General features: G+C 58.3%; 109 protein-coding genes and 4 pseudogenes (1 of these 113 cut by a window edge). 53 read left to right on the forward strand and 60 right to left on the reverse strand.

Going from position 1 to position 113,989, the window contains the following annotated elements:
* From U4Y90_RS11030 to U4Y90_RS11055, 6 genes are all read right to left on the reverse strand, one after another.
* The coding region (locus U4Y90_RS11030; RefSeq protein ID WP_321794601.1) for a PRTRC system protein E at positions 1-392 on the reverse strand (392 nt) is incomplete at its 3' end.
* 72 nt (positions 393-464) lie between these two features.
* Positions 465-692 (reverse strand): hypothetical protein, encoded by a 228-nt coding sequence (locus U4Y90_RS11035; protein WP_321794602.1) that lies wholly within the window; start codon positions 690-692, stop codon positions 465-467.
* Between the two features lie 24 nt (positions 693-716).
* Positions 717-2,405, reverse strand: a complete 1,689-nt coding sequence (locus U4Y90_RS11040) for a PRTRC system ParB family protein (protein WP_321794603.1) — start codon at positions 2,403-2,405, stop codon at positions 717-719.
* A 679-nt stretch (positions 2,406-3,084) separates the two neighbouring features.
* Complete coding sequence (locus tag U4Y90_RS11045; protein ID WP_321794604.1) at positions 3,085-3,330, reverse strand: hypothetical protein; 246 nt, start codon at positions 3,328-3,330, stop codon at positions 3,085-3,087.
* The gene (locus tag U4Y90_RS11050; protein WP_321794605.1) at positions 3,327-6,449 is read right to left on the reverse strand and encodes an SNF2-related protein; all 3,123 of its coding nucleotides are present in this window, start codon (positions 6,447-6,449) and stop codon (positions 3,327-3,329) included. Before U4Y90_RS11050 ends, U4Y90_RS11045 begins: the two co-directional genes overlap by 4 nt.
* A gap of 62 nt (positions 6,450-6,511) precedes the next feature.
* Positions 6,512-7,306 carry a hypothetical protein gene (locus U4Y90_RS11055; RefSeq protein WP_321794606.1) on the reverse strand — a complete coding sequence of 265 codons (795 nt, stop codon included), beginning with the start codon at positions 7,304-7,306 and terminating at the stop codon, positions 6,512-6,514.
* 517 nt (positions 7,307-7,823) lie between these two features.
* Here U4Y90_RS11055 and U4Y90_RS11060 point away from each other — a divergent pair.
* From U4Y90_RS11060 to U4Y90_RS11085, 6 genes are all read left to right on the forward strand, one after another.
* The gene (locus U4Y90_RS11060) at positions 7,824-8,336 is read left to right on the forward strand and encodes a hypothetical protein (RefSeq protein WP_321794607.1); all 513 of its coding nucleotides are present in this window, start codon (positions 7,824-7,826) and stop codon (positions 8,334-8,336) included.
* Positions 8,337-8,349: 13 nt separating this feature from the next.
* Positions 8,350-8,679, forward strand: a complete 330-nt coding sequence (locus U4Y90_RS11065; protein WP_321794608.1) for a hypothetical protein — start codon at positions 8,350-8,352, stop codon at positions 8,677-8,679.
* Between the two features lie 448 nt (positions 8,680-9,127).
* A complete protein-coding gene (locus tag U4Y90_RS11070) occupies positions 9,128-9,523 on the forward strand; it encodes a hypothetical protein (RefSeq protein ID WP_321794609.1) in 396 nt (131 codons plus the stop codon).
* A gap of 51 nt (positions 9,524-9,574) precedes the next feature.
* On the forward strand, positions 9,575-9,763 hold the full coding sequence (locus tag U4Y90_RS11075) for a hypothetical protein (protein WP_321794610.1): 189 nt from the start codon (positions 9,575-9,577) through the stop codon (positions 9,761-9,763).
* A gap of 243 nt (positions 9,764-10,006) precedes the next feature.
* Positions 10,007-10,672: a Lar family restriction alleviation protein gene (locus U4Y90_RS11080; RefSeq protein WP_321794611.1), complete on the forward strand. Its 666-nt coding sequence runs from the start codon at positions 10,007-10,009 to the stop codon at positions 10,670-10,672.
* 77 nt (positions 10,673-10,749) lie between these two features.
* Positions 10,750-10,890 carry a hypothetical protein gene (locus U4Y90_RS11085; RefSeq protein ID WP_321794612.1) on the forward strand — a complete coding sequence of 47 codons (141 nt, stop codon included), beginning with the start codon at positions 10,750-10,752 and terminating at the stop codon, positions 10,888-10,890.
* 155 nt (positions 10,891-11,045) lie between these two features.
* Here U4Y90_RS11085 and U4Y90_RS11090 read toward each other — a convergent pair whose 3' ends face one another.
* Both U4Y90_RS11090 and U4Y90_RS11095 read right to left on the reverse strand, forming a co-directional pair.
* Positions 11,046-12,176, reverse strand: coding sequence for an integrase domain-containing protein (locus U4Y90_RS11090; protein WP_321794613.1), 1,131 nt, complete (start codon positions 12,174-12,176; stop codon positions 11,046-11,048).
* A 533-nt stretch (positions 12,177-12,709) separates the two neighbouring features.
* Positions 12,710-12,982 (reverse strand): hypothetical protein, encoded by a 273-nt coding sequence (locus U4Y90_RS11095; protein WP_321794614.1) that lies wholly within the window; start codon positions 12,980-12,982, stop codon positions 12,710-12,712.
* Positions 12,983-14,210: 1,228 nt separating this feature from the next.
* Here U4Y90_RS11095 and U4Y90_RS11100 point away from each other — a divergent pair.
* The 4 genes from U4Y90_RS11100 (at position 14,211) to U4Y90_RS11115 (ending at position 16,112) form a co-directional block, all read left to right on the forward strand.
* A complete protein-coding gene (locus tag U4Y90_RS11100) occupies positions 14,211-15,233 on the forward strand; it encodes a PRTRC system protein D (protein WP_321794615.1) in 1,023 nt (340 codons plus the stop codon).
* On the forward strand, positions 15,230-15,589 hold the full coding sequence (locus tag U4Y90_RS11105; protein ID WP_321794616.1) for a hypothetical protein: 360 nt from the start codon (positions 15,230-15,232) through the stop codon (positions 15,587-15,589). The genes U4Y90_RS11100 and U4Y90_RS11105 overlap by 4 nt, the downstream gene beginning before the upstream one ends.
* Before the next feature lie 144 nt (positions 15,590-15,733).
* The gene (locus U4Y90_RS11110) at positions 15,734-15,886 is read left to right on the forward strand and encodes a hypothetical protein (protein ID WP_321794617.1); all 153 of its coding nucleotides are present in this window, start codon (positions 15,734-15,736) and stop codon (positions 15,884-15,886) included.
* 4 nt (positions 15,887-15,890) lie between these two features.
* Positions 15,891-16,112 carry a hypothetical protein gene (locus U4Y90_RS11115; RefSeq protein WP_321794618.1) on the forward strand — a complete coding sequence of 74 codons (222 nt, stop codon included), beginning with the start codon at positions 15,891-15,893 and terminating at the stop codon, positions 16,110-16,112.
* Positions 16,113-16,171: 59 nt separating this feature from the next.
* Here U4Y90_RS11115 and U4Y90_RS11120 read toward each other — a convergent pair whose 3' ends face one another.
* From U4Y90_RS11120 to U4Y90_RS11170, 11 genes are all read right to left on the reverse strand, one after another.
* A complete protein-coding gene (locus U4Y90_RS11120) occupies positions 16,172-16,396 on the reverse strand; it encodes a hypothetical protein (protein WP_321794619.1) in 225 nt (74 codons plus the stop codon).
* 103 nt (positions 16,397-16,499) lie between these two features.
* Positions 16,500-17,582 (reverse strand): primase-helicase zinc-binding domain-containing protein, encoded by a 1,083-nt coding sequence (locus U4Y90_RS11125; protein WP_321794620.1) that lies wholly within the window; start codon positions 17,580-17,582, stop codon positions 16,500-16,502.
* Between the two features lie 534 nt (positions 17,583-18,116).
* Entirely contained in the window at positions 18,117-18,536 is a 420-nt protein-coding gene (locus tag U4Y90_RS11130; protein WP_321794621.1) for a hypothetical protein, read from the reverse strand.
* A complete protein-coding gene (locus U4Y90_RS11135; protein WP_321794622.1) occupies positions 18,536-20,536 on the reverse strand; it encodes an integrase in 2,001 nt (666 codons plus the stop codon). Before U4Y90_RS11135 ends, U4Y90_RS11130 begins: the two co-directional genes overlap by 1 nt.
* The gene (locus tag U4Y90_RS11140; RefSeq protein WP_321794623.1) at positions 20,508-21,479 is read right to left on the reverse strand and encodes a tyrosine-type recombinase/integrase; all 972 of its coding nucleotides are present in this window, start codon (positions 21,477-21,479) and stop codon (positions 20,508-20,510) included. Before U4Y90_RS11140 ends, U4Y90_RS11135 begins: the two co-directional genes overlap by 29 nt.
* The gene (locus U4Y90_RS11145; RefSeq protein ID WP_321794624.1) at positions 21,461-22,150 is read right to left on the reverse strand and encodes a hypothetical protein; all 690 of its coding nucleotides are present in this window, start codon (positions 22,148-22,150) and stop codon (positions 21,461-21,463) included. Before U4Y90_RS11145 ends, U4Y90_RS11140 begins: the two co-directional genes overlap by 19 nt.
* Entirely contained in the window at positions 22,147-23,340 is a 1,194-nt protein-coding gene (locus U4Y90_RS11150) for a site-specific integrase (RefSeq protein ID WP_321794625.1), read from the reverse strand. Before U4Y90_RS11150 ends, U4Y90_RS11145 begins: the two co-directional genes overlap by 4 nt.
* Before the next feature lie 254 nt (positions 23,341-23,594).
* Positions 23,595-24,110: a single-stranded DNA-binding protein gene (locus U4Y90_RS11155; protein ID WP_321794626.1), complete on the reverse strand. Its 516-nt coding sequence runs from the start codon at positions 24,108-24,110 to the stop codon at positions 23,595-23,597.
* Between the two features lie 10 nt (positions 24,111-24,120).
* A complete protein-coding gene (locus U4Y90_RS11160; RefSeq protein ID WP_321794627.1) occupies positions 24,121-24,909 on the reverse strand; it encodes a hypothetical protein in 789 nt (262 codons plus the stop codon).
* Between the two features lie 9 nt (positions 24,910-24,918).
* On the reverse strand, positions 24,919-25,353 hold the full coding sequence (locus U4Y90_RS11165) for a hypothetical protein (protein WP_321794628.1): 435 nt from the start codon (positions 25,351-25,353) through the stop codon (positions 24,919-24,921).
* A 109-nt stretch (positions 25,354-25,462) separates the two neighbouring features.
* Complete coding sequence (locus U4Y90_RS11170; RefSeq protein ID WP_321794629.1) at positions 25,463-25,762, reverse strand: hypothetical protein; 300 nt, start codon at positions 25,760-25,762, stop codon at positions 25,463-25,465.
* A 373-nt stretch (positions 25,763-26,135) separates the two neighbouring features.
* Here U4Y90_RS11170 and U4Y90_RS11175 point away from each other — a divergent pair, with 373 nt between their 5' ends.
* The 7 genes from U4Y90_RS11175 (at position 26,136) to U4Y90_RS11205 (ending at position 31,959) form a co-directional block, all read left to right on the forward strand.
* Positions 26,136-27,032: a nuclease-related domain-containing protein gene (locus U4Y90_RS11175; RefSeq protein ID WP_321794630.1), complete on the forward strand. Its 897-nt coding sequence runs from the start codon at positions 26,136-26,138 to the stop codon at positions 27,030-27,032.
* A gap of 28 nt (positions 27,033-27,060) precedes the next feature.
* Positions 27,061-27,447, forward strand: a complete 387-nt coding sequence (locus U4Y90_RS11180; protein WP_321794631.1) for a hypothetical protein — start codon at positions 27,061-27,063, stop codon at positions 27,445-27,447.
* A gap of 93 nt (positions 27,448-27,540) precedes the next feature.
* Positions 27,541-28,800, forward strand: a complete 1,260-nt coding sequence (locus tag U4Y90_RS11185; RefSeq protein ID WP_321794632.1) for a hypothetical protein — start codon at positions 27,541-27,543, stop codon at positions 28,798-28,800.
* An 81-nt stretch (positions 28,801-28,881) separates the two neighbouring features.
* A complete protein-coding gene (locus U4Y90_RS11190) occupies positions 28,882-30,054 on the forward strand; it encodes a FlhC family transcriptional regulator (RefSeq protein ID WP_321794633.1) in 1,173 nt (390 codons plus the stop codon).
* A gap of 39 nt (positions 30,055-30,093) precedes the next feature.
* Positions 30,094-30,264 (forward strand): hypothetical protein, encoded by a 171-nt coding sequence (locus U4Y90_RS11195; protein ID WP_321794634.1) that lies wholly within the window; start codon positions 30,094-30,096, stop codon positions 30,262-30,264.
* A 3-nt stretch (positions 30,265-30,267) separates the two neighbouring features.
* Entirely contained in the window at positions 30,268-30,639 is a 372-nt protein-coding gene (locus U4Y90_RS11200) for a hypothetical protein (RefSeq protein WP_321794635.1), read from the forward strand.
* 198 nt (positions 30,640-30,837) lie between these two features.
* Positions 30,838-31,959: a CAP domain-containing protein gene (locus U4Y90_RS11205; RefSeq protein WP_321794636.1), complete on the forward strand. Its 1,122-nt coding sequence runs from the start codon at positions 30,838-30,840 to the stop codon at positions 31,957-31,959.
* Between the two features lie 661 nt (positions 31,960-32,620).
* Here U4Y90_RS11205 and U4Y90_RS11210 read toward each other — a convergent pair.
* Genes U4Y90_RS11210 through U4Y90_RS11275 form a run of 14 tightly spaced genes read right to left on the reverse strand, consistent with a single transcriptional unit; the run spans position 32,621 to position 47,601 of the window.
* Positions 32,621-33,907, reverse strand: coding sequence for a hypothetical protein (locus U4Y90_RS11210; protein WP_321794637.1), 1,287 nt, complete (start codon positions 33,905-33,907; stop codon positions 32,621-32,623).
* Between the two features lie 33 nt (positions 33,908-33,940).
* The gene (locus U4Y90_RS11215) at positions 33,941-34,555 is read right to left on the reverse strand and encodes a hypothetical protein (protein WP_321794638.1); all 615 of its coding nucleotides are present in this window, start codon (positions 34,553-34,555) and stop codon (positions 33,941-33,943) included.
* 11 nt (positions 34,556-34,566) lie between these two features.
* Positions 34,567-35,685, reverse strand: coding sequence for a type II secretion system protein (locus tag U4Y90_RS11220; protein WP_321794639.1), 1,119 nt, complete (start codon positions 35,683-35,685; stop codon positions 34,567-34,569).
* Between the two features lie 10 nt (positions 35,686-35,695).
* Positions 35,696-38,107 (reverse strand): GspE/PulE family protein, encoded by a 2,412-nt coding sequence (locus tag U4Y90_RS11225; protein ID WP_321794640.1) that lies wholly within the window; start codon positions 38,105-38,107, stop codon positions 35,696-35,698.
* A gap of 2 nt (positions 38,108-38,109) precedes the next feature.
* Positions 38,110-38,727: a hypothetical protein gene (locus U4Y90_RS11230; RefSeq protein ID WP_321794641.1), complete on the reverse strand. Its 618-nt coding sequence runs from the start codon at positions 38,725-38,727 to the stop codon at positions 38,110-38,112.
* Positions 38,714-39,994: a hypothetical protein gene (locus tag U4Y90_RS11235; protein WP_321794642.1), complete on the reverse strand. Its 1,281-nt coding sequence runs from the start codon at positions 39,992-39,994 to the stop codon at positions 38,714-38,716. The genes U4Y90_RS11230 and U4Y90_RS11235 overlap by 14 nt, the downstream gene beginning before the upstream one ends.
* A 19-nt stretch (positions 39,995-40,013) precedes the next feature.
* A complete protein-coding gene (locus U4Y90_RS11240; RefSeq protein WP_321794643.1) occupies positions 40,014-41,642 on the reverse strand; it encodes a type II secretory pathway protein in 1,629 nt (542 codons plus the stop codon).
* Positions 41,643-41,647: 5 nt separating this feature from the next.
* Positions 41,648-42,286, reverse strand: coding sequence for a toxin co-regulated pilus biosynthesis Q family protein (locus U4Y90_RS11245; RefSeq protein ID WP_321794644.1), 639 nt, complete (start codon positions 42,284-42,286; stop codon positions 41,648-41,650).
* A 5-nt stretch (positions 42,287-42,291) separates the two neighbouring features.
* The gene (locus tag U4Y90_RS11250; RefSeq protein WP_321794645.1) at positions 42,292-42,714 is read right to left on the reverse strand and encodes a lytic transglycosylase domain-containing protein; all 423 of its coding nucleotides are present in this window, start codon (positions 42,712-42,714) and stop codon (positions 42,292-42,294) included.
* Positions 42,711-43,973, reverse strand: coding sequence for a hypothetical protein (locus U4Y90_RS11255; RefSeq protein WP_321794646.1), 1,263 nt, complete (start codon positions 43,971-43,973; stop codon positions 42,711-42,713). The genes U4Y90_RS11250 and U4Y90_RS11255 overlap by 4 nt, the downstream gene beginning before the upstream one ends.
* Positions 43,970-44,773 (reverse strand): transglycosylase SLT domain-containing protein, encoded by an 804-nt coding sequence (locus U4Y90_RS11260; RefSeq protein ID WP_321794647.1) that lies wholly within the window; start codon positions 44,771-44,773, stop codon positions 43,970-43,972. The genes U4Y90_RS11255 and U4Y90_RS11260 overlap by 4 nt, the downstream gene beginning before the upstream one ends.
* Positions 44,766-46,016 carry a TrbI/VirB10 family protein gene (locus U4Y90_RS11265; RefSeq protein WP_321794648.1) on the reverse strand — a complete coding sequence of 417 codons (1,251 nt, stop codon included), beginning with the start codon at positions 46,014-46,016 and terminating at the stop codon, positions 44,766-44,768. Before U4Y90_RS11265 ends, U4Y90_RS11260 begins: the two co-directional genes overlap by 8 nt.
* A gap of 2 nt (positions 46,017-46,018) precedes the next feature.
* A complete protein-coding gene (locus U4Y90_RS11270) occupies positions 46,019-46,894 on the reverse strand; it encodes a TrbG/VirB9 family P-type conjugative transfer protein (RefSeq protein WP_321794649.1) in 876 nt (291 codons plus the stop codon).
* 2 nt (positions 46,895-46,896) lie between these two features.
* A complete protein-coding gene (locus tag U4Y90_RS11275) occupies positions 46,897-47,601 on the reverse strand; it encodes a type IV secretion system protein (RefSeq protein WP_321794650.1) in 705 nt (234 codons plus the stop codon).
* Between the two features lie 1,447 nt (positions 47,602-49,048).
* Between U4Y90_RS11275 and U4Y90_RS11280 the strand changes: the two genes are divergently transcribed.
* The 4 genes from U4Y90_RS11280 (at position 49,049) to U4Y90_RS11295 (ending at position 54,496) form a co-directional block, all read left to right on the forward strand.
* On the forward strand, positions 49,049-50,563 hold the full coding sequence (locus tag U4Y90_RS11280) for a replication initiation protein (RefSeq protein ID WP_321794651.1): 1,515 nt from the start codon (positions 49,049-49,051) through the stop codon (positions 50,561-50,563).
* 1,093 nt (positions 50,564-51,656) lie between these two features.
* Entirely contained in the window at positions 51,657-52,349 is a 693-nt protein-coding gene (gene parA / locus U4Y90_RS11285) for a ParA family partition ATPase (RefSeq protein ID WP_321794652.1), read from the forward strand.
* On the forward strand, positions 52,342-53,352 hold the full coding sequence (locus U4Y90_RS11290; RefSeq protein WP_321794653.1) for a ParB/RepB/Spo0J family partition protein: 1,011 nt from the start codon (positions 52,342-52,344) through the stop codon (positions 53,350-53,352). Before parA ends, U4Y90_RS11290 begins: the two co-directional genes overlap by 8 nt.
* 259 nt (positions 53,353-53,611) lie before the next feature.
* Positions 53,612-54,496, forward strand: coding sequence for a hypothetical protein (locus U4Y90_RS11295; protein WP_321794654.1), 885 nt, complete (start codon positions 53,612-53,614; stop codon positions 54,494-54,496).
* A gap of 158 nt (positions 54,497-54,654) precedes the next feature.
* On the opposite strand, the gene U4Y90_RS11300 is transcribed toward U4Y90_RS11295, so the two are convergent.
* Positions 54,655-56,475 carry a phage integrase family protein gene (locus U4Y90_RS11300; RefSeq protein WP_321794655.1) on the reverse strand — a complete coding sequence of 607 codons (1,821 nt, stop codon included), beginning with the start codon at positions 56,473-56,475 and terminating at the stop codon, positions 54,655-54,657.
* A gap of 1,057 nt (positions 56,476-57,532) precedes the next feature.
* A pseudogene (locus U4Y90_RS11305) lies at positions 57,533-58,270 on the reverse strand (hypothetical protein); the annotation flags it as partial.
* 91 nt (positions 58,271-58,361) lie between these two features.
* Here U4Y90_RS11305 and U4Y90_RS11310 point away from each other — a divergent pair.
* A protein-coding gene (locus U4Y90_RS11310) for an IS5 family transposase (protein WP_321794657.1) occupies positions 58,362-59,173 on the forward strand; the annotation gives its coding sequence in 2 pieces (ribosomal slippage) (positions 58,362-58,710 and positions 58,710-59,173; 813 coding nt in all).
* On the opposite strand, the gene U4Y90_RS11315 is transcribed toward U4Y90_RS11310, so the two are convergent.
* From U4Y90_RS11315 to U4Y90_RS11325, 4 genes are all read right to left on the reverse strand, one after another.
* On the reverse strand, positions 59,162-59,539 hold the full coding sequence (locus tag U4Y90_RS11315) for a hypothetical protein (protein WP_321794658.1): 378 nt from the start codon (positions 59,537-59,539) through the stop codon (positions 59,162-59,164). The genes U4Y90_RS11310 and U4Y90_RS11315 overlap by 12 nt on opposite strands.
* A gap of 478 nt (positions 59,540-60,017) precedes the next feature.
* Positions 60,018-60,425, reverse strand: a complete 408-nt coding sequence (locus tag U4Y90_RS11320; protein ID WP_321794659.1) for a hypothetical protein — start codon at positions 60,423-60,425, stop codon at positions 60,018-60,020.
* A gap of 184 nt (positions 60,426-60,609) precedes the next feature.
* Positions 60,610-60,801 carry a hypothetical protein gene (locus U4Y90_RS36090; RefSeq protein WP_415749327.1) on the reverse strand — a complete coding sequence of 64 codons (192 nt, stop codon included), beginning with the start codon at positions 60,799-60,801 and terminating at the stop codon, positions 60,610-60,612.
* 717 nt (positions 60,802-61,518) lie between these two features.
* A complete protein-coding gene (locus tag U4Y90_RS11325) occupies positions 61,519-61,704 on the reverse strand; it encodes a hypothetical protein (protein ID WP_321794660.1) in 186 nt (61 codons plus the stop codon).
* Positions 61,705-62,215: 511 nt separating this feature from the next.
* Between U4Y90_RS11325 and hisD the strand changes: the two genes are divergently transcribed.
* From hisD to U4Y90_RS11340, 3 genes and pseudogenes are all read left to right on the forward strand, one after another.
* On the forward strand, positions 62,216-63,490 hold the full coding sequence (hisD, locus tag U4Y90_RS11330) for a histidinol dehydrogenase (protein ID WP_321794661.1): 1,275 nt from the start codon (positions 62,216-62,218) through the stop codon (positions 63,488-63,490).
* A gap of 80 nt (positions 63,491-63,570) precedes the next feature.
* A complete protein-coding gene (locus U4Y90_RS11335; RefSeq protein ID WP_321794662.1) occupies positions 63,571-63,837 on the forward strand; it encodes a hypothetical protein in 267 nt (88 codons plus the stop codon).
* Between the two features lie 25 nt (positions 63,838-63,862).
* Positions 63,863-64,774: pseudogene (locus U4Y90_RS11340) on the forward strand (LysR family transcriptional regulator).
* A 124-nt stretch (positions 64,775-64,898) separates the two neighbouring features.
* On the opposite strand, the gene U4Y90_RS11345 reads toward U4Y90_RS11340, so the two are convergent.
* Complete coding sequence (locus U4Y90_RS11345; RefSeq protein WP_321794663.1) at positions 64,899-65,585, reverse strand: cupin domain-containing protein; 687 nt, start codon at positions 65,583-65,585, stop codon at positions 64,899-64,901.
* A 404-nt stretch (positions 65,586-65,989) separates the two neighbouring features.
* Between U4Y90_RS11345 and U4Y90_RS11350 the strand changes: the two genes are divergently transcribed.
* Positions 65,990-67,243: an aspartate aminotransferase family protein gene (locus U4Y90_RS11350; RefSeq protein ID WP_321794664.1), complete on the forward strand. Its 1,254-nt coding sequence runs from the start codon at positions 65,990-65,992 to the stop codon at positions 67,241-67,243.
* 146 nt (positions 67,244-67,389) lie between these two features.
* Here U4Y90_RS11350 and U4Y90_RS11355 read toward each other — a convergent pair whose 3' ends face one another.
* Positions 67,390-67,944, reverse strand: coding sequence for a 2,4'-dihydroxyacetophenone dioxygenase family protein (locus U4Y90_RS11355; RefSeq protein WP_321794665.1), 555 nt, complete (start codon positions 67,942-67,944; stop codon positions 67,390-67,392).
* A gap of 111 nt (positions 67,945-68,055) precedes the next feature.
* Between U4Y90_RS11355 and U4Y90_RS11360 the strand changes: the two genes are divergently transcribed.
* From U4Y90_RS11360 to U4Y90_RS11380, 5 genes are all read left to right on the forward strand, one after another.
* Positions 68,056-68,970, forward strand: coding sequence for a LysR family transcriptional regulator (locus U4Y90_RS11360; protein ID WP_321794666.1), 915 nt, complete (start codon positions 68,056-68,058; stop codon positions 68,968-68,970).
* Positions 68,971-69,192: 222 nt separating this feature from the next.
* Entirely contained in the window at positions 69,193-70,242 is a 1,050-nt protein-coding gene (locus U4Y90_RS11365) for an ABC transporter substrate-binding protein (protein ID WP_321794667.1), read from the forward strand.
* A gap of 78 nt (positions 70,243-70,320) precedes the next feature.
* Positions 70,321-71,385, forward strand: a complete 1,065-nt coding sequence (locus U4Y90_RS11370; protein ID WP_321794668.1) for an ABC transporter ATP-binding protein — start codon at positions 70,321-70,323, stop codon at positions 71,383-71,385.
* Entirely contained in the window at positions 71,382-72,644 is a 1,263-nt protein-coding gene (locus U4Y90_RS11375; protein WP_321794669.1) for an ABC transporter permease, read from the forward strand. Before U4Y90_RS11370 ends, U4Y90_RS11375 begins: the two co-directional genes overlap by 4 nt.
* Position 72,645: 1 nt before the next feature.
* Positions 72,646-73,443, forward strand: coding sequence for an ABC transporter permease (locus U4Y90_RS11380; RefSeq protein WP_321794670.1), 798 nt, complete (start codon positions 72,646-72,648; stop codon positions 73,441-73,443).
* A gap of 239 nt (positions 73,444-73,682) precedes the next feature.
* Here the strand turns inward: U4Y90_RS11380 and U4Y90_RS11385 are convergent, their stop codons facing one another.
* Entirely contained in the window at positions 73,683-74,330 is a 648-nt protein-coding gene (locus U4Y90_RS11385; protein WP_321794671.1) for a cupin domain-containing protein, read from the reverse strand.
* Between the two features lie 337 nt (positions 74,331-74,667).
* Here U4Y90_RS11385 and U4Y90_RS11390 point away from each other — a divergent pair, with 337 nt between their 5' ends.
* The 3 genes from U4Y90_RS11390 (at position 74,668) to U4Y90_RS11400 (ending at position 78,714) form a co-directional block, all read left to right on the forward strand.
* Entirely contained in the window at positions 74,668-75,768 is a 1,101-nt protein-coding gene (locus U4Y90_RS11390; protein ID WP_321794672.1) for a porin, read from the forward strand.
* 102 nt (positions 75,769-75,870) lie between these two features.
* A complete protein-coding gene (locus U4Y90_RS11395; protein ID WP_321794673.1) occupies positions 75,871-77,175 on the forward strand; it encodes an MFS transporter in 1,305 nt (434 codons plus the stop codon).
* A gap of 42 nt (positions 77,176-77,217) precedes the next feature.
* Entirely contained in the window at positions 77,218-78,714 is a 1,497-nt protein-coding gene (locus U4Y90_RS11400) for a M81 family metallopeptidase (RefSeq protein WP_321794674.1), read from the forward strand.
* 228 nt (positions 78,715-78,942) lie between these two features.
* Here U4Y90_RS11400 and U4Y90_RS11405 read toward each other — a convergent pair.
* Positions 78,943-79,305: pseudogene (locus U4Y90_RS11405) on the reverse strand (hypothetical protein); the annotation flags it as partial.
* A 521-nt stretch (positions 79,306-79,826) separates the two neighbouring features.
* On the opposite strand from U4Y90_RS11405, the gene U4Y90_RS11410 reads away from it, so the two are divergent.
* Genes U4Y90_RS11410 through U4Y90_RS11420 form a run of 3 tightly spaced genes read left to right on the forward strand, consistent with a single transcriptional unit; the run spans position 79,827 to position 82,469 of the window.
* Positions 79,827-80,753, forward strand: coding sequence for an MBL fold metallo-hydrolase (locus U4Y90_RS11410; RefSeq protein WP_321794676.1), 927 nt, complete (start codon positions 79,827-79,829; stop codon positions 80,751-80,753).
* A 53-nt stretch (positions 80,754-80,806) separates the two neighbouring features.
* Entirely contained in the window at positions 80,807-81,991 is a 1,185-nt protein-coding gene (locus U4Y90_RS11415) for an MFS transporter (protein ID WP_321794677.1), read from the forward strand.
* Between the two features lie 55 nt (positions 81,992-82,046).
* Positions 82,047-82,469 carry a Rid family hydrolase gene (locus U4Y90_RS11420; RefSeq protein WP_321794678.1) on the forward strand — a complete coding sequence of 141 codons (423 nt, stop codon included), beginning with the start codon at positions 82,047-82,049 and terminating at the stop codon, positions 82,467-82,469.
* A 260-nt stretch (positions 82,470-82,729) separates the two neighbouring features.
* Here the strand turns inward: U4Y90_RS11420 and U4Y90_RS11425 are convergent, their stop codons facing one another.
* Positions 82,730-83,419, reverse strand: a complete 690-nt coding sequence (locus U4Y90_RS11425; protein WP_321794679.1) for an EthD family reductase — start codon at positions 83,417-83,419, stop codon at positions 82,730-82,732.
* Positions 83,420-83,706: 287 nt separating this feature from the next.
* On the opposite strand from U4Y90_RS11425, the gene U4Y90_RS11430 reads away from it, so the two are divergent.
* Complete coding sequence (locus U4Y90_RS11430; protein ID WP_321794680.1) at positions 83,707-84,561, forward strand: hypothetical protein; 855 nt, start codon at positions 83,707-83,709, stop codon at positions 84,559-84,561.
* Positions 84,562-84,654: 93 nt separating this feature from the next.
* Here the strand turns inward: U4Y90_RS11430 and U4Y90_RS11435 are convergent, their stop codons facing one another.
* The gene (locus U4Y90_RS11435; protein WP_321794681.1) at positions 84,655-84,993 is read right to left on the reverse strand and encodes a helix-turn-helix transcriptional regulator; all 339 of its coding nucleotides are present in this window, start codon (positions 84,991-84,993) and stop codon (positions 84,655-84,657) included.
* A gap of 413 nt (positions 84,994-85,406) precedes the next feature.
* Here U4Y90_RS11435 and U4Y90_RS11440 point away from each other — a divergent pair, with 413 nt between their 5' ends.
* The 8 genes from U4Y90_RS11440 to U4Y90_RS11475 all read left to right on the forward strand — a co-directional run bounded on the left by U4Y90_RS11440 (position 85,407) and on the right by U4Y90_RS11475 (position 93,283).
* Positions 85,407-86,219 carry an SDR family oxidoreductase gene (locus U4Y90_RS11440; RefSeq protein ID WP_321794682.1) on the forward strand — a complete coding sequence of 271 codons (813 nt, stop codon included), beginning with the start codon at positions 85,407-85,409 and terminating at the stop codon, positions 86,217-86,219.
* A 60-nt stretch (positions 86,220-86,279) separates the two neighbouring features.
* Entirely contained in the window at positions 86,280-87,215 is a 936-nt protein-coding gene (locus tag U4Y90_RS11445; RefSeq protein WP_321794683.1) for a cupin domain-containing protein, read from the forward strand.
* Between the two features lie 84 nt (positions 87,216-87,299).
* Positions 87,300-88,433, forward strand: a complete 1,134-nt coding sequence (locus tag U4Y90_RS11450; protein WP_321794684.1) for an alpha/beta hydrolase — start codon at positions 87,300-87,302, stop codon at positions 88,431-88,433.
* 50 nt (positions 88,434-88,483) lie between these two features.
* Entirely contained in the window at positions 88,484-89,794 is a 1,311-nt protein-coding gene (locus U4Y90_RS11455) for an MFS transporter (RefSeq protein WP_321794685.1), read from the forward strand.
* Between the two features lie 214 nt (positions 89,795-90,008).
* Complete coding sequence (locus U4Y90_RS11460; protein WP_321794686.1) at positions 90,009-90,317, forward strand: Dabb family protein; 309 nt, start codon at positions 90,009-90,011, stop codon at positions 90,315-90,317.
* Positions 90,318-90,325: 8 nt separating this feature from the next.
* Entirely contained in the window at positions 90,326-91,402 is a 1,077-nt protein-coding gene (locus tag U4Y90_RS11465) for a maleylacetate reductase (RefSeq protein WP_321794687.1), read from the forward strand.
* 32 nt (positions 91,403-91,434) lie between these two features.
* Positions 91,435-92,310 (forward strand): intradiol ring-cleavage dioxygenase, encoded by an 876-nt coding sequence (locus U4Y90_RS11470; protein ID WP_321794688.1) that lies wholly within the window; start codon positions 91,435-91,437, stop codon positions 92,308-92,310.
* A gap of 49 nt (positions 92,311-92,359) precedes the next feature.
* A complete protein-coding gene (locus U4Y90_RS11475) occupies positions 92,360-93,283 on the forward strand; it encodes an IclR family transcriptional regulator (protein WP_321794689.1) in 924 nt (307 codons plus the stop codon).
* A 262-nt stretch (positions 93,284-93,545) separates the two neighbouring features.
* Here the strand turns inward: U4Y90_RS11475 and U4Y90_RS11480 are convergent, their stop codons facing one another.
* The 5 genes from U4Y90_RS11480 to istA all read right to left on the reverse strand — a co-directional run bounded on the left by U4Y90_RS11480 (position 93,546) and on the right by istA (position 98,286).
* A complete protein-coding gene (locus U4Y90_RS11480) occupies positions 93,546-94,757 on the reverse strand; it encodes a porin (RefSeq protein ID WP_321794690.1) in 1,212 nt (403 codons plus the stop codon).
* Between the two features lie 542 nt (positions 94,758-95,299).
* On the reverse strand, positions 95,300-95,779 hold the full coding sequence (locus tag U4Y90_RS36095) for an amidase family protein (RefSeq protein WP_415749328.1): 480 nt from the start codon (positions 95,777-95,779) through the stop codon (positions 95,300-95,302).
* 38 nt (positions 95,780-95,817) lie between these two features.
* Positions 95,818-96,033 (reverse strand): hypothetical protein, encoded by a 216-nt coding sequence (locus U4Y90_RS11485; protein ID WP_187609829.1) that lies wholly within the window; start codon positions 96,031-96,033, stop codon positions 95,818-95,820.
* A complete protein-coding gene (gene istB, locus U4Y90_RS11490) occupies positions 96,030-96,800 on the reverse strand; it encodes an IS21-like element helper ATPase IstB (protein WP_321794691.1) in 771 nt (256 codons plus the stop codon). Before istB ends, U4Y90_RS11485 begins: the two co-directional genes overlap by 4 nt.
* Positions 96,787-98,286, reverse strand: coding sequence for an IS21 family transposase (gene istA / locus U4Y90_RS11495; protein ID WP_321794692.1), 1,500 nt, complete (start codon positions 98,284-98,286; stop codon positions 96,787-96,789). The genes istB and istA overlap by 14 nt, the downstream gene beginning before the upstream one ends.
* A 205-nt stretch (positions 98,287-98,491) precedes the next feature.
* On the opposite strand from istA, the gene U4Y90_RS11500 reads away from it, so the two are divergent.
* On the forward strand, positions 98,492-98,761 hold the full coding sequence (locus U4Y90_RS11500; protein WP_187609870.1) for a hypothetical protein: 270 nt from the start codon (positions 98,492-98,494) through the stop codon (positions 98,759-98,761).
* Between the two features lie 313 nt (positions 98,762-99,074).
* Here U4Y90_RS11500 and U4Y90_RS11505 read toward each other — a convergent pair whose 3' ends face one another.
* Positions 99,075-99,686, reverse strand: coding sequence for an amidase (locus U4Y90_RS11505; protein ID WP_321794693.1), 612 nt, complete (start codon positions 99,684-99,686; stop codon positions 99,075-99,077).
* On the opposite strand from U4Y90_RS11505, the pseudogene U4Y90_RS11510 reads away from it, so the two are divergent.
* The 6 genes and pseudogenes from U4Y90_RS11510 to U4Y90_RS11535 form a co-directional block, all read left to right on the forward strand.
* Positions 99,601-100,544 (forward strand): annotated as a pseudogene (locus tag U4Y90_RS11510) (IS66 family transposase); the annotation flags it as partial. The gene U4Y90_RS11505 and the pseudogene U4Y90_RS11510 sit on opposite strands and share 86 nt — an antisense overlap.
* 183 nt (positions 100,545-100,727) lie before the next feature.
* The gene (locus tag U4Y90_RS11515; protein ID WP_321794694.1) at positions 100,728-101,573 is read left to right on the forward strand and encodes a branched-chain amino acid ABC transporter permease; all 846 of its coding nucleotides are present in this window, start codon (positions 100,728-100,730) and stop codon (positions 101,571-101,573) included.
* Positions 101,551-102,666: a branched-chain amino acid ABC transporter permease gene (locus U4Y90_RS11520; protein WP_321794695.1), complete on the forward strand. Its 1,116-nt coding sequence runs from the start codon at positions 101,551-101,553 to the stop codon at positions 102,664-102,666. Before U4Y90_RS11515 ends, U4Y90_RS11520 begins: the two co-directional genes overlap by 23 nt.
* A gap of 50 nt (positions 102,667-102,716) precedes the next feature.
* Positions 102,717-103,322 (forward strand): ATP-binding cassette domain-containing protein, encoded by a 606-nt coding sequence (locus tag U4Y90_RS11525; protein ID WP_321794696.1) that lies wholly within the window; start codon positions 102,717-102,719, stop codon positions 103,320-103,322.
* Positions 103,319-104,026, forward strand: coding sequence for an ATP-binding cassette domain-containing protein (locus U4Y90_RS11530; protein WP_321794697.1), 708 nt, complete (start codon positions 103,319-103,321; stop codon positions 104,024-104,026). The genes U4Y90_RS11525 and U4Y90_RS11530 overlap by 4 nt, the downstream gene beginning before the upstream one ends.
* A 358-nt stretch (positions 104,027-104,384) precedes the next feature.
* A complete protein-coding gene (locus U4Y90_RS11535; RefSeq protein WP_321794808.1) occupies positions 104,385-105,371 on the forward strand; it encodes a porin in 987 nt (328 codons plus the stop codon).
* Positions 105,372-105,481: 110 nt separating this feature from the next.
* Here U4Y90_RS11535 and dmeF read toward each other — a convergent pair whose 3' ends face one another.
* The 9 genes from dmeF to U4Y90_RS11580 all read right to left on the reverse strand — a co-directional run.
* Positions 105,482-106,390 carry a CDF family Co(II)/Ni(II) efflux transporter DmeF gene (dmeF, locus tag U4Y90_RS11540; protein ID WP_321794698.1) on the reverse strand — a complete coding sequence of 303 codons (909 nt, stop codon included), beginning with the start codon at positions 106,388-106,390 and terminating at the stop codon, positions 105,482-105,484.
* Between the two features lie 20 nt (positions 106,391-106,410).
* The gene (locus tag U4Y90_RS11545) at positions 106,411-106,686 is read right to left on the reverse strand and encodes a metal/formaldehyde-sensitive transcriptional repressor (protein WP_321794699.1); all 276 of its coding nucleotides are present in this window, start codon (positions 106,684-106,686) and stop codon (positions 106,411-106,413) included.
* Positions 106,687-107,161: 475 nt separating this feature from the next.
* Positions 107,162-108,373 carry a porin gene (locus U4Y90_RS11550; protein ID WP_321794700.1) on the reverse strand — a complete coding sequence of 404 codons (1,212 nt, stop codon included), beginning with the start codon at positions 108,371-108,373 and terminating at the stop codon, positions 107,162-107,164.
* 151 nt (positions 108,374-108,524) lie between these two features.
* The gene (hmgA, locus tag U4Y90_RS11555) at positions 108,525-109,802 is read right to left on the reverse strand and encodes a homogentisate 1,2-dioxygenase (protein WP_321794809.1); all 1,278 of its coding nucleotides are present in this window, start codon (positions 109,800-109,802) and stop codon (positions 108,525-108,527) included.
* 32 nt (positions 109,803-109,834) lie between these two features.
* A complete protein-coding gene (locus tag U4Y90_RS11560) occupies positions 109,835-110,167 on the reverse strand; it encodes an NIPSNAP family protein (RefSeq protein WP_321794701.1) in 333 nt (110 codons plus the stop codon).
* A 17-nt stretch (positions 110,168-110,184) separates the two neighbouring features.
* Positions 110,185-111,498 (reverse strand): fumarylacetoacetase, encoded by a 1,314-nt coding sequence (gene fahA / locus U4Y90_RS11565; RefSeq protein WP_321794702.1) that lies wholly within the window; start codon positions 111,496-111,498, stop codon positions 110,185-110,187.
* Positions 111,495-112,334 carry an SDR family oxidoreductase gene (locus U4Y90_RS11570; protein ID WP_321794703.1) on the reverse strand — a complete coding sequence of 280 codons (840 nt, stop codon included), beginning with the start codon at positions 112,332-112,334 and terminating at the stop codon, positions 111,495-111,497. The genes fahA and U4Y90_RS11570 overlap by 4 nt, the downstream gene beginning before the upstream one ends.
* A gap of 122 nt (positions 112,335-112,456) precedes the next feature.
* Entirely contained in the window at positions 112,457-113,266 is an 810-nt protein-coding gene (locus U4Y90_RS11575) for an IclR family transcriptional regulator (RefSeq protein WP_321794704.1), read from the reverse strand.
* A 53-nt stretch (positions 113,267-113,319) separates the two neighbouring features.
* A protein-coding gene (locus U4Y90_RS11580) for a carboxymuconolactone decarboxylase family protein (protein ID WP_321794705.1) crosses the window boundary here: on the reverse strand, positions 113,320-113,989 show its 3' portion. 11 nt of this gene lie beyond the right edge of the window; 670 of the gene's 681 nt are visible here — the last part of the coding sequence; its start codon lies off the right edge, out of view; it ends in the stop codon at positions 113,320-113,322.

Genomic DNA, 113,989 nt, shown 5'->3' on the forward strand with positions numbered 1-113,989 from the left:
TTGCCGTTGTGCTCGTCATCGTCATCGTCATCTTCGCTGCTGGCAGAAGATCGGCTGGCAGCAACAGGCGCAGCAGGCTTGCTGCTGCCCTTGCCACCCAACGACTTGGTCGCTTTCGAGACCTGCGTCGTCTTGGCCGCTTCCAGAATCGCCGTGGTCGCGGCGACCTGTTCCGCAAGCGATGCATGCGCGCCGGTGTAGGCCGCGAGCGCATCGATAAAGCCGGCGTCGAGCTCAGCCGCCGAGGCGGTGAGCGCGAGCGGGTGCAGCATCGCCGCATCCTTTGACTTGCCTTGCGGCATGACGCACACCACCATCTGATCACCCTTCATTTGCAACGAAAGCGTGAGCTTTTCGCAATGCCGCAAGAGCGGCTCAATAGCGATGAACATGGGAAAACTCCTGAGAGAGGAAAAAGACCGCGCGGACGCGGTCTGAAGGTGGGATTGTTTGTGAAAAAACGGTCAATCAAACTGCCCGGCCTGCTCGATTGCGTCCGGCATTGCAAGGCCTTCGGGGTATGCGCGCATGAGGGCCGCTTCGTCCGCGAGGAACGCCGTCACCCTGTCTTCACGCAGTCCGCTGTCAGTCGAGAGTGCGATCGCCTCATCGAGGTAATCGTCACCCAACCCGCAGCGATACGAAGCCAGACTCACACGCGCGCGTAGCTGGAGGTCAAACGCAGAGGTCATCGTCCTATTCGTCCGATTCGTCCGTTATTTGAAATTGAGGACCTTCGGAATCTTGCCCGTGTAGTCGAAATCCTTGATGGCCAGCAGCGCGTCGATGACTTCAGACTTGGACTTGCCGAAGATCTTCTTGAAGTTCTCGCCGAGCGCGGCACGAAGGCCGAGCTCGTCTGCGACCACCATCATTTCCGACTTTGTGATCAGCTCCAGAAACTCCTTACAAAGCTTCCAGTGCTTCGCGAGATCGAGGCGATGGTGCTTGCACAGATGCGTCAGGTGCTGAACATCCAGCCCCTGAATCGCCGCGACGGTCACGCCAGTCACCGCATGGCCGAGCTGGGTATCGTCGGCAGTTGCGGTGGCAGTCGCGGCTTTAGTGACATCGCCCGAGGGGATCTGCTCTTGCGTGAGCTTCTCCCAGATGCCGGAGAGCGTTTTCTGATCGACACAGCGCATCTGATCGGACAACGCGATCGCAACGAGATATCGCTGGGCAAGCACGGGATCCGCACCGACCTCACGGCGCAGTGCTTTACGCCACAACGCCACGCGATACGCCTTGATCTTGTCCGACTCGGAAACGACCGTCACAGACGAGTTCGAGCCCGTGGCCTTGGCGTCCGATGCTGAAATCGGCGCCGCCTTGCCGCCAGACTTAACGTCGCTTCCGCCCGCTGCCGCGTTCGCAGCGGGTTTCGGCTGCGTGGCAGCCTCCACCGCCTGCAGATGGGCCGCGACTTTCTTCATGTTGCAGACCGTGTCGAAGCACTGGCCCTTGTAGACCTTGCCGATCGAGTCAGGCAGCCCGCTCACCGCCGCGCCGTAGTTCTGGCACGCGTGACACGCCTTGGCCTGCTCTTCGCCCACGCCCCTCGCACCGTCGACCGCGAGTTGCACGCGCGTATGGTTGTCGCCCGCACGCACGATCCGCACGACCGGACATTCGTCGCGCAGGCTAGCGGCCGTCGCGTCGAGCATCTTCTCGGTCTTCTCGTTGTAGCAGGTGCGATTGGTGCAGTTTCCCGTCCCGATGGACTCACCGAACATCTCGCCCTGAGTGGACGAGTTGTGCGGGCATCCGGCGCAATCGGCCTTGTCGAAGATCGCCGCGGACAACGAACAGGCGACCTGTTCGATGGTCTTTTTGACCTCCGCGACCGGCTTGCCTTCCTTGATGATCACCGGCAGCAGCTTGTCCTGCGTCTCCTTGGGGAGCGCGGCAAGCAACTCGGCATGACCCAGCAGGATCTGGCGCGTGCTCAGTGCGTCGAGCACGGCCGTGCTGCAGTTCATCAGCGCCAGGCGTTTGTCGAGCGTCGCGCGCGACCAGCCGAAGATGCGTGCGACTTCGTCGCGATCGCCCTTGCACAGCCCGACCTGCTCGGCTGCGGCAATCGCTTCTTCTGCCGGCGACATGTCGGCCCGCTGGATGTTCTCGATGATGGCGAGCTGCTTGGCTTCGACTTCATCGATCTCTCTGATCACAACGGGGATCTCATAATCCTCGCCGTGAGCAACGAGCGCGGCCTTGTATCTGCGGCCGCCGGCGACGAGGGCGTAACCACCGTCGGCGACGGTTCGCACGATGACGGGCTGAATGACGCCCTTTTCGCGCACGGATGCGGTGAGCTCTTCCATCTCCGCAGGATCGAAATACTTGCGGGGATTGATGCTGACCTGGATGTGCTTAAGAGCGAGAGAAGGTTGTTGTTGCATGGCGGGGCTCCGAGAAGGGAACCCGCCCCTTTGGGAGTGGTTCCCAAAGGGTTGAACAACGTGGGCTGACGGATGTCAGCGGAGTCGATGCGTCAGAGACGCGGGTGATGGAGCAAAGATAGCGGTTTAGGCAAGCCAACTAGCCGAGAAAGCTCACGAAAATATGTGGTCTTAAAGCCCTGAGTTTCCATCCGCGGAGCTAATCTGCTTCCCGTAATCCTCAGCGGCGGCGACGAAGACGGGCGGCTACGTTACATCTTTCCAGTGGGATACTGATCGAAAACCGTGATCCACTCATCCTAAGCATCGCTCGCGCATGTCCGGGACGACAAGAAGAGCTACCCAGATAGCTCTGACGGCAAAACGGACTGTTGTGTAGATCGATGATTTGCAACAGAAAAACCGCGTGCGCTCAATGTACCATTTAGCGTCCCCCCCAGAAAATGGTACATGAGGTCAAACGCTATGACTTGTCGATCTACCTTGGAGGAGATTGGCACAAAGCGCAGATCGACCTTCTCGCGGTCCTGAAAAGCTCGAAATCGACTCGGCCTCGACCACTGTTGTCGCTCGCATCGTCGTGCGCGCGAGGACCAAAAAAAACCCGGCTCGAAGTGGCCGGGTAGGATTCAAGGGTAGGTGGTAGGCCAAGCGGCATCTTCGGATGCCGCTTGGCCCATCACGCAGTCACGGCGATGTGCATATCGAGCGGCCGCGACAGCAGCGTAGTGACCGCACCCGCCAGCCTCCATTCTCCAAACTGCTGTTCGTGGCTCTCATGCACAAGTCGATCCAGGCACAGCACCTCGATGCCTTCGACAGCTACCTTACCAAGGATCTTCGCCAGCACCGCACGATTGGAGCCTTCACGTTTGATCGTGACGACGCCCTCGCCGACTAACACAGACACATTCGAGTCTTTCAAGCTGCCTCCTTCAGTTGTTTGCGCATGTCGCCCGGCGTGCGATCGGTGAGCAATGCGAGGTCATCAACGAAGCGATCCAGCAAACAATCCATATGCAGGAACGTCTCATCGTCAAGCTCGGGTGTCGCCCAGTCCAGGCCCGCCTGCGTTGCATCACGCTTATGCGCAACCATCTGGTCCTGATACTCATCAATACTTCCGGGTAGATGGTAATAGAGCACCTTCAACACGCCCTTCCGATTCCAGCGCAGCGCGCGCCGCATCGCCTGATACTCGATGCGCCACGTCCACGACCGATCGTAGAAGAGGATGTAGTCGGCGTTCGGCAGGTTGTAGCCGGCCCGTCCTGACGCTTTCGTAGCCATCAGCCCGGTTGCCGACCCCGTCAGGAATCGCTTGTCCTTGTCGGCCACGCGACGCTTGATCGGGATTTCGCCGTGAAACGGCACCGTCTGCACCCCATGCGAATCGAGTTCCCGCGCGAGCAGATCGAGCACGCCCGGATTTTCAGCGAACACGATGGCTTGCTTGCCTTCCGCCGCGATGGCGCGCATGCGCTCGACCACCGCGCGCTGTTTGCTGGTCAGCCCGCCCATGTGCTCGACACCCTCCATCCCGAACTGCGGATAGTTGGCGGCGAAATGCACGGCGCGAATCCGAGCCAGGATCGTGACGAGATTGCACGCCTTCTTGTCGTCGCGCGACTGGCGATACCAATCAGCGAACTCATCCGCGGCGCGCAGATACGCGGCCAGATGCCCGCGATCCCATTCGACCGTCTCCACTTCGAATTCAGGTGGCTCGATCTGGATGTAGCGCGACACCTCGGGCTCAGCAACCAGCCTGCGCTTGATGTGTGGCGCGAGCATCGCGCGGTACCGATGCAGGTTGCCGATCTTCGGCACCTCGCGCTTCGCCCCTTCCTGCAGGCTCTCCGCGAACTGCCACGTCACCCACTCCAGCACGACGAAGTCATCCCTGAATCGATCGACGCCGCGCATCGCGTACTCCACCGAGTTGATCCAGTTTTGCTCCAGGTAGCCAACGCGATATCCGTAGGGCTGCGCAGCCGTTCCATCACCACCCGAGAACGCAATCAAACCGAAGGCGTCACGTGGGTAGTTCGGTATCGGTGACCCCGTCAAAACAAAACGCCGCCGCGCCGAGAGTTGCCACAGCGCACGGCTCTGATCACTCGTCGGATTCGCGAGACGCTCGCCTTCATCGGCCACCAGCAAGCCAATTCGACGACGCAGCCGGTGTGCATAGGTCACGCGCGCCGACGCCGCCTTATCGACGGGCATGCGCAACCGCTCGTAGGAAATCAGATTGAACTGACGCACATCGATCCGATCCGCCTCGGACTCGATTACCTTCACGCGATCCGCGCCGATGGGCAACTGTGCGATCTCGTTGAGCATCTCCTCGATGAGACGAGATTCAACAACGATGAGGCCGTGTTTGACGCCCGACACAAGAATGAGCGCCAATGCGAGACGGGACTTGCCGCACCCCTGCTCCCACGCGACCACGCAACCCGCGGGCTTCAACAGCGTCTCCACCAGATCGTCGACCTGAAATTCCCAGTCGAGCCACTGGTCGACGCCGAGCGCCTTTACCCGCGAGCGCAGCGCCGTCGCTTGCTCGGGATACCATGCGCGCAACCCTTCGTGCACCACTTCCCACCCTTCGCTGACGTTCTCGACCGCGAACCGCGCGTTGAGCTCGTCGACCGAGAGGTGATACGGCACGCCATGCAGCGCGTACCGATATCGTCCGTCCTCGACCCGCGCAAACTGGACCTGATCGCCCGCCTTGATCAGCGGGCTCGCCCAACGCGTCGCATCGACCTTGTGGGTCGTTTTCGCGACGCCCGTGACGTGATCTCGCGACCCTGCTCCGGTTGTCCACGCCACATGGCGCAGCGGTACGGCCTGCCGAACACTGCGCCGCATCCGTCTGCGCACGTGCTCCATGAAGCCGGGCGCCAGTTGCGGCTTGCCTCCGACGCTGCGGATGCGATCGAGCAACTGATCGAGCGCGCAAACCGGATCGTCCTGCATCAGATACGTCTCCAGATCCAGCAAGCCTTGTCCCGAGTAGCGAAAGCCGCGCGGCAGGCGATCCCCGTCGCGCGAGTAGATCCGCTTGACGAACACTGCGTTCAGGACCATCGCCTCGTTGAAACCACATGCGAAGCCGAGGCGAATGCGTCTGCCATCGTGCGAGATCGCGACCGACTTGTCGCCCGTCACGGCACGAGTGATGACAGGTTCGCTATCGTCCAGCTTCTGAAGGCGCAACCGCGACTCGCCGAATGCCCGGTCCTCGAAGTGCAGCCCGAGATCCGGGCCTGGCTTCGAGAGATCGTCGACGACAGCGCGCACAAAATCCGCCATCGGATGCATGCGGTACCGGTCGAACACCACGACCGCCGTACGTACGTTCGCGCCCTCGAGCTTGAACGCATCGTGCGGCAGCTCGAAGAGTCCGGCCGCGCGGCGCCTGAGCGTATCTCCCTGCTCGCCCGCGACCATCGCTTCGGCCGTGGCGATGGGCAACAAGGCCACGACGATGTTTGCCGCCTCGAGCGCCTGATGCACGCTGTAGTCGTGGCTCAGTGCGCTGGTGTTTGCGCCGTACCGGCCCCATGTCGTGCATTCGAGCGGCTGCAGATGCGGTGACTCGAGATGAATCGAGAACGGCGGATTGATCAACGCGATATCGAAGCGCGTCGGATGGATTTCCTCCATGCCGGCTTGCCGGAATTCGCAGTGAAAACCTGCATCCTCGAACACCTTCTGGCACTGCTGGATCACATCGGCATGCACGTCGGCGCCATACACGGCATGACGTTCCGGGTCCGCGTACTGCAACAGCCGGCCCGAGCCTACCGAGTTGTCCAGGATGCGGATGGGTCGATTGATGTGCCAGCTGCTCACGAAACTCCACATAAACGCTGCGATCGAATCGGGCGTGAAGAACTGGCCAAGGTGCTGGCGCCGGGCAGCCGCGAGTTCACCCTGGTGAGCGACCGACGGTGCTTGCGAGCCGAGACTCTTGATCGCGCGCAACGGCCCGTACCAATCCGGCGCGACGGAGAACAGATCTCTCTGCATGAATTAGCCTCTGAAAGAAAAAGACCCGCCGAAGCGGGTCGAGAAGATGAAGGAAAGGGAGGTCAGTACCGATCGTGCGAGGCGAGGTATTCGGCACCGAACTCGCTGATGAAGATCGACAGCGCGTCGCCCACGTCATGCGCGAACTTGAACTGCCACTTGTCGTTGAACAGCACGATGTCCAGCCCCGTGAAAGAGAGCTTTTCCCGGGTGGAGAAAGTCAGGCGATGGACGCTGAAATTGCGCAGCTCCCACGCGAGTTTGCCGAACTGATGTTTCGTCGAAAAAGTCGCCAGCCCATCGAACGTCGTTGCGACCGACTGCTGCGAGGAGTAGTACACCTCGCGCTGGCCCTTGGAATGAAACGACGACTGCGACGTGACGCGCTTTTCCAAGACGACAGCGCTGCTCGTGCGCTTGATCTCGGCGTCGGGCTTCAGCCAGAAGCCGGAAATGATTGCCTTCGCCGCTTGCTCGAAGGCAACCCGCTCGCCGGCGTCACCGCCGAACGTCTGTTCGAGGTGCTGCCAGAAGCCGTCCATATCAGGAAGGTGTCCCTTCCGTAAAGCGTCGGCGACATCGAGGCCGAATCGATCCGCCTCACGAGCCGAGTCGATCTCGATTCTGCCGCCCGCCGGCGCGAACTTGCGACTGGCCTCCATCACCAATCGCGATTGCAGTCGCTGACAGAAGCTCGTGAGCTCACGCTCAGCCTTGTATTCACTGCGCGTTTCCATCGCCGAATACTCACTCAGGCTGCCCGTGAAAGCGGCACGCTCGGCTCCAATGACCACGCTATATGCCGACGCTGCTGCCGATTGGGCGTCTTTGAACTGCTGAATCAATTGAGTATACATGTGAGTGCTCCATTGGATCGAGCAGGCGCACGCCCGCGAGGGGACACGCCCCTGCGGGTTTGAGAAAAAATACGGGTGCGCGGCGTACCGAGAAGGCGTGCCGGAGAATCGATGCGCGTCATGCGCGGGTGATTGGCCAACGATACCTGTCGAAGGCGATCATGCCCACTCAGAAAGCGAAGGATTTGATAGCGCCTCTCGTTGAACTGCCCATGCGCTTTTATCCACAGTTTCTGTGATTAACCGTGTGGATAAGTCGAATCGCGAGAGCACCCACCGCAAACGCTGGTGTCGGTCGAAAACCGAGAGGGGCTATCTGGATAGCGCTGCCAACCGACAAAGACCGCGTTTTTTGCGAGCTTTCTGCCCTGTAGCTTTCGTTCTGCCTTCGAAATGCGCGTACGGCCTGAGTTGGCGCCCATGAAAGCCACGCAAATCCGCCCGCCTTTCGAGCACGCAGGCGCTTTCGGACCAGAGAGAATGAATTCGCGCGCGTATGAGCATGGACTCATGGAGCATGCGCAAGACCGCCACCTACCCGGCCCTCTCGAACGTGATGAAAATCAGTCACCTCGCCACCATCAGTTTTCTCGTTGTATCGACCATCAGCTCTATTGGTGCCATCGGTATCGTCGCCCATCAGTACACCGTTCAGCGCTCAGCTGCCCAGGTTGTGGCGAACACCGCAGTCGTCGAGCGCATGCAGGGATTGAGCGATGCGCTCGCCCATGTCGCTGATGATGGGCGAGCGGCTGTGGTCGCGGACTATGGCTTTGTTAGCGAAAAGGATTTCGAGGCCGCGCTGTCGGCGCAGCGTCGCACGCTCGAAACGTCGCTGAACACGCGCGCCGAGGAGCTAGCGACCAACGATAAGCGATTGACGGCCTTGCTTGCCGCATGTGGCTTCAATGCAATCATCGCGATCATGAGTGCAATCGCGCTCTACGACATCGTTGGCAGACAACGCCGGCGCGCCCCGGATCGCCTCGCCGAGTGCATCGAGAGCGTCTCGAGTCCCACCACAGCTTAACCGCAACCGAACCATGAATCTGATCGTTGTTAGCTTCGAAGATTGCACGACGGACCCCGCTGGCGCCCGCGCGGCATCCAAACCTGCTCGCGGCATTCCCGATAGCTGGATCGATGCTTTGCTTGGAGCCGGTTCGGTGTTTTCTCGGGACTACGCCGCACCCGACGCCGTGTCGACGGTTGGACTTCAGTTTCCGAGCAGCGACCATGCCGAACAGTTCTGTCTGAGCGTACGAGAAGCGGCTCACCTCCTTGGCACCAGAGCGCACATCCATAAGGTTCCGGAGGACGAAGCGCAGCAAACCCTTCGAGAGGCAGCAGCACATGGCGCAAGTTTCATTTGACGCGTAAGCGTCGCGCTCGAAGAGGTCGAGGACAACCCGGCGAGGTATGTGCGGCAACTCGAACGCGCCAAGAGGGCGTAGTGTCGGCCCCCCTCGTCGGGCCATCGCGCCAGATCAGACGCCTACGCGGCGAATGCACACATCGGCGAATCAAGCTCCAGCCAAAGCGCGGAGTGGTCGGCTGATCCATTTGCAGTGCAATGCTGAGCCCATTTTGGGCGCTGTCGATGTTCTCCGAGCAGTACAGCCTCGCGCTTGCTCAAATCGACAGGCTGAGCGCCCGCAAGCGCCCGCTTGTCGCTCGCCAACGCACGCGTGCTCGAGCGATTTAAAGAGGTCAGACAGGCTCGTCCCTCACGAAAGAACCTCGAAACAGTCGCCAACCGAGCCTTGACCGAGCATCGATCAATGGTGCAATAGATCATCAGCAATCGCGAGGATGAGCAACATGAAACAAACGTTCGCGTGCGGTCATCGCGGCCGGGGCAAGTATTGCCACGCGTGCGCTGCCACGGAAAAGAAGAAGGCCGACACGTTGCGCGCCCGGGAGGAAAGACGGGCCGCGACTCAGCGTTCGACCGCAACCGACCCGATCGATCTTTCGATCGTGCGGCATCTGAAATCGGTTCAACGCGAGGCACGTGACCTGCTCGCCAAGGTCAGCAGCGGCGTCCATCCGTTTTCGCTCGATGGCAAGTTCATCAAATCGTCGGCGGGCAAGCTGCTCTCCGTGCCGGTCGGCCGATCGTATCGCCTTCTGTTTGACGCCCCGTCACTGATGCCCCTACGCCTCGTCAGCCACGAAGACTACAATGGCATTGCGGCGAAACGCGTAGCAGCGTAGTTTCGCTCGAGCAGGCGGAGTCGTCCCCGCTATCACGTGAGCTGCACGCTAATGAAAGTCGATCTGGATTTGGCCCTGAGGGCCGCAATTAACGCGTTGCGGGACATCGCGGAAAGCAAGCGGATGCCTAACGGGATCGCGTTGACCAACGACGAGTGCGATCTACACTGGGATTGTGCTGATGAACTCGAAGAGCAGCGTGCGGCAATGAAAGACTCGGTAGCCCGGCTGCGAGGGTGATGGGGTTCCCAGTGCAGCCCCGCGACGCGGTTCGCGCTGTGCGAAGTTCCCCGCAGCAAGCCCCAAAAGTGGCGACTTCCCCTGTCGCCACAGTCACGTGCGACCATCAAGAAGCAATTCACCCCCTGCCAGCGCCACTACGCCGACGATCACGGTCAGCGCTTGGCACACAGGTCGCTATAATGCACTCCGCCTGCATCATTGACCTTAGCCGCCCCTCGGCGACGCCCCCGGACCACCGCCATGACTGACGAACTGTTCCCCTGCGACCATTGCGGCGGGGCATGGGCCTTCGGATTTTCCCAACGGGTGATTGGCCGTCCGTCAGCACCCGAGCGCGACTTTTCCCGTCTCGGCGACAGCCGCGCCCCAACAATGCACGATATGGAGGCACGCTCTCTCTACGAGGCTCCGACCGAGAAAGTCTGCTGCATCTACTGTGAAGAGTGCGGGATGCAAACGCCCTGGATACCGACTGGCAACGACCGGCACGCTGCGCTGGACCAAGCTGGGGAAATTTGGAACGCCCGTATGCGGCGACCGAAGGCCAAGGAAGGCGACCTCCTCAAGCTCATTCGCAAAGAGATCAGCTCGGTCGATGCCGCATTTCTGATCGACCTGCTTGCGCGCAACGAAGATGATTGGGAGAAGCGTGGGCCGTTATTCGGCATGATCGCCAAGAAAATCGCAGATAGCAAAATCACGATGAGCGAATATTGGCCCGTCGATACCGTGCTTAATGATGCAGCCCGCTACCGTAAGCTCCAGCAGCTCGCCAAGCGCATCTACATCGACGGGATCGCATCCATCCAGTTTCCCCGCATTCCCTCCACCGGCGGAGACGAAGGCAACTTCGAGAACAGCGTGAACCTCGCCGTCGACGATCTTCCCGACCGCAACCGCTGGTAGCTTGACTTCGAGGCACGGCCGGCATACTGAAGTTAGCTCTGGTCGCCGACCAGGGATCCAACAAGAGGAAGACCAGTATGTCCCCCGTTGAATACATCCGCGCTGCCTATCGCCTCCGGGCGCGCCTCGCCCCGCAGATCTTCACCGTCATGGCATTGGGTGCGATCCTCACGTATCACGCCATGACGAGTCCGATGCTGAACTGGTTGCTGAACTGAGCCGGGCATCCAAACTTTCGCCTGATTGAAACGTCACCAGAGCTATCCAGATAGCTCTGGTGAGTTTTCGGGATTCTCGCTTAGCTATTGATTTCAAAAGATTTTGAAGCCTTTTAGCAAAGTACCATTTAGCGTCCCCCCCATTTTTTGGTACATTACTTACGCTCCAGGATGCGATAGAGCGCTTGCCGTGAGATACCAAGCGACTTGGCCGCGGCCTTCTTTTCGCCGGACGCTGTGACGATCGCAGCCTCAGCTTGCTCGAACGTAATCGCGGCCGATTTCTGTTGAGCAACACTGTTGTAGCTGGCCAGATATGCGTTTGCCTTGCGGGGCCGACTATGACCCGCCGCCGCCACGACCTGGAGCATCGCTTCGCGATGGCTCTTGATATCGGCCTTCTCGCCTGTTCCTTTGATTGGCGCCGCGACGCCTGTCAGCTTTTTATACATCTGCTGGAGATACTCGTGCCGCAAGCCGTGGCTCGTGACACCCAAACCTGCTTTCGTTACGCCATAACGCTTGAGCACGTCATAGTAGTGATTCTTCCACTGAGTCTTGGTGTAGCCGTCGGGGATCGTTGAGCCGCTCAGCGTGTTGCAGTATTGCATGGCTTCCTCGAGCACCGACGTTTGCAGCTCCATCGGCACCACGCGATCTCGCCCCCCCTTCGTTCCGCGCGTGACGCTCAGCAGGCCATCGCGACGTACCGACTCTCTTGGCCGCAGGAGAAAGCTCTCCTCGACACGCAACCCAAACACCGCTTGTAGCTTCAACTGCATCGCAACCACGGGGTCTGTCTGAGCAATCGCAGTCAGTATGGCAATCGCGTCGACTTGATTGCCCTCCCACGACTTGTCCTCAAGTGCGGAATACGAGCGAACAAGGCCGTGCTCTTTGCGATCAGCATAGTCGGCGAGCGTGCCGACGAGTTTCGGCTTGCTGATCCAATCGGCGAACGCGCGAAAGTAAGTCAGCTTATTCTCGATCGTCCCCGCGCTCTGCTTCTTTCCTACCCACAACTCGACGAGGAAGCGGATGTGCTTCTCTTTCAGTGACCACGGCGATTGCAACGCGAAGCCATTCTCGCGAAGCTCGAGAAACGACCTGCACAGTTTCTGTAACCGATAGCCCTGCGTTTTGACCGAGAGCGTTTTCGAACTGACGCGCGTGCGACTGTGCACGCGATTCACGTTATCCAGAAAGATGACTTCAAGCTCGCGCTTGAAATCGGCCGGAAGCCGGTAGTCGCTCAGAAGCGCGTGTACGTTCACTGTCACTAACATTGTTGTTCTCCAAACGACTTTCCGACCTGCCTCTGACTACACAAAAACAAAAAGCGTCCCAAATCGAACGCCCGCCTGAGTTCTGCCGAATGGGCGAACGAACGCTTACTCGTCCAGCCCAGCCCCGCGGTATGCCAACCCGTTATGCCTGCATGCTTAAGCGCCCGGCGTCGCGCTTTCGCATCCGAGAACCCAAACCGCTGAGACAACCGCCACTCCGCCCACGCCGCATCTGCCTCGAGACTGTGGTTCACCCACCCACCGATGCCCTGCTGTTGCGTCTGCGGCAATTGATGCGCAGCCGATACCGGCACGAGTCGCCCATGACGTCGGACGGCGTCCAGTTCGGATCCCAAAAGCACCGCAGACGGACTGAAGCGATACGCACGGGAGAGGTCGTGCGTCCATTCCGACGATCTCTCGATGCGGCCATCAAACCGCTGCAGGAACAGGAGCGTCGACGGACTGCGAATCTCAATCCACACCGTGGCCGCGGCCCACTCAAAAAATTTAGTCGGCGAGATGCCAGCGGATTAACTCAGCGTCCCAAAGTCACCCAATTGGTCGAGGCGGCTATTGCAATCGAGAACGCGGCCGATGAAATCGTCCATTGCGTCAACGCTGACCTCATCGGACTCAAAGCGATGCGCTCGATCCACGACAGCGGTCAAGCCGTAATGCGCGGTCTCGTTCGACCCTACGAAAAGCTCCAAGAACAGCGGTCCCAGCACGTCGTGGTACGAGCCGACGATCATCGCCGTGCTCATCCGCCGCCGAAGAACGAACCCGCTTGAAGGCTGCTGCATCCGTACCTCGTATCCGCGTTTAGTCGGGCCGGGCAACATTTGCGCCCGGTTCGTTTGCCACAGCCCGAGAGCCGCAGGGAGCCTATCCCCTGGTCTCGATCGCGCTGCGCGCCGCGTGCCCCCGCCGGGTCCTGCCTTCCTGTCCTTTAGCGATTCCATTCGATAGCCCCGCACGTGGAAGAAACGTGCATCGACCTTCCGTATTGCCGCGTGCTGCCGCTCTCACGCTTCGCGCGAAAACCGCTGGTGACGTTGCTGCCGGCTGATCACGACCGGCACTGCTTTCGCAGCCCCTCGTCGTTGAGTCTTGCCTCGCCACCGCTCCTCGTGTTGCGCCCGTTTGCTGCGTCAACCGAGAAACGCCGCTGCTACGGCTACCGCGCCGGCCTAGACGCATCCCTGCGCCTGTGTGCTCTGTCTCGCGACAGCACGACTTCGGCCAATTGCTCGGTAATTCGTTTGCGCTGTTTTTTCTCCGGTCGCGCCTACCGTTCGTCTTCCGTACAGGGATGAGCCGCCTAGACTGGCCCGCTCATACCCCCATCCCCAAGTTCGTTCAATCGGCCGCGGTGTATCGGGCTTCATGCAACGTACCCAGCTTCGTATGCTGAAAGGATGCGTCCATGCTCATCGAGCCGACCTGATCCGAGGCGCGCGGTAACCGTGCTGCAACCGTGTCCGCGTCCGCTTCCAAGCCGTCTCAACTCGCCATTTCGGGCAAAACCGCCCGCAAACCCAATGGATATCGCGTGTCCGGCGTCCTCAACTTGGGTCGCCTTGTACTTGATCTGATTCAGAAAAAGGCCGCATCACTTTGCGGCCTGTGACAGAGGGGTTTTCGCTAGGCAAAGCGAGCCCCTCGATGGTCCTTTTAGGAGTGTCGATGCGCTGGTTGCGCGGTGGGTATTTCGAAGAATAAACGTGTTCGGCGGCACTGCGTGGGCGAAAGCTGGCTAAATCATGCGCGCTTTTACTTCCTTGACATCACCAGTTGGTCGCTAAAGTAGAACGGTGTAGCGGGGTGACTTTTCTGACAGTTTTCTGCCCGAAAACTAGCAGATTGAACGGCCTTCATAACTTGATTCGCTTATCTAACCGTATTCGGGCACTTATCTGTCAGTTTTCGTGGACTTCGTCCAACACGCTCACACCAGCGCTTCTATCTCACCGAAATCTGACACTTTTCGGTGAGAACGTGCTCTGAACTTTAAAACACTCTGGAGAGAGAATGAAATCGCACGCATCAGTGTTCGCCGTCGACATCGGGTACGGCAATACGAAAGTCGCCTTTCGCAACGGCTCGGAGGTCGCAACGCTGATCTTTCCGTCGCTCACCCCCGCATATCAGGAGCAAACCATTGCCATCGAGAGCCAGGGGCTGTTGAACGTTCCAAAGACTGTCCCGATCGAATGGAATGGCAAGACCTACGAGGTGGGTCCCGGTGTTCCATTGAGCTCGCGCAATGGCGACGCGGGTGGCACGCTGGCCGACAACTACTGCACAACCGACAGTTATGCGGCGCTGCTTTGCGGCGCCTTCCACTTCGCGAACGTTGATTCCGTAGACCGCCTGGTGCTGGGTTTGCCGGTCAAGAACTTTCACAAATATGCTGAGCACCTTCGCCAGACCTTTACTGGCAAGCTTGAATTCGGCAGCACTCAGGTTACCGTCGGGAAAGTCATGGTCCTGCCGCAACCGATCGGCGCGCTGGTGAACTTCACGAAGTATCACGAGTTCGACCACGACAACCCCCACCTGATCATCGACGTCGGGTATTTCACGACGGACTGGGTCGTCGCGACAGGCCTCACGATGGACGAACGCCGCAGCGGCGGCCACCAGAGCGGCGCCTCGCACTACTTTCAGAAAATCGCTGAGCGAATCAAGGCGAAGCTGAAGGTGTCGCCCGACGGAATCGAGCGTATCGACAAGGCGGTACGCGAAGGCAAGAAGTATCTGATCGCCGGCCAGGACATCGATCTCACGTCCTATCGCGCCGAGTCGCAGCCGGTCATCGACGGGACGGTGAAGATCATTCATAACCACATCGGCCATACCGAAGATCTCCGTTCGATCGTTCTCACCGGAGGTGGCGCATCCCTTTACGCGTCGACCATCCGCGCAGAATTCCCGACTACGCGGATCGATGTGATGTCGAACCCCAGTTTTTCGAACGTCAAGGGCTTCTTTGCTGCGGGCGAAGTGGCAATGATGCGCGAGAAGCAGCGCAAAGAGGGCGTTGCCGCATGACGGGAACATTGGAGATCAAGATAACGATCAGCGAGTGCGTCACGCCGGCGTTGTTTCAGACCATGACCGCCGTCTCAAACCCGAGGCAACGCGCGGCTCTCCTCAAGCGGCTCGCTGAGGAAGCCTTACGCGGGAGCGGTACAATCGCCGACGCCGCGTCGATCGCGGGCTCCGTCACCGACGAAGAGCGTCACATGAGTTCAGTCACACCCGCATCGGCCGCCACTGACGTGGATCAGCTTGCCACGCAACCGCGCGCCGAAGCTCATCGCGCTTTTACTCAAACGGCGGCGCCCAACGAAGAGGAGGGGCAGTTCGATTACGCGTTCCTCGCTGATAAGCTCGGCGACTTTTAAGATTCAATCACGGAGCTGGCGGCTCGCTTAGCGTACTGCGTCGCCGCACTGCTTTCTGTGCCGCGCCTTGACTTTGAGGCGTGGGTGACATGATGGATTCATGGGCCGCACGACGCGCCCTACAACGCTAACGGAGATTTGCTCATGACCCTTCTGGACACTATCATGCAACTGGACTGGACCCGCGCTGCCCGTATGTGGGTTTTCGTTGCGGCCGCGCTCGCCGGGTGCGAGGCTGCCTATCTGTTCCGCCGCGCCATCATCGCTCACAAAAAGGGGGCTAACGATGCACGCTAGATTCATGACGCTGCCGTATGTTGCACGACGTGTACTGATCGCCGTGGCGTTCTTTATTCTCATGGGTATTTCGGTGCAATTTCCCACGAACGCGCTCAGCGAGACGGTGTGCTTCGCATCGGGCGCCGGCCTCCTGTGGGCGGTCGGAATCCTCATCCCGCTTCTCAAAGTCACCTTCTTCGTGTTGCGATGGGTCTTGCGATACCACGTTCTGTTCAAGTATTGACAGGAACCCGGACAAAAAAAAACCCGACTCGATGGCCGGGTTTCGTCTTCATGGTGTCTTCAGTGCAACAGAGATACTCCTTGTGCGCTCGCCTGTCGGCGAATGCAATAGAACCACGCAGTGTCGAGTGTGACACCCTGTTTCTCGATCCTGGCTTTGCAGCCGTGTCCTCGATCAATCACGTCATACGCCTGCGCTTCCGATTTCCCGACTCTCACGGAGCCGTTCCCTACACCGGATGTTGCGACGATCTGATAGCGGCCGACAATCATGCTGAAGCTCATTTCCTCTTCTCCATGGGCATAGCTCGGGCGGATTGCGGCCCCGGGCGGGGACGAATCCCCACCGGGCGAAAGGTACAGTTAGCGGCTTGAGCGCCGCGAAGAATCAAGCACGTGCTACTTCCCGCTCTCCACGGTGCATGGGCACTGCGGGAGCGGAACCCGCCACACGATGCGCGGCCAACCACTCATCCGCAAAATCAGTCTCCCGCTTCTTCGGACGATGAACTATTGCCGTGTACCCATCTGCACGTAAGCGCTTCGCCAGTTTCAACGCGGCGTCCACACCGGGCGATTTGCCGGTGCGAGGGTCGACCGCGTCGAAATCAGCGAAGATGTGGACAACGCGGATGCCCAAGCCCTCGGGCACCACAAAATCCGCAAGCAGGATGCGGTTCAGGCAATACCAGACCGGCACACCAAACTGCATGCGCGCGGCGTAGGCCGTCTCCAGCCCTTCGGCCACGCCGATCTCCCCGTCGAGCGGATCCATCAGCCGGACTGCGCCGCCGTTGAGCTTATGCAGCGTCACGTCGTTCAGCTTGGCCGGAAGGATCTCGCCATCGTGAGTGACGATCGACGCCTTTGTAGGCTTCGAGCGTTCGAGGAATGTCCGGTGCAACGTGCCGAGTCGACCGTCCGGCAATGTGAAGCGAGCGAGGATCCCGGGCCACTGGCCGATCACCTTCTTCTCATGCCGGTACTCGAGCATCGCCATTCGCAGCGCGGACGACGGCGCCGCCGTCAATCCCGGCACGCGTTCACCCAAATAGCGCGGCACCAATCCATCGGTGCCGATCGCCGTCGCACGATTCCACATCCCTTCGAGCCGCTTGCGCGCCCACTCGGGATCGACCTTTCGGCCGGGGGCCGGCGCGGCATGCGGTGCATGACGACGTCGTGCGTCAGCAAGCGTGCCCCCTTCGAGTTCGACCATCAGCTCGCGGAAGGTCACGCCTGCCGACTTGCAGATCAGCTCAAAGCCGTCGCCGGCTTTGCGATCGCCGTCATTGCATTTGCGGCACACCCAATCGCCGCGTCCGCGGTTGTTGTCGTAGGTAAAGCGGTCGTTGCCGCCGCAGATCGGACAAGGTGCGCCCTTGCCGGTCAACGAGCTTGCGGGCACTCCGTACTTCTGGAGCAACGCAACCCACTGTTCCGGCGACAGCTTGATGTCCTTTACATTCATAGTCACTCCAGTTGTGGTGTGGTTGAGGTCGATGCCTGAGACAGGCGGCAAAGCCATGCTCAGAAAAGCCGTCCGAGATCGCGCGTGGCGGATCACGGCGAACGGCTTTTCTCAGCAGGGGGAGCGGAAAGGGGGATGCGCGAGTCGCGCGAGGAATAGGACACTTCGTAGTTCCGCCAGCCCGAGGGGCCGGACGGAACAGCAAAGGTGAGGCAATACGGGATGAATGGTGAGGTGTTACGGGATCAGATCGCCGACCATGCTTGCCGAGGCAGCCAATTCTCGAACGGTTCTGTTGCGACTGCCTGTCAACATTCGTCGCAGACGCCTTGTGGGCACCGCGTCGGAGAAGAACGGCTTCGAAGCACCGTAAACATTGGCCGACTGAGCGGCTTTTTTCGATGCGCCGAGCGCGGGAGTGAAGCCAGTTTAGATGCCGCCTACGATGAAGGAGCGCGGAATGAAGACGAATTCATACGCGCTTTTAACTTTCGTGCAGCTCGCCGAACTCGAGTGCTGCTTCGAGGCAATGCGTTATCGTCGATGCTGCTCGTCGATCGGCCCGTCCAACTCGTCAACACTCAGTCCTCGCCGTGAGCAGTGGTAGGCAATACGCTGCCAGCGTTCGATCCACGCCCGCTCGGCTGCCTCGTAATGGCTGAGCTGCTCACGCAAGCTCCGGATCATCTGATCGAGGTACAGGATCTCGTCACTGGTCGATCGCGTCAGGGAACGACGCTTCGGCTTGTCCAGCGCGCGCTTGGCCGCCTGATAGGCTCGCAGGATCGGTGGATGGCGGCTCAACGCCTGCCGCGTGTAGCCCGAGCATTCCTCAATGCGCCCCCACGTCAGGTTTCGACCCAACTCTCCAGCCCTCCAGCGCTGCAATTCAGCGATGATGCTGGCAATCTTGCCTTCGTCGAGTTTTGCGTTGGCACGGATCGATCTGACCATCACGGGCCTCCTCCTTCGATATAGCGTGCGAGATCAGCCTCGTCGACGCCCAGCAACGCCAGCTGGGTCATCAGCTGGACATACTTGGACTGCAAGTGCGTGACCCAGTCCGGCGCCATGACGCCGTCATGTGCAAGCTCGCGGGTCGTCCCCAAGCTGATGCTGACGACCGCGGCCTGACGCTTGAGCTCGTCGGCACGTTCGAGGTCGCCTTCACGCCAGACGTAGTCATTGCAGTCGACCGTACACTGCAGATGCCGTGGACACGGTGACATCTGGAAGTCGTGCAAACACATACCTGGGCCGACGTCATGCACCGCATGAATTCGGGCCGCGAGAAACGTCTGCGCACGATCGGCTGGAAGCGTTCCGGCGATATCGGCGACTACGCCTTTCATTCGGCCACCCATGACCTCGCTCACCACCTGCGCGGCACGCTCGACGGCCGTCATGTGCTGGTAGGCCCTCGTGTCTGCCGGGTACTTGCGGCCGAACCACTTCGTCTGGACTAAGTCCGGCGCACCGCCTTCATCCAGCAGGTGATTGAGGAAGTGGCAGAAGCCGTGTGAGCGGATATCGATGCTCGCCCCATCCGCCATCACCATCTTGTGACGTTCGAAGGCCGACGCACGTTCACCCCGGCCACCCAGGAAGTCGCTGACGTTCTGATCGGTAATGGGACGTGCCGCATAGGTGAGTGTGGTTTTGCGGCCGCGGTGCATCTGGTTGGCATAGACCACGCAAAGCGCCTCATGCAGCGCCAGACCGGATCCGGGGCGGCCCGGTATGACTGGCTTCGTCCAGTGATCTTGCAGCAGACCCTTGAGTAAATCTGTTCGGCTTACCCGTATTCTTCTGCCCACGATCGTATATGGAATCTCGCGACGCTGAATGAACTCTGCGACGTTTCTGCTTTTGAGGCCAAGCAACGCCGGCAATTCAGCGCTGTCGAGTTCATTCGCACAGCGCACATCAGCAAGCAGTTCATCCGTTTCGTGATACCGACGCGCCACCTCGCGCGCGCCTTCGGTCGCCGCGTGAAGCTCGTCAAGCACTACTTCGACGAGCGCCTCGGTCTCCGTGAGCAGCGGCTTTTGTGTCCACTCGACGGTCACGTCATCGGCTCGACCTTTGAGTCGTGCGTACCGTAACGTCTTGCTGCCATCTTCAGCCAGTGATAGCGGCCGCGCCGGCAGCGTCAGCACTTCCCCGACACGCAACCCAGTACACACCATCAGTGTCACAACCAGCACGAGGAGTCGATCGGCACTCGCAGCATCGGTTGGAGGAATGTCACGGGGGATATTCTGGTACAGCGCGCCGATGGCGTGAATTGCCCGTTCATCCGGAAGGCGGTCGCGCGGCTTGGCGCTGCCAACGTTCCCCGGGCGTCGGCTATCGCTGGAGAAGCAAGGCCGAACCTTGCGACGGTAACGCCAGTCAAGCCGAAGCCGGCACAAGCCATTGCGATCGAGCATATCGGCGAACTCTTCCATGTGGCCTATTACCTTGTAGGCCGAGGACTCGCATTCGCGCCCGAAGAGCACGGCCGCCGCAGCGTCCAGATGATCGGCGCTCAGTTCGCTGATCTCGTACGCGCGATCGGCCAGCGCCTCATACACGTAGCGCGTGGCGCGTACGAACACCATATGGCTGATTGCACACTGGCCACGCTGACGGTGCCGCGTGCAGACCAGCGCTTTCACCACGTCGCCAAATGGGCCGCCCAATGCCTCGCCCAACTCGCGCGGTCGTGTCCCATGTCGCGTGAACAGTAGTCGCTGCACGGGCCTGCTGGCTTTATAGCCACGCAAGCGATGTCGGTACGTTTCCGACACATCCCAGATCACGCTCTTCCACTCGACGCCCGCGAAGGGAATGGCGGCCTGCGCGTGAGCAATTAGCGTCGCTTGATTGACAAGCCAGTTCTCAGAGCTTGCCTCGATCGCGCATGAGGGCGCCGCCATCGACTTACGTCTTCTTACGGATTCCGTGAACATGACCATCAACCGTCTGTACAACCTGAGCAACCGCGTAGATGACTTCGTCAAGTTGCACCGCGATGCGGGTTCCGTATCGTTCCGCCCGTTCTTCGCGACCCGCGAGCAACGCATCGAGCACGGCGCGGTGGTCCGCCTGCGCATAGGGTTGGAACTTGGGACACACGTAGCAGGAGAACGGCGGATCCAGCGCGCACAAACCGCTCTTGCCACATGCGCCGATATCGACTGGGGCGATCGCCGTCATGTCGCCAACAAAGACGACATCCTTGTCGCGTCGCTCGCCGTTGATGGCGTGATCGTTCGACTGGACGATCCGGCCTCTAAACAAGTCCATCAGCGGTCCGAGCCTCAGCGCCGCTGCGCGATCGAGGATGCGCGTCATGCGCCGACCTTTTAGCGCGTAATAAACGTGGACGTGTTGCATATCGGAGTGGTCAAGCATCGTCGCCAGCATGCCTCTCGATACGCCTAGCTCCGCCATGGTTGTGGCGAACGTGTATCGCAACCGGCGCGGCGCGATCCGCATGGGACGCGACGTGCGCGGCGAGACGAGGCGCATGCGTTGCGCGAAGCCGCTGACCAACTCGGAGAACTGATTGGACGTCACGTGGTACGCGAACTCGCCCATGTCGGTGTCTTGGCGCCACTTATCTATCCGATCTCGCATGAAGAGCGGTCTGGGGTAGCGTCCACAGTCGACAGCTTTATTGACCTCGAGCAATTGCTTCAACAGCGTCAGCAACTCTTCGCTCACACGCTCTTCGACGAATGCCTGTCGTGCTCCTAAGCCCCGCTTTTTGATTCTTGGAATGGCCAGCACCCACTGTGCAGGCACGGCAAATCCCTCAAGCGAATTGCGCAGGTCGGTCTCGCGCAACAGACAGAAGTTGGCGGGATTGCGCCCATATGCAAAACCAAGTGCTATCGCCACGCGCTGCATGACGTGAGCCCGTTCCATCGACGCGTCATCAATAAGCGCTCGACGTACAACGTCACTTCGACGTCCCATAGTGGGCCACAGTCTTCGTCCTCGAGCTCTACAGCCAATCGTGACGGGCGGGCGGGAACCTTTATTTCATCGAGATCCTGCGCGACCGACTTGTCAAATCCGAGGCAAGTGAGCATTTCTGCGCACCAAACGTACCAACTACGGATCACGTAGAACCTTCCAAGTTCTTTGGATTCGCGCAACGTTTGGACCGCGCTGCTCATGACAGCACTCAATGCGGGGCAAAGATGTTGGGGTTCGTCAATTTCGGCTAAGCGCTGCCACAGGCTCGCCTGCCGTGGAGAGGCAATTCTTCGACTTCTTGCCGCCCTCCCAGCAAGCACGCTCGCTGTCGTCTCTACACTCCGCCAGACGGTAGCCCCTGATTTTTGCGTCATGAGCATGATGGCCCAGCGCCGAAGCGCATAGCTTACGATGACGTTGCTCACGTTGAGTCGCGACCAATTGATGGCGATGTGAGCAGTTGCGACGTTGCATCTCCACGTTGCAGCGCTTAGGTCCATTCTCCTACCGTCTCGATCGATCTCGCCTTCGGGCAATGGAGGCAGTCCATGACGCTGCAGGTGTGTCTCCATTGCCCGGTTCACTTCGTCGTTGGTCATGATGGCCTCCCCGACCGGGCAAACAACGCTAGCTGATAGCTCAACCCGATCTCGTACGCCTCTCGTCGGATAGCAGCGTCGATATAAGGCTTGACCGATTCAGGCGAACGCCATCCGAAGAAGTACATCATGTTCCGCGTCACACGTTCGTCGTCGAGCCCATTGGCGAGGCCGGCCGCCCGGAACTCGGTGGCACACGTGCTTCTCAGCCGATGTGGATGGAGATGCTCGAATTCGGGATGACACGCCGCAATTTGGCTGAGAATCCCGTTGACACGCACAAGGCTCAACGGGCTGCCGTTGCGATTCAAGAACAAGAAGGGCGTGCGCGATGCACCTGGAATACGCCGACGAGAGTGGCAGATGTAATCATTGAGTTCTCGTGCCAGAGACCGGTCGCACGGAACGTGTCTTGACTCTGTTTTGACTTGCGGCTCGACGACCCGCGGATCTGCGGGATCATCGGGTGCCCGCACGATGCGCACGGCGGGAGCATCGCCCGACAGCAAACAATCTGAGACCCGCAGCTTGAGCATCTCTCCTCGCCGCACGCCCAGCATCGCTAAGAGCAGAACGATGAGGTAGTTGCGCTGCCGATAAGGCGGCTTCCAAGGACTTTCGGGAGAGTCTGGATTGCAGACCTTGATGAGCCGGTCCAACTGCTCCGAGGATAACGGAGTGGCATGCTCGGCCGAGGTCCGTCCGGCTTGAGAGAGCGTTGCGAAACAACGCTGAGTAAAGTTGACTCTCGACTGAATGTCCGCGATCTCAGGTGAACCAACAGGCAAAGCTGACATCGCACACTCGAGGTGCCAGGTAACGCATTTCGCGACGACATTGAGTCGGAAGGCTACGGTGCTCGGCGCGACCACGAGCTTGGTCACTTTGCCCGACGTATGGAAATTACGCCGCAACCACGGATACAAACGGCTCACGATCTCATCCTGACTCAAACCTTGGCCGGAAACAAGTCGCGCCTGAAGCGGGAATTGCTCGGATATCGACCAGGCCCACAACTGACCGAGCACATACAGCGTCTTGATCAGGCTATTCGCTGAGAGCCGCAGGCGGAGGCGCCTAATCAGGTAGACATTAATCCATGGGACAGGTTGTCGATCAGCGTCGAGCAATGCGGGCAGACGCTCACCACCCGGATGTCGAATCACGACAACGTGGAATCGCGCGCTCATGGAGCCTCCCCTCAAGCAGTCGATTTCAACGTAGGCAATGTTTACGTCTTCTCCGTGACAACGCTTGCTGAAGGCCGTCCGGCTTAGGTTCGCAGCCGGAAGTTGACCATCGCAGCTTGTGAGCGCAAAAACGCGCGAGCCGCGGTACCCCTTCGTTTACTGTTGCAGACTGTCAACTTCCCGCAGGCCCTTATAGATAAAGAAAAACCCCGCACTAAGGCGGGGTTGATCTTTACACTCTCGGTTACGAAATCTCAGAACGGTATATCGTCCGACATGTCGTCGAAGCCGCCACCTCCGCCGTAAGCGCTCGAGGGTTGCGACGCCGCAGGTGCGGAGTTCGCGGGAGCCGGCCTGGAAGATTCGGAGCGACCTTGACGTGGCGATCGCTGGGTCTCGAAATCATCCGCGCTCGATGAGCTTCGCTCACCGCTCGCACGACCGCCCAGCATCTGCATCTGGTCTGCGACAATCTCGGTCGAATAACGCTCCTGTCCGGCTTGATCCGTCCACTTGCGCGTGCGAATTCTGCCTTCGATGTACACCGACGAGCCTTTCTTCAGATACTCATTGACGATTTCCGCCAGGCGCCCAAAGAACGCCACCCGATGCCACTCGGTCAGTTCCTTCATCTCGCCAGAGGACTTGTCCTTGTAGCGATCCGTCGTAGCCAGCCGGATATTCGCGACCGCATCGCCGCTCGGAAGATAACGCGTTTCGGGATCAGCCCCGAGGTTGCCAACGAGGATGACCTTGTTTACTGATGCCATGTGAGGCTCCTTAAGTTTTCTTGATCGACCACAGCCATTTGTCCCACAGCACTTGCGCGCCGCTGGCATCGAGCTTCGGATTTCCACGTTTATCAACGGCAGGCACTTTGGTTTTGCCAAGGCGCCTGACTTCGACGCGGTCGCCCACTGCGCAGCGCGCTTCTGCGATGGCGTCGCGAAGCCCCTCGCCCTGCAGAACGTGCATTTCTCCGCGGTGTACGAGCGTGATGCAGAACGACTCGTAAGTCTTTCCCGGCCGTTTGCCGTCGGGGAACTGCTTCTCGCCCCACTCTTTCAACACGCCATATCGCGGCCGCTCGACCCGTCGAGGTGTTTCGCTAGCTTGCGGTGCCGGAGCAGAAACGACCGCGTCGACAATTGCTTCGTCCCGCTGACGCAACTTTGGGGCCGTCGCCGAAACAGGCTTCGGCGCCGGTGACGATGGGCCGCCTTCCGACTCGGGTAGCTGAGCTTCCCTAATCGCGGCCGCGATCGCATCCGTCAGCATGCCTTTATGCTCGCGGAGGACTTCCCAGTGCGGCGCGAGCGAGGGCATCAGCTTCATGCCAACGGTTGTTTGCTTGAGCTCGAAGTCGAACGCCGGGCGAAACTGCACCACCACGCCCCCCTCATCGCGAAAGAGCATGGCTTGACCCGCGACGGTGATATGACGCTCGTTGCGTCCGCCTTGTCCTACCACGATAGGCGCCGCGTCTGGCGTCGCGTGCGCGCGTGATTGCGCCGAGGATTCGGCGCCGAAGAGACTGCCGAGCAGACGACCAAACGTGAATGCGCTCATGCCTGTCTCCTACAGCAGCGTGCCGAAACTGTTGCGACGCACTTCTTCCATGTCGCGCTTGAGCAGGGGGTTGCTCAGTATGACGTCTTGCAGGAGCTCCGGATCAACACCGTTGATCTGGCAGACGAATCGATACGGCAGTGCGCCGTTCCAAAACTCCATGACCCAGCCGAGCGTGGCCCGGTAGTCTTCGAGATCGAGTTTTTTCCTGTTTTTGAGTCGCTCGCTGAACAACGCGGCGCAGTCCATCAAGGACTCAGGCATGTTATCGCCGCGCCGGCTGTCGGTCGCGAGACTGATGAGCGCGTCGACCATCTTGTTTGTCACCGCCTCGCTCCAGAACTGCGGATCGGACAAGGGATCTGGCTTGGGCTGAGCACGGGTGACCGGCGCGGGAGGTGCGTCGAACATGTCCAGTTGCCATGCTGCGACTTCAGTATGCATGGGAATCTCCGGGGTGAACGGGAACCCATGCCCGCAACGGGATGGTTTCCCGTTGGGTTGAGGATCAAGACCACCCCTGAAGGGTTGTCTCGACGTTCAGGCGTAGCGACTAGTCGTCGGTACCTGTCTTAAATGGAATGACCACTGCGGATTTCGCGTACTGACGCTTGATGGGCGTGACCTTCTCCTCCACCGAGGCGGGAGCAGACGCGACCACCTTTGCAGCCTTCGCCTCGTCGAATGTTTCCTCTTTCAGCGATGTCTTGATGGATCGCTTGATCCATGTAGCCACCGCGGCGCAGACAAACAGAAACGCGAAAAACGAATGCGCTGCAAACCACAACGCAAAACACACAGCGACCAACCAGCCAGGCGATTTGATCGCCTTGGAAACCAATTGCTTCGGCATTTTTCTCTCCAGAAAAACTGACGCACAAGGGGATGTCCAGCCAATACAGCGCTGGATGGTTTTCGATGCTCGATGAGCAGGGAAAAACGGCGCGCGGAGAGACGCTTTCGTCACGGCTCGATGAGGCGTGGCGAAAGCAGCTCAGTGCGGAGGGAAGAAATTCGAGCGGTCGCAATACTTCGCGATGCTCTCGTCGATGCGTTCAGGACGCGGGGATGAGATGAAATTTACGCGGCCCTGCCAAGCCAGTGCGGGCAAAAGCTCGCAAAAACATGCCGTCTTTCAAAGAGCGACTGCAGTTGCGCCGCTTCGCGCGCCTTGACAACGCGGTGGGAGTGTCATGCTGGCCACAGATCAAGGAAACGGAGCAACCATGTTTTTTGAAATCGTCGTCGCCGTCGGAGCGTACTGCGTCTACCACGGTTGCAAACGAAGTCGGAAGAGGTATGGCGCCTCTCCTTCTCCCCATTTAGTCCGGCGTTCGGAGGCGATCGGTGCCGCCGGCGAAGCCGCGGCACAGACGCAGCTTCGCAAAACGCTGTCCGGGCTGTGTGGCAACGACTTCTATTTGCATGACGGCCTGCTCGTCCTCGAGCATGCACCCGGCACAGACTTCCCGACGGCGGAAATAGACCGCCTTGCCGTGACGCCCTTTGGGATTTTCATCTTCGAAACGAAAAACTGGTCGGGCTACATCGCCCCGTCGGTGAACGTGGGAAAGCTCGTGCGCACGGCACAAAGCGGGCTCACAGACGAGCGGCGTTCCCCGATCGAACAGAATCGCAGCAAGCTCCGATTCTTGCGCGGCCAGTTGCCTCCGATCTGGCCGGTTCATGGTGCGGGACTGTTCACATCGGCCGAGGCCGTGCTCGACCCCCACTTACCAGCTGATCTCCTTGGCTTAGGCGACCTTCCTCATTGGCTTCGCACGCAGCGCGACGCGTTCAAAGGAGCCAAACCCGTCCACGTCGAACTTGCAAGAAACGCGATTCTCCTGTTCGCCGACGGCTCGCCAGCTGCCCTCGAAAAGCACAAGACGAGGTTATTGACGCCGTTATGGCCGCCTTACCCGAGACACAAATTGTCATCCCATGCAAGCACCAGATTAGGGAATCCCGTCAGAATTATTACTAAAGTGCGACAAAATCAAGCCGTTAAACGTTTGCTAACAACGCACAACTCTACCCCGCTCTGCCTTACTGGGATTGAAAGAGGGGGTGAAAAAGGCGTCTTTCGATCGAAAACCCAGAGAGACGCTCGTTACGATTAGTTACTTGCACAGGATACGAGGTTTCAGGATGGACGAATCGAAAGAGAAGGATTTCTCAGCGATGGCTCAGAGGGTGATGGGCGACGCCCACACGTCCGAAACGATCGCGGCGATGGCCAACCACGCGGCCGAACTTGCCGCGCTCAGGCGCTCGGACGCTGGCGATTTGATGTCGATCGGGACGCGGCTCTCAGAGTGTCTCCACCTGATTAGGGCCGCCGTGGTTCCGGTCATGGGGGACAACCTCGCGGCCAACAAGGACGCGGCCGAGAAACTCTTCGCCGCCTTTCTCGCCCAATCGCTTGAGATGTCCCGAGCAGTCGCGCGGCAGTACATGAGACTCGCCGAACAATTCGGAGAAACCGACCTCGACCCGAGCACCATGACCGTCCGCGAGCTCTTGTCGCGCCGATAAGCAAGCCTTGCTTGACCGCGAGGGCATCCAAAAAGTCTTCGCGGCGTGTTGAGTAGCACCGGGTGGTGCTGCCGCAGAATCTGGAGAGAAGAAATGCCAAACGGCGAGACGTCCAAGAACACCCAACTGAGCAAGCCCCAGCACCCGATCATCCATCCCCCGGTGGAGTTCAACGACGCGCTGGACGACATTTTCGAGAAGCACGACCCGAAGCGAGCGCATCGCGACACCATCGAACGCGCCGTCAAGAAGGCGCTGGGTAACGATCCCGCGTTCGCGGATCTAACGGTTCAGATTGTCGAAAGCATGATGGCGGTCGCCGAAGCGCGCGACCGCATTGCGGCCGACCTGGAAGTCATTGGCGCGCAGCTGCTCAACACGATGTACATGCTCAAGAACGTCATGATCGCCAAGGCCGGTGACACGACCGCCATCAATCGCAAAGCAGCGACGCTCGGGTTCGTGATTTTCGATACCGCTCTCGGGGTCAAGCGCTCTGTGGCACGGCAGTATATGCGCTGTTACGAGGCGTTTGCAGATAACGTCGAAGCCATTCGAACGTTTAACGTCGGCGAACTGGACATCCTGGCTGCCGAGCACGTCACGGACGAGCAAGTCGCGGAGATTCTTGCCAAGAAGAAAGAGGATCCCGACATGACGCGCGTGGATGTCAAGCGCATGCTTCAAGAACTGCAGAAAAAGGACGCCGTCATTAAAGATGGCGAGGTCAAGCTGCTGAACGTCCACTCACAGCTCCAGGACGCCAAAACGGCGCTCTCTGTGTGCGAAAGCGAAGCAAAGCATCTGCGCAACGAACTCGCCGCCAGCGCTCGCGAGCTCGCCGCCAAAGAGGCGAAGCTCACGGATATGGACGACCACTACAAGCGCAAGCAGGCCGGCTTAAGCAACATGGAAAAGGACCTCGCCGACAAAGACAAAGAAATCGAGCGGCTGTCTCGCGAAGCCGACGCGCTGCGCAATCGCAAGCCTGAGGTGCAGGTCGTGGAGAAGCCGACGGCGCCCGCTGGCTTCAAGAGCATCTCCGAATCGATTCAGAAGAGCAACGACGAACTCGCTGAGATCGAGAAACGCGTCGACGAAGAGAAGGCGGCCCTTGAGCAGCTCAAAGCGGAGCGCCAAAGGCAAGTGGATGCGCTCAAAGCGGCGAACAAGGTTCAAGATTCGCTGCAGGAAGTCTCTTCATCCTTCGAGGTTTTCTCAGCGAAACTGACGAGCGCTCAACTTGCTGTGCAAGCGTCCGAGACGCCCGCCCAGCACGCGCCTCTTTTGGAAGCACTGGCGGCGATGCTGCGCAAGACTGTTTCGGAACTGGACGCGGCGCTTGGCCGGTAACACAACAATACAACCACAAAAGCTACGGGGCGGACGCGATCAATCGCGTCCGGCAAAGCTCAATAACGAAAAACAAAAACTATGTCGACCAACACCCTCGATGCTGTCGAGACCACAATCTCCCTTCCGAAGTTCATTGCGGAGAAGATCCAGCGAACCAACTACGCGCTCACGGATGTGATGCACAACGTGCTCGTCCGTTACCGCGAAGCAGAGGATTTCTTCGGCGTTTCACGCGAAAACATGGACACGTTCAAAGCGCACGCGCTTCCGAAAGCGATGCTGATGAACATGCCGTTTCTCATCCTCTCCCCGGCTCTGCAAGAGCCCCGCGACTGGGAAACCTTTGTTGACGGCGTGCTGCTGTCCCCGAAGGTCGAGCAATTGACCAAAGCAATGCCTGCTATCGACGTGCTGACCGCACGCGATATCTTTCACTACAACTGCACCTACGTGTCTTTGCTCAAAGACGTTCTTCACATGAGCGTACTCGCCGCGCCGTTGCTCGGCATTTCATTCGAACTCGCCGAATACCTCATGGACTTGCCGATCGGCCGGCTTGAGGCGGCGATCGGCGCGATCACGTTCCCGCTTTTCAGATGGCGCTTCGACGAGCGGCTCTTCTGGGCCGAATACAGTGCGGGGTGGCTCACGCACGAGTCTGTCGCCCATTACCTGATGAGCACGTCATGCCTCAAATCGACTGCTCTGCCGTACAAACATCTTTGGTCGGACCTTCGCCTGGATCGTGCAAAGCGAGATGTCTACGCACGGATGCTGATGACGCAAGGCGTCCGCGCATCGACCGCCACCAACCTGTTTGGCTTAAACCAGACGAAAACTCGTAACACGTACAAGCAAATCCATGGGGTGAGTTCACCCTGTGGTTGCAACCCCAGTTCGCTTACATGGTATGTCGACACTCCGGTCAATCGCGTGCAGGGCACGCTGCTCGTATGGCTGTACCGATGCGCGCTCGAGAATAAGGCCAGCATTCCCGAGGCACTGATCGCCGCCAACGACATCGCCGCGAAAATGTTCGGCGAAAACCTCGTGATCACCGCGGATCGCGCGAACCACCTGACCCGCTCGATGGCGATGGACTCGCGCCTGACGATGGCGCCCTGCCGTACATGCGGTACGGACTATATCTTGTCCAACGGGGAAGGAAAGATCGAGTTGGCCAAGGACTTCGTCTGCCCCGGTTGCAGCTATAGCCTCAAACCGCGCTTCGATCTAAAAAAAAAAACGTAAATCGAAAGCCTAAACCGAATGGATATGGAGGTTCAATCGATGTCGCATGAATCCACCGTCGAGGCCGGGCTGGTAATTTTCTCTCGTGACGGACGCGCTCAGTTCGGGTGGCACGATCGCGAGACCGGTGCGTTCTATGCCGAGGCTGACGGCCGCTGCATTCCCGACGCGGTAGGTGCAGTCGAGTTCCAATCCGACGTGATGCACTGAGTCATGCGTGACTTCGCCTACCTCTTTCCTGACAGCGTCGCCGCGTGGCTTCAAGGCCGCGGGGACGGGCGATTCCAGCGGTACGAGCGGCACTATCGCAGCGATCGCGCAGCCTCCTCTCCCGAAATCTTCGATCTCGAGAAGAGCAATTTGCTTTTCTCACAACGCTTTCATGGAGGCAAATGGCGCTTCGTCTCAGTTTTGAACAGCAAGCCGTTCGCCGCACTCACAACGTTCCTGATTTTCCTGTGGGGCGGCTCTTTCCTGCTTTCAACGGTTGGGACATCACAACCAGTCGCCGCCGGCGTAGTGCTGTGCGTAGCGTTCGTTGGGATGCGGGCCAACAAGCTCAGGGCGCGCTTCCGGCATCGATAGCAAACGGTTGCGAGGCCGCAACAGTGCGTCGACTCGCGAATCTTACCGGGTATTACAATGCGTGCGCTGCCCGCGGGCCAACAGCATTTTTCGCAACGAGGAAGCGGATTCCGAGGCGACTTGACTTCGGACTCGGCTCAATAAGATAAAAGTAAGCAGATCGCAGGGGCGACTGCAACAACTAGATCGGACCAACACATGACAATTAAGAACAATTTCAAACTCTCGATGGCCGGGATCGCTGCATCGCTGTTGATGGCGGCTTGCGGTGGCGGTGGCGGTGGCGGTGGCGGCAGCGACAATGCTAGCTCCGGCACAGCATCTGTGTCCGGCACAGGCGCACCGACTGGCAGTCAAACGACGTCGGGAATCGCTCCGCGCACGTCCGTCGCGACGCCAACCTACGCGGCCGATTCCTTCCAGATCGCGGCGTTCAATCAGATCAACGCCTATCGTAGCGCGATGGGCGTCGGCATGCTCAGTCAAGATCCGATTCTGGACACGTCGGCGCAAGCCCACTCCCTTTACTTGTTTTCCAACCTCAGTACCGGAGTGATCAGTGCACTTTCACACAACGAGGCGGCCGGTAACGCGAATTACTATGAGGACACGCCGCTGTCGCGTGCGCAGAAAGCTGGCGCACCAGCGACGGAGTTTGTTGGCGAGAACGTCGCAGCAGGAGTAGCAACAGCTAGTCCATCGGAAGCCGCTGCGGACTGCGTAGGACAGGCCCTGGGATCGGTCTATCACTTAGTGGCTCTGACGTACACCCAAGAAACTGTTGGACTTGGTTATACGCCAGGCACCACGGCATATCCGATCTACACCTGCAGCAGTGATTTCGGCGAAGTAACCGGCGTCGTGGGTACGCCGGGCGCAAACTCTATTTCGTCATTCGGCGGCCAGCAAATCTCAACCACAACACTCGTTCATTCGCCTTACACAAGTGAAATTGGTGTTGCGCGCGCGATGCGCACGGAATCACCTAACCCGGCAGTGGATGTTTCAGCACCCGGCCGCCCCATCCTCGTCCGCGTCAACGCCGTCCAAAGCGTCGATACGCTGACAGTGATTCAGTACACCTTGAAGGACAACTCCGGCTCCGTGGTTGACTCGCGCATTTTGGTTCCCTCTGCAGCCACGGCGGGATCCACAGCGACAGTTGTTGCTGATCCGAACAATAAGCTGCCGAGCGGCACGGCCGTACTGCTGCCGTTGACCGCGCTTAAGGCCAGTACGACTTACACGGTCAACTTCGTTGGTGCCCGCAATGGCGCCACGGTATCGGCATCGTGGAACTTCACGACAGCAGCCAACTAGTCCCCTTCCGCGGTCGCGCCCTTAGCAAAACGCCCCGATAGTTCGGGGCGCTTTTTTCATCGCCTTCAATTTCGAGTTGGGCGGTCGCCGTCTTCCTAGTTGCCGCCTTGTCCGCCGCAAGTAATGTTCTCAGCCTGAGGCATAAAATCGACAGACACCACCGTGTTGTCGGGATTGACGACGCAGTACATGATGTAGAGATGGGTTGGGTCCTGGCAGGAGTCGCCCGAGTCAGTGTACGGTCCGTGTGCCATCCACGAGAAAGTACGTTTGGGGGGCGTATAGTTCTTTACCTCTTGTTCCCCATAGAAGTCATAGAACCCCCGAGCAGACATCGCCTCTCCGCAACTCGAGATAGGGTCCAAAGGTGACTGCGGCGGCTGAGGTGGAGGCGACGGCGCATTACACGCGTAGACCCACGAACTTCCGTTCCACGCTGGACCGGCAGCAAAACCGTATGCACAACTGGGCGGCGGAGTCATGCATTGATAGCGATTGCCGCTCTTTTGCCACGAGTATCCCGGATCGCAACCGGGCGCCCGGGGCACGCCGATCGGATTCTGCACCCATTCTGCATTCGACCTGACAGGGATGGTCAACATCGCACTGAGCGTTGCCATCAACGTCAGAGAGACCGCCGTTTTTATTTTCATTGCCTTCCTTATTGGTTGGCGTAGGCGCAACCCACGTCGATCTGTGCTTGCAGTCCGAGCTGATCGGCAACGAGCGTGTTCGCGCCATCGGCCAGCACGTTGTAGATTTGGAGGATCCACAGAGACCCGTTCCAGCCCATCGCGTAGCGCGCACCCGAGATCGGCGGATTGTGGTTTGAGTAGTCCGTGGTAATGGTTTGCGGCGTGATCCGGTACCACGCCGAACCGCCGGGACCGCAAGCTGGCGGGTAGACGCCCCATCCGTTGTACCAGCCGCTGTATTGCGCATCCGCGGACTGATTGCTGACTAAGCTGCTCGCCCCAACCCAGTTCCCCCGCTTATTGCACACGAAAAGCTGGTTGTTGCGGATCGTGACGCCATTCCATGAGCAGTTCGCGGCCGCCGCATTGATGTTCGCAACGTTGGTGGTCACGACATTAGCGCTTACCGTCCCGCTCGAATTGACGTCTCCAACGTTGACTGGCGCGGACGCTGTTCCCTGATAGTTCTGTATGTACAGCGCGCCTTTGGTACGAACGGCGGCATTCGTGCCGTCGCCGTAATAGATCGCGCCGTTATCGATGTGCAAACTGTTGCCTGTCGGCAGTTGCAGCACTTTTCCAGCCTTGAGCGTTACGTTGCCCGCGTTATTTATGTCGTTACCAGAAGCGTCCATCGGGCCTGTCAGCGGGAGCGCGCCGTCGCGACGATAATAGGGCGAGTTCCCGTCTGACCCGAAGCCATTGATCGCCAGGATCATCCCAGCCTTGTTGCCGGCGGGATTGGGCAGCGTCCATTGCCCCTGATTGCCTGTGATGACGGTCGGCGTCCGGTTGCTTGAGAACCCGAACTGACTGCCACCGGTTGCGATCAGCGTTCCCGCGCCCGCAATGTCCGCAGTGCCCCTTTTAAGCAGCGGAAGCGACGGATAGATTTGCGAGGCGATGTGACAGTTGCCCAATGCGGTCGAGCAGTTATCTGGCACAATCGACAAGGCTATCTGGTAGGCGCCGCCCCAGAACGGGCCCGTCTTGAAGGCGATTTTGTTATTGCTCTGTGCGCTCAACTGCGCGAGTGTCGGCACACTAGCAGGATTGACCGGACTGGCCGTCGTTTGCGAGTAGCCCGCCGGAACGAGCGTCGCATAGTTGTTAGTAATGTAGCTGCCAAGCGCCGCGTTGATCGAGGCCATGTTTTGGCCTTCGATCTGCAACAGGCTCTGTCGCTTGGCTGCGATATCCTCCGTAATCCCTTGCGCCGTCAGCAAGGCTGCGCCGACCAGGACGATCAACATCTCCAATATGCTTCCCATGTCGGCCGCCCAGATTTACGTACGCGTGGTCCACAAGGCCAGCGACGCGGTCGCCCCCGCCGAGGCGCACGCGGTTGCTGCCGACGACGCGCTGAAAGCAGTAGTTGGCGCCGAGATCGTAGTGCCGTTCACGACAACCTGGGTATAAACGGTCGAGAGCGCCGCAATGCTCATCGAGCAGACCGAAGACGTTACCGGATAGGTCAACACGAGCGCGTCGTTCGCCGTGACGAGCGTGCTCACCGTCGTCGACAGCGTCCCGTTGAACATGCCCTTCACCGAGGAGTAATCGGTTGCCACACGCGCACCCGCCGAGTCGAACGCGTGATTCTGCGCTAGGATCTTCAGCGTCTCTCCAGAGAAGTCAGCGTCCGCTTGCGTCGCATTCAGAATGCCCGTGTGGAACATCTGCGCCTCGCTCTTGAACTGCGACGAGCGAATCAGATCGAGCACGTATTTCCCGCCTGCATAGACCGCGAGCGCGAGCAGCGCAGCGCCCGCCATCACCGCGCCGGCTTCGATCATCGAGAGTTCGCCCGACTGGCGCTTGGCGCGGGCAATTTTCAGAATGCGAGCCCGGCGAGCTTTCATCTCTTCCTCGCGCAATGCCTGAGTTTGGTCCTTGGTCATTTGAAGTCCTTTTAGTAGGTGGAAACCGCGGGATTGCCCGAAGTCAGGTTGACGGCGCCGGTCACGATGTACGAGCCAATGCCAAGAGTCAGGAAGAGCGCGGCGGCGAAGCCGAGCAGCATGTAATGCGTGAGCCGTGCGTTGCGCTTGACGGCCTCGACCACGCGATCGAGCGATTCGCGCCCCAGGCTCTTGATCGCCAGTTCGAACTGATCGCGCCCCGCCGCATCAGTGATTGTGTCCACGATCGTCACCGAGAAGATCCCCGTGTCGAGCGCGCGCATCGGCTCATCCGCGCGCGCGGTGAGCCGCCGATTCATCGTCATCAGGTGCCAGCGGAGCCAAGGGTCGGCAGTCTTCAACAACCGCTCGAGCGCCGCCCGCAAGGTCAGGTTCGAATCGAAAAGCCCAGCCAACGAAACGATCAGGAGCGCCGCGCGCAGGTCGCGCCGATTGCGCCAGAGCAGCGGCATGCGATCGAACCGGTCACGCAGGGGTCCCGCCCAGCGCTTGAGGCTCGAAAAGTAGGCGAACACTAAAGAAATCACGATGGTCAGCGTGAGCCACCAATACTCGTAACAGAACGTGTCGAGGTGATAGAGGACGCGCCCGAGGTCAGGCCACTGTTCAAGCGGTCGAACATCCTTCACCTGTGGAAAGATGACGCCGCCGAAGAGCATGCAGTACGCGTACATATAGACCAGCAGCAGCGCCGGATAGGCCATCTGCACCGAAGTCGTTGACGACAAGACGCGCTTCGCCTTCGCGGCCATTTCGGCGAGCTCGAAGCCGCGCACGACCGCATCCTCGCGCGCCGACTCATCCGCGATGTCGAGCAGTGCATATTCATCGCCGGGGATGAATGGTTTGATTGCGTGCGAGAAGCTCTCGCCGCGCTGCATGGTCTCCCGAATGCTCGCGAACACGCGCCACTCGATGCACCCGCGTGAGCGATTGCGCTTCTCGTAGGTTTCGAGCCGATCGAACAACGTCTCGGTGTTGCGCAGGCCTTTGGCCGCGATATCGAGGCGCGTCTCGCGATAGAAATCCTCGCGCACCTTCTGGAAGCGCCAGCGCGCAGCGTTGATCTGCTGCCGCTCGGGAAGCATCTTGGCAAGCGTGTTGAACATGACGGACCTGTTAGAGCATTCGACCGTCGACGCCGGGCATCACGCTGTATTGCGCGAACGACTGCATCGACCGATTGATGAATTGTGGGTCAATCAAACCGCGCGAAGACTTGAAAAGAGCGTGTTCATATAGCGTCTTTCCGGTCATGTCGGCGTTTTCGAAGCCTGTACGACGTTCGCCACGCCAAATCCGGCGCGCGCCGGCCCAGTCGCGCTCCGCAACACGATCCAGAAACTCCGGGGTCGGGCGGTATAGCTCGGCCGCAAGCGACGGACGCTTCGTGCCGCCGGCGACCTTGCCCAAACGCGTGAACAGCCCGTCGAGCCGGCAATGTTGACAGCCTTCGTAGTTGCGGCACGCCATGCATGAGGTATCGAGCCCGAACTTGGTCCGGAGGATCTCGAGGTCGCCTGGCGCCATGACATCTTCGGCCGGCAGCTTGCAGCGATCGCACAACGTTGGAATGAGCTTCTGGTTGCCCACGGCATTGATGAACCCTTCCGCCGCGAGTTCGTCGATCGGCAGTTGCAGGCGGCCACCGGCCATTCGCATCACGGCCGCAATCACGTCGCTGGCGTGCAGCGAGAACCGTACCGGGTGGCCGGTCAACGCTAGTTCGGCCACGAGGCCCATCACCACACGGTCCCGCACTTCACCGATGGTCAGGTCGTCCGGGTCCTGCCGCATGAGTGTGCGAATGACTTCGGCGTATTTCCGGTTCGCTTCATCGTCGGTCTCGTCGGGGCGGCGAATGATCGAATAATCCGAGAGCCACGGCATCGGATATTCCGAGGGCTCGTTGACCGCGAACTGCTTCTTCATTTCGCGGTCGGGCAGCAAGTACGAAAGCGCGCGCAGCGTCGTCGTCTTTCCGGACCCGGTCTCGCCCGTGAGCGCCGTGATGCCGCCGCTCACATGATTCAGGGTTTCGATCAGGTCGAGCTGGCTCTGCTCGAAGCCCATGTCCTTCGGCAGCAACACGTTGTAGTTCTTGAAGTTCCCGTCGAGCAGACGCAACGTCACGTCATAGCCGCCGACCAGCGGCGAGGATTGCCAACGCAGGTTGACGGTGTCGGTCTTGACGACCAGCGGGATCATGGCCGACTGAGGGGCGGTGGGCTGAAAGCTGTTGCCCGAGTTGGTGTTGCGCTGAACCAGGTCGCTGTAGGCCGCAAATAGCGCGCGCCGCACAATGGCCTTGGGCATGTGGCGGAACGTGTACATGTCGCCGTTCACCCGAAAGCGCACTTCCACTTCGTTGTGGTATTCGCGCGGCTCGAAGTGAATATCACTCGCGCCATACGCATGGGCTGCTTCGATGATGTCACGGAAATTGCCGATCGCGCGGCTGGCTTCCCGCACGCCTGTGTTGCCTGTCGAAACCGCCTTGCCTGAATAGATTGCCGCGATCACCGCCTCGCTCGCGATCATCTCTTCGCGCACGAGGATGTCGTTGTTGCCGAGATCCTTGATGAACGAAGCGTACTGGGCCTTCTCGCAGAACCGTGCTGTCGCCACGGCGATCGCAATCCCCGGCTGCAATTCAACAGCGACGAATTCCTTGCGCGCGTCCGCCGGAATGCGCAGCGCTGCATCGTCGCTTGCCCCTGTGAGAATGCGCTTGAACTCGGGCAACGACTCCGCGGAGACAAGCTCCGGACGCCCGGCCGTCAGGCCAACGGTGCGGGCGCTGTCGCCCTCCTCGTCTGCCTCGTCAACGACGATCGCAGTTGATGCCTTGGGCGCCTGCGCGGACGGATCAACCGATGCGCGCGGGCCTTCAACTCCCCCGCGCTCGACGCGAGCGGCAGTCGCACGCTTTGCCGTCCCGAACACCATGACCTCCGGAGTCTCGGGAATCGTCGGCACACTGCCCGCCACGCCGCTCGCCACATTGTTCGGCACAACAAACGGCTCGGCGACGTCGACCACCGACACTGCCGGCGACTCGATCGACGGCTCCGTCCGCGATCCGTTCGAATTACGCTCCTCAGCCGACTTCATCCCAGCAGCCAGACTCTCGAACGTGGGTCGCTCAAAGACGGGCGGCACGAACGGTTGGGAGGCGGGTTCATCTTCACGATGCGAGGCGTGCGAGTCCGGGATGCTTGTCGCTGAACCCGTGTCGACGACGGTCGACTCTTCAATCGTCGTGCTTTCGACGTCCTCGATCTCCCCGCCGGAGAGCGCGCGGCCAAGAAACATGACTTGTGGGTTCGTCGCGCGCGAGATGGTGTCAACGGGCGACGCCGCACGGCGCGATTCACTCCGCTTCGACGCGGGCTCCTGTCGTTCGCGCTTGCGCTTTGGCTCAGCACTGCTGGTCCCTTCCACGAAACCGGGACGAGGTGCGCGCAAACGCTTGAAGAAGCCACCGCGCAGCTCGGGCGCGTCCTGATCCTCTTGACTGAACAGACCCATGATTATTTTACGAAGGGAACGAAGGTGGAAGCAGTCTCCGTCGGCAGGCCACCGGGAGGGAGCGGAGATCCGAGATCATTGATAGCCCTCACCGACGGACTATCTGGTGCGACCACCGGTTGATCGGAGGGCGCCGCAATGGTCTCGGTCCATTTACGCTTGCCGTCGACGAGATTGACTGTGAAGCCGTCCACCGAAGCCACGGTCCAGCCGTTCAGCAGACGCGCGCCTTGCCTGGCGGTATAAGTCGCACCCTGATAGTCATAGAGCACATAGGCACCGGACATATCGGAGTACGCGCCAACGAATGTCGCCGGAATGACCCGCTTTGTCGGGGCCGTCCGCACAACCCTCGGAGCAACCGGCGCGGAGGCCATAACGGGCGCTGCAGTTGCGGGGGAGCCGAGAGGCGAAGTCAATCCCACACCTGGGGTCGCCGCCGCCGAGCCACTACTGTCGCTCTTGCGCATCGAGTCGACGATCTTCTGCCGCGCGAGCTTGTCGATGTCGTCGAGCGTCAGATGACTTTCCTGGGCGATCGCGCCGCTCGCTACGAACAGGAGCGTGCCGATCAGTGCAGCCTGGGACCTAAACTGCCGGGAGAATTTAGTTGAGGACATAGTATTTACCCTTCGCGGTGAAGTGCACGCCGGTGCCGTCTTCTTTCAGCTGGACGTCCAGAGACTCCAGCGCCATGTTGTCCGGCAAACGCGCGAGCAGCGTGCTCTGCCATTTGTAGCCGTCGATCTGCCACGCGCCGCGGTGCACCAGCGGCCCTTGCACCTCGCCCGCCATGGGCTGACGCGCGATCAGTCGCTCGGCCGGTTTGATGTCGACGACATAGCCGTGGCTGTTGAGCGTGTCGAGTGTCGTCGACAGCTTCTGCGGCTCGGTCTGTAACGACTTGATCAGCGCTTGTTGCGTCGGCCACGATTGCTCATCAGCAAGCGTCACGCGTTGCACCTCGTCCGCTTCGGGGCCGCGCGTGGTCAGGTGCCACCCGTCGGCATTGAACTGAACCGGGCGGATCGACTCCGGCGCGCGCGCATCGAATTCCTTGAAGGTTCCGCCCTGCCGCTTGTAGGTGATGACACAGGGTCCGGTCGCGTTGCACGACGCCTTCTCGAACTGCCATCCGGCGATGTTGCTCTCCTCGCCACCAAACTTGACCAGCAACTGCGGCCCAAGCAGTTTCGCGAGCGGCGCGGGCGCGGCCAACGTGCGCGTGACGGCTGTCTGATATTCCTGCATGAACGTGGGCGGCGGCGCCGGCGGAGGCGGCGGTGGATTCAGCATTTCGACGGCCTGCTTGCCCCCGAAGAAGAGCGCCGCAAGAATGACCAGAAGCGGGACCGCAGTCGGGACCGCGACCGGCATTTTCTTGACCAGACCGACCTTGCGGACGACGAGGAGCTCGCGAAGCTCGAACCGTTCATCGACCGCATGAAGCTGCGCGCCGAATCCAAGTGTCGCGAGCGCCAACCCGGCTTTCTCGCATTGGTCCTCGATTTCCTCGCGCCGGTCGGCGAGCGCATTGAGCGACAGTTCTTCATCGGCTGTCACTGCCCCACGCTGAACCAGCACCAGATGCACGCGCTCTTCGTTCTGGATAAGCACGAGGACCGCCGGACGGCGACGTACCCGATCAAGCGTGGCGATCCGCGCGGCCGCGGAATACAGCTTGCCGCCCTTTCGTTGATTCGCTTCGAGCGTGCAGAATCCGGCGATCGTTTCGTCGTTCGCCTTGATCTCGGTGTAGTGCGTGGCGCCCAGTTCGTGGGCGTAGCGCCGACGCTCCCCGCGCGCCCCCTTGGCCGAGTAGGCCCGCCACTCAAGCCCGAATACGAGCTTCGCCCCCTTCTCTCCCGGTATCGATTCGAAGTGCATGTGTGTGCTTACCTCGTGCTCACATCGACGGGACGACCGTGGCGGTCAGCATGATCACCTGGAAGGTTCGACCCTTGTTCCAGTTGCCCGACATACCGGCGATACCGTTGTTGCTGGTGCCGTCGTAACGGTTCGCCACCGCCCCGTACAGGACAACGGTTTGACCGTCCGACAATGCGATGGTCTGATCGTCCTTTTGACCGATGATGTCAGGGAGCTGGATCTGTTGAAGCGTCGCGCCCGATCCTGTGCTGATGGTCGTGAAGGGCCCGTTGAGCTTCGAGCTATCGCTCCAGTACGACAGGATGATCTGGTTGTGGTCGTTCACCGAGGGCAGAATATTGATGAAGTCACCGACCGTGACTGATCCGGGCTGGAGGCCGGGGACGCCCGACGTGCCGCCCGTGAGCGACCCAACGCTCGGTGTCGTGGCCGCAAGATAACCCTTTGTCTCGAAGGAGCCGATCGACGCCGGCAAGCCGTTGAGCGTCATCTTTGTCTGGGTGTTGTCCTGGACGGTCTTCCCGAACGTGTTCAAGCCGCTGATGATGGCGTTCGTGCCTTCCAACGGCGACCCGGGTTTGAGCACCGAGAGGCCAACGGTGCCCCCCGCGGCGGTGGCCAGCGACACCGGAGAAGTGAACGTAATCGCGTATTTCTTCAAGCCGTCTGAGATGCGGTTGAACACAATGTCAGTACTCACGCCCGCTTGCGAGCCATCGCTCATATCGATCTGCAGCGTGCGAACCCGAAGCGCGATCTGACGTGTCGAGATCGCATTCTCGCGGGCAAGCAGCGCGCCCATACGATCGACCGCTTCTTTCGTATCGCGCACCAGCACGAGTCGGCTGTGCGGATTGACGACCACTTCGCCCAGCGGAGACTTGAGCTTCTCGAGTTCCGACTGAATGATGGCGATCTGATCGAAGGTGCCGTCGCGGCCTGTTGAAGTAACCGAAGAGAACGAACCGGTATTGCCTGCCATGCCGCCGGTCGCCCCACCCGCCTGACTGCCGGTCGACGTGTCCGTGCCTTTCGACATCTGCGATTTGATCGACACCTTGCCGGGGATTGCCGCGATCGTGAACGTCTTCGTGACAAAGCGGCTGATGGAGATGGTCGTGCCGTCGAACGACCAGTCGAGGCCGAGATTTTCCGTCACGCCGCGCAGGTACTGACCGACCTTGCAGTTGCAGGGCTGCGCATAGACCGGCTCCACGTTCGACTTGGCGAGCGACGCGGAGGTCATCGAACTCGGTTGCGTCGGAGCGACCCCATTCGTCCGCGGAATGAACGCGTCGCGCGGAATGAACACGTCCGGGCTCAGGTGCACCGGATAGCCCGTCGCACTGGACACAAGCGTCGCGATCTTCGAGAGCGGCAGATTGCCCGGAAACACGACGGTCTTCTCGCGGAAGATGGCGGGCAGCGTCGCTTCATAGGCGACAGGCACCAGACGGTCGCCCAGGAACGCGGTCGGCACCTCTTCCACGAGCGCCATCGACTCAGGGCCGTTACCCATCGCCTTGGCGCCTTCCGCATTGGCGGCGTCATAGGCGTGGTTCACATCCCATTGCGACACTGCACAGCCGGTGAGGGAGATGGCCACGAGCATGGCGACAGCGGATTTGATTTTTGTTAGACGCATGGCGATTACTCTTGGCAGTTGGCCGCGCGCGCGACGACGCGGATGACGTTGTTGGTGTGCTTGCAAACGCGCGTGGGCGTGCGCATGTGATTGGTGGCCTGCATGAGTTGCGTCAGGACCGATTTGAAGTCGCCCGAGAAAGTAGCGTTGAACTCGAGCGGCAGATCGTCATCGATCTTCCATGCGAGTTGCCAGCCCTGCTGTTGCAGCCAGCGATCGAGCGCGTTACGCAAGTTGATGTCTTGCGGCGTGATGGTGAGCGACAGCACTCCGCCCGGCCCGGTCGAAGCGCCAGCAGCCGGTACAACAACGGCCGCGACATCGAGCGACGCGATGACGGGCTTGGGCGCGACAGTGCCCGAGACGGTCGTCGCGTCGCCGGGCAAGGCCGTGGGCACGGCCCCAGCCGCCGCCGACGGCGCGACCACGGTTGCAGGCGTGGCCATCGCCACCTGAACAGGCGCGGGCCGTGCGGCGGGTGCCGAGAGCATCTGCCAGCCGTCGCCCGGCGGCGGGGCGATGCGAGACTGATCGGGGTCAGCTGCCGCTGCGAGCGTTGCCACCGTCGTCAAGGCGAGACAAGCGAACAACTGTGCAAACAGGCGCGCGGTGCGGTGCGTTTGAAGAGAGAAAATTGGCGTCATGTTGGTCAGTTCGCGCGCTGCAGGCGACGGTAGATGTTGTTGGCGTAGACGAGTTGCTTATTCGAGGAGACGGCGTTATAGGCTCCGACCGCGCGCCACGTCGGACCGAACTGCTTGATGTTCGAAGCCAGAATCCACGTTCCGACGTAGGCGTTCACGCAGGCATCGAAGAGGTGCTGACGCGAGATGCCGAAGCGCGCGAGCTTTGGAAGCCAGGTCGAGTTGATCTGCATGAGCCCAATATCCTCACTGCCATCGCTGTTGCGATTGGTCACGTAAGGCCGCATGCCAGACTCCTGCTGCGCGATCGCACGCACGAGCTGAACGCTTACGCGGTGATAGATCGCCGCGTCGTCGAGGCAATCGGCTCGGGCCAACGTCGGCGCGGTAGCCGCGAGGAGCATCAAGATGAGACCGGCTCGGTTCATGACGCGGGCCGATCGAAGAACCGAACTTCGTGTTTGCGGAGGACGTTCACCACATTGCCATCGGCGTTGACGATGAACTGTTCGGCCGTGCCGTTGAATTTGTAGTACCGGCCCTTCTGCTCGCCGGACCCCATGTGCGCGACGTCGGCGACGGTCACCTTGCTCACGGTGTCCGCGAACTTGAAGAAGGTCGAACCGTCCTGATCGAAGACGCTTTGCAAAGCAGCCTTGTTCGCGGCATCGAACGCGTACACGGTGCCCGCCACGCGCGCCACTTCCACCTTGTCCGTTGCATTCGAGATCGTGAAGCGCTCCGCGCGGTTGAACGTCACGACGTCGGTTGCGTCATCCCACTTCGGTCGCAGCGATTTGCCGTCACTGCCAACGATCTTCAGTTCTGCGGTCCGCTTCGCTGAGAATTTGATCTGGATGTGGCTGTCGTCGCCGTCGCGGATCGCCACCGCACCCAGTTTCGAGGCAAGCGCCGATTCCGCCTGCGCGGACGCGGCGGGCAGGTTAACGTCGCTTCTCTTCGCAATCTCGGCGATCGGATCTGCGGCGGGCGAAGCAGGCAGGGTTGCGGCGGCAGTTGCCGACGTCGCAGGTGCGACGTAGTTCACGGCGACCGACTGGGGCGCCGAGCGTCGCAGGCTCACATGGCGTGCGTTGAAATCAACGTCCGCGTAAAGGTCCGAGGCGGCAACAAGCCGATCCAGCGACTGCATCCAGTTTTCGCCATCACGCGTGGCGAAGCTCGCCGATGAGGTCAAGTCGATATCTTTCTGTGCCGAACCGGTCCAGCCTTGTGGGACGAGCGCCCTAACCAGTTGGGAAAGCGGCAAGGTCGCGTTCAAGGGCCGCGTGCTTTCCAGACTGCTGCGCGCGCCGACGAGCGCAAGACGTCCCGAGAAACCCGCGAAACCCGAAGGCGTTTCACCACGCGCCTTCTCGCCGATAAAGCGATTGGCCTTCTTCCAGTACGCCGTCGCACTCGATCCGCCGGCCGAGTAGTGGATGACTTCGGGCGTACCTGATACGACGATGTACGGTCCCTGGCTGTGACCCCCATCGACCTTCAAGGACTGCCCCGCGCGTGGCTGGAAGTATGTGTCGCTGCCATCGTTGAAAACGAGCGCCGGTCGCTCGAGCACATTGCCCGCAATCTCATAGTCGAAGTCAAGCGGATCGGTGCCAGCCGCGACCGCATTGAGCGTGACAGCAGCGAGCGCCAGGGTGAGAACTGAGAGCGTGTGCTTCATAGACCGCGTTCGATTTGGGAGAGATGCTTCACGAAGCGCGCGAGATACTCGCGCCCAGGTGCCGGGCTTGCGCTGTGGTAGTACGCGACCGCTTTCACTGCTGAGTGGGTCAGGCGATAGTTCTCGTTGAGAATGTCTTCAGCGACGCGGATATTGGTTGCAGGCGACAGCGCGTCCCAGGCCGAAGCGAAGCGCTTGCCGTGGTACCCCCAGTTCACCTGCATGATCCCGATATCGAAGTCCGAGCGGCCATTGCCGATGAGGTAGCGAATGGAGCGATACGCGTCTTCTCGCGTGCGAAAGAAAAAGCCTCGACCTGCGACGTTGAGCGTCCAAGGCCACGCCCGCCCGTTGTAGGCAGACTCGTTAAGCGCGATACCCGCGAGAATCTTCGGGTCGACCGAGGTGTGCATTGCCTCGAACGGCGCTTGCGCGGTGGCGCACGCCCAGCCGCCCCGCCGCTCGGTCATGCTCGCCTGCGCATCGTCATTCAGATCGGCGGGCCGCAGCCATCCGGCACGCACAAACAGGCTCGCGAGACTGACCGGCGAACCGTCGACGAAGACAGCAGCGACACCATTCGAAGCAGGCTCGATGGTTTGGCCTTCGAACCGGCCCGCCCACGCGAGAAACGGCTTCAACCCGCATGCGTACACCGGCTCACCGGGCAATTCGACAATTGCTCGCTTCGTTCCGTCATCGACCACGACGCGCGTGGGGCTGATGATGGAATCGATGGTCGCGGCGTGCGCGCCGATCCCAGCAAGAGTCAAGCACGCGGCAAGGAGGGCCTTACTCATGGTAGGGCTCCATCACGATATCCTGCGTGACCTGCACCAAAAACTTCTGGCCCGGCTCGACAGTGATCGTCGGCGGAATGTTCTGGTTGCGCTGAAGCACAGTCTGCGCGGTCGCGGCCGCCACCTGTCCTGCTGTGTTTCCGTACGTCGTCACGCCGTTGGGGCTGGCCGTGGTCGCGGTCTGCGAGCCGCTATCAAAGGCTTTCAACAGGATGGCCGTGATGAAGCCCGCGCCGAAGATCTTGAGGAAGTGGTTGTTCACATCGCCCGAGAAACCCGCGTAGCCGTTCGGATCCGCGCCTTGCATGCCGTTCAGCGGCACGCTCTTGCCGTTAGGCAGGCGCAGACTGGTTGACGCAACCAGCAATCGCTCCTGCCCCACCTTAACGTCCGCGCTATACATGCCGTTGATGAACGCGCCTTTGGGGATCATGAGGCAGTCGCCTTGCAGGCTGTCGTACACGTCCTCATCCACCATCAGCGACACGCGACCGGGCTTATCCGAGTTCAACCCCTCCACCGTCTTCACATGAATGACGTGCGGTGGGGTGAGCGTGCAACCCGTTGATCGTCCGTTGAACGTCGTCCGCTCGATACCCCCTTGCGTCGCGGCGTCCTTGAGGAAAGCCCGATCGCGATCGTCGGGCGCTTGTCCTTGCTTGGCCAGAGCGAGCGCCATCGCATCGGCGCCTCCGGTACCGGCAGCCGCGCGCGCGGCTCGAACGTCTTCCAATGAGGGAACGCCGGGCGGCAAGGTAGTGGACGCTTTGGTCGCGTTGCGCGAGGCGCCGGCCTGTTTAAAGATCGACGACGTATAGATCGCGTCCTGCGCGGCGCGGCGCGACAGTTCCCGGGTATCGCCACCGCCCTTGTCGACTTCGTCCTTGAAATCAGCGCCCGTGAGCATCGGCTTGACCGAAGACTTCTGCGCCGCCGCTGCCTCGGATGCGGCGCGAGCCGCCGCTTCTGCGGCCGCGGCTTCGCGCTGCTGACGAATCATCTGATCGATATCGTTGTTGTTCGCTGCAGGCGTCTCCGTGCTGCTTTTGAGCGCGCTCGCCTTTTTGATGCGCGCCTCTTCATCCGCCTTGCTGGTCGCCTGCAACTCGTAGTAGAAGCCCAGGCCGCCGATGACAACGGCGGCAAGGATGCCAATGCTCATGATGGCGTTGCGCGGCGTTTTGCCTTTGACAAGTGCCGCTTGCTCAGCGCTTGGGGTGGCAGCATCCGGTTTCTTTGCCACGATCAGAACACTCCGAGGATCCGACGGCGGCCACGCGTGACCGTGACTTGGTCTTTGCCCGAGCAGAGCACAATCTCGTCGGCAAGCCGTTGAAGCACGAGAAAGTCGCCACGGCGGATGAAGTTCGCAACCACGCGATCGCCATGATCGAGGATGAACGGCACAGGCCACTCTTGCGCCTTCGCCGGCATGCGCATCCAGACGGCGTGACCATCATCAAATACGGTTTCCGGTGTGAACTCAGCCCGTCCATCGACGCTGTAGTCCCAGTTCAGCTTGTCCGGGGCCACGCTGATGCTGCCGGAATCAACTCCGCCTCGACCACCGTTGGCGCTCGCATCGTCGCGCGCGCTGACTCGGGCGATCGGGGCACGCGGGTATTGAAAGCGCACGGTCTGGTAGAACATGCCGCCCGCTGGCGACGCGATGAGCGTGAAGTCGTATTCACGGAGGTTCGTCGTCAGATGCAGTGTGTTGACGAGGTCGGCCTTATGCGGCTTGATGAACACATGGTTCATCTTGTCGTCGTCGATCTCCCACTGAACGCTGTCGCCCATCGCGGGATCGGCAATCAGCTTCTCGCCCTTTTCCAGTTCGATCGTCGTGAGCTTCAGCGGTGCCGTGAGAACGCGATAGATCTGGTCACGGCTGTACGGGAACACGCCGATACGGGCATCACCCGGCATCGTCAGCGGATCGGCGCCACCGTTGAAGGGATTGATCGGGCTCATCGGGTCGCCCGCGATCATGGCAGCGCTCATGCCGCCCGCTTCGCTCGAAGCTTTCTTCGCCTCAGCCGCGGGGGTGGCGAACGCCGCCCATGCAACGAGGACGCACAAGCCGATGACCGGCCGATTCATGAATTTGGTGGCGGTCATGCTTATGCGGTCCGCTCGAGGCGGAAGAACGGAATGTAGATGCCGAAGGGGTTCGCTGTCAGCGCTTGGTCAGCGGTGGGCACGACGATCTGATAGCGCAGGGTCAATGCGAACTGCTTGACGTCAGGCTTGCCGACCGAGCCGGCCTGTGAGGTGGTCGTGGTGAATTCAACAAGGACCGTTGAGTCCTCCAGCAACGCGATGTTGCGCACGTCAACTTCACGGATCAGCTTCGGATTGGCCGTGATTGCCTGAAACGGCGCGTCCAGCTTCAGCCAGTCCCGGAACTGGCCCGTCGCCGCGCCGATCATTTGGGTTTTCACCGAGTTGATGTTGGCGGTCATGCGCGACGTCTCGAGTCGGTCTGTCAATACCGGCTCGATCGTGAACCAGCGCACGGCCATGTCTTTGACGGTTGTGCGGATGGCCTGCGAGTCGGGCTTGTACGCGACGAGCTCGGTCACGATGGGATGTCCACCGACGTCGGCAGAGACCCCGACCACACGGGTTACCGACGGCGGCGGCTGGCGCGTCCAAACAGCGCCTGCGGCCACAAAGGCAAGGCCGAACGCAATCAGCATCCAGCGGTTTGCTTCGAGCTTGAGCCGGGTGCTCGTCTCGAAGATGACCTTGCTCGGGTCTTCCTCGGCGTACATGCCAGGAGCCATCGAAAGCGCGGCGCGACGTTTGTTTTTGAAGAGACGCATGGCAACCCTTGTTGAATGGCTACCATTGAAACAGCGCGGACGTCTTTTATTTCTTCGAAAGACGATGAGTTTTGTGCGCCTTTGCACAACATGATCCAGCGTCGCGTGCTTGCCCTTGCAAGAGAGCCATGAGAGCTATCCAGATAGCGCTGCCAAACGACAAAGACCGCGTTTTTCGCGAGCTTTTCCGGCGCGCGACGAGGTCGATTCGTGCCTTGTTCCGATCTCCTCCACGGCGGGTCGATCAGCCATAGCTCTGATGGCATGTACCATTTTCTGGGGGGGACGCTAAATGGTACACTTCGCGCACACCGTTTTCTTCTTACAAATCATTGCTTTACATTGAATACCTTTTCGACATGGGAGCTATCTGGGTAGCTCTGTCGATTCCAACGGCTCAGCTTTTCGCGCGCGATCGGGCGACGAGTGTGGCGCGTTGCTTGGGGAAACGCAGGACAGGGACGCGGCTGAACTAATCCGTGCCATTTGCGGTGAAACAGGATGTCGGCTGAACGAGTGCATACTTGCGTGACCCGCTTGATTGCGCGGCGAACGTCACCCGGCGCTTTGATTGACGCGCTCGCTGTCTCCCCACGCCCACATGGTCGTCCGCACGTCCATCGCGAAAGGACTACACCCATAGTTGTAGACCTGTCCCACGGATGTAGTCCTCCCGCCCTACAAACGTAGTCTCAAAGTGACCAATAGATGTAGGCTTTTGCGGTTAAGTCTACGGCTATGGAAACAATCGTCCTATAGATGTAGTCCTATCTTCTGAAAAAACACACTGAATCAAGCTCTTACCGGCTGTTAACGATTAGATTAGACTTTTGTTTACTTTGACGATCAGATCGATCTTCGAAAGACCAGAAAACAGAAGTGGCAAAAGGTCGTCCATGACCTTGGTTTGTGCTCGCTCTCGAGTCTCACCAGCTAGGGGCCCTTAAAGCCTACGTTTCTTGGGCGCTACTCGATCCTTGGGTCATCCGGGCGTGAAAAGACTACGTTTTTCGGGGGCAATCGGGGAGCGGCACCATAAACGTAGTCTTCGCAGGTTCGCGGAGCTGTCGGCCCCCCATAAATGTAGTCTTCAGAAGCTCTGACCGGGTCTCGCGGGACAGTTGAGCCTAAAAACGTAGTCTTTGAGTTCCCATCGCGTCGAACGGTGATCTCGCCCACGGCGCGAGGGCTCCTATAAACGTAGTCTTGCCGCCGCGCAGTTTTACTCGGCATCGCCTGTGTCTAAGTTGTTGTCAAGCAACGCTGTCAGGACTACGTTCATAGGGTAGGCAAGCGGCGCTTCTGGCTTTTCAGAGCTCTGACGCACACTCGAGACGTTCGTTCAAGACTACGTTCATAGGGATCGCCAGCCAAAAAGACTACATACCTTTTTTGACATGGGGCTTCATGAGGGCCATAGTGCTGCTAACAGGACCGGCGAGGCGCTATGAGCACGACGAAAAAACAGGTTAAGAACCAGCTAAAGCTTGCTGCAGTGCGCAACGACGACCTAATTTCAACAGTCGATGAACCTTGGACCTCGCCTTCCAATTCGTTGGTACCCGGAACTGCCGGCGACGCTGCTGACGTCCTTACGGAAGAGGACGAAGTGAAGTTGCTCGAGCGTCTCTCGTCGACAGACATTTCACGTCTATACCTAAGCAATGAATCAGAGGGCAAGCGAAACTACCAGCAGAGTCTGGATTTGTTTCGTGAGGGCGTGCCCGTTACTGAGGTCAAAGAGGAACTGCTTCTCAAGAAGGTCAGCCAACGAGTCCGCTTCGTTAATCCACTAAAGTTACTACAGAGCAAACTTCATAATGCGCTGATCTTCGTTGCCCGGCCAACGATGTCGAATCAGCAAGTTTTCTCGGTTTCGCTCGATTATCTCTCATGGCTAGTTGATCATAACGTGAACGACTACGCCTATTTGAAAGCCTCCTTGACCGAGATGCAACAGTCACTGATGCAGATCCCAGACGGGAATCGATGGTTTTCAACGCAGATGATCCAGGACGTTTTGATTGAGGGGACTACCCTTCACTACAAAATTCCTGCGTTTCTTTGCAGGCTGTATGCGGCGCCCGATCGTTATCACCATGTGTCTATGCGGATGAACGCGCGCTTCAAAAGCAAGTACACGCTTAACCTGTACGAGCTTCTCCGAGAGAATCTTTGGAGAGGAGAAACGGGCTACATGACGCTGAACGAATTCAGAGAAAGAATGGGAGTCGGTGCTGACGAATACACCGAATTCAAGCGCCTTAGCATGAGAGTGATTCAGCCCGCACTTGCAGAATTGGAACTGCTCGGAGACATTTACGCATCGGTGCGTTATGGGCGTGAGCAGCGATTTGTCACGTCGCTGAACTTTGTTATTGTTCAGAACCCGAACAGTAAATTGGCGCTTGAAGGCGCGTATCTTGACCCTGGCAGGTACAAGGAACTGCGAGAAGAGTTTGGACTAAACCAAAAACAGGTCAAAGAGATTGTGGAGGCATTCCCAATCGAACGCATTGAGACAATCGCCGACGTCCTCTTATATCGTTACGTCCTAGTAAAGCAGAAAACTCAAGTCAAGAACTGGCTGTCGCTTTTCAAGAGTGCGTTGCGCGACGAGGAAGATCGATACCTCCTCACCAACTCGGAGAAAGCGGAATTGGCGCTTTTCCGTGAGAAGCGGCAACAAGCGGCCTTGCTCGAAGACGCTCAGCGCCGCGAGCGAGAGATTGAACGTCGACGGACCGCTGCAAGAAAGGATCAGGGTGTTCGAATGGATGAATATTGGGCAACTCTGTCGAATAACCAGCGACAGGAGCTCTGGGACGCCTTCCTGGGGTCTTCGGAAGGTAAGCACTTCCGCCAGGCGCGCAAGCTTTCAGCGGGCAGCGCTCCGGATGTGACTCATCCACTCGCGCGGGCGAGTTTTACCGACTTTCTCAAACGCTCCGCGCTTATATAAAATTGTAATTATTGAAATATCAAAAATAATTATCAAAAGACCGAATTGTAACCGCGCACGGCATTGCCTTTTGATTAGTAAGGCAGCGCGCGGCAGAGACATCGGTGGATGCACAGCGGAAAAAATGATGCCCCGGTTCTTCACGGAGCTAAATACTACGGTGTCACCGCGCAGCCTTAACCGAAAGACGTAGTATGTGGTAAATCAATCCCACTCTCTTTACCGAGTCGGCTACCACGTGGTAGTGGCGGCCATCCAGCGTCAACCGGAACGTGTGCGCGACAGGACAATCACTCGTTGGTCTACCACGTGGTAGCGGCCGCCACGCGTATCACGCGGAACATGTGTGCGGCAGATCGATCACTCCCTCGACACCGCGTCGATCTACCACGTGGTAGCAGCGGCCATACGTGCCACTCCGAACGTGTGCGCGGCAGGACAATCACTCGTCGGTCTACGACGTGGTAGCGGCCGCCACGCATATCACGAGGAACGTGTGTGCGGCAGATCGATCACTCCCTCGACACCGCGTCGATCTACCACGTGGTAGCAGCGGCCATACGTGTCACTTTGAACGTGCGTGTGGCAGATCGATCACTCCCTCATTCACCTAGTTTGCCTACCACGTGGTAGTGGCGCATACGCGTCCGTTGTGAGTGACAAATCAGTCACCCAATTACTGAACCGCGTTGCCTAAGGCATTTGTCCACGTGGCGTGTCTGCCACGTGGTAGTGAGATTGCAGTCATACCCTTTCTCGTCAAGCGAGAAAGTTGTTGATTTAACTTATTATTCGATACCCTTCACAAATGGCTGTTCTGTCGCGGCCTCTACCACGTGGTAGCGAAGTTGCACGCTGGCACTAGTTGGGTGACTCACTGCGCCACTACCACGTGGCAGGCGAAGCTTTGATAAGAACAAAACAGATGCCTTCAAGAGTCAAGACATCGGGCACTAGCCGAGAGGCGTGCAAATCATGTTCGAATCTCAATAAATCTGAGCTATCAATTGCTAACTTAATGTAAATTCTAGATTTGCCTCGTAAGGGGCGTTAGAATCAGGCGATCGTCAAATTGGCGAGATTTGGGGGCGAGATGGGACTTGTAATCGCGGTTGCGAATCAAAAGGGTGGGGTAGGGAAGACGACCACCACGATGAACCTCGCGGGAGCCTTTTCCGCTGCCGGTTATCGTGTGTACGTCGCGGATGCAGATGGGCAGCAATCGTGCATGAGTTGGGCTGCGACGGCGGATCCTGATAATCCCCTGCCATTTCGAGTGGGGGCCGTTCGCAAGTTAGAGAAGAATATCGGTCACGAGATCGGGCGTCTGGCCGACGATTACGACATCGTGCTTGTGGATTGCCCGCCGAACATCGACGACCTCACCACTGGTCGAGTGCTCGCTGTGGCCGATGCAACAATAGTTCCGACCAACGCCTCCCCTCTCGACTTATGGAGTAGTGAAGGGATGATGGCGCTTATTGAACGCACCCGGGTCCACAACGCAGCGGGTAAATTTGCCATTTTGGTAAGCAAGACGAATTCAAAGACTGTCTTGCACCGGCAGATGAGCGAAGTTCTCCGCGAGAGCAACGTACTGCTCTTGCGGGCGACGGTAAGACAACGGGAAGTCTATCCACAGGCCGCGGCATTGGGCCGTACAGTCTTTGACGTTCGAGGAGTGCGAGGGGCGAAACCTGCTAAAGAAGAGATCAACGCCTTGTTCGATGAACTCGTCGAGTTGCTAAACAGCGAACAAGAGGTGTCGGAGATGGCGCATGGCTAAGCAACTGAATCTGACGAGCCGAGTAAGGGCGGGTATGGCTTTGGAGCGTCAATCGGCGGAAGAGCGGCTCCAAAAGAACGACGTCACCGAAACGGCTCGACGGGAAGCCGCAGCCGTCGTTGGTCGAGCCTCAGACTCGACAGTACGTTCTCCTGTGACGAGTGCACGTCAGAAGATCAAGGTCATCGAAGCGATTTCGAACCCTTTTAACCCACGCTCTTTCTACAGTTCTGAAACTATCGAGGGGTTGGCGCGCAGCCTCGAAACCGACGGGCAGCTTGAGCCGATCAAAGTTACTAGACTCAGCGATTACCCAGGCAAATGGGTTGTCATCGATGGTGAAAGGCGGCTTCGTGCGGCCAAATTACGGGGGGCCGAATACATCGATGCGGAGCTATGCGAGGAAGGATTAGAAAACCGAACTCTATACCTGCGGGCTTACAGGGCAAATAAGGAGCGCGACGCACAGACGGTTTTTGACGACGCGATCGCCTGGAAGAGGCTTCTTGATCAGGGTGTCTACAAGGATTACGCCGAACTAGCGGCCGCCGTAAATGAAGCGTCTTCACATGTGAATAAGGTGATTCTCCTTAATTCCCTTCCACAGTCGTTCCTCAGTCGAATGGCGCAATTCTCAAATGTTGTCGGTCTTGGTCACGCTTACAACCTGAAGCTGATACTGGATAGGGCGGGGCAGGCCGTTGCAGAACATTGGTTGCAAGAGATCCTCGACGGCCGGGCAACCGTGAGGCGCCTTGAACAAGCGGCTTCTGCAGATGCGCCAACGCGTCGTGGAGGCCCTGGCCGCGTCCACTACCAATCGCGTGTTCAGTTCAAACTCCCCAATGGCGGGGCACTCGGCGAATTGAAACTGTTTGCCGACGGCAGAACCGAGCTTAGTCTGCAGGGCATTGCCGGTGCCTCTCAGCAAGCCTTGGGTGAAAAGATAAAAGAAGTCGTCGAGAATTGGACGCGCGAGCTGGACGGCGAAGCATCCGTCTGATCTTTTTTGGCTCCGAGGGCGGGTGAAGCCCGTTGAGATCGCGAAAGCTCCGCGCAATTGGCGAAATACTGAATTATTTTTTCCGAGACATAGAGCCTTTCGGCGATTCACGGGCGAGAGGTTGATTCAGGACCTCCTTGAGAGGTAAGAAGTGCCTCCTGCGGTTGCTCGAAAAGCTGAAGAAAAGGGCGCTCTTTCGTTGGATTGCAAACGGCCGCGTTCCGGGACAATCGACTCAACTGATGCTTGGAGCGCAAAATTGCAGACCATAGAAGGACGCCCGGTAGCGCGAAATCCGCTGTTACTTGCAGAGCTGTACTTGTCGGGGCTGGCGAAAGAAAGATGGAAAACTCAGAAGGAAGCATTGGCTGCGCTGAGCCATTTGAGACCGAGCATCAATCGTCAGGACTTGAGCCGCGCTGTGAGCGTTTCGAAGCTGCCACCCGCTGTCCTATCTCTGTTTGAAACCGCCGGTATCTGGAGTAACACGGCGCGGTTCCTCGTGAGGCTCGCCACTAAGCACGGCGCGCAGACGCTGGCAGACCGTGCGAGCAGTATTGATCCTCACGGGCTCACCTGGCACCAAATAATTAGGCTTTTGGATGGTCAAGAGTCTGCTGCGCCCGTGCGTCGACGAAAAAGCCTCACGCCACTTGTTTTGGCAGCAATGTACGAGAAAGGAGTTGTGGAAGGTCGATGGAGCTCGAAGACTGCGGCAGCCGAAGTAATGGGCTGGCACAAAGTCGATTTGATGAGGGCTGTCGCGATCTCGCAACTTCCTGCTGAGGTGCTGAAGCTATTTGAAGAAAAAACGCTTGTCTTTGCGCAAGGCGACGTCCTTCTGAAAATCCACGAAGCCCTTGGCACGGTCGAGACAGTTGACCGCGCCAAAGCGCTTTTGAAAGAGCCAAAGAGGCGCACGGCGGAGCAGATCGTCGCGCTACTGTTCGGGGTCAAGGATGATTCCGGCCTGACTCTGAAAATACGAAGGGATCGAAGTCAACGTGGCGCGCGTTTTGTTTTCGAGTTTTCCGTGGACGCCCCAGGGGTAGACGACTTCATCGATGCGGGGGAGGACCTCACGCCGGTCGTCCAGATGCTGGTAACCATGATTCAGACCCGAAAAGCTCAAAATAAGAAATAAAAATCTATATACTGAATTGGTATGGTTTTACCTGCGAATTTCGGTCGCGCCTCACCGAACTAGCAAACACTTCGGGACATCGGTAGAGGCCACAAGATTGGCGCCACGGAGCACCGCTTGAGGCCTCCCCACTGGGGTTCGCGTCAGCGGGCGGCACGTCAGTCTTCCAAAGACGGATCGCCCGCTTTGGGTTTGCGATAGAACGCGGCGGCTTCGCGCAACATGCGTTGCTTCTCTGCCTGAACATAGATCGATGTCGTTTGCAGCGACGCATGACCTAGGATTTTCTGCACGACGTCGAGCGGCACGTCCTCGGCTGCTGCGTGGGTTCCGAACGTATGACGGAAGGAGTGCGTCGACGTGCCTGCCAGCAACTTCATTTCGTCCGTCGTCAGGTCTGACATTCCCTTGATGAGACGCTTCATAACCCACGCCATCATGAAATTGATGGTGTCGACGTGGTAGGCGAGTGGGGCTCCGTTCGCGTGTTTCGCTTGGGCCTCTTTCCCCGGGGGAATGAAGGTCGGCGCGAGCAACGGTCCGGCCGTCGCCGTTTCGAAGCCTTCGCTACGATCTCGCCAATGTTCACGCAACGCCTCGATCGTCGCTGGGCTGACCGGTACGGTGCGCTGCTTGTTGCGCTTGCCGACGATCGTCAACTGCCACACCAAGTCTTCACCATCGCCATGTTCCGTGGGCGACATTCCTTCTCTGCGGGCCGACGCGAGCTCGTCGCGTCGAAGTCCGGAGTCCGCGGCTAGAAGAATCGCGACTCGTGCCGCTCGCCAGTATCCAGCCGCTGGGGGCTTGCACTGGCTATCGATATAGCCACGAATGCGCGCCCACAGATCGGCGGGAAGGGCGCGCTCGACCTTGAGGAGGTTCTCGCGTTCAACGATGACAGGGTCGGACACGGCGCTCCACGGGTTGCCAGCCAGATAGCGCACGTCGACCAGCCAAGCAAACGCCGCCCGTAGCGCGCGCACCGCATACCGCTGACTCTCGGGGCTCAGCGCGCTCGCCGCAAATGGTCGCCAGCGACCGCTCGAACGCGACTGACGCGGACCGACGAAAGCCGGCGAGGGCGCTTTGAGAAAATCGCGATAGGCTTCGCAATCGTCGGCCAGTAAAGAACTCAGCGGTTTTCTCCTTACCGTCACGGTCCAGAGGAGGAACCGCTCCAACTCCTTGGTGTAGGCCCGCAGGGTTTTCGGTTGCTCGCGATAGCGGTGCAGGTAGGCGCGCACCGCCTCGAGGTCGTTGTGCGCCATGATGTACGGGAAGCTGGCGTGGCGGTTCAGGCCGCCGGCGCCGGATAGCTCGCTCGGCAGCCGCACGCGCTCCAGTGGTGCCAATACGCCCGAATCCGTATCGATCGTTACGAGTTCGCCTTCCGGAGCCGAAAACGGATCGTCGATCGAGACGTCCGCGCCGACGCGCGCACCAATCGCGTCCGCATTCTGACGCAGCCACGACACGACTTGCTGCGCGCGACCCGGCCCAATGCGCGGTACTGCGCGCCACCAGCTTCCGCCGCGGCGGTTACAGAAGTCCACCAGCTCGGCCAGCGTCTGAATGCCCGCGTCTTTCAGCCGTCGGGCGACCAGCGGTCGAAACCACATGCCGACTCCGTGCGTCGGCTCGGGCTTGGCGACGGCCAACAGCGCCGCCTGTTCGACCATCTTGAGCGTCACGGCCGTCAGGCGCGCGCTGCCGTGGGCTTTCGCCGACGACTTCAGATGGTCGGCCAGCACCGACGAGCCATGCTCGAGCGCGAGTTCCACCAGTTCCGCCTGCATGCGCCGCAGAAACGACTCGACCCAGCTTGGCGTCGCTTCGTTGCCGTCTTCGTCTTCCGAAAAATACAGCCGCGTGATAGTCGACGCCGGGATGCGCTGCACGAACGCGCGCAGCGCCGCGAAGTGATTGCGCGTGTAAGCGGCGCGGCTTTTGGTGACGGTTTGCGGTTTGTTGGCCATGGGCGGCTTCTTTTCGTTGGCTGGGAAGCCCGGCTGGACGGGACGCAGATGCCCTACCCACGCATTTTACTCATTAAAACAATGCCTGATAATACGAATTATCAGGCATGAAAAAGGGCGTTGGTTGCCGGATCCGCTCGCCGCTGGCCGACAAAGCCGGTTCGATCCGAGAATGATCCACCGAGCGCATGTGCGCGAATTCGCCTCAACGCTCGGAAATCTTCGGCGGCGTTCCGGACTGCCACCGTGCGGGCGACTCCCGTCAAGCCGTTACGCCGAGGTGAGGCATCGCCCCGGAGCCGCCGGTGGCTGCTTGGAACCGGCGCGGAGCAGCGCTGCAGACGCCGCTGAATCGGTCCGTTTCAAGGGACGCCGCTTGTGGCGAAGGAGATAAATGCTGAAACGTCGCTTTAACCTTCCACCGCCAACTCGATTGACGTTCGACTCGGCGATCGGGGGCGGCGCCGCGTTGAGGTGATGTATCGTTCGATACGTTCCCGCGACGGGCGGTGCCGCTGCTTGCGGAGAAGGTCACCCACTCGGCGGGGGCGCGCCGGCGCGATCGAAGGCGGCGACGGCGCGAAGCCCGATGGAGGGTTGCCGTCACCCCCGTCACCGTCCGAAGCAAAACGCCGTTCGATGGCCTTCTTGTGTAGAACGACTGGCTTGCATAGCGACGGGTAATACCCGAACACCGGCTAGACCGTCGAAAAACACGTCGACGACGCGAAAGCCGGTACATCGGCGGAGCAGATCGGAGACGAATATTCGCGGCACGACCCGCTTCGCTTGAACCAACGGTTGTTGGACAAGTAATAACGATCTGCAAGCCAGAGCCCTTCACCCGCTCGCGCCGCGGACGTCGCGGACTGAGCGGCATCGGCGGCGAAGGGCACCCTAGGATGACATTGCACCTCGGCCGTCGTCGGACGGCAAAACAGTGACCGCCAGGAATTTCTTGGCGGTCAATGGATCGTCGGCTGCGCAAGAACCGTCAAGCGCAGCGCGAACGGTGACTCGAGATGCGCCGCATTTGACACGGGCCTCGACCTCGTCGTCATAGCAGGACTGCTTGTCGCAAAAGTTCGAGTGCTTTCAACTCGTCCAACCGCCCCGTGCGTGCCTTGCCAGCGAGCGTCTTCAAAAGCGCCTCTGCGATCGGTGCTATTCCCTCAAGACCGTCCAGTTGGGTTTGCAACGTGGCGATGGCGGACGCCGCGTTTCGTCCGGGCGTAGTAACGGGGGCGAGCGATGACTCCACCGGTCGAGCAACGGCTGTTGCCACTGGCGTTTCCTGCGGATCAACAGTCGCGTCGGCAGGGGCGACGACTGCCTCGTTGATTTTCTTCTCCTCGCGACCAATCAGGCTGCCTTGCCCGCCTGGCGCATCGGTTGGCGATCCCGCGGCTTGCGCGTCCGCCGTCGTGCCAGCGAGGATCCGGTCGTTCTGGTTTCCGGGATCGGCTGCGCCAAGCGTGTCGTCGTTCGGTGCGGCGGCGGATGCCGACAGTGCGTGGCCCGGCGCGCGGGCGCGTGATGCAGGCGCGAGAAGCAGTGCCACCGACTTAGGAATGTCCGCCTCGGAGCGAGGTGTGTCGAGCCAGCCTTCGGGCAAACCGAGCCGCTCGGTGAAGCGCACTGCTTCAGTGTCATCCATGCGTTTTTTGCCGTGCAGTCGATGAGCCATATTCGATCCGGTCAGTCCCATGACCGCGCCGAGCTTGACCTTGGAACCGTTGCGTCCGGTGAGGACGTGAAGGTTGGCCCGCCTGATCGCCTCGACTGTGGCCGCGCCCTCTAAGAACCTTTAACAAAATGATTGCTTGGGTCTGTTAACTTCCAACGATCGCTGTTAACCTCATCATTGTTTCGGTCGCGAGGAGGCCATGGCCAAACCGATACTCGATGATGAGTTGTGGGCACTCGTTGCCCCTTTGCTGCCCCCACCCAAACCTCGCCGCTCACGGTATCCCGGACGCAAACCACTGGATGACCGGGCAATGCTTACCGGCATCCTGTTCATCTTGCAGACCGGCCTGCGCTGGGACATGCTGCCACGCGAGATGGGCTGCGGCAGCGGCATGAGTTGCTGGCGCCGTCTGCGGGACTGGCAGGCCGCCGGCGTCTGGGACCGGCTGCACGAAGTGCTGCTCGCGAAGCTACGCGAGTCCGACCGGATTGACTGGTCACGAGTCGTCGTTGACTCCTCCTCGATCCGCGCGGTGGGTGCAGGTCAAAAACGGGACCGAATCCCACCGACCGCGCGCGACCTGGTTCAAAGCACCACCTCATTACCGAAGCGCAGGGCATCCCGCTCGCGGTAATCCTCACCGGCGCCAACCGCCACGATGTCACCCAGCTTCACGCGCTGGTTGACGCGATCCCGCCCATTGCCGGCAAGTGCGGCCGACCGCTGTCGAAGCCTCGCATCGTTCAGGGCGATCGGGGCTACGATCACGACAAATACCGCCGTCCGCTGCACGCAGCCGGCATCGCTACCGAAATCGCCCGACGTGGCCAGCCTCATGGCAGCGGTCTTGGCAAGACTCGCTGGGTGGTCGAGAGAACCATTTCGTGGCTTCACAACTTCCGACGACTGCGCATCCGCTTCGAACGCCTTGCTTTTATCCACGAAGCCTTCATGAAACTCGCCTGCTGCATTATCTGTTGGCGAAAACTGCAGAGCTCATTTTGTTAACTCCTCTAAGTGGGCCCGTTCTCGCTGAGCCGCTTGACGCGGCTTGTTCTGGTTGGAAGAACCTCCAACGGCGGAAGGTCGGTCGCCCACCTGCGTAGGGGTCAAAGTTGAACGGGCCTTGGTCGCGGCGGGCGCGCCCTTCGAACTCTTCGATCGCATTTTCGCTTCCTCGGACAATCTGCTCGCAGGCAGTAACGACTTTTGATTATTCGGGAGGAGGGAGGTCTCTTGGACGTCGCCTTCATCGCTGGCCCCGTCCATGCTCATGAATTCGAGCGGCGACTTCAGCCGAGCGATCACCTCCGGTGCAAGTGCAGGATGTTGTTGGTCGAAAAAGCCGGAAGGCAGCCGAAGCGCAGTTTCCATGTGGAAGGCGGTCTCGGGCGTGAAACGTTCGCCCCGCAGGAGTTCTGCTATCCGCGTCAAGCTGGAATCTAGGCCTAACGCAATATTCTCCGCGCCGACGGCATCTACGAGAAACTTTAACGAACGAGTTTTAATGATGGACGCTTGGGCGGGTGCGCTAGCACTCGCTTTAAAGGGCGGTTGGACCCGTCCAGGACGACTAGAGCTAGCCGGATGTTGAGGTTGGCGCCGATTGTTGGACTTGCCTCGATATCCCGCATTTGGCCCACGGGGTTGACTCATGGTGGAACTCCGATGCAATGCGTGAGTTTCAACGCTATGGTTATATCGGCGATCATTGTTACCGAACGGTTGTCGCTGAAAGCGTCGGTCGCTGCTTCAATTCAATTTAGATCTAGCCGTCAGTCAGCGTTCGGCAGGCGGCTGTGACTCGTGCGGACTATCGGGGCGCAATCGCCGCTGGTCGAATATATTCACTTCAATGACCACGGGCGACGGACATCAACGGCGAGCCGCGCCCGCTAGCAGCAAAGCGTTCGAGCTTCTCCCGCGCTTCGAGATGAACGTATCGGGGCGCACCGGCTAGTTGACGATCTGCCTCTTGTAAGACCGCCTCGAACAAGGGCAGCTCGGCCACATCGACTGTCCATATTCTCTCCGTTTCCGCCCGCTGCAGGCAGCGCTCTAGAGCCGCCTCGGCGCGCCCATAGATGCTGACGTCCGTCTCCCCGTAGCCCGCATCTTGCACGAAATAGGTGACGTAGACCAATTCGATCAACCCGTTGACCAGATACGCAGATCCAGCGCCGGCGCGACAGGCTGCGAAAGTCAAATGGTTGGACAACGCAACGGTCCGCGCCGCTGATAGCGGCAGAGGCAGCAACATCTCTTTACTGAGGGGTTTGCGGGACGGCGAACGAGAAACTTGCGAGCGGGGGTGGCGATAAGACATGCTGCAATAAGAGAACGAAAGGAGTCCGCGTCCAATAGGTGGCCCGGAATGATAGCAGGCCGCAGGAGCCAACACTGTGGCGCGCGCCTCGCTGCACGCGGATCAGTCGGCCACCCATTCACTGGGGTTTCGCGGCGGGGAGCGATGTGGCGGCACCGCGGGCCGCAATCTCTTCAATTCCCCAGTCCCGCTTGAGGGTGACGTTATAGAGGAACCGAAGTGAGTACGTTGCAACCGACAATGTGCTACGAGACCGCTTCTGATCGATCAGGTGCGGTTGCCAAGCCCTGATGTCTTCTGGACCTAACAATGTAGGTAGTTGCGAATGGCGCTACCCAGCGCTGCAGACGCCGCGGAAGCGGTCCGTTTCCAACAGACGCTGCTCGGCGAAGGAGGTAAACGCTGAAACGTCGCTTTCACCTTCCGACGCCAACTCGATTGACGTTCGACTCTGCGATCAGGGGCGGCTCCGCGCGGACGTGATTTGTCGTTCGATACGTTCCCGCGACGGGCGATGCCGCTGCTTGCGGAGGAGGGCCATCCACTCGGCGGGCGCGCCGGCGCGACCGAAGGCGGCGACGGCGCGAAGCCTGATGTGCGGGGGTCGCCGTCACGGTTGCCCTGCATAGCAACGCGTGATACCCGAACACCGGCTAGACCGTCGAAACACGTATGTTAAGCCATCGTTCGTGGTGTCCGATGGGGCAGGCTCGTGCACATTGAACACGTATCGTCGGGCGCGATCCCAGCACGATGCCAGTCGATCGTTGCGGCATTCGTCCTTCGAGACGATGGGGACGATGTGCGCGCGCTTAGACGTAGCCGCACGCGATGACCACGACGGGACGCCACATCATGACGCCCTGGTCAAGGTCCTTCAGCCAGAATTGAGTGATGGCGACCGTTTTATTCACGCCTATCGCAAAGAGGCGGCCCTTCGCAAATGAGCCGCCACACGGGCAGCTAACCCGCCGACACCGTAGCGAGTCCGCCTAGGCGTCGACTCGCTACCGTCAGTGCGGAGCCTTCAGTTGTAACCCAAAACCGCAGCGTCACCGATTTCCGGCCGTTCGTCCTTGCTACGGCAAAAATGAATGGTCGGATGCTGAAGCAATCGCGCATATGTCGTCGGGTCCCGCAGCATACGTACCCGCGTCGCGCATCCCAAAACGTTACGCGTCACTTCGTCGTTGAAACCCTTGGCGTCATCCATCTTGTTCTCTCCGTGAAATGTCACCTCCTTGGACGACTGGCTGCACCACATGTGAGAGGCGTCTGGAGTGGAGTAAATATCGTCCATATGTCATCAAAGCTTCAAGTGCAGTTGCTTGCCTGAGCGTCACAGCCACTTTGCCTGCAAGTGCGTTGTAGGCCGACGCCCGATGTGCCTCCTCCCCCAAAGCCATGTCAGAAGGGGCTTCGGCCGTTCTCACCGCTTGAGCGTTGCTATATCTCGGACCTCTCCTAGCGCTGAAGTTTCGACGGGCTAGGGAGAAACACTTATGTCTGACAGGATTTATTTGTGTTCACATGGGCGTTATAAAATCCACTAAGCGGATTTTTAAGCCACCACCGTCAGGTTCAACCGTCACGCTTCGCTAGAACGCGTGTTGAACCCCCATGACACCGCACGCTGTTGTTTAGTCCGCGCGGTCGGTGGCGCCTCATGCGCTTGCTGGCAGGCGCAGCTTTCCCATCCACCGAAATAGTTCATCGAGGTCAGAATGAGCAACATCCCGGGCACGTCGTACATCAAAGAGCCGTCTACCGTTACGCCTGCTGAAGAGAGCGAACTCCGCGACTTGGTCGCGGGTATCATCAAAGATGTCGCGACGCGCGGCGACGTTGCACTTCGGGAGTACAACAAGAAGTTCGACAAGTTTGACCAGGAAGCAATCGAAGTCACGGCCGAAGAAATCGAAGCTGCGCGCAAGCAATGCGACGACAAGCTGCTGGAAGACATGAAGTTTGGCATCGAGCGCGTCACGCAGTTCGCAAAAGCGCAGCTGGCAACGATGCAAGACTTGGAAGTTGAAACGATTCCCGGTCTCCACCTCGGTCACCGCCTCATCCCGATTCGGCGCGCGGGTTGCTATGTTCCGGGCGGCCGATATCCGCTGCTCTCGTCGGCGCAGATGACTGTGATTCCGGCAAAGGTCGCGGGCGTCAAGGAAATCATCGTGTGCACGCCTCCGAACGTTCACCCGGCTGTTCTCTACGCGGCGCACCTGTCGGGCGCAACCAAGATTTTCAAGGTCGGTGGTGCACAAGCTATCGCGGCGCTCGCCTATGGAACGGAGTTGATTCCGCGCGTCGACAAGATTGTCGGCCCGGGCAACAAGTTCGTTAACGAAGCCAAGCGCCAGGTATTCGGTCTGGTCGGTATCGACCAGCTCGCAGGCCCCAGCGAAATCGGCATCCTCGCCGACGAGACGGCTGACCCGAAGATGCTCGCCGCGGACCTTTTGGGCCAAGCGGAACACGACGTGGAAGCACGTGCCATTCTGATGACCACCTCGCGAGAAGTGGGCCAAGCGACTCTTCACGAAATGGACCGCCAGCTGGCGATTCTATCGACGAAGGATGTCGCTGACCCGGCGTGGCGTAAGAATGGTGGCATCGTGCTGTGCGACAGCGAAGAGTCGATGATTGCCTACTCGGACGAGTTTGCAGCTGAGCACCTTCAAATCCACACGAAGGACGCCAAGGGACTGGCACTCAAGCTGACGAACTATGGTTCGCTCTTTATCGGTCACCTAGCGTCGGTCGTCTTCTCCGACAAGATTGCTGGTACGAACCATACGTTGCCGACGCGCGGCGCTGGCCGTTACACCGGTGGCTTGTGGGTGGGCTCCTTCATCAAGACGGTAACGCATCAGTGGGTCGAGCAGAAAGCCGTTGATGTCATCGCGCCCATCTGCGTTCGCCAGTCGCATCGCGAAGCGCTGGACGCGCACCGGATCGCAGCGGAGATTCGCTACAACTACGACTGCATCTAAGTCGTAATCTATTCAATTAACGCTGGAAGCCGAAGTTCCCGCACTCCTGTTCGGTCGCGACGGCCAACATCGCCGACCGCATGGTGAACTTGACCGGTGCTGGGTTCTCGCAATTGGGCGACGGCTTCGGTTTGGCGGAAGGTGCAGTCGGTCCCGGTATCGGCATGGCCGTTGTCTCCGGTACCGACCCTCGATTCGACGATGCGCCTTTCGTGAATCAGCTGCATCTCTGCACGAACGGCGGACCTGCATCGCCCTATGCAGACGGCTGGGTAACGTACGGTATTACCGGCGTCGTTCTCCAAGACGCCGGCTTTTTTGCTTTTGCGTCGAGCGACAGGGAGTGAGGTTATGATGGACCGATTCTCCGAAATGTCTTCGTTTGTTGCGGTCGTTGAGAACGGCGACTTCTCACGCGCGGTTCGAAAACTGTCCCTAACACCATCAGGGGTCAGCCAGTCGGTCTCACGGCTCGAGGCGCGCATTGGCACCAAGCTCTTAAGCCGGTCGCCGCGAGGCATCGTGCTCACGCAGGAAGGTCGTCAATACCTTGCTGCGGCTCGGAAAGCGCTGGCCGCCATCGAAGAAGCCGATGGGATTGTGTACGGCAACCTTCGAGGCGTTCTACGTGTGAACTGCTTGCCGGCGTCTGCCGCCTGCCAGCTCGCACCTGTTATGACGGAATTTCACCGTCTCTATCCCGAAGTTCGTATCGAGTTCCAGCTGGAAACTGATGAGCGCAAGCTGCTTGGGCGAGACGTCGAATTGGCTATCACCAGCGGGATGCTCCCGGAATCAGGCGTGGTCGGTCGGCGCATCGCTACGGCGCGATGGGTCATATGCGCTTCCCCTTCCTATCTGAAGGCGCACGGTGTTCCCACAACACGGGACCCGCTGGTCTCCCACATCACGTTGAATTTCACGGTCGCCATGCGTTGGAACACGTAGGCGGTTCCTGACTCGCGTGGCAATCACCATGTCTTCGAGAACATCGGCTCCTTCGGCGCGAGTGATGGCGCGATGGTGATGGCGATGGCCAAGGCGGGGGTGGGAATTGCCCGCATGGCCGAGTACAACGTTAGGTCCGAACTCGACAGCGGAACGCTCGTCGAATTATTTGAAGGCGCCGAGACGACGGAGGAGCCAATCTACCCCTTGTACGAGAAGCATCGACACATGAGTCGGCGCGTATCCGCGTTTGTGGACTTCATTCGTGAACACATGCATCTGGGCGAAGAGCCGTGGCGGGCCAAAACGAAGAAGGTGGCGATGGCCGAGCGATAGATCGAATGCTTGATTAGGCTAGACAGTTGTCCAAGAAGCGGACGCACCATCCGTAGAGAACTACCGCTGGCTGGCACTGCAGCAGTCGGCGTGGTGCTGATGCACTCTCTACGCTGGAATGAATTCAAAAGGTCGGCGGCGATACCGCACTGACCACTTCGCATACTTCATCGAACGGGTTGTACATCCGATGTGGTACGCGACTATCGAAGTAGTACGCCTCGCCAGCACTCAAGCACCGCTCGCGAGTTCCTACAACAATCATGAGTCTGCCTGAGATGACCGTGCCGCACTCCTCCGCTTGATGCGAATAAGGCTCGCCGGTGTCGGCGCCGGGGGCGTAGCGCTCGCGGAGCATCATGATGTCCTTGCCAGCCAGATTCTTACCGACTTGGCGATAGGAAAGGACGTTGCCGTCAGCAAGTTCAACAAGTTCATCCGCGGCGAAGAAGACCTGCTCTTCAGTCTGAGCCTCCGCGTCGGCGAAGAACTGGCTCAGGGGGATATGTAACGCATCGAGGATACGCTTCATGGAGCCAACCGAAGGGCTCGTCTTGTTTGCCTCTATCTGTGCAATCGTGCTGTGGGTGAGCCCGGCGACTTCCGCAAGTGCACGTATGCTCAAGCCATGCTTCGTCCGCAGTTCGCGCAGACGATTGCCAATGTCCAATGCGTCTTGCGTCTCCCCCTCAAGGGGCGGCCGCTCGATATTCGGCACGGCATTAGCCGGTGTAGCTCGGCGCTTGCTCAATCGCTTCTGACGACCTTCTTCCGCCGCTTCCTCTTGTTTCTGTGCTGCTGCCTCCCGCATGTCCGTTCCGCCTTTAATAGGAGTGTTGGATACTTAAACGTCCATAAGTATCGAATAATACATGCGTCTTTGATGCCGACAAGCGGGAAATTTCATCAAGTTGGGTCGGGTGGACTTTTTTGACGTCGGCAGAAGGCACGTGGGTAGGGGATTTCGACCAGTGACGAGTCGCCGACAGACTCTGAGTAGGGCCGGAACAGGCATTCTGTCGCGGCCGAACATCAAACATCAAAACGGATTTTAAAAAAACCATTGACCGTTTTGACGTCCACCATCACACTTCCGGGAAAGCTTGATACTGCGCCGCGCGCGGGCGTTCCGACCCCGGTGCAAATGCGGAGACACGGTTGACGGTGGCCACACCACAGGGTGCTGGCCGATGACTTATTGCTTAAGGAAGCAAGATGGCTTATCTGGTAGGTGATGTTTCGAGTACGGCGCGTTGTTTTCCGCTTATGGACGGCAAGCCTGTCGCGATTGCCCGCAGCAGCGGACCGTACGTATGGGATGAATCGGGAAAGCGTTACATCGATACTGTGCTCGGGTTCGGCGGCACTATCCTTGGCCATGCTCCGGATGCGGTAATTCAAGCGGCGTCCACCGCTCTTTTGACCAATCCGCTTCCTGCGGTCAATCACCCCAGCGAAGAGCTTGCGGCGGCAGCGCTCGCGCAGCGCACGGGCAACCTGAACAAAGTCATCTTCACCAACTCCGGCAGCGAAGCGGTTCATCTCGCGTGCCGCGTTGCTCGTGTTGCCACCGGGAAGCGTCGCATCGTCAAGATTGCGGCTGGCTTCGACGGTTGGCTCGATGGCGTCGCGTTTGGCAATGTCGGCTCGGCTGAAGCTCGCTTCAAGCCCGGCCAGCGCCCCTCGAACGGTTACGTGACCGTCATCCGCTACAACGACTTCAATGACGTCGAGCAGGTGTTCTCCGAGTTCGATGACATCGCGGCAGTTTTGGTCGAGCCGATGCTCGCGAACGCAGCGTGCATCCCTTCGGTCGATGGCTACCTCGCGCATCTCCAGAAGACAGTTCGACAAAACGGCGCCCTGTTGATTTGTGACGAGGTGCTCATGGGCTTCCGTCTGCACGCGGGCCTGACCTCGCACCTTTACGGCATTGACCCTGACCTGGTGTCTGTAGGCAAAGCCATCGGTAGCGGCATCGCTGTGTCGGCCGTCGTCGGCAAAGCTGAGTATATGAAGGTCGCTGAAGAAGGTCGCGCGCTGCGCGGCGGTACGTTCAGTGGAAACCCCATTGCTTGCGCTGCGGTGCTCGCAACGATGCCGGCGCTTGAGAAGGCAGATTATCTGGCGCTTCAAGCGCACGGCAATATTCTGCGTGAGTCGATTATCGAGAGCTTCGCGAAACACGGCAGGACCGTCTGCACCAGCGGCTACGGAAATGTTTTCAGCATCTGGTTTAGCGAAACGCCGCCGAAGACGTACGACGAAGGCCTCGCGCTTGTGAACAACGAACTGTCGCTGGCACTGCACATGCATTTGCGTCGCGAGGGCATTCTGATTATGCCGTCGCCGTATGGCCGCATGTACATTTCGTTCGCGCACGACGCGGCCGTTGTCGCCGAAATGCAGGTTGCCTTTGAGCGTGTCGCAGAGTTGATGTCGAGGGCCGTTGTGGGTGTGGGCGCGTAAGTCTGACGGAGGGTTGGGGGTGACCTAAGGTCACCTCTTTTTTCGACACGCTGAGAAACAAGTTGGTGTCGAGAAAAGCAAAAGGCGCATGCCGATGGCACGCGCCCATTTTGAAACGAAGTCTCAGGGGCTTCGTCGGTGTTCGGTCAGCGGATGAACTTGTTCACGTAGTCTGCACCCAGACCGATGCTCTCGAAGTGCTTGCGAGCTTGTTCGATTTTGGTAAAGACGTCCTCGACTGCGAGGGTCGTGCCGTACGGGTCGACATACGTGTAGCCGCCGGACACGTGGAACAGCGTCATCATTTCTTCGACATCGTCAGGGACGACGAGCGTGTGCGTCTCGCCTGGCGGCTCGGTCACGTAGTCACCGGCGTTTGCGACCCAGTCGTGCTCGAGGTAGTGCCAGCGCCCGCGCAGCGTGAACGCATGCACAGTGCCGCTGTGGCGATGCCGGGAGAGGACACCCGCCTTGCGCACGCGCAGGATGTTCACAAAGTAGCCGCTCGTTGCGTCCAGCAGCAATGGTCGGAAGCTGATGCCCTCAGCTTGGGGAACCCACTCGTTGTCGTCGCGGTCGAGGTCGAGCGCACCGTGAATATATACCTCGGGCTTCACGCCTGCCGGTTGCGGGAGCTGGAAAGGGACTTTGCTGCGGTCCGGCTTGGTCACCGGAGCGCGGAAGATATCGTTTTCTGCCATTACTGCCTCGTTATGTGGGGGTGTGACGGCATTGTGATAGTGGTTGTCGTATGCGTCGAGACATAACGGGTCAACCTGTCTGTGACGCCCAGTCATAGGTGAAGGTGAGCGATGGACAGATTCTCTGAGCTGAGCGTGTTCGTCGCCGTTGCGGACGCGGGCGACTTCACAAGTGCGGCGCGCAGACTCAACTTGACACCCTCGGGAGTCTCTAAGGCGATGACCAGGCTCGAAGAGCGTCTGGGAAGCACGCTCTTACGACGCTCTTCCAAGGGCGTCAGACTGACGCGTGAAGGGGAGAACTTCCTTGAAGCGGCACGCCGAGCACTCACCGCATTGCACGACGCTGAGTCGGTGGCGAAGCCAACACCTACGGGGACCTTGCGGATTAGCTGCTTACCCTCGTTCGCCATCTATCAGCTTGCTCCGCTCATGCCGATGTTTCAGCAGGCCTATCCTGCAATTCAGGTCGAATTTCTTCTGAGCACAGAAGCCCGTGCGCTCTTGGACCGCCAATCGGACGTCGCGATTGTAAGCGGGTCGCTCCCCGATACCGCGCTTGTGGCGAGACGCTTTGCGACAAGCCGATGGGTCGCTTGCGCCTCGCCTCAATATCTAGCCAAGCACGGGCGACCGCAGACGCTCCAAGACCTCGAGCACCACGTCACGCTCAATTTCACGCAGCGCACCCAGTGGAACGCTTGGCTCGCGTCGCAAACTGTCAATCCGGACCCAGCGCTGCGCCGAACTTACGGCGCTAACCACGGCGACATGCTTCTCGCGCTCGCGCGCGCGGGCTCGGGCATCGTACGACTGGCTGAGTATCATCTGAGCACGGACCTTCGGGCCGGTGTGGTCGAGGAAATTTTGGCTGGTCAGATAAACGAAACAGAAGAGGTTCTCTATCTCGTCTACGAGCGGCACAAACACGCCAACACGCGCATTTCCGTGTTCCTTGACTTCATGCAAGCGCACTTCCGCGAAGGTGCTGAACCATGGCGCACAGCCTTATCGGATAAGGGTTAACCCCGAAAGACCTCGCTAAAGATGGTCATAAGCACGCTCATCATGGATTATTTTGCGTCCACCTGTAATTAAAACTTGACGGCTGGGTTTTGATGACAAATATTGTTGTCTATCGGAGCTTTTAACGTCCGATGCGCGATAGATGTCTCGTGCGAATGGTCAGCAGAAATCGGCTCGACCGTCGTACGCCGTCTTGAAAAACAAACTCAGGAGAGGTCGAACGTGGTGGTAAAGCTCAAATCCTTGGCAGCGCTGTGTGTCGCCGGCGCGCTTGCAAGCGCAGTGTCGTTCGCACAGGCACGCGACCTGACTGTCGTTTCGTGGGGCGGCAACTTTCAAGACGCTCAGCGTGAAATCAACTTCAAGCCGTTCCAGCAAATTCTTGGCAAGCCCGTGCTTGACCAGAGCTGGGACGGCGGTATCGGCGTCATCCAGGCAAAGCTGAAGGCTGGCGAACCGAACTGGGACGTGGTTGAGGTCGAGTCGGAGGATTTGGGGCAGGGCTGTTCGGACGGCCTCTTCGAGAAGCTGGACTGGTCGCAACTCGGTGGAAAAAGCAACTTCATCCCGAGCGCGGTGAGCGAGTGCGGCGTTGGCACCATGGTGTGGTCGACCGGTTTCGCATACGACGGCAACACGCTCAAGAACGGTCCCACCAGCTGGGCCGATTTTTGGGACACGAAGAAGTTTCCTGGTAAGCGCGCCCTGCGAAAGGGTCCGAAATACACGCTCGAGTTTGCGCTGATGGCCGACGGCGTCGCACCGAAGGACGTGTACAAAACTCTGAGCACGCCGGCAGGCGTCGACCGCGCGTTCAAGAAGCTCGACCAGATTAAAGGCGACGTTATCTGGTGGGACACCGGCGCTACGGCATTGCAGCTTCTTGCTTCAGGCCAAGCGGTCATGAGCGTTGCCTACAACGGCCGCATCACGGGTATCGACCGAAGTGAGAAGAAGAACTTCAAGTTCGTCTTCCCGGGCAGCATCTACGCAGTCGACTCGTGGGTGATTCTCAAGGGCTCGCCTAATAAGGCGGACGCAATGAAGTTCATCGCATATGCGAGCAAGCCCGAGATTCAAGCGAAGCTGCCGCAGTACATCGCATACGGTATGACCAACGTCAAAGCGCAGGCCATGGTGCCGGCGCAGTACGCGGGCGAATTGCCGACGGCTCCTGAAAACCTGAAGGCCGCGATTCCTTTGGATGCTGACTTTTGGACCGACAACGTCGGACCGCTGACGCAGCGTTTCAACGCATGGCTGGCGAAGTAAATGCTTTGGCAGGGCGCCTGCGGGCGCCCTGAAACTATAAGGCTCGAGTTAGAGAGACAAAGATTTTTGGAGGTCGATGTGAGTGCATTTATTTGTTTCGACGCGGTGTCGAAGAGCTACGGTGATGTCAAGGTAATCGATGGGTTGAATCTCGATATCAACCGGGGAGAGTTCGTGAGCCTCTTGGGTCCGTCCGGTTCTGGAAAGACCACCATGCTCATGATGTTGGCTGGCTTCGAGACCCCGACCGGCGGAAAGATTCTGGTCGACGGTAACCGAGTTGACCATCTTCCTCCGCATGCACGAAACATGGGCGTCGTCTTCCAAAGCTACGCGTTGTTTCCGCACATGAGCATCGCCGAGAACATTGCGTTTCCGCTCAAGATGCGAGGCCTCTCAAAGAGCGAGATGGCGACTCGGGTCAACAAAGCGCTCGATATGGTTCAGCTTACAGCTGCGCGAGCACGTAAGCCTTCTCAATTGTCCGGCGGCCAGCAACAGCGTATTGCGCTCGCACGGGCACTGGTCTTCGAGCCGAAGGTCGTGTTGATGGACGAGCCTCTTGGCGCACTCGACAAACAGCTTCGCGAGCACATGCAACTCGAGCTGCGAGAACTGCACAAGTCCCTTGGCCTGACGGTCGTGTTCGTGACGCACGACCAAAATGAAGCGATCACCATGTCAGACCGCATTGCTGTCTTCAATGCCGGGAAAATCGAGCAGATTGATACACCGCAAGCCATCTACTCCCGGCCGAAGACCAAGTTCGTCGCGCAGTTCATCGGCGAGACAAACCTGATGAAGGGCTCGGTCGCCGGTACAGATAATGGCATCGCAACAATCAATCTCTCAAACGGGTCGCGAGTTTCTGGCCGTGCAACGGACGTCCTGAAGCAAGGTTCGGAAATTGTTTTGTCCGTCCGCCCCGAAGCGCTGACGATAGGCGAAAGCACATCGCACGCTAATAGCCTCCCTGTCGTGGTCGAGGATTTAGTCTTTCAGGGCGACCATACTCGCGTCCACCTTGATTGCCACGGTACTAAGCTTGCTGCTCGGGTAAGTGGCCCGACGCATTTCTTTGTCGTGGGACAGGTCACGAATGTATCGTTCTCGCCAGACGCATGTGCAGTGGTGTCGCAATGAAGCAGGCACAAGCTAACGTCAACGACTATGTGTCGGCAGAGCGCCCGAGTCAACGGCCGCAACCACGGCGCAAGCTGAGAGGAAACGGCCGCCTTCGGGCTATTGCGCTCATTCTTCCGCTGGCGCTGTTCCTGCTCGTATTCTTCATCGCGCCGCTTTATAACGTTCTCAAGACTGCGGTCGTCAACGACGTCGTGGTAGTGGGAATGCCGAAGACAGCGAAGGCCATTAAGGCGTGGGACGGCAAGTCCGCCGTGCCACAGTCGGTCCAGCAGGCTCTGGTTAGCGACGTCGCATGGGGCGCGGACAATCAGGAAAAGCTTGGCGACGCCGTTCGGCAACTGAACGCAGACCGTCCTGGCTTTCGAAGCCTCATGTCGAAGACCCAGCGAGCTGTGTTTGGAGCGGATGGCAATCTTGCGACGGTGAAGCTCTCCGAAGTCGACGAGCGCTGGTCGGACGCTGCTTACTGGAACACTATCAAGCACGACGCTCACGTGTTGACTGATAACAACCTCTTGGCGGCGCTTGACCTGCATCACAACGCGGATGGGGACATCGAATCCATGCCGGAGGGCACATCAGCGAACCGGCTCATCATCGGTCGCACGTTCCTGGTGTCATTCCTCGTGACACTCATCTGCGTCGTGATTGGCGTTCCCTACGCTCTGATTGCAGCAAAAGTAGACGGCTGGCGTCGCAATCTGATGCTGACCATGGTGCTTATCCCACTCTGGACGTCGTTGCTCGTGCGTTCTGCTGCGTGGGTTGTGATTCTTCAAGACCATGGGGTCATCAACGACGCATTGACTGCAGTCGGCGCAATCTCGCATCCATTGCAGCTCATCTATAACCGAACCGGCGTCCTGTTGGCGATGTCGCAGGTGTTGCTTCCGTTCATGGTTTTGCCTGTCTACAGCGCTATTCAGGCTGTCCCCAAGAATCTGATGCCCGCTGCATCGTCCCTTGGCGCCAAGCCACTGACCGCCTTCTTCGAGGTCATGTTGCCGCTCATCGGCTCCGGCATCATTTCAGGGGCGCTCTTGGTGTTCATGTCGGCGATCGGCTACTACATCACTCCGACACTTGTTGGCGGAGCGGGCGACCAGATGATTAGCTCGGTCATCGCCTTTTATGCGACGGGCACGGCCGACTGGGGACGAGCTGCTGCACTCGGTCTCATTCTTCTCTGCGCGACACTCGTGCTGTACGCTTTTTACGCGCGCGTGTCGAAGTCAAACGCGTTGATGGGTGACTAAGATGCTGAAAAAATTGACATCCGCTTTCGTTGCGGTCGCAGTGATGGTCTTCCTCATCGGACCGATTCTCGCGATTTTGCCGCTCGCATTTACGTCGAACGTCTTCCTGACGTACCCCATCCATCACTTTTCGATGCGCTGGTTTGACACGCTGTTCAACAGTGACCTCTGGCACCACTCGATTGTCAACAGCTTGATTATCGCGTTCGGCTCAACGGCGCTGGCAACGGTTCTCGGCACGATGGCGGCGATGGGACTTCGAGGCAAGAGGCTGCCATTCGCAAGTGCAATCAAGACCGTCTTCCTGTTACCCATGGTCGTGCCGGCGGTCGTACTGGGCGTCGGTACGCAGATTGTTTTCGGTCGGATGGGGATTTCGAGCACCTACTGGGGTGTCATCATCGCTCATACCGTGCTTGCGCTGCCGTTCGTTCTCGTCAATGTCTTGGGGTCACTGGCAGCAATACCGCCCGCACTGGAGAGGGCAGCAAGCAGCCTTGGTGCGAAGCCGTTTAGTATCTTCTTCCGCGTAGTTTTGCCGCTCGCCATGCCCGGTATCGTATCTGGAGCTGTCTTTGCATTCGCAACGTCACTGGACGAAGTGGTGATCACGCTGTTCGTGGCAGGGCCAAATCAATGGACGCTCGCGCTGCAAATGTTCTCCAGCATGCGTGAAAATATTACCCCTGCCGTCACTGCAGCTGCTTTCATTCTCATTCTGGGGACAATGACGCTTATTGGGGGCTCGGCCCTGGTCAAGCTGCGCATCGCACGCAGCGCTCAAGCAAAGGCCGCTTAACGGAATCCAAACACCTGCGCTGCTGCTCCCTCGCCACTACCCCGGGTCTGTAACCACACGCCCGGGGTTTTCATTCGTCCATCGCGACAAGAGCGACGTCCCACGCACTCGTGCGCGCTCTGACGCTTCGCCGAAGTAGCGCACCCCGTGAGAAGAACAGAAGAACCTGTGCCATAGCCGCCCACGAAGAATTACGCCGGAGGGAGACTGAAGTACGTGCGTGTGCGGCCTGACCCAATTCAGAATGTCGGCGGCGATACCGCGCTGATGACTTCACACTCTTCATCGAACGGGTTGTACATGCGGTGCGGCTGACGGCTGTCGAAGTAGTACGCTTCGCCCTTTTTCAGTAACCGCTCGCGCGTACCAACAACCATCATCAGCTTGCCCTTGACGACCACACCGCATTCTTCAGCTTCGTGCGAGTAGACCTCGCCCGTATCGGCGCCGGGGGCATAGCGTTCATGAAGCATCATGATTGCTTTACCCTTCAGATTGCTGCCGACTTGGCGGTAGGACAACTTTTTCCCGTCTGCTAACTCGACGAGTTCCTTCGCCTCGAAGAACACCTGCTCTTCGCTCTTGCTCTCTGCCTTCGCAAAAAACTCGCTGAGCGGCACATTCAGAACGTTCAGGATGCGCTTCATCGAGCTTACCGAGGGACTCACCTTGTTAGCTTCAATCTGCGCAATCGTGCTGTGAGTCAGGCCTGCCGCCTCGGCAAGGCCTCGGATGCTCAACTTGTGTGCTGTTCTCAGTTCCTTCAGGCGATTGCCAATGTCCAACGGCTGCGAGTCGGCGTCGCTCAAATCGACAGTTTTCGCGGCAGCCTTCGCTGTGGGAACGGCAGGCTTACGTCGACGCGTGACAATCGCTTGACCAGGCATGTCTGAATTCTCCGAGGGGCGCGAGCGCTCGGCGCGTCCACGGCGCCAAACACACAAATTTTCAGGTGGACATTTTAGCATCCGTCCGGTTGGTTGAAAAAGATGCCGCTCACCCGGCCCGGCTAGTCGGGTTAACCCCATTAGCCCAACAGTTGGTATGGAGTAAATTACGTACATCATCACGTTTTAGTTGACACACATATTTCGGTCAATGAGCATTGCGTCAATTGCACAGGCACCCGTCTAACGATTGAAGTAGGGTCTAGTCGGGGTGACGGACGGGGCGCCCATTCGATACCTGTAGCCGGTTTCATTGACCACGTGGACATAAGAACTAATGACAAAAGCGATTCTCGCCGCGGTACTCGGTTTGCCGTCGTTCGCGTTTGCCCAAAGCAGCACCACTCTGTACGGCATCGTCGACGAGGGCATCACCTACTCGAACAATCAAGCTGGCCACGCCAACTACCAAATGTCGTCCGGCAACATCCAGGGTTCCCGCTGGGGCCTGAAGGGCCAAGAGGACTTAGGGGGCGGCTATCAGGCGGTGTTCAATCTTGAAAATGGATTCGACGTTGGTTCAGGCAAGCTTGGTCAAGGCGGTCGCGAGTTCGGACGCAAGGCTTACGTCGGACTGAGCAGCCCCTACGGCACGGTCACATTAGGTCGTCAGTATGAATCGACTGTTGATTTCATCTCACCATATGTTTCCAACGAAATCTGGGGCGGCGGTCTTTTCATCCACGCTAACGACATGGACTTGACCGACGGCACCGTTCGGGTCGACAACGCTATCAAGTTCAAGAGCGTCGATTACGCGGGCTTCAATTTCGGCGGACTTTATTCGTTTGGCGGGCAGCCTGGGCAGTTCGGCAAGAACTCGGCATGGAGCGTTGGCGCAAGCTACACGCGTGACTGGTTCAGCGCTGGTGCGAGTTACCTGAACATCAATTCGCCGGCGACAGCCGTGCTGCAGACGTTCGCGAATTCGGCCACTTACACCAACGTCATCTACGGCAACTACCTCGCGGCAGCGAGAAGCGAAAACGTACTGGCAGCAGGCATGTCTGCCAAGTTCGGTAACGCGCAAGCCTTGCTGTCATACACGGACACGGTCTATCACGGCGGTTCGAACAATCACGATGTGCGGTTTGCGAACTACGAAGCTAGCTTGGGCTACTTCTTCTCACCGAGCATCTTCGGCGCGGTCAGCTACAACTTCACCGACGGCATCAATCATGCCGACGACACTACGCCTCGCTATCACCAGGTCAGCCTGATGGGTGACTACTTCCTGAGCAAGCGGACTGACCTCTACGCGCAGGTCGCCGCTCAACAGGCAACGTCGGATGCTCATTTCGCACAAGTCGGCGGCCTGACCGCATCGTCGACGAATCGGATGCTGGTCGCTCGAGTGGGTATCCGCCACAAGTTCTAACCTAAGAAGTTGCACCACGGCTTAGGGCGAAATCGCCCTGCGCTTCTTTGAAATACCAGCTGAGTCAGGCAGTAGTTTGGCTTGCAAGAACAGAGTGCTTTCATGGCTACACAGAAACAACCCGTCAGAGCTTCCGTCGCCGCCTTCGTCGGCACGATGGTGGAGTGGTACGACTTCTATATCTACGGCACCGCCGCTGCGCTGGTGCTCGGTCAGTTGTTCTTCCCCGGTGGTTCGCCTTTCGAGCGAACCCTTGCTGCATTCGGCACTTTTGCTGTCGGCTTCTTTGCTCGCCCCCTGGGCGGAATCGTCTTCGGTCGCATGGGCGACAAGTTTGGACGCAAGAAATCGCTCGTTATCACGCTGTCGCTGATGGGTGTGTCGACGATTTGCGTCGGCTTGCTGCCCACCTACTCATCGATTGGCATTGCCGCGCCGGTCATGCTCATCGGATTGCGCCTTCTACAAGGACTTGCAGTCGGCGGGGAATGGGGCGGTGCAGTGCTGATGGCGAGCGAACATGCACCGAGTGAAAAGCAAAATTTCTTCGCCTCCTTTGCGCAGCTCGGAAGCCCGGCCGGATTGATTCTCTCCATCCTTTCGTTCCGTCTGGTGAGCTCGATGGACAACGATGCCTTCCTCTCGTATGGATGGCGTCTTCCGTTTCTGGCGAGCATCGTTATGCTCGCAATCGGCATCTTCATCCGAACTGGAGTGAACGAATCACCCGAGTTCGAGGAGATGAAGGAAAAGAAGCAGCTTTCCGACCGGCCGGTTTTCGAGGCCTGGACGAAAGCATGGCCTCTTATTCTCTTGGCGCTCGCAGCGAACGCGCTGGGCATCTCTGGCGGTTACTTCACCAACACGTTCATGATTACGTACGCGGTGCAGTACCTCAGCATGAATAAGGCGCTCGTGCTTGAGTGCATCTTCTACGTGGCCATCATCCAGTTCCTGACACAGCCAATCGGCGCCTGGATTGCGAGCAAGATTTCGCCGTTCCGCTTTCTTGTCATTTCGTCCGGCATCTCCATCCTGCTGCCGTACCCCATGTTCATTTTGGTTGGCACCAAAGTCTTCAGCTTGATGGTGCTCGGTATTGGCATGACGATGGTCGGACTGTGCACCTTCTATGCAGTCATTGCTGGTTACACCGCAAGCGTATTCCCGGCGCGATTCCGGTACGTAGGCATTTCTCTCGCGTACCAACTGGGCGGAGCGACGTTCGGCGGTCTCACGCCGCTGCTCGGCACGGTATTGGCCCAGCGTTACATCGGTCAGTGGTGGCCGATGGCAGTGTTCTTCAGCATCATTGCGGCAATCTCCATGTTCTCGGTTGTGTGGCTGCAAGCGCTCCACCGTCGCCGGGAAGCGGGCGAAGCGTCTGCCGTATTTGCAGCTCGCTAAAAGTCACATCCCGCCGCACGGCGGGGCACAGAGGAACCGAATATGAATGCCCCAACGATTCTGATTGCGCAGATTTTCCAGGAAACCAACGGACTGAATCCCGTTCCGACCGAGCTGAGCGCCTTTCAGATTGAACTCGGCCCGGACATGATTGAGCGAAACCGGACCGCCGATTCGACACTGGGCGGGATGATTCGGACAGCGGAAGCTGCGGGATGCAAGCTCGTTCCGACGGTTGCTGCACGGACGAGCCCAGGCGGGCGAGTTTCCGACGAAGCATTCGAAGCGATTCTGACTCAAATCATTCATGCTGCGCATAGCGCGAAGTTCGATGCGATTGCGTTGGACCTGCACGGGTGTATGCAGACAGCGACTCACGACAGTTCTGAGGAGGAACTCGTCCGGAGACTCCGCGAAATCGTCGGACCGGATGTCAATATCGTTGCGGGCTTTGACCTCCATGGTCACATGACCACGAAGCTCCTGAAAGACCTCACCTTTGCCACAAGTTATAAGACCAACCCTCACGCCGACCCTGCAGCCACTGGCGAGCGAGCCATGCGCGTGCTGCTAGACATCTGCGCGACGGGCGAACGTCCCGCCGGTGTGGTTGTGGGCGTGCCGATGCTCACTCGTGGCAACGACGAGACGACCAGTGGCCCGCTGGCCGCCATCCATCAGCTGGCAGCCGCGCGGGTTGCCGAGAACGCCGCGCTGCTTGACGCGTCGATTTTCAACGTCCAGCAATTCATCGACGCTGAGGACATGGGGCAGAAAGTCATTGTTTACGGCAGCCGCGGTTCCGAGGAAGTGATTGCTGAACTGGCGAATGACCTAGCTTCCTTGTTGTGGGTGAATCGAGATGGCTTTGTGCACAATCTGCCGAAGGTGCGGGATGTGCTTGCTGAACGGAATGCCACTGGCAATGCCAAGCCTGTGACGTTCGGCGATTTCGGCGACCGCGTTATTGGCGGGGCACCGGGCGACAGTGCTTATATCCTCGGCGAGGTACTAGCCGACGAGGCGTCATCCCGGCGAGTCCTTTGCGCAGTCACCGACCCTGAAGCCGTTGAAGTTTGTAGAAAGGCAGGCGAAGGAGCCAGCGTTAGCCTGAGCCTGGGCGGCTGCTATTCGAAGTCCGTTTCGCCGGTCAAGGTGTCGGGCACCGTCCGCACGGTGCGAGAGAATGGCTCGTTCCGAAGCAGGGGCAGCTTTCTTGGCGGAGCCGACTTGCGAATCGGGCCGCACGCAGTGGTGGAGGGTGACCGCTTTGCTGTAGTCATCACGCGCGATGCGCTGATGTCTCAGGACCCCGGTTGTTTCCTGGACCTGGAACTCGACCCGGCTGACTACGATGTCATCGTGGCGAAGTCCGGCTATCACTACAAGCTGTCATTCTCAGAGATGAGCGACTGCGTAAACGCAGCTACCCCGGGCTTGACGATGTATGAACCGGAGAAGCTCGGACTCGTCAAGGCGCGTCCGCTGTACCCAATTGACAAGTTTGAATTCAATCCGGTCGCGGTCGAGATAGCGTAACCGCGTCCGTGCGGCCACTGCTCAGGCAACGGCCGCACGCGTCGAACAACTATCAACCCATTGCTCGGTCCATCCTGTCCCGGAACTGGTAGTAAGCGCCGATGGCCGGCAAAAACCAGGGAACGCCGTTGTACAAGGGGCGCGACGGAAAGTTCTGGAGGTCGTAAGCGCTGCCCCCAGCGTTCGGGTTCAGTAGCTTCCCCGCCACGCAGTCACCGAGATAACTCATCATCGCAACCCCGTTGCCCTGACAGCCGCCGACAAAGTCAACGCGTCGGCTTGCGCAATGTGCGGCAGGCCGTCGAACGTAAAGGCGACCGGCCCCTTCCAGCAGTGCGTGATTCGCACGTTTTTCAACTGCGGAAACACGCCGGACATGAACCCGTGAAGAATCGGCGCAGCTTCCATTTCAGGTATGTCGCGAAATACCGCGCGGCCGGCGAAGAGAATTCGCTTTTTGTCCGGGCTCAAGCGTATCGCGTAGAGCGCACGCTTTGTGTCCGCAACCATCCGCCCCTTTGGAATCAGTTCGGCGGCCAAGGCAAACGGGAGCTCCTCCGTCGCGGCAATATACGGCGTGACAGGAACGAGCCGACGCCGAAGGTAACCAACCCGCGGATATCAGTGCGATCCACCGTCGATACTTACTGCTACGTCGCCCTCAGGAAATTCATATGCCGTGCGGAGGAAACAAGTAAAACCGATCGCATTTGACACGGAAAGTCATATCAGTACTACCGGGATGATCTAGCGCATGTGCAGCCCTTCGCGACCGATTGATGGGGCAATGCAATCAGGAACGCCCCAACATGGGCCTTGATGGCGTGACGCCGAAGCAACGGCTTATGCCCGCAGCATAGTCTTTATTTCTGTCTCGCGTCAAAAGCTGGGGAATTGCTCTCCCAGGTGCGCAGTAACTGCGCCCGCCATCAATACGCTATCGACAGTTGTAACGGTACGATAATACTAGTACAATGGCACAAAATCTAGTCATATTGCAGATGTGACCGACCTCGGGCATATGAAAGTGTTATGGACATCTGAGGGTATCTGTCGGCCCCAAGCTGACGTTTTATATCGCCTTCCATTTCCGATAGAAAGGACTTTCTAACATGTGTACATCTGCGCCATCGTTCGTTTCTTTGCCTGGCGTCGTCCGCCAGCTACCACAAGCATACCGGTTTAGAGTTGGGAGCGTCCTCGTTACGGCGCTTTCGGACGGCAGCGTACCGCTATATCCGAAAAAGGTCCTTAAGGGGATTGGTGAAGAGGTCCTAGAGCAGTATTTAGGTGAGTATCTGTTCCCTGAGCATATCGAGACGTCCATTAACGTCTTTTTGGTGGAGCTCAAGGACAGGAGAGTTCTCATCGACGTCGGGGCTGGCGAGTTCTTCGGCGAGGTCGGCGGCAGGATGCTCGAGAATCTGTCCTACGCTGGGGTGCACCCGCGTGATGTGACCGACATTCTCGTTACACATGCCCACGCCGATCACGCGGGTGGCCTTGTAAGCGAAGGCGAGCCAACGTTTCCGAACGCGGTCGTGCACATTGGACAGGCGGATATCGATTATTTTCTCGATCCCGCAGAATCGGGTCGAGCGGGATATCTTCCTGAAGACATGGCCGATATTTACGAGCAGATGCGTAATGCCATTGGGCCTTATGTAGCGTCGGGACAGGTTCAAACGTTTGATAGGGAAGTTGAAATTTTGCCAGGCATTACTGCTTCACCATGCCCGGGGCATACACCGGGTTCAGCCTGTTACACGATCAAAACAGGTGGCGGATCGCTGGTATTCGTTGGCGACATGGTGCACGTGGAGGCGGTTCAGTTTCGAGCACCGGAGGTCTCGATAACCTATGACGTTGATCCCGATCGAGCTGCAGAAACACGAAGCGCGATGTTCTCCAAGCTGGCAGCAGAAGGCGCACTGGTCGCGGCCCCACACCTTCGATATCCGGGCATTGGTCATATCCGAAAAGATTCAAAAGGTTTTTCATGGATACCGATGATCTTTGGTGATCGCTATCCTGGCTGAGTCAGGTTAAAGAATGCTGATGTTATTTGTTGTAAATATAGGACTGATTTGTTGTGTATGAAGACAATGTAATAAAGGAAGCCGTTTTACCCGCGGTAACAGAGTCGTCGGGCTTGCGATCTTGGGTGGCTGTTTTCTCATTGACGCTCGGTGCCTTTGGCTTCGTCAGCGCTGAATTTCTGCCTGTCGGTGTTTTACCGGAGATTGCGCAGACCTTTCACGTGGAGCCGGGACGTGCCGGCTTGATGCTTTCCATGCCAGGTATGCTTGCCGCGTTGTCCGGACCGGCGGCGATGCTGCTTGCCGGCCGCATCGATCGCCGGCGGTTGCTGCAGGCAGTGACAGCATTGCTCGTGGCAGCTTGTATCCTGAACGGTTGCGCCACGTCGTTCAATATGATCCTAGCCAGCAGGGCCATGGTCGGGATGGGGTTGGGGGCATTCTGGGCAGTGGCGCTTTCTGTGGCTGGCCGGATGGTATCCGCTGAGTCAGCACACAAGGCCGCGGGTGCTGTTTTCGCGGGTGTCACTGCTGCAATGATCCTTGGTGTGCCAATCGGGACATATGTTGCCCAACTTACCTCGTGGCGTGGAGCGTTCGCAGTCGCCGCAGCGATAGGAGCGTTAGCTTTTGCTATGCAGATGCTTACGCTACCGAAGATGAAAATGAACTCAACCTTGCATTTTTCATCACTAATCGGCGCGGCTCGACACAGGGATGCACTCAAAAGCATGGCGTTGATCGGGCTGGTTATAGCGGCACACTTTGCCAGTTACACGTTTGTTACGCCGATCATGCGTGAATCAGGTATCGGCGGGTCTGCAATTACGGCAGTTTTGTTTGCGTACGGTGTTGCGGGTTTCATATCGAACGTCTGTGCGACTTACCTCGTCGGCCGCGATCTTCGAAGAACACTGGCGATCTCGGTGGGTCTCATGTTCGTCCCGGTTTTCGCGCTTCCGCTGAGTCTCGCGTCGGTTCCGCTGACGATCGCGCTTGTTATTTGTTGGGGCACGGCAATGGGAGCCATTCCGCTTTGCTTGAGTCTGTGGAATGCACAAAAGCTCGACGGGCGCGGAGATGTTGCCTCCGCTCTATTTGCGTTTGTCACTCAGGTCGCGATTGCTCTGGGTTCGTCGTGCGGGGGGATTGTTGTGGATACGCTGGGGTTGCATATCACCTTCTGGACAGCTGCCGTAATGATTGGGCTTGCCGGGCTCATTCTCCGAAAAGCGTGAGGCGAGTGCGGCGCCATCCACCGGGCAATTTGATGTCATTTCAAAGGGGGCAGGTATGAGTACAAAGAGCTTCCGGGTGTACGCGCCCGGTCCATACGGTGCAAAGCAGACGAATGAGTTTAATTATTCCCAGATCTTCGAAGCGGGCGGCCGTGTCGAAATGTCGGGGCAGGGCGGCTATCATCCCGAGACACTTGATTATCCGCCCGGTGTGACGATTCAGCAGGAGGTCGCGCGCGCATTCGACAACGTGACTGTCATGCTCGGTGCGATAGGTCTGGACTGGTCGAACGTTGCCCATGTCAATACGTTCCACCGACCGGAGCCCGATGGCTACATCCTGGCTGCGACCGCTGAGGTGGTAAAACAATTCGCCAGTCGGATGCAGCATCACAAACCAACGTGGACTGCGTTAGGGGTGGCTGTCCTGGGTGATCCCGGGATGCGCGTCGAGATCAGTGTCGTCGCCTACAGGTGACGACACGCACTTTGGAGATTCGATCCGGGGATCGCACCTCCAGCGTGAAGAGCCGCGAGCGCTGCCTGGCCATAGAATCGGCTGCGTAGTCTGCTTAGACCAGTCGTACCTGGCAGCACACACAATGCTGCCAGCTTGCATCAGGAACGCCGACGTGAAGACGTCACGACCCGCAAGATTCGTTGCAACTCCAGTAGCAAAGTGGATCTCCTTGTTGCGGCGCGTCACTTGCTACTGGCTACAGAGCTGAATGCCCCTTCTTACTCCTTGATCGTGTACCGCATGATCCGGTAGATCGCCATCAGCGGCCCGGTCGGGTGGTGTTGCGTAAATTCTTTCGCTTGACTCGACTTCAACCAAGCACTGATGGCTTCATCGTTCTCGAAAACGATTTCTGTCCAGCCTGAAACCGGCGACTGACCTGAACCGAGCCCAGCCTTCACCGGGTGCGCACGATCGACCACCTCGTATTGATATGCCTTTTTCACACCCGGCGTCATTGCAACTTTGAGTGCTTCTTCCATGGCTGCCGGGTCCACCCGTTTCCCGTCACCGTCTTTGGGGAGCTGGGTCAGAACCATCAGCCGCGAGCTGGCCTCACCCTCGACCTGCTTGGGGGCTTTCCATTGGGCTGCGGTAGCAAGCACCAACACCGTGATAGTCCCTTGGAATTTCGGGAGATCGATCTTACAGGCCGCGTACTCGGGAGAGACCTCGGCCCGCTCCATCGCGGCCACGTCGTCCCACCAGAGTTGCGAGAGACCGTCGATCGGATGATCACCAGGGAATGGCGAGCTTTCGTAGATGCGCTCGACGATGTGATGCTGGAAATAGGCGTGCATCTCGGGGAGCTCGCCCGCCAACGGGCCGTGGCCCTCGACCCAATGTTTGGTGAACTTGTGAAGGGGCAGGTCGGAACGGCGACTGAACACGCCAGAGCGGAAGATCATTGGATGTACCTTTCAATGTTGGTCGTTTTCCGTTGCGCAACTGCGAAACGGTGCCAGTGCAATCAGAACTCACATTGTGAGTCTATGATTAACGTATCGCATAGTGAGACTGCACGGACTAATCTTAAGTCGAGTGCCGCTTCGAATCAACGACGGTAAACCCGAATCAGGCGGTCGAAGACGGCGAGGTGATCCGCGCCGGGCCAAGATACCGTTGCCGCTCCTGCGTTTCCATCGTAGACTCGTATTTAGCGATTGTCGCGTAAATCTCGATATAGGAGACTGAAATGACGGGTGTGCATCGACCTGAAAAATTTGAAGTGAACGGACGTACAGTTCTTGTGTTTGACTCGGCAAGTTACGTCGCGGGATGGGTAGCGGAAAGCGGCGCGAACGACCCTGGGCCCGGCCCGATTCTTGTAACGGCCAGCTATGCTGGGGTCCTTTGCGCGCGCATGGCATTGCCGGCAAAGCCAAGCGCCTCGATTGGGCTCGATTGCGGCGTGGGAAAGGACGGTGCAGGGATTGCGGGCCTGTGGTACTTCGATGCGCTGGAGGTTCCAGCCGCTGCAATCGATGGGAGCACTGCAGAAATGGGGAACGGAGTCGATTTATGGCAAAACGGCGTGGTCAGTCGGGTCAATGGCTTTGCGGAACGGCTTGGCGCTAAACCGGGAATGACTACGCAGGAATGTGTGAAGGCCCTTACCGGCAACAGGTATAGCGAAGCAGTCGCCGACCCGGCACACCGCGAGGTCATGCACACCTCCACGAGCGGCCGCAGCATTGTCTGCACCGATTCGATTGCTTTCGCACTCCCTGAAGACTACGAACGCAATGTTCTCTGCGTTGCAGGACACGCCGGTCGCTCAGTCCTCGACTACTTCCGCCAATACCGGCCGTGGGCGTTCATCGGCAATGATGGTGGGGTTGGGAAAAACGACTCCGGCATTACGGCTATGTACGACGTGGATGCTGACGGGCTAGCGGGTGCTGTCGTCAGTGCCCAGTCCGCGCGGTTGGGCGATGGACATAGCACGTATTTCGACGGAGTGATCAGTGCCTGTAACAGGACTGCCGAGGCCAAGGGCGTGAGGGTCGGACAAACGGCCCGGGAAGCTGCGTTTCTGCTGCTGGAGTAGTTGCAGGTGCGTCCCGTCAGCGCGGCGACCCGTTAGTGTGCAAAGAATCCGCCACGACTCCCAAGCTCGTGGCGCCGCCAATCGCTGATTCACTCAAAGATATTCGCGCAACGCGCCCTCCGTTGGCGCGTCTCTCGTAAGTGTTCGGAGAACCGATTTCAAGAGGCCTGGAAATCGGGCCTCGAGATCCTTCTGCCTAAGCAGCAGGTAGAAGTCCCGACCTACCTGACGCTGCCAGACGACACCACTTTCTCGCAGGATTCTGAAATGGTGGGTTTTGGTGGAACGTGGCAAGTTCGGCAGCATGCCCCCACACGAGTGTTCATCAAAATCGGAAAGCACGCGAAGAACCGCGAGACGGATCGGGCTTCCCAACGCAGACAAAACCATTTCCAGCCGAATATCTTCGGTCCGGGGGTGCTGATAATTCATATGTTAATGCGACCAGCCCTTTTAACTCTCGTGCGCTTACGCGACTGTTAAGGAGACCGCGCCTACTTGAGTGCGGCAAGGTCGCCTTTGGTTGTTAGCTTCAGGTCGCAAGCTCAGGTGTTAGTGACGACCAGATCATACCGTGCATGGTCCCTGAGCGCAGGCGCTTTCGTTTTACCCGCACGGAAGAGTCTACGTGGTTCGCTCGATTCCTGTCAGCAGACACTTAAATGCGGGTGCAGATGCACCGGACATCCCGCGCACGCGCAGTTACCGCTCATCTCGACACACTAGGGTAAGTCTCATATTGCGATACAGGATGTGCATGCGCATAATAGGAGACATAGACTCGCAAAGTGTCCTTGCGAGAGTTTTCATCGTGAAGGCCGGAGTGACGGCCGCTGGAGAAAAGAATGCGTCTGAAAAACAAGGTTTGCGTTGTGACAGGTGGGGGCTCGGGCATCGGCGCAGCAATTTGCCGCGCATTTGCCCAGGAGGGCGCGCTGGTTGCTGTCGCTGATGTTGACAATGCCGCAGCTGCGAACATGGCGACGAGCCTTGAGGGGGCTTTCGCAGTGACTTGCGATGTATCGAACTCGGAGGCGGTCGAACGTGCCTTCGGCGAGATCCTCAACAAATATGGCCAGATCGATGTCCTCGTGAACAACGCCGGTATTCTCGGGAATACTGAGTACAAGCGCGCGCTGGCCGTACGAGAGATTCAACTTCAGGAGCTCGCCGAGACCGGCCGGATTACAACCACCGAAATCTCTGCTATCCATCTCACGGATGATCAGTGGTCACGGATGTTGGCGATCCATCTCAACGGGACGTTCTACTGTTCGCGTGCCGCCTTGCGCGCCATGCGGGTGCGCCGCAGCGGGGCGATTATCAATATGAGTTCGATCAACGGTATCGATGGCGGGCAGGCCAACGCACATTACGCCGCAGCGAAAGCGGGCGTACTCGGTTTTACCCGGGCTGTAGCAAAAGAAGCGATTACGGAAGGCATTCGCGTGAACGCGATCGCCCCGGGATTCACCGAGACGCCACTGCGTGATGCGATCCCGTCTGCTATTCAGAAGGCGCAAGTCCGCGCGACCCCAATTGGACGTCCCGGTACTGCCGAAGAGATTGCCGCGGCGGCCGTGTTTCTTGCGAGCGACGAGTCGTCGTATTTTGTCGGGCAGACGCTCAGCCCGAACGGTGGCTACCTCACACGCTAATCGAAGTGCCTAGTTGCTAAGCGCGAGTTCCCGACAAATCTACCAATCACGAGGCAAGGTATGTCAAACGTTTCTGAAGTTATCAGCAAATATCAGTCTGAAACAGACTCGTCCGGCCGGTCGTTGTACAGTGATCGGGCGCAGTACTACGTGCCGACAAATTCGTTCAACGCGGCACCGCCAAAGGTGCCGGTGCACGCGTTTGAGAAAGAGCGCATTGAGGCACTTCGTAAGGACGGTGGCTCCACGATTATCACCCTCGATATCTCCGAGCAGCTGGGACTTTCTTTTCCAGCGACCCTTCCGAACGTCCTTGCACGATACATCCGGCTTATCGCTGGTGAAGCCTGCACACTCGATGTTGAAGCAACAAGTGTTGTCTATTACGTGATTTCCGGTCGCGGCACCAGCTCGTTCGGCAATGAGACGCTTGCCTGGAATCAGGGTGATGTTTTCGTGCTTCCCGGGCAGACTAGTGCGAGGCATACACCTGAGCAAGACGCTCTGTTGTACGCATTGACCGATGAGCCGTTCCTTGACTACATGGAACTTTCGCCGCGACGCAACTCACCGCACACGCAGGCAGTGCTTTACACGCGCGAAGAAATCGACCGGCATCTGGAAATTCAGTATTCGCGCGAAGCAAATGCCGACGATGCAGGCAAAGCCGTCATTTTTTCGACCAATGCGACCCGGAGCATGGGCACCACGACGCCGCTTCTAACGGTGAACGTCAACACGTTGCCAGCTGGTCAGGATCAGCGCGCGCATCGACACAACCCAGCTGCCTTGACTCTTAGCGTGGAAGGTGAGGGTGTTCACTCCGTAGTCGACGGCACGCGGGTCGAATGGAAAGACAGTGGCGTTTTGCTGACGCCCCCAGGTGCGCTCCACTCACACCATAGCCGCGGCACGAAGCAAATGCGAAGCATCGTCGTCCAGGATTCCGGGATTTTTTACCACTCCCGCATCATCGGCTTCCGTTTCGACGATTGACCTATAGCCGTTCTGTTCTGTGGGTTCAGCCGCACGTGGCTGAACCCTGTGAGACACCGAAAATCACATCCTGTGAAGCGCATCATGGAAAATCTCTTCCCATTCGAGTCAAGTGTTCTGCCTGATGGCATTCGTTCCACTTTCGTGAACGCCAATGGACTTCGTGTCCATGTTCTCGAAGCGGGCCATGAGGTAGCTGGTCGGCCGTGTGTAATTTTGCTGCACGGTTTCCCAGAAATTGCCTATACGTGGCGGCATAACATGCTCGCACTCGCAGCGGCGGGTTTTCACGTGATCGCGCCCGATCAACGCGGGTATGGCCGTACGACCGGCTCCAATAACCGCTACGAGTGCGACCTGCATGAGTTCGGCGTGCTTAACCTCGTCTCGGACGTACTCGCAATTCTTGCAGCGTTTGGGCACAAGTCGGCTCGCGCTATCGTTGGTCACGACTACGGAGCTCCCGTAGCTGCGCACGCCGCTATGCTTCGGCCAGACGTGTTTCAGTCTCTGGTCTTGATGGCCGCTCCTTTTCCGGGGCCGCCTGCAATCCTTCTCGATACTGAAGACCCTGATCCCGGCACGGACCCTGTTCTCCACGATCTCAAACAGCTTAATCCGCCGAGGAAGCATTATCAGTGGTACTACGCAAGTCGAGACGCAAACGAGGAAATGTCCGCACCTTCTCAAGGCCTTCGCGATTTTATGAGAGCGTATTTTCACTACAAGAGTGGTGACTACGGCCTGAACAAACCGGTGCGCATGCAAGAGTGGAGCGCTCAGGAGCTGGCAAAGCTTCCGACCTACTACATCATGGAGCGCGATAAGGGAATGAGCGCGAGCGTGGCTGGCTTCATGCCGACCCCCGACCAAATTCGCTCCTGTAAATGGCTTACAGAGGAGGAGCTTGGCGTCTATGTCGCTGAGTATGCGCGGACCGGATTCCAGGGCGGCCTCAACTGGTACCGATGCGATTCGCACGGCTTGAACAGGCGACAGACTCGGATTCTTGCCGGAAAAACGATCGACGTGCCGAGTCTTTTCATTGCTGGCGATCGGGATTGGGCTGTCTACCAGAAGCCAGGATTTCTCGAAGCAATGCAAAACAGAGTGTGCACGAACCTGCGCGGTAGCCACTTTATTCAGGGCGCTGGGCATTGGGTGCAGCAAGAGAATCCGGACGAGACTAACAAGGCCTTACTGGACTTTCTCGGGTGAAGGAAAAGGCGTCGCACGCCGATGTGCTTATTAAATAAACGGAGACAGCAATGGCAATTGACACAAGTATTTCGAGCAGCCCGAGGTCGGCCATAACAGCCGACGCCACATATAGACAGGTCGCGTGGCGGTTCATGCCATTGCTTTTCATTTGCTATCTGGTCGCATATCTCGACCGGGTGAACGTCGGCTTTGCGAAATTGCAAATGCTGGACGACTTGCACTTCAGCGATGCCGTTTATGGCCTTGGTGCAGGTTTGTTCTTCATCGGTTACTTCATCTTCGAGGTGCCTAGCAATTTGCTACTTCACCGATTTGGAGCCCGTCGTTGGATATCCCGAATCATGATTACGTGGGCGGCGCTATCGGCCGCGACGGCCTGGATCTCGACACCGACGGAATTTTACGTACTTCGATTTCTGCTCGGACTCGCAGAGGCGGGATTCTTTCCGGGAATGATTCTGTACATGAGCTATTGGTTTCCATCTTCGAAGCGCGGCAAGATGACAGCGATTCTGATTGCGGGGAACCCGGTGTCAGGAATGATCGGCGGTCCGATATCAGGTTATATCATGCATTCTCTTTCGGGTGCGTACGGTTTCGCGGGCTGGCAATGGCTTTTTGTTGTTGAAGCAATTCCTGCTGCGATCCTCGGCGTCGTCATCTTTTTCTACCTCGACGATCGGGTCGAGAAAGCAAGCTGGCTCACGGAGGAGCAACGTTCGCAGATTGCAAATGACCTCAAGGAAGATGCTCCGCCACAATCGCACGAGTCGGTTCGCGGTGCTTTTCTTTCACCGGCCGTATGGCTACTGAGCCTGGTATTTTTTGGAATTGTGATGGGGCTGTACGCACTTGGTTTCTGGCAACCGACGATCATCAAGAATGCAGGCGTAAGTGATCCTTTGTTCGTCGGGTTGTTGACAGCCATTCCCTACGGATGCGCGGTTTTGTCCATGTTTCTCGCGGGGGCACATGCTGATAGGACACGCGAGCGTCGCTGGCACGTGGCCATTCCAACACTTGCGGCGTCCGTAGGTTTTGTGCTGTGCGCACTGGGAGGCCAAAGCCTGCTCGCCTCGATGATGGGTTTGACTCTGATTGCCATCGGGACTATCACCGCTGCTTCGGGATTTTGGGTCCTACCAGTCGCATTCCTGCGGGGAACGGGAGCCGCCGCTGGGGTTGCACTCATCAGTTCTGTCGGCAATCTGGCCGGTTTTGTGAGCCCTACGATCATGGGGTGGATAAACGCGAGAGCGCATACGTTGGCTCCCAGCCTCCTTCTTGTAAGTGGTTCGCTTCTCGTCTCGGCTTTCCTCGTTGTCGTATTTATCCCAGCGAAGGCAGTCAATCACTAGGGTTTAAAAAAGGTCGTCGGATTCTGCATCCCACTTCGACGAATAATGAGCGAAGTACTCCGTCGTCGGGTGACGATCCAATCGTTGAACATCGTGACCCAGGTCGGGGCACAGTTTGCGGAGATTCGGCGGCCGCGATTGACTGTCCGTTGAAGCTAGTCTTTTCACAGACTTCTGCGCACGTTAGTCCACTCGTATTTATCTAAAGACTGCCATGAACAAGAAATCCGTCAAACACATCGTCATGTGGGACGTACGAGGCGAAACCGATGAGGAGAAAGAGCACTTGGCGAGGACAGTTAAGGAAAAGTTCGAAGCGCTGGCTCAGGAAATCCCAGGGCTACTGTCTATTGAGGTAGGCATCGATTTCAGCAAGGAATCGTACTCCCACGACGTGGTCTTGTATTCGGTTTTCAGCTCTACGCAAGCCTTGGAAGATTATCAGCAACATCCGGCGCATCTTCGAGTTCGCGAAGAATTGGCGGGAGTGAGAATCACACGCCATCAGGTTGACTTCATCTAAGGATCTTCATGCTTGACCCAATTTCGGATCGACCCTTTGTCTATTCGGCTCTGCCGTCACGAGTCGTCTTTGGCTACGGCACATTGCAACAGCTCACCGAGGAGGTGGATCGCATCGGTGCATCGCGTGCGCTCATTCTGTGTACGCCTCAACAAGCCGGGGAGGCTGAGGCAGTGGCTTCGATTTTGGGTTCGAAGGCCGCGGGCGTGTTTTCCGGGGCGCAAATGCATGTCCCGATCGAAGTGGCGCGCGAGGCCCGTCATATCGCCGAGACAGTCAGGGCAGATTGTGCTATTGCGATCGGCGGAGGGTCGACGATCGGCTTGGGTAAGGCTATCGCCCTCGAATCAAGCATCCCGATCATAGCCATACCGACCACATATGCAGGTTCGGAAATGACGCCGATTTTTGGCATCACCGAAGCCGGCCGTAAGGTGACGGGACGGGACGTGCGGGTACTGCCGAAAACCGTTATCTACGATCCAGCACTTAGCCGTGGTTTGCCGCTGGGTATGTCAATGGTGAGCGGAATCAACGCTATCGCGCACGCGTGCGAGGGTCTCTACGCACGCGACGGAAACCCGATTATGTCGATTATGGCTGAGGAGGGGATTCGCAATCTGAGCGGCGGGCTGCGTCGGCTGGCAACGAATAACTCGGAGGAGGGGGCACGAAAAGACTGTCTCTATGGTGCCTGGCTATGTGGGGCCGTGCTGGGTCATGTCGGCATGGCTTTGCACCACAAACTCTGCCATACGCTTGGTGGTAGCTTCAATCTTCCCCACGCTGAAACGCACACCATCGTATTGCCTCATGCGCTCGCATACAACAATCAGGCGGCTCCGGAGGCGATGCGACGAATCGCGCGTGCACTCAATACACCCTCTGCGCCAGCTGGCGCATATGATCTCGCCCGTGAACTCGGCGCCCCTGTTGCGTTGAAGGATCTTGGCATGTCCGCGAGTGATGTTGAGAAGGCATGTGATATTGCTCTGGCAAATCCGTACTGGAATCCTCGCCCCATCGAGCGCGAATCGCTCATGGAGTTGCTTGTGAATGCGTGGGTGGGAAAACGGCCCGACTGACGAAATTCTGAAATTCAAAAAGTGAGGTACATATGCGCAATCTCAACCAGGAAAATATCACTGAGGCGGTGATCCAGAGCTTCGATGGTGCGCCAAACGCCCGGCTCAGAGATATCTTGTCGGTCCTTGTCCTGCATCTTCACGCGTTTGCAAGAGAAGTTCAACTCACCGAGGAAGAGTGGACACAGGGAATCGAATTTCTGACCCGTTGCGGCCATATCACGGACGAAAAACGTCAGGAATTCATCTTGCTGTCTGATGTGTTGGGCCTGTCGATGCTGACCGTGGCCATGAACAATGAGAAGAGTGCGGGCTGCACTGAATCGACCGTATTCGGTCCTTTCCATGTAAGCAATGCACCACACTACGAACTGGGTGAAGACATTTCAAATGGCGCCCGCGGGACACCTTGCCTAGTTCGGGGCGTGATCCGCGGCCTTGACGGAAAACCTGTTCCCGGAGCGGAGATAGACGTCTGGCAATCCGACGAGGATGGGCTCTACGATGTGCAATACGCTGATCTTGATCACGCGCAGGCTCGAGGCATCCTTACGAGCGACATCGAGGGAAAATACAGTTTCCGTTCCGTTCTTCCGGTCCCGTACGCTATTCCCAATGACGGGCCGGTAGGGCAGATGCTGGATCAGGCGGGACGTCATCCCTGGCGACCGGCGCACCTGCATTTTATGATCACTGCGCCAGGCTATCAGACCCTTATCACGCACGTCTTCAGGGAAGATAGCGACTACATCGACAGCGATGCGGTCTTTGGCGTGCGACAGTCGTTGATCTGCCAGTGGGGACGTGAGAACGACGGTTCATATCTGCTCGAGTACGACTTCGTATTGCAGCCCGTTGCGCCAGATGAGCTTGCCAAGCCAGTATCACAATGCGAAACTACAACGTAACATAGGCGCTCACACGCTTTTCTCAGGATTCGATTCTCAGGGCTTCCACATGGTCGCAAAGAATGAAGGTGAAGGCAAATCGTCTGGCCGCGTCGACAGCAGTACCGACCGCGTGCTTAGCATTCTCGACCTGTTCACCGAGCAAAACCCGGTATGGCGGCCCGAGGTCCTCATGGAAAGGCTGGGCGTGGCACGGGCGACCATGTATCGGTATCTCAGGGCGCTCGTGGAAACTGGCTTTCTTACGCCTGATGGCGGAGGCGGGTACTCCCTCGGCCCGCGCTTCATCGAGATGGACAGACAGATTCGGCTTGCTGATCCATTGCTGCAGGTTGCGCGCCCAGTCATGCGAGGATTGAGGCCTGACTTCTCAGGCGACATCCTGCTCTGTCGATACTATGGGCAAAGCGTCATGAGCATCCTGGAAGATCGGGCTGACCCCAAGATTCTCGCAAATAGTGTGCTTGATCGCGGTCGACCCTTCCCGCTTTTTCTCGGCGCGCCCTCTCGGATCATTCTGGCTAATCTCACCGAGCAACAGCAACAGCGTCTGTTTTTGCGACACACGCAGGACATTACCGCTGCAGGGCTCGGACAAAACTGGCTGGAATTCCGCAACAAAATGCGAGGAATGGTCGAGCGCGGCTACGCAGTAGCAAGCGACATCGATAAGGACCTGATCGGTATTTCATCTGCGGTTTTTTTGCCATCGGGCGAGGTTACCGGCAGTCTTTGTCTGGTGAAGATGCGCCAGGAAGTGAGCGAGGCGGACATTGCAGCGTTTGGCGCGAAGGTGTTCGCCGCGGCGACCGAAATTTCCGGGTGCCTTCGGAAGCGACTCGACACAGCTGTTGTTCCGCGCGAGAAAGGGAAGTTGAAGGCGGACTCCATTGCTCGTCGATCGAGCAAATCTGGCAGCACCGGAGGGGCATCTCCCCGGAGCAAGGCTCGTCGCGTGGTTGAGACGGAGTGAGGCCCACTTCGTCGTAACGTTGGCGTTTCGGACCAACTGGAGCCCGCGCATCAAAGGCCGCGTTTTGACATACCAATATCCTGCCGCGGCCGGGCGCTCGCTCGTCGAATTCTGGCTGTAGTACTCTCAAAACTGCGGCACGGCGGGTGTTTTCCAGGCGACCAGCTCGGTTTTTGCGATTTGATGTCTGGATGTCGTCAAGAGACTGAGTGACGGCCGATGGGGGCCGGTGAGGCGCGCATGACACGCGCCAATCGCGAAGTTAGAACTTCTGGATGATACCCATCGCCGCAAAGAACTGACTCGCCGACGAAGAGGGGGTGTTATTCATTCCATCTCCCACGGAAGCCGTCGCACGAATGATACTGGTGGTTCCGTTCGCATCGACACTAAAGGTTCGTCCTAGAGCTCGTTGATATCCCTCGACGAAGTAAAAACCGGTCCGCTTTGACACAGCGTAGTATTGAGCCATGCTGAACTGGTGATAGCGAGCGGAATCGGAGATGCCGTTCGCTTTCGAAGCGCTCGTGTAGGAATAGCCGCCGGCAATATCAAGGGCGACAGATGGCTTCCAGTGAGCGACCCCTCCGACAGTGTTGAAGATTGCTTCGTCCCTGAAGCCCGAATTAATACCTGGCACATACTGCACGTTGGAATACGAGATCGAGATGTCGAAACTTGGGCTGAATACCCAGGCACCATCGACCGCGACCCGCTGCTGCGCTTGAGCGTTTCGGTAACCATAGTTGATTGCCGAGACCGCCGGTTCGCCAGGTGTGTTGGCTGTCGATTCGGTGCCCCATGCTCCGCCACCCAACGCAGAGTTGTTGATGCGCTGAAAGCCAGCCGCGATTCCAAAGGTTCCATTGGTGTATTGCGCAGCCGCGTTGTAAGTGGAACCGCGGTTAAAACTTCCAGGTACGCCACCGATCGCGTACGAGCCGCCGATCGTCAGGCCTCGGTACGTAGGCGAAATATAGACGATCTGGTTATTGACGCGGTACAGCGTATCTAAAGAATCGATGTCCCCAGGGTGCGCGCCGGCATAGCCACCCAGCCATTTCGTCGGAGCGTACGGAAAGAGCAACGTGTAATACGGCGTATATTGGCGGCCGAACGTGACGGTCCCATAGTGAGGATTGGTGACACCAATAAAAGACTGCTTTCCAAACATCGTTCCACTATAGGCTACGGCGCCAGTGGTGGAATTAAAGCCTGATTCCAGCGTAAAAATTGCGGCCGTTTCCGCTCCAAGGTCCTCTTTGCCTGTCAAGCCAAAACGGCTCCCGGCCCAGACTCCGTTTACCATCTTGACGCTCGATCGACCACCAGAGGTAGATCCCAAGGTCGTTTGACTGCTCTGGTATCCGATTCCCGCATCCACGATCCCGTACAGCGTGACAGTGCTCTGGGCGAACACAACGTTTGAAGCAGTTGCAGTAACCGCTGCTAATGCGACAGCACGTTTCCTCATTTCGTCTCCTCAAACTGAAAATCGTTCTAACTAAGCGTAAAGTTTGACCATTCTTGAATGCAAATACATAGGTGCGCGAATAAATACGCAAATGGCCGACCTCAATTCGCAATCGATTCGGGAAGGTATCCGCCTTGACCGACGCCTTGGGCCGTGTGGGAATACCACGCTCGACCCGAGAAGCGCGATCGGAGTCAACTCACTCCAAGATCGTGTATCGGATTTTGATGTGGCATTTGAAGTATCGCAATATGAGACTAACCCTTAGACCCATTTCTGACAAAATGCTTTCGACTAGTGGTAAGGGGAGGGAGGAGGGGACGGCTGAGCGAGGGAAATCGATCGGCGCGGGGCGAAAAAGACAGGCGCGCAGGAATTGGTTCGGAAATAGCAGGGCGTCGGTCTGCGTACCCTTCGTAGTGCAAGCCGCGAGACTTGCATAATGAACAAAACACCTCGGCTTCGCCCCTATCGAACCAGTCGCCATGCTGGGGCGCCGGCGGATATGCCCCACGGGCTTGCCGGCGCAACAGCTACCCAGCCTACACCCCTGAATTGGGTCGTCTCGTGTGCCAATTCGTACAACGCTGGAATGCGGCTCCTGCCGCGAGGATCGCCTCTTCACCCAATCTCGGCCCGACGAACTGAATTGAGAGGGGAATGTGTCTGTCATCCATCCCTGCCGGTAGCGTCAACGCCGGATTTCCCGCCAGATTAAAGGGCACGGTAAATCGCACCAGCTCGGTGAAGGGCGATCGCGCAAGCACATTCCACTCCTCAACGGTTGGAATTGGCCAGACGGTGACTGGGATCAGCATGACATCGATGTTGCGGAAAACCTTATGCAGTTGATTAGTGAACGAGTGGCGCAACTGAACTGCCCTGACGAGCTCTAGTGCGGACTCTCCGCGCCCTTGCTCAATGAGGGAAGCCAGAAGAGGCCCGTATTCGCCTGATGTTAGCGCCGGTGTAAATGCGACGTTAAACGACGGCGCAAGGTCAAGCGAGACAGTCAACAACAAAGGGGCCGCGCGGGCCCCTTTGTTGTGTGCGTCGTCGATCAGAACGGCGGGTCACGTTCGTTGAACAGCAGTTCGCGTTGCCGGCGATCCTCGCGCAGAACGTGCTGTATGTCGGGCAGATAGCGCGCGCAAATGAGTTCGCGCAAATCATCGAGTATTTCGAACACGGCGAGCGCCTGTTCGGGCGTCCAATCGTCGGACACCACGAAGCTCAAGCCGCGCGTTCGGCCTGAGGGCAACGGCGGGGCTTTCACGACTCACCTCCTTTCGCAGATTTGCCGGGACCGCGCTGGCGGGCGCGTTTGTCGGCCCGCTCACGCGCTTCCTTGAGACGGTACGACTCGCCCTCGATCGAGATGACCTCGGCTTGATGCACAAGGCGATCGACGAGCGAGACGACACAGGCGGCGTTCGGGAACACTTCATGCCATTCGGCAAACGGACGATTCGATGTGACGATGGTGCTGTTGTTCTGATATCTACGGCTGATCAGCTCGAACAGCAAATCGGCATGGCGATTGGAGTATGAGAGGTAGCCGACCTCATCGATTACCAGGACGTCAGGCGCAGCATAGCGACGCAAGCGCCGGCGCAGCGTTGAATCGCTATCGAGCGCGGCGAGTTCGCCCAGCATATTGCCGGCGGTAGTGAACAGCACCGTGTGTCCATGCACGAGCGCCTGATGCGCGACGTTCTTCGCCAGCGTTGATTTGCCCACGCCGTTCGGGCCGATGAGCACGACGTTGGCAGCGTCGTTCAGGAACCCGAGTGTCATCAACTCTTCGAGGGCGCCGCGATCACACCGTGATGGCCAACTCCAATCGAAGTCGCACAATGCCTTGAAGCCGCCCAGATGCGCGTCCTTGATGCGCCGCTCGAGCGAGCGACGGGCTCGCTCGTCTTCCTCCCACTGTACGAGCGGAGCGACCCAGGGCTCCTGCGCGACTTCAGCCCAGTGGGCCAGCAGCCCATGCAAACGCAATTCGTGCGCGCGCGTACGCAATGATTCAAGCGAGCTCATCGGGATCTCCAGCAAGTTGGTCATAAGTATCGAGCCGGTGCGGTTGGACCGGCGTGTCCTTCTGGCGCACGTGCGGCGGCAAGCACACGGCAAGCGGTGGCGGCAGTTGACGCGCTTCACGGCGCCGCTCCAGCGCAAGGCGCACAGCGTTGGGGTGCGGCACGCCGCTTTCGAGCGCATCGCCGATCGCAGCCTGCAATTGGGCGGCGCCGTAGCGATCGAGCAGGCGCAGCAGCGCCGCCGTGATGGTGCCCAGATTTGCACTGCGTTCGGCCGCGCGGCGCAGCAGATCCTCACTGGCGGGGGCAGCCCTGGCCAGGCGGTCCATGCCGCGATGATGACGGGCCTCGCGTTTGACGCCGACGAGCGTCTCGATGTGCGCCGGCTCTTCGATCTGCGCGCTGCGATCGTAACTGCGATCGTGACGCGCAATGACCTCGGCGCCGTCGAGCACGCGTACCTGTTCGAGATCAGCGCGCACAGTGAGCGTGCGCCGCACGTGCGTGTGCGGGATCGAGTAGTCGTTCAGATCGAAGCGCACGTAGGGCGTCTTGCCGACCTTGACGGCGAGGGTTTCCTCGACGGGATACGGGTTCTCCGGTAACGCAAGCAGCGTCGGCTGCTTCTGGGCAAACGCCTGGCGCACACTGATCGCCCGGTCTTCCGGGCACGGGCGATCGGCCGCCTGCGTGCGGCACCAATGCTCGGCCTGCGCATTCAGATCGTCTAGATCGACGAACTGCCTTGCTGCGAAGAACGCGTCGCGCACATGACGAATCGCACGCTCGACGCGCCCCTTCTCATTGCCGCGCGCAATCGCCACCGGTCTGGGTTCGAACCGATAGTGAGCGGCAAAGGCGAGCAGCGTCGGGTGGAAGCGAATCGCGTCGCCCCGGCGTTCGAGTACGGCGCTCTTGAGGTTGTCGTAGAGGATGACCCTGGCGAGTCCGCCCCAGTGCCTGAAGGCGCCGATATGGCCGCGCAGGAAGTTCTCCATGCGCGCGTCGAGGAAGAAGCGGAGATACAGATCGCGCGAGTACGAGAGCACCATCACGAAGGCCATCAGCGGCCGGCGCGCGCGGCCAATCTGCAGGTAACCGAAGTGACCCCAGTCGCATTGCATCTGTTCGCCGGGCAAGGTGCGCAGCCGCAGATACGCTTCGGCAGCCGGACGTGGCCGGTGCAGCGAGACCAGATGCCGGAAGTGCGTGGGGCCACCCTGATAGCCGCGCTCGCGCACCATGCCGTAAAGGCGACTGGCCGTGAGCGTCGGATACTTCTCGAGCGTCCGGCGAATGAACGGCAGGTATGGCTCGATCATCGAAGGCCGCGGCGCCGGACCGTGGCGCGGCAGGCCCGCCTGTGCGAGCACGCGTTTGACGGTGCCGCGATGCAAATACAGTTGCCGCGCGATCGTGCCGCAGCGCCACTTCTCAACGTGATAGAGCCGCAGGATATGCGCTTCGAGTTCAGCGTCAATCGTCACCTTCAGAGCCTCCCCGGAATCGATAGATGGAGCGAGGAGCTCGACGGCGCAACGGGCTCAGGCGCACGAACGGCGAACAGGCACAGCCGCATAGGTGGCAATGCGTTGTTGCCGGCGCCGATGCCGTGACGCGACGGTGAGTGACAGCGGCGCGCATCGAGTCCGCTGGCAGTAGAGCACTCGGCGCCGTCGCAGGTGAACCCTGATGCGTCACTTTATTGTGCTGCGCCCGATAGCGGCGGGCGCGCTGCGCATGGGCAAGACGCCCGCGACGGGAGCGCTGGTAACGCTGAGCCGCTTCGCGCAAGCTCGCGCGCCGGGCCGCTTGCGCACAGCCGCCGGCGCAATAGATCTGGCCTCGGTCACAGCGGCGGCAAATGAACACCTGCGTGCGGCAGCGGGCGCACAGGAAGAAACGGCCCGTGGGCAGCATCCCACCGGCAGCATTGCCTTCGGTCATCGGCGATCCCCGTAGAACGCCGAAGACAATGCGATAGACAGGGGCGCACGAGCCGTGGAATACTGCGGCTGCACGCGATCCTGTGTTAAGCCCCGTGGCTTTGCACTGCGACTTGTGTGGCGCGACTCCGGGGTGAACTTGGCGGTTTACCGGTGTCGCGCCAGTGGTTTCTTCGGCGCAGCGCCTTTCTACCGCAACTGCTTGCCGCCGTCATCTCCCAACGCGCTTTGCGCGTCTGCACTCGCCCTGCGGGCTCCTTACGACGCACAAAGCGCCATCAGTGCCCGGCTGCACGCTCCCTGCCATTCCTCAACGAGAAACCGCTCGTTTAGCGGATCAATTCCACGACGCCGTCGCTTAGTGTCGGATTTAGACCGGCGTTCACACCTGATCGCGAAGGAAAGGTCTCGGCATGTGCCAGCGCAGTTTCAGCTGAGCAAAGCGTTGTCCACCGCGACGTAACCTCGCGCCATTCCGGAAAATCCACATCCACCATGGTTGCCCCGAGATCGGCCATCGTCGACGCGGCTCGTTCCCATACCTTCACTACGGCAGGATCAACACCATCTGATGCATATGCCCGTGGCAGGCCGACTCGCAGGCCGCCGACTGGTGCGCGGGTGGCTGCCTCGTAGTCGGGTACCACGTCATGCAAAGCGGTCGGATCGTCTGCATCGGGTCCAGCAATTGCGTTCATCAGAATCGCGCAATCGGTTGCTGACCTAGCCAACGGTCCGACGTGATCCAAGGTTGAAGCCAGTTCGAACACGCCGTACCGGCTGACCCGTCCCCAAGTAGGTTTGAGTCCGGTTACACCGTTAGCGGCCGCAGGAAAACGGATCGAGCCGCCTGTATCCGAACAACTCGCCCGGGTTGCGGCCGCCTTCAAAGTCATTCGCACGATCCGGCGCAAACTCGTTTGCCCTTGCTGCCACGCCATTAAACAGCCGCCGATGCCGGGACTGCCAATCGAGCGGAGCATCGCCCACCCGAGTTTGCTCGCGGATATCCTCGTCGCGAAATACGCAGACCACCAGCCGTTGTATCGACAATCGGCAATCGCCGCTCGCGACGGCGTCACGCTTGACCGTGCCAGCATGGGGCGCTGGGTCGGCCAATGCGAAGCGTTGTGCACGCCGCTGATCGAGGCGCTGCGCCGATATACGGTGTCGGCCGCCAAACTGCATGCTGACGACACGCCGATTCCCGTGCTCGCACCGGGCAACAGGAAGACCCGAACCGGCCGTCTCTGGGTCTACGAACGCCGTCCGACACAACGCAGAAGGCCCTCGAATTCGTTGGCGCGTTGTACGACATTGAAGCTTCCATTCGCGGCATGCCTGCGGACGAACGGCTGCGAATACGGCAGGAGAAAGCCAAGCCACTGCTTCGCATCTACGAAGCGTGGCTCAAGACCAAGCTCGAAGCGTTGTCGTCGAAGTCTGACACAGCCAAGGCGATCAGCTACTCGCTTAATCAGTGGCGCGCGCTGACGCTCTATTGCGAAGACGGTACGCTCGAGATCGACAACAACATCGCGGAGAACGCGCTGCGCTGTGTGAGTTTGGGCCGCAAGAACTTCCTATTCGCGGGCTCCGACAGCGGTGGTGAACGTGCTGCTGCAATGTACTCATTGATTGGCACGTGCGCCCTCAACGACATCGATCCGCGCGCGTACCTAAACTATGTGTTGCCGAGAATCGCCGACCATAGAATCTCGGTCATCGACGAGCTCTTGCCATGGCGTGTGGCTGAACAGCTGCACGCAGCGGCCAGTTCACCACATCAAGATATCTAGCCGCTCCACCTGAGGCAATCATGCCCCAGGCGCGCACGCCTCTACACACGGCCTAGGCGAGCCGCTTACTCCTTTGTGAACACAGTGGCCAGAGCAATCGGTCAGTGACACCGCCGAAGCGGGAGGTCACGCTTAGGTGCGGCCCGCGGCAATGAGACAAAGGCACAGGACGATGGAGAAGAAATGTTGGCGACATATGGATTGAATATTGCCTATGCGTGCGCCGTGCTAGCGGTCACTACGGTAGGCCTGGGTATCGTATTCGGGTTGCTTGGCATACTGAATATGGCACATGGCGAGTTTGTGATGCTTGGAGCGTACTCCGCCGTCGCCACGCAACTGGCTGGTTTGCCGGCGTGGGTGGCAATTCCCCTCGCGATACTTGTGACGGGGATCGTGGGCTGGGTCGTTGAAAGAGTGCTTATCCGGCCGCTCTACAGCAGACCGTTCGATACGTTACTGGCGACGTGGGGGTTGGCCATCGTTATGCGCGAATCGGTTGCCGCTACATTTGGACGAGGCTACCGGGATGTACACGGTGTGACCGACCTGACGATCGGCATTCTTGGCCTTCAATATCCCGCGTACCGACTGCTGGTGATAGCGATCGTGATAGTGGCCTTCGGCATCGCCACCGTCTGGTATCGGCGAACGCTAACGGGTGCTGCTATACGCGGGCTGACTATGAATCCTGCACTCGCCCAATCAATGGGCCTGAATACCACAAGAATCTCGGCCACAGCGTTCATCACTGGAGTAGTGCTTGCCGGAATTTCTGGTGTTTTACTCGCGCCTGTTGTTCGGATTGATCCGTATATGGGTCTCGACTACCTTTTGAACTCTTTCTTCGTACTCGTGATTGGCGGCCTTGGAACCCTGCTCGGCTTGGGCGTTGGTACGTCGATTATCGGTGGCACCCAGACTGTCGTATCAGGCCTCATTGATCAGACTTTTGGCTATGGTGCGGTCTTGATCGTTTCCGTGTTCTTTCTTTGGAGTCGTCCGAATGGCCTCGTTGCGCGCAGCTGAGAATGCCGCCCAGCTGGCGGTAGCGCTGGTCCTTTTTAGCGTGCCTCTTTGGGCGGGAGATTATAACGCCAGCCAGATTGGTCTTTTCCTTCTATATGGCATGGCGACCCAGAGTGTGGCGCTATGCTGGGGACGTGTAGGTTTCCTTCCATTAGGACAGGCATTGTTTTTTGGCATCGGAGCTTATGCAAGCGCGCTAATACTTAAAGGGACACAACTGATGTCACCTGCAATAGTATTTCTATGCCTTGTACTTGCGATACTGGCGCCCGCGATAGTTGCATATGTCATTGCTATCGTAATTTTTTCGAAGCGTATCGACAGTGGCCCGTACTTTTCGTTAATAACCTTGGCGCTTTGCATGCTCGCCTATCTGCTGGTCAACCGATGGGCAGATGTTACAGGCGGATTTAACGGCCTCACAGGGGTGCCGGACCTGCCCGGAACGGATCGTTATAGCAGTCTCTATTATGTGATCGCCTCCCTAAGCGTTTGTGTAACCGCTCTTTTTAGCTGGCTCGCAAAACGCCCGATTGGCTTCTTATGGTCTGCGATAGCTCAAAACGAAGAGCGACTACAGTTTTTCGGATTCGCAACTCACAAACTGAAGGCAGTGGCGTTTGCGACAGCCGGCGCGGTCGCCGGACTAGGGGGCGCACTCTATGCGCCGCACGAAGGAATGGTGAGTCCACAGGCCATCGGAATTGTGCTGTCAACGCAATTCATAATCTGGGCTGCCGTCGAAGGAAAGAGCAGCCCGTTAGGCGCGCAATTGGGCGCGGTGATAGTTGGGCTTGTCGCGAGCGTCCTGCGAGATGTCTTCGCGTACTGGGAAGTGTTCGTGGCGCTCGGCTTCATAGCTGTTGTCCGCCTCTTCCCGGACGGGTTGGCGGGCGCATGCAGGCAACTCCTGACAGCGATCGGCATCCGACATACGTCGACAAGTCTCGCATACGCCGAACTCGCCCCGCGGGTGCGGCGCGCTTCTCTCGACGATAAAGAGAAACTCCTCGCGTTCGAGGATGTGAGAGTCGAGCAGGGAGGCGTGAAGATTCTTAACGGCCTCGAACTCGAAATCTCCCACGGGGCGTAACGTGTCTCATTGGCCCGAACGGAGCGGGAAAGACCTCAACCTTCAACGCAATGACAGGAAGGCTTGAAGTAAAGGCCGGAAGAATATGCTTCATGGGAACGGTCATTTCGAAAATGACAGCATGGGAAGTGGCGCGGCTTGGAGTCGGAAGAAAGTTTCAGATCCCGACGGTCTTTAGTTCGCTCAGCGTTGGAGAGAATCTTCTCATCGCACAATGGGCAAATCGAATCCGGCCGCTAGAACTGTTTAGCTACAAACCACTCAGGTGGTCGACGTCAGGCCTTCAACGAATGCTTCATCGTTTTCCATCTTTGGCGACAAGCGTCGAAGAGCTTGCCAGTACCTTGGCACAAGGAAACAGACAGGTGTTGGAGTTTGCCATGGTGGCGATCTCGGAACCTCGTTTGATGCTTCTGGATGAGCCGTGTGCTGGACTATCGGCGGACGAAACTCGCCAGATGATGGATGCGATCACCTGTACAGTCTCGGAACTCCAGGCATCATCAGTGGTAATTGAGCATGACATGAGCGCCCTTGAGAAGATTGCTGATCATGTCGTGGTTCTTCATCAAGGCAAGCGACTTGCGACCGGTAGCCTGTCGTATATCCGTTCATCGGACGAGGTCCGCCAAGTCTACGCTGGAGGCAGAAAGTGAGCATCGTTCACGCCGTAAAATTTTTCTCATTTAGCTCCATTTTCGCGGGTTACGGTGACACCAATGTGCTCAAGGGTATAAGCGCATCGGTAGGAGAGGGTGAGGTGTTAGGCATTTTGGGTAGAAATGGTGTAGGAAAATCCACATTGCTTAAGGCACTAACCGGAGTGGTTCGTCCAACGTCCGGCGTAATATCCGTCTCAGGAAGGGATGTCACATCAGTTGCTCCGAATCGTCGCCGAGCCATTGGGATAAGCTACGCCCCCCAGGAGCGGGTGGTGTTTGATGGTTTAACGGTGGCGGACAACCTCGCTCTTCCGTTCTCGCGGCGTGGCTCGACACCGTACGAGGATATGCTCGCGGACTTCCCGCGACTTTTCGAGCGTGCGCAACAACTCGCCGGGAAGTTAAGCGGTGGAGAAAAGAAAATCCTCTCGTTTGTGCGGGTAATCTCCGAAAGATCGCCCATCACGCTGATCGACGAACCATCAGAAGGCGTGGCGCAGGAAAATCTGGAACGCATGGCAAGGATAATTCGAGCTAGAGCGGCTGAAGGTGCATCCTTCATCATCGTTGAGCAGAACCTCGACTTTCTGATGTCTGTAGCAGATAGATATCTAGGGCTGGATCACGGAGAAGTGGTACTGGAAAGCACTGAACAGGTAACAACAAAGGCTGAGCTCGAAAGCGTTCTATGTGTTTAGTCACAGGAAGTGCGCCTCGATAGACCCATTTCGCAGATCGATCCCTCGCAGCCCAAAGAAGTCCTGGATATGGTTACTCGGCGAAGATCGCTCGCCCCGATGAGACGGCTTCGGTCCAAGGGGTTCAGCCTGTCGGCAGTCCAGTATTCGGCATCGTCCCTCTCTCAACGAGAGGGCACTCTTTAGCGTTCTGCCTTACAAAGCGTTATGAAAATTTCCCGTTTCTTATATTTAGGATACCTATTTATCATCCTATCTTAATTGGAGTGGATCGCGTGAAAATCAAATTTGCCGTTCTTTTGCTGACTATGAGTGTTGCGTCGACTTCGCGTGCCGATAAGGTATCGGGCGTGACTTTATATGGACATGTGGTTTCTGGGTTAGATTACGTCACAAACGTAGCGCAACCAGACGGCTCGTCAAAGAACGTTTCAGGTTTGGGAGCAATCAGTACACCAACAGCCAATGGGGGCTCACAGGAACTGAAGATTTAGGCGGAGGATACGCCGCAGTATTCAAACTTGAAAATGGATTTACAGCTGGAACGGGGGGAGAAGGTGAGTCGGGATTCAGTCGCTATGCGTATGTGGGCTTGGCTAGCGATCGATATGGAAGTCTTTGGATGGGTAGGGCAATGAGTCTTACCGATGAGATTGGCTTTTACCTTGATCCGTTCGGCGAGCAAGCGACGGGCATTGCCAATTTGGTGAATGGACGGGCATGGGGAGCACGGTCAAACGCGGTGACCTTCAACTCCGCGAAATTTGGCGGCTTTTCTTTTCGCTTGCAGCGAGGCTTCGGCAATGTTGCGGGAAGTTTCCGGGCAAGCAGCTCGACCAGCGCCAGCGTTACGTATACGAGCGCTAGTGTGGGCTTATACGGCGTTTATGAAGAAATTCGTGACGATAACGGTAGGCTATCCTCTCTCTACGGTGCATCCCGGGAATTCATGGCTGGCGCAACATATGCATTCAATAGCGCCAAATTCTATGCGGGCTACGCCCAGCTTTATTCATCCGGTAAAGACACTCTCCCGGATAGTCTGAATCCAGTCGGCGCGACGCGAGCGAACCAGGAGTGGGTCGGGCTAACGTATCAGTTGACCCCTGCGCTAATCCTCGAGTCAGCTGTATTTCACGGAAACGTGAATCATGGCGGAGGGAGCGCGACGTTGGGCGTTCTGGGCGCGAATTATTCATTGTCCAAACGCACAATGTTATACAGCACGCTCGGGCTCATGTTTAATCGCGGTCAGGCTCAGTTTCCGGTAGAAACTGGAAACTCCGCCCCATTGCCAGGGAAAAACCAACAGGGAGTCTACGCGGGGGTGATGCACTATTTCTGACAGGCATCAGTCGCGATGATGGAGCATCACTACTAGTAGATTTCGTAGCATGAAAGGCTTGGGCTTGAGGAAACAATCCCAGCCTTTCATGCCGGCTTAGCGATCGAATATCAAACCGCTTCGACCGTCAGGTGTGATATTTCGTGGACCGATCGTAGCCGCTCGTGAACGGTTCGCGCCGATACACTTCCCTGAGTGTGAACGCTGACGATAGCAGCGAGTGCCTGAGGTCCAATTTGCCATACATGAAGATCAACGAGTTCTGTATCTCCGTGTAAAGATAAAATGTCACGGATCTCATGGGCAACGTGTTCATCGGTCTTATCCAACAACACATCCGCGGTATCCCTCATCAGTGTCCATGCCCACCGGGCAATAACGACTGATCCAACAATACCCATAACTGGATCGAGCCAGATCCAACCAAGATAACGACCGGCAAGCAGAGCGGCGATAGCCAATATGGAAGTTAGGGCATCCGCGAGAACATGCACATACGCTGATCTCAGGTTGTTGTCCGTGTGGTGCTCATGCTCGTGATGATGATGCCCATGGTGCCCGTGTCCCGCCGATAACAGAAACGCGCTTACGATATTGACAATCAGCCCGACGATAGCAATCGCGATCGCGTTACCGAACTCTACGCGCGTCGGAGTAACCAACCTGAATATTGATTCAATACAGATACCGAGTGAGACAAGCGCGAGAATCAGCGCCGAGGCGAAGCCGGCGAGTTCGCCGACCTTGCCTGTTCCAAAGCTAAACGCCCGATTAAGAGCATTCCGTTTCGCGTATGCATAGGCCAATACTGCTATGCCCAATGCCCCGGCGTGTGTTGCCATATGGAAACCGTCTGCGAGCAGCGCCATGGACCCGGTAAGGTAACCGGCGACAATCTCGCCCACCATCATCAGGAAGGTAAGCGCAACGACAGATCGGGTGCGGCGGGCGTTTTCGTCGTGCGACTCGCCCAAAAAAGAATGCTCGTGGTCGGAGCTGCTGTTTTTCGTATCCTTCATGCTATTCGCTATCTTGAAAATTACTTTGAATATCGGCGAATTGCCTCAATCAAAACATCCACTCCTTCAGCTCGCTGCTCGATTGTAAGATCCGGATGCGCCACGTGCTCGCGGGCGTGAGATTCAATAATCTCGTCCAGCAAGCCATTCATGGCGCCACGAGTCGCCGCGACAAGGTGGAGTACCTTTTCGCATCCCGCTTCTGCTTCAATTGAACGCTCGATCGCCTGAACCTGTCCGGCGATTCGCCGGACTCGCTTTAGGAGATCGTCCTTCTGACTAGCTAGATGCCCCATACCTATACCCCCTATGGGTATCGATTGTAGCAGCTTTCGGAGATGTGTGAGGAAGTGGGGGGGAACGCAGCGTCAAGTGGTCAGCGACCCAGACGGGAAGAGCTGAGGGCGGTTGATTTGCGACGAGGGTAACATCGAGCCGGATCTGCACGGCTTTTTTATGAACGGACGGTGGTGGCGCGTGCCACGCCTTCCGAACATGGTTTTGTGACGGGTGGTTTCGACTCCGAAAGTCGCATCCGTCAAATCAGCGTGGCACCATCGGCGCAGCAACATCGAAGAATCACTGGTCCTGCGTTCAAGCGCATGGGATGGGTTCCCACTTCCAATCGGGAATTACGCGGATGGGAGAACACGTTGATAGATAGCGAAGGCAAGCTGTCCGGGTAGCCCGGCGATTGTTGCGCCGGTAACGAGGCGTCTGCTGTGCAGACGCCTGGTTGCCAACTAAGGTGCGCTTAACCGCGCACCGTTGTCAGAATTGTTGAATAATCCCAACGCCTCCGAAGAATTGACTGGCCGACGAGGACGGTGTGCCGTTCATACCATCACCGATCGATGCAGTCGCCCGGATAACGCCGCCTATACCATTGGAATCAACGGTAAAAGTCTGTCCGCTAGCGTGTTGGTACGCCTCCACGACATAAATGCCAGTCCGTTTTGAGAGGGCATAATACTGCGAGAGACTAAACTGATGATAGTGCGCCGCATTCGTAATGCCGTTTGCTTTTGTCGCGCTCGTATAGGAATAGCCGCCCGCGACATCTAATGCGACCATTGGTTTCCAGTGCAACACACCGCCGGCGGTGTTAAAGATCGCTTCATCTTTGAATACGGAATTTGTTCCCGGCGTATATTGGACGTTTGAAAACGAGAACGATACGTCTAACGTCTGCGTGAACTTCCATCCCGTCGTTACAGCTACCCGCTGTTGAGCCTGCGCGTTTCGATATCCATAATTGATCGCGGAAACGGCAGGTTCACCGGGTGTGTTCGCCGTGGAATCCGCGCCCCAGGCACCACCACCAACTGCCGAGTTGTTGATACGCTGAAAACCCGCTGAAATCCCAAAAGGCCCATTCATATATTGAACGGCCGCAGTGTAAGTGGAGCCTCTGTTGACGCTCCCGGGTACACCACCAAACGCATATGATCCACCAACGGTCAGACCTCGAAAGCTCGGGGAAATATAAACGAGTTCGTTGTTGATTCGATACAGCGTGTCCAGGGAGTCGATATCGCCTGGATGCGCGCCTGTATATCCCGTAAGCCATTTCGTTGGGCTGTTTGGAAACAGGAGAGTGTAGTACGGAGTGTATTGACGTCCGATCGTCACCGTACCGAAATCGGGGTTGTCGAAACCCACATACGCCTGTTTTCCAAACATCGTTCCGGAATATGAAACCTGGCCAGTGGTCGGGCTGAAACCGGACTCAAGCCTGAAAATTGCGTTCGTTCCTCCGCCCAGCGCTTCCTTTCCTACAACTCCAAACCGGCTACCCGCCCAGACCGCATTGACCATCTTGACCGCAGAGTGCCCTCCAGTGGTCGATCCGAGTGAGGTTTGACTGCTCAGATAGCCAAAACCTGCGTCTACTATCCCGTAGAGTGTCACAGAGTTTTGTGCACTTGCAAGGTCGCTCGCCAGCCCCGCTGCGATCGCTATGAAAACCACTCTCTTTTTCATATTGTCTCCTCTGCCGAATACGCGACGCTTAAATCGTCAATTGTGAAAAAATCATGCAAAACTATTCGTAATCCTAAATACAGAAAATATTCTTGATCCGATTCTTAATCGACCATATTAGGATGATCGACGGAACACTAATTGATATCCGTCAGCTGTCCTCAGAGAAATGCGTGTTGAATCCATCCCAAACGCTGTCGTAATCTTCCTGTCGATGCGGGGCACTCAATGCGGTTGCTGTCGGACGGAAAACATGACGACTCTCAAACATGAAAGCCAGCGTGTTATCGAGTTTGTGCGGCTCAAGCTTTGCATTGCTTGCCTTCTCGAAGGTCGCAGCATCAGGGCCGTGCGGGAGCATGCAGTTATGCAGGCTTATGCCACCCGGTACAAATCCTTCAGCTTTCGCATCATAGACGCCCCGTACGAGTCCCATGAGTTCGCTCATCACGTTTCGATGAAACCATGGTGGTCGGAACGTGTCTTCGGCCACCAGCCAGCGCGGTGGGAAGATAACAAAGTCGCAGTTTGCAACACCGGGAGTGTCGGTGCCCGAGGTAAGTACGGTGTAGATTGAAGGATCGGGATGGTCAAAGGTGATTGTCCCGACTGCCATAAAACGTGCGAGGTCGTACTTAAACGGGACAAGATTTCCATGCCACGCGACCACATCTAACGGCGAATGTTGCTGCGTTGTTTCCCAGAGATTTCCCATAAAGCGGTTAACGATCCGAACCGGACGATCGTTTGCGTCGAAGGCCGCGACGGGCGCGAGAAAGTCACGAGCATTTGCGAGGCCATTGCTCCCGATCGGTCCCAATTCAGGAAGACGGAACGGAGCACCGTAGTTCTCACAGATATATCCGTAAGCCGTGTCATCACGTAGGTCAACCCGGCAGCGCAGGCCGCGCGGGATGATTGCAATTTCGCCTGGAGCGACCGCAAGTTTTCCCAGTTCCGTATGGATCAGCAACGCGCCGGATTGAGGAACAACCAGCATCTCCCCATCTGAATTGACCATGTATCGATCGTTCATCGACACATTTGCGCGATACACATGGACAGCGCATCCTGTCTGCGTTCCTACGTCGCCGTTGCCTGCAACTGTTGCTATCCCGTCGACGAAGTCCGCTTGTCCGTCGGGCATGGGCCAAGGATTCCAACGAAGGCGGTTTGCCGGTGTCTCGGCGTCGTGGAAGGGTGCGCTTTGCCAATAACCGTTTGCAACGCGTCGCATCGTGCCTTGCATCGCGGCGGGCCGACGGCGATACATCCACGTGCGCAGGTTGTGGTCACGAGGTGCAGTAAATGCAGCTCCAGAAAGGAGTTCCGCATAGAGACCGTGTGGCGCACGCTGCGGGGAATTGCGTCCAACGGGGAGGGCACCAGGTAGTGCTTCGCTCTCGAAGCGGTTTCCAAACCCGCTCATATAGCCGATGGTGGCTGTGCTATCCCGTGTGTTCACGCTTCGCCTCCTTGCCATTGGGGCGTGAAAAATGAGGCTGGCTTGAGGATGCGGGACTCTTGCGACTGCAAAAGAGGCAGCATCTTCTTAACGTATGCCCGAAAGCTTTCGTCGGCGATGAGCGTGGAGCGACGCTGCTCACGTTCGACCAGATCGGTGTACGCCCACATGTGCACAATCTGGTTCAGGCCGCCGATTTCAGTCGTGTAGTAACCGACCATGCGGCCGAGAATCCGTTTTTGCGTCTCAAGACCCTCGGCCTCATAGAGAGCAAGGTAGTCTCGCCACTTTCCCGGAAGGGTCGTGTAAATGCGCTGTTCAACTAACACGTCGAAAATCCTCAAGTTCAAGTTCGGTTAGCCGGGGCGATCGTTGCCGTGCACGATCCGAAGCCAATGCTCCTGAATCCCGGCCGAGCGCAATGACCGCGCAGGGTGATTTCATCTCCATCTTCAAGCCACGTCCGGATCTCCCCCGTGGGCAGGTGCAGAGGCCGACTACCCCCTTTGGTAATCTCGAGAAGGCTTCCCAATGCGTTGTCACCAGCCCCAGATACAGTGCCAGAACCAATGAGATCGCCGGTATCTAGCGAACTGCCATTGCTGGTGTGATGCGTCACCATCTGCCCGAAGGTCCAGTAAAGATCGGACGCGTCGGAACTGGATAGATGGAATGGCGCCGCTCCCGTTTCGCGCATTGCGCGGGTGCGAACGAAGGCCTCCAGCGTGACTTTTAAACCTCCTTCCAATCGGTCCGCGTCATCGGACAAATATTCGAGGGGAGAGGGGTCATCGGTCGGCCGGGCAAACGCCGGGGTGCGAAACGGAGCAAGCGCTTCTGCGGTGACGATCCACGGCGAGACGCTCGTTGCAAACGTTTTGGCAAGAAACGGACCGAGTGGCTGGTACTCCCATGCCTGAATATCACGCGCCGACCAGTCATTCAGAAGCGAAAACCCAAAGATGTGATCCCACGCGTGGCGGAGTTGAACGGGGTCTCCAGCCACGCTCGGGCTTCCGATATACGCACCCAGCTCAACTTCGTAATCGAGGCGCATCGCTGGGCCGAATGAGGGCAGCGGTTCCTGTGCGGCTTTCGTCTGTCCGTGAGGTCGGGTAACAGGAACTCCACTTACGCGGACGCTATTCGCCCGGCCGTTATAGCCGATTGGAACGTGCTTGTAGTTCGGAAGCAGGGGAGCATCGGGCCGGAACAGACTGCCGGCATTCGTCGCATGATGGATTGACGCAAAGAAATCGGTGTAGCCAGCAATGCGGACGGGCGACAAAATGCAGCAGTCCGCGGCTGCCGAAAGCGCGCTTTGAAGCGTGTTTTGTCCGGTTGCGTTGCCTTCAGTGAGCAATTCAACTAGTCGCGCTCGAAGCGCACTGACAGAGGCGTTGCCGAGCGCCATCAACTTGTTTAACGACGAGTTGTCACACGCGTACGCTGCATCTCGCGCAATCCCGTCGAAAGCAGAAATGCATTTGCTGACATCGAGAATGGACTCGCCGATCGCGACGCCGCAGAAAATTCGGTCTGCTTGTCGCACAACGCCAAACGGGAGATTTTGGATCGGGAATTCGGTTCCGTCGAAATTCGCCGACGGCACCCAGCTTCGTCGAGAAGGATCGTGTGTCTGATTCAGGAGGACGCTCACAATGTAAATCCTCCGTCGATTACGATGTGCGTGCCTGTTGCCGTCCTGAGATGGCTGATGCAGGCAAGGGCCGCAGTCGCCACGTCATCCGGAGTCACAATCCGCCCAAGCGGGGTCTTCGCCGCCTTGTCTTCAAGCTCGTCGCGGTTTCGCCCACCGACGAAGTCGGTATCAACAGAAGCCGGAGAAACACAAAGAAAGCGAATTCCCTTACCAAATGCCCTCGCGAACGACTTCGTCATGACGTCAACTGCAGCCTTAGACGCGCAATATGCGATGTTGCTGCCGGCACCTGTGAATGCGGAAACGGACGAGATATTCACAACCACTGCGTCGCCAGACTCTTCAAGCAAAGGAATGAGTGCGCGTGTGATGGCGAACGTTCCGCCGGCGTTTGCAAGCAGGATCTCATTAAATAGACTCGGATCAAGCGAATCGAGATCCCGATGGGGAATCCGACGCGTGTAGCCTGCCGAGTTGATCAGGATATCGACCTTGCCAGCCTGGGCACCCAACTCTTTCACAAGTACGTCGAGGGGATAGCCTTCGTCGGTCGCAACCAGAGGTATCTGCATGCAGCGATGTCCCGATCCGGGAAGTGTGCGCCTGATTTCCTCGGCTCGTTGAGCGCCCGAGTTGTAGCCGATAACGACCTGTGCTCCTTGAACGGCGAGTTGCCGAACGCATGCGGCACCAATGCCGCTGCTTCCACCGGTCACCACCGCGAGCTTGCCGGCGAGTGTGCCTTGGAGGTGGCTGTCGTTATCGCGAAGCTTTGAATGTTCATTCATCGACTTACTCTTTTCCAGATTGGCAGCTACGACAAAATCTGTCACAGCGATTCTTCCGATTGGTTCTTAACTAGCGAACCGCCCACGGTAATGCGAATGTCCGATTAACGAACACGAATCGAGATTGTGCGCGGCCTGAAGGCAACTCATGAACAATTGCGATACGTTCACGTTGACCTGGCAAGCTGCACTGGAGCTCCGACGGCAGCACGCAGTTTCGTTTCTACCGTTTTCACTGCTTTTTTCAACGATTCGGCGGTGAACGCGATCTTTCTTTCCGTCATCCGCTGACTCAAGGCCGCTACACTTAATGCAGCGATGGGCTGCCCGAAGCTGTTGCAGATAGGAACCCCCACTGCAGCGATCCCGAGCGTCACGCGATTACGGATAACCGACATACCACGGGCACGAGCTTGCAAGCAGGCCGTCTCGACCTCATCCACACTAAGGTGGCCAAATGCGGGCAGCGAAGCGGCGATCCGATTGAATATTTCATGCCTCTCGTCGTCGCCAACGGCTGAAAGGATTGCCATGCCGCCGGCTCCTACTCCAAGAGGGCGCCGACTACCGATCTCCAGCACAAGTGCACGCACTGGAAAGCTGCCCTCACAACGGTGCATGCATACCGCTTCAAAGCCGCTACGAACGACCAGATAGGCGGTGTCACCCGTAGTCTCGGCAAGGGATTCCATTTGAGGCTGACATACGTCCCGGATATCGTGCATCGTTGAGCATGCGACACCCAACTCAAACGCGAGGGGTCCGAGTCGATATCTTCGGGTTTCACCGCTATGCTGAACAAGTCCCTCGCTCAGCAGTTGACGCAGAACCCGGTGTACCGTCGGGTGAGGTATACCCGTTTTACCTGTAAGCTCTGTCAGTGCGAGGCCGCGAGATCCCGCCGTCGCTAGCAATTTGAGCAACAAGACCCCGCGTTTCAGTGAGCCGGCATCTGAGATTTCTGCGACGCTGTTCATCCTGTGGTCCCAACTCTACTTTTGGTGCAGGGAATTACACTTTCAACGCGCGTTTAACCTGCGCTGGTCTCGAGGCCTTTTACGACTTCTCCGAGCGCGACTGAAGATTCAAACCACGCCGTTACCCCGCCAACTTCGATTGTGATAGCTGCAGCTTCGATAATTTCACCTGGAGTGGCGCCAGCCTTCGCGGCAAATTGTGCGTGGCGAGCCGCCAACGGGGGTTTGCCATCCGCTGCATTGACTGCCGTCAGGATCAGGTGCACCTCGCGCTCGCTGAGCGCGTTCTGGTTCCAGGCGTTGTTACGAATTGTCAAATAGCGCGCAAGCGCTTTAGGCGCATACTTTGCAAGCGGAGCTGCCCACTCGGGAAGGTCTCCATCCGACATCAATTGCACTAGTGCTTCGTCGACAGTTAGCGTGCTCGGACTCGGGTTTGGCGCGGGCGGGTGCTCCCCCTTCTTGAGTAACGCCGCTGCCATGAGATCAGCAGGCCCGAAGCCGCGCGAGCTGAGAATGAGCGATGCGGCGGCCCATGCGGTATCAGGATGAACACCGCTTTCGAGCGCACGACTCATTTCCACGTGTGTTTCTGATGGCCAGCCTTTCACGGCATGCGATGCTGCGAGAATCAGGGCTTTGAAGCCGGGCTGCAGATAGCCTGTCTCGCGGCTGGTCTCTTTGAGGCCGGCCCAGTCAATAGCGTCGCCGACTTTTTCAGTT

Origin of the sequence: Caballeronia sp. J97 (assembly GCF_905220305.1) — a bacterium.
Lineage (GTDB): Bacteria > Pseudomonadota > Gammaproteobacteria > Burkholderiales > Burkholderiaceae > Caballeronia.

What these genes read in the sequence shown, in the direction of transcription:
- U4Y90_RS11035 (WP_321794602.1), bottom strand. Translation starts at nt 692, where the DNA reads ATGACCTCTGCGTTTGACCTCCAGCTACGCGCGCGTGTGAGTCTGGCT.
- U4Y90_RS11040 (WP_321794603.1), bottom strand. Translation starts at nt 2,405, where the DNA reads ATGCAACAACAACCTTCTCTCGCTCTTAAGCACATCCAGGTCAGCATC.
- U4Y90_RS11050 (WP_321794605.1), bottom strand. Translation starts at nt 6,449, where the DNA reads ATGCAGAGAGATCTGTTCTCCGTCGCGCCGGATTGGTACGGGCCGTTG.
- U4Y90_RS11055 (WP_321794606.1), bottom strand. Translation starts at nt 7,306, where the DNA reads ATGTATACTCAATTGATTCAGCAGTTCAAAGACGCCCAATCGGCAGCA.
- U4Y90_RS11060 (WP_321794607.1), top strand. Translation starts at nt 7,824, where the DNA reads ATGCGCAAGACCGCCACCTACCCGGCCCTCTCGAACGTGATGAAAATC.
- U4Y90_RS11065 (WP_321794608.1), top strand. Translation starts at nt 8,350, where the DNA reads ATGAATCTGATCGTTGTTAGCTTCGAAGATTGCACGACGGACCCCGCT.
- U4Y90_RS11070 (WP_321794609.1), top strand. Translation starts at nt 9,128, where the DNA reads ATGAAACAAACGTTCGCGTGCGGTCATCGCGGCCGGGGCAAGTATTGC.
- U4Y90_RS11075 (WP_321794610.1), top strand. Translation starts at nt 9,575, where the DNA reads ATGAAAGTCGATCTGGATTTGGCCCTGAGGGCCGCAATTAACGCGTTG.
- U4Y90_RS11080 (WP_321794611.1), top strand. Translation starts at nt 10,007, where the DNA reads ATGACTGACGAACTGTTCCCCTGCGACCATTGCGGCGGGGCATGGGCC.
- U4Y90_RS11085 (WP_321794612.1), top strand. Translation starts at nt 10,750, where the DNA reads ATGTCCCCCGTTGAATACATCCGCGCTGCCTATCGCCTCCGGGCGCGC.
- U4Y90_RS11090 (WP_321794613.1), bottom strand. Translation starts at nt 12,176, where the DNA reads ATGTTAGTGACAGTGAACGTACACGCGCTTCTGAGCGACTACCGGCTT.
- U4Y90_RS11095 (WP_321794614.1), bottom strand. Translation starts at nt 12,982, where the DNA reads ATGCAGCAGCCTTCAAGCGGGTTCGTTCTTCGGCGGCGGATGAGCACG.
- U4Y90_RS11100 (WP_321794615.1), top strand. Translation starts at nt 14,211, where the DNA reads ATGAAATCGCACGCATCAGTGTTCGCCGTCGACATCGGGTACGGCAAT.
- U4Y90_RS11105 (WP_321794616.1), top strand. Translation starts at nt 15,230, where the DNA reads ATGACGGGAACATTGGAGATCAAGATAACGATCAGCGAGTGCGTCACG.
- U4Y90_RS11110 (WP_321794617.1), top strand. Translation starts at nt 15,734, where the DNA reads ATGACCCTTCTGGACACTATCATGCAACTGGACTGGACCCGCGCTGCC.
- U4Y90_RS11115 (WP_321794618.1), top strand. Translation starts at nt 15,891, where the DNA reads ATGACGCTGCCGTATGTTGCACGACGTGTACTGATCGCCGTGGCGTTC.
- U4Y90_RS11120 (WP_321794619.1), bottom strand. Translation starts at nt 16,396, where the DNA reads ATGAGCTTCAGCATGATTGTCGGCCGCTATCAGATCGTCGCAACATCC.
- U4Y90_RS11125 (WP_321794620.1), bottom strand. Translation starts at nt 17,582, where the DNA reads ATGAATGTAAAGGACATCAAGCTGTCGCCGGAACAGTGGGTTGCGTTG.
- U4Y90_RS11130 (WP_321794621.1), bottom strand. Translation starts at nt 18,536, where the DNA reads ATGGTCAGATCGATCCGTGCCAACGCAAAACTCGACGAAGGCAAGATT.
- U4Y90_RS11135 (WP_321794622.1), bottom strand. Translation starts at nt 20,536, where the DNA reads ATGTTCACGGAATCCGTAAGAAGACGTAAGTCGATGGCGGCGCCCTCA.
- U4Y90_RS11140 (WP_321794623.1), bottom strand. Translation starts at nt 21,479, where the DNA reads ATGCAGCGCGTGGCGATAGCACTTGGTTTTGCATATGGGCGCAATCCC.
- U4Y90_RS11145 (WP_321794624.1), bottom strand. Translation starts at nt 22,150, where the DNA reads ATGACCAACGACGAAGTGAACCGGGCAATGGAGACACACCTGCAGCGT.
- U4Y90_RS11150 (WP_321794625.1), bottom strand. Translation starts at nt 23,340, where the DNA reads ATGAGCGCGCGATTCCACGTTGTCGTGATTCGACATCCGGGTGGTGAG.
- U4Y90_RS11155 (WP_321794626.1), bottom strand. Translation starts at nt 24,110, where the DNA reads ATGGCATCAGTAAACAAGGTCATCCTCGTTGGCAACCTCGGGGCTGAT.
- U4Y90_RS11160 (WP_321794627.1), bottom strand. Translation starts at nt 24,909, where the DNA reads ATGAGCGCATTCACGTTTGGTCGTCTGCTCGGCAGTCTCTTCGGCGCC.
- U4Y90_RS11165 (WP_321794628.1), bottom strand. Translation starts at nt 25,353, where the DNA reads ATGCATACTGAAGTCGCAGCATGGCAACTGGACATGTTCGACGCACCT.
- U4Y90_RS11170 (WP_321794629.1), bottom strand. Translation starts at nt 25,762, where the DNA reads ATGCCGAAGCAATTGGTTTCCAAGGCGATCAAATCGCCTGGCTGGTTG.
- U4Y90_RS11175 (WP_321794630.1), top strand. Translation starts at nt 26,136, where the DNA reads ATGTTTTTTGAAATCGTCGTCGCCGTCGGAGCGTACTGCGTCTACCAC.
- U4Y90_RS11180 (WP_321794631.1), top strand. Translation starts at nt 27,061, where the DNA reads ATGGACGAATCGAAAGAGAAGGATTTCTCAGCGATGGCTCAGAGGGTG.
- U4Y90_RS11185 (WP_321794632.1), top strand. Translation starts at nt 27,541, where the DNA reads ATGCCAAACGGCGAGACGTCCAAGAACACCCAACTGAGCAAGCCCCAG.
- U4Y90_RS11190 (WP_321794633.1), top strand. Translation starts at nt 28,882, where the DNA reads ATGTCGACCAACACCCTCGATGCTGTCGAGACCACAATCTCCCTTCCG.
- U4Y90_RS11195 (WP_321794634.1), top strand. Translation starts at nt 30,094, where the DNA reads ATGTCGCATGAATCCACCGTCGAGGCCGGGCTGGTAATTTTCTCTCGT.
- U4Y90_RS11200 (WP_321794635.1), top strand. Translation starts at nt 30,268, where the DNA reads ATGCGTGACTTCGCCTACCTCTTTCCTGACAGCGTCGCCGCGTGGCTT.
- U4Y90_RS11205 (WP_321794636.1), top strand. Translation starts at nt 30,838, where the DNA reads ATGACAATTAAGAACAATTTCAAACTCTCGATGGCCGGGATCGCTGCA.
- U4Y90_RS11210 (WP_321794637.1), bottom strand. Translation starts at nt 33,907, where the DNA reads ATGTTGATCGTCCTGGTCGGCGCAGCCTTGCTGACGGCGCAAGGGATT.
- U4Y90_RS11215 (WP_321794638.1), bottom strand. Translation starts at nt 34,555, where the DNA reads ATGACCAAGGACCAAACTCAGGCATTGCGCGAGGAAGAGATGAAAGCT.
- U4Y90_RS11220 (WP_321794639.1), bottom strand. Translation starts at nt 35,685, where the DNA reads ATGTTCAACACGCTTGCCAAGATGCTTCCCGAGCGGCAGCAGATCAAC.
- U4Y90_RS11225 (WP_321794640.1), bottom strand. Translation starts at nt 38,107, where the DNA reads ATGGGTCTGTTCAGTCAAGAGGATCAGGACGCGCCCGAGCTGCGCGGT.
- U4Y90_RS11230 (WP_321794641.1), bottom strand. Translation starts at nt 38,727, where the DNA reads ATGTCCTCAACTAAATTCTCCCGGCAGTTTAGGTCCCAGGCTGCACTG.
- U4Y90_RS11235 (WP_321794642.1), bottom strand. Translation starts at nt 39,994, where the DNA reads ATGCACTTCGAATCGATACCGGGAGAGAAGGGGGCGAAGCTCGTATTC.
- U4Y90_RS11240 (WP_321794643.1), bottom strand. Translation starts at nt 41,642, where the DNA reads ATGCGTCTAACAAAAATCAAATCCGCTGTCGCCATGCTCGTGGCCATC.
- U4Y90_RS11245 (WP_321794644.1), bottom strand. Translation starts at nt 42,286, where the DNA reads ATGACGCCAATTTTCTCTCTTCAAACGCACCGCACCGCGCGCCTGTTT.
- U4Y90_RS11250 (WP_321794645.1), bottom strand. Translation starts at nt 42,714, where the DNA reads ATGAACCGAGCCGGTCTCATCTTGATGCTCCTCGCGGCTACCGCGCCG.
- U4Y90_RS11255 (WP_321794646.1), bottom strand. Translation starts at nt 43,973, where the DNA reads ATGAAGCACACGCTCTCAGTTCTCACCCTGGCGCTCGCTGCTGTCACG.
- U4Y90_RS11260 (WP_321794647.1), bottom strand. Translation starts at nt 44,773, where the DNA reads ATGAGTAAGGCCCTCCTTGCCGCGTGCTTGACTCTTGCTGGGATCGGC.
- U4Y90_RS11270 (WP_321794649.1), bottom strand. Translation starts at nt 46,894, where the DNA reads ATGACCGCCACCAAATTCATGAATCGGCCGGTCATCGGCTTGTGCGTC.
- U4Y90_RS11275 (WP_321794650.1), bottom strand. Translation starts at nt 47,601, where the DNA reads ATGCGTCTCTTCAAAAACAAACGTCGCGCCGCGCTTTCGATGGCTCCT.
- U4Y90_RS11280 (WP_321794651.1), top strand. Translation starts at nt 49,049, where the DNA reads ATGAGCACGACGAAAAAACAGGTTAAGAACCAGCTAAAGCTTGCTGCA.
- parA (WP_321794652.1), top strand. Translation starts at nt 51,657, where the DNA reads ATGGGACTTGTAATCGCGGTTGCGAATCAAAAGGGTGGGGTAGGGAAG.
- U4Y90_RS11290 (WP_321794653.1), top strand. Translation starts at nt 52,342, where the DNA reads ATGGCTAAGCAACTGAATCTGACGAGCCGAGTAAGGGCGGGTATGGCT.
- U4Y90_RS11300 (WP_321794655.1), bottom strand. Translation starts at nt 56,475, where the DNA reads ATGGCCAACAAACCGCAAACCGTCACCAAAAGCCGCGCCGCTTACACG.
- U4Y90_RS11315 (WP_321794658.1), bottom strand. Translation starts at nt 59,539, where the DNA reads ATGGAAACTGCGCTTCGGCTGCCTTCCGGCTTTTTCGACCAACAACAT.
- U4Y90_RS11320 (WP_321794659.1), bottom strand. Translation starts at nt 60,425, where the DNA reads ATGTTGCTGCCTCTGCCGCTATCAGCGGCGCGGACCGTTGCGTTGTCC.
- U4Y90_RS11325 (WP_321794660.1), bottom strand. Translation starts at nt 61,704, where the DNA reads ATGGATGACGCCAAGGGTTTCAACGACGAAGTGACGCGTAACGTTTTG.
- hisD (WP_321794661.1), top strand. Translation starts at nt 62,216, where the DNA reads ATGAGCAACATCCCGGGCACGTCGTACATCAAAGAGCCGTCTACCGTT.
- U4Y90_RS11335 (WP_321794662.1), top strand. Translation starts at nt 63,571, where the DNA reads ATGGTGAACTTGACCGGTGCTGGGTTCTCGCAATTGGGCGACGGCTTC.
- U4Y90_RS11345 (WP_321794663.1), bottom strand. Translation starts at nt 65,585, where the DNA reads ATGCGGGAGGCAGCAGCACAGAAACAAGAGGAAGCGGCGGAAGAAGGT.
- U4Y90_RS11350 (WP_321794664.1), top strand. Translation starts at nt 65,990, where the DNA reads ATGGCTTATCTGGTAGGTGATGTTTCGAGTACGGCGCGTTGTTTTCCG.
- U4Y90_RS11355 (WP_321794665.1), bottom strand. Translation starts at nt 67,944, where the DNA reads ATGGCAGAAAACGATATCTTCCGCGCTCCGGTGACCAAGCCGGACCGC.
- U4Y90_RS11360 (WP_321794666.1), top strand. Translation starts at nt 68,056, where the DNA reads ATGGACAGATTCTCTGAGCTGAGCGTGTTCGTCGCCGTTGCGGACGCG.
- U4Y90_RS11375 (WP_321794669.1), top strand. Translation starts at nt 71,382, where the DNA reads ATGAAGCAGGCACAAGCTAACGTCAACGACTATGTGTCGGCAGAGCGC.
- U4Y90_RS11380 (WP_321794670.1), top strand. Translation starts at nt 72,646, where the DNA reads ATGCTGAAAAAATTGACATCCGCTTTCGTTGCGGTCGCAGTGATGGTC.
- U4Y90_RS11385 (WP_321794671.1), bottom strand. Translation starts at nt 74,330, where the DNA reads ATGCCTGGTCAAGCGATTGTCACGCGTCGACGTAAGCCTGCCGTTCCC.
- U4Y90_RS11390 (WP_321794672.1), top strand. Translation starts at nt 74,668, where the DNA reads ATGACAAAAGCGATTCTCGCCGCGGTACTCGGTTTGCCGTCGTTCGCG.
- U4Y90_RS11395 (WP_321794673.1), top strand. Translation starts at nt 75,871, where the DNA reads ATGGCTACACAGAAACAACCCGTCAGAGCTTCCGTCGCCGCCTTCGTC.
- U4Y90_RS11400 (WP_321794674.1), top strand. Translation starts at nt 77,218, where the DNA reads ATGAATGCCCCAACGATTCTGATTGCGCAGATTTTCCAGGAAACCAAC.
- U4Y90_RS11410 (WP_321794676.1), top strand. Translation starts at nt 79,827, where the DNA reads ATGTGTACATCTGCGCCATCGTTCGTTTCTTTGCCTGGCGTCGTCCGC.
- U4Y90_RS11420 (WP_321794678.1), top strand. Translation starts at nt 82,047, where the DNA reads ATGAGTACAAAGAGCTTCCGGGTGTACGCGCCCGGTCCATACGGTGCA.
- U4Y90_RS11425 (WP_321794679.1), bottom strand. Translation starts at nt 83,419, where the DNA reads ATGATCTTCCGCTCTGGCGTGTTCAGTCGCCGTTCCGACCTGCCCCTT.
- U4Y90_RS11430 (WP_321794680.1), top strand. Translation starts at nt 83,707, where the DNA reads ATGACGGGTGTGCATCGACCTGAAAAATTTGAAGTGAACGGACGTACA.
- U4Y90_RS11435 (WP_321794681.1), bottom strand. Translation starts at nt 84,993, where the DNA reads ATGAATTATCAGCACCCCCGGACCGAAGATATTCGGCTGGAAATGGTT.
- U4Y90_RS11440 (WP_321794682.1), top strand. Translation starts at nt 85,407, where the DNA reads ATGCGTCTGAAAAACAAGGTTTGCGTTGTGACAGGTGGGGGCTCGGGC.
- U4Y90_RS11445 (WP_321794683.1), top strand. Translation starts at nt 86,280, where the DNA reads ATGTCAAACGTTTCTGAAGTTATCAGCAAATATCAGTCTGAAACAGAC.
- U4Y90_RS11450 (WP_321794684.1), top strand. Translation starts at nt 87,300, where the DNA reads ATGGAAAATCTCTTCCCATTCGAGTCAAGTGTTCTGCCTGATGGCATT.
- U4Y90_RS11455 (WP_321794685.1), top strand. Translation starts at nt 88,484, where the DNA reads ATGGCAATTGACACAAGTATTTCGAGCAGCCCGAGGTCGGCCATAACA.
- U4Y90_RS11460 (WP_321794686.1), top strand. Translation starts at nt 90,009, where the DNA reads ATGAACAAGAAATCCGTCAAACACATCGTCATGTGGGACGTACGAGGC.
- U4Y90_RS11465 (WP_321794687.1), top strand. Translation starts at nt 90,326, where the DNA reads ATGCTTGACCCAATTTCGGATCGACCCTTTGTCTATTCGGCTCTGCCG.
- U4Y90_RS11470 (WP_321794688.1), top strand. Translation starts at nt 91,435, where the DNA reads ATGCGCAATCTCAACCAGGAAAATATCACTGAGGCGGTGATCCAGAGC.
- U4Y90_RS11475 (WP_321794689.1), top strand. Translation starts at nt 92,360, where the DNA reads ATGGTCGCAAAGAATGAAGGTGAAGGCAAATCGTCTGGCCGCGTCGAC.
- U4Y90_RS11480 (WP_321794690.1), bottom strand. Translation starts at nt 94,757, where the DNA reads ATGAGGAAACGTGCTGTCGCATTAGCAGCGGTTACTGCAACTGCTTCA.
- istB (WP_321794691.1), bottom strand. Translation starts at nt 96,800, where the DNA reads ATGAGCTCGCTTGAATCATTGCGTACGCGCGCGCACGAATTGCGTTTG.
- U4Y90_RS11500 (WP_187609870.1), top strand. Translation starts at nt 98,492, where the DNA reads ATGCGTCACTTTATTGTGCTGCGCCCGATAGCGGCGGGCGCGCTGCGC.
- U4Y90_RS11505 (WP_321794693.1), bottom strand. Translation starts at nt 99,686, where the DNA reads ATGGCGTGGCAGCAAGGGCAAACGAGTTTGCGCCGGATCGTGCGAATG.
- U4Y90_RS11515 (WP_321794694.1), top strand. Translation starts at nt 100,728, where the DNA reads ATGTTGGCGACATATGGATTGAATATTGCCTATGCGTGCGCCGTGCTA.
- U4Y90_RS11520 (WP_321794695.1), top strand. Translation starts at nt 101,551, where the DNA reads ATGGCCTCGTTGCGCGCAGCTGAGAATGCCGCCCAGCTGGCGGTAGCG.
- U4Y90_RS11525 (WP_321794696.1), top strand. Translation starts at nt 102,717, where the DNA reads ATGACAGGAAGGCTTGAAGTAAAGGCCGGAAGAATATGCTTCATGGGA.
- dmeF (WP_321794698.1), bottom strand. Translation starts at nt 106,390, where the DNA reads ATGAAGGATACGAAAAACAGCAGCTCCGACCACGAGCATTCTTTTTTG.
- U4Y90_RS11545 (WP_321794699.1), bottom strand. Translation starts at nt 106,686, where the DNA reads ATGGGGCATCTAGCTAGTCAGAAGGACGATCTCCTAAAGCGAGTCCGG.
- U4Y90_RS11550 (WP_321794700.1), bottom strand. Translation starts at nt 108,373, where the DNA reads ATGAAAAAGAGAGTGGTTTTCATAGCGATCGCAGCGGGGCTGGCGAGC.
- hmgA (WP_321794809.1), bottom strand. Translation starts at nt 109,802, where the DNA reads ATGAGCGGGTTTGGAAACCGCTTCGAGAGCGAAGCACTACCTGGTGCC.
- U4Y90_RS11575 (WP_321794704.1), bottom strand. Translation starts at nt 113,266, where the DNA reads ATGAACAGCGTCGCAGAAATCTCAGATGCCGGCTCACTGAAACGCGGG.